At 72.7% G+C, this 111,292-nt stretch carries 104 protein-coding genes and 7 pseudogenes (1 of these 111 cut by a window edge); 44 read left to right on the top strand and 67 right to left on the bottom strand.

All coding sequences use genetic code 11. The features are described 5' to 3' along the window. Positions 1-532 precede the first annotated feature (532 nt). Positions 533-1,588, top strand: a complete 1,056-nt coding sequence (gene trpS, locus V5O46_RS11850; protein ID WP_332884509.1) for a tryptophan--tRNA ligase — start codon at positions 533-535, stop codon at positions 1,586-1,588. On the opposite strand, the gene V5O46_RS11855 is transcribed toward trpS, so the two are convergent. Then, positions 1,498-2,535, bottom strand: a complete 1,038-nt coding sequence (locus tag V5O46_RS11855) for a GlxA family transcriptional regulator (protein ID WP_332884510.1) — start codon at positions 2,533-2,535, stop codon at positions 1,498-1,500. The genes trpS and V5O46_RS11855 overlap by 91 nt on opposite strands. A 73-nt stretch (positions 2,536-2,608) precedes the next feature. Between V5O46_RS11855 and V5O46_RS11860 the strand changes: the two genes are divergently transcribed. After that, complete coding sequence (locus tag V5O46_RS11860; RefSeq protein WP_332884511.1) at positions 2,609-3,193, top strand: cysteine hydrolase family protein; 585 nt, start codon at positions 2,609-2,611, stop codon at positions 3,191-3,193. 43 nt (positions 3,194-3,236) lie between these two features. Here V5O46_RS11860 and proC read toward each other — a convergent pair whose 3' ends face one another. The 6 genes from proC to V5O46_RS11890 all read right to left on the bottom strand — a co-directional run bounded on the left by proC (position 3,237) and on the right by V5O46_RS11890 (position 8,068). Beyond that, positions 3,237-4,049, bottom strand: coding sequence for a pyrroline-5-carboxylate reductase (gene proC, locus V5O46_RS11865; protein ID WP_332884512.1), 813 nt, complete (start codon positions 4,047-4,049; stop codon positions 3,237-3,239). Between the two features lie 156 nt (positions 4,050-4,205). Continuing rightward, on the bottom strand, positions 4,206-5,006 hold the full coding sequence (locus V5O46_RS11870) for an ABC transporter permease (RefSeq protein ID WP_332884513.1): 801 nt from the start codon (positions 5,004-5,006) through the stop codon (positions 4,206-4,208). After that, positions 5,003-5,830 (bottom strand): ABC transporter ATP-binding protein, encoded by an 828-nt coding sequence (locus tag V5O46_RS11875; RefSeq protein ID WP_332884514.1) that lies wholly within the window; start codon positions 5,828-5,830, stop codon positions 5,003-5,005. Before V5O46_RS11875 ends, V5O46_RS11870 begins: the two co-directional genes overlap by 4 nt. Positions 5,831-5,863: 33 nt before the next feature. Next, a complete protein-coding gene (locus V5O46_RS11880; RefSeq protein ID WP_332884515.1) occupies positions 5,864-6,823 on the bottom strand; it encodes a class I SAM-dependent methyltransferase in 960 nt (319 codons plus the stop codon). Positions 6,824-7,200: 377 nt separating this feature from the next. After that, the gene (locus V5O46_RS11885) at positions 7,201-7,704 is read right to left on the bottom strand and encodes an EamA/RhaT family transporter (protein ID WP_332884516.1); all 504 of its coding nucleotides are present in this window, start codon (positions 7,702-7,704) and stop codon (positions 7,201-7,203) included. Between the two features lie 43 nt (positions 7,705-7,747). Then, positions 7,748-8,068 (bottom strand): SH3 domain-containing protein, encoded by a 321-nt coding sequence (locus V5O46_RS11890; protein ID WP_408648981.1) that lies wholly within the window; start codon positions 8,066-8,068, stop codon positions 7,748-7,750. Positions 8,069-8,303: 235 nt separating this feature from the next. On the opposite strand from V5O46_RS11890, the gene V5O46_RS11895 reads away from it, so the two are divergent. Together V5O46_RS11895 and V5O46_RS31880 are read left to right on the top strand one after the other, a co-directional pair. Further along, complete coding sequence (locus V5O46_RS11895; protein WP_332884517.1) at positions 8,304-10,454, top strand: outer membrane protein assembly factor BamB family protein; 2,151 nt, start codon at positions 8,304-8,306, stop codon at positions 10,452-10,454. A 175-nt stretch (positions 10,455-10,629) separates the two neighbouring features. Beyond that, entirely contained in the window at positions 10,630-11,187 is a 558-nt protein-coding gene (locus V5O46_RS31880) for a DUF4158 domain-containing protein (protein ID WP_408648982.1), read from the top strand. On the opposite strand, the gene V5O46_RS11900 is transcribed toward V5O46_RS31880, so the two are convergent. Next, positions 11,188-12,324 (bottom strand): alkene reductase, encoded by a 1,137-nt coding sequence (locus tag V5O46_RS11900; protein WP_332884518.1) that lies wholly within the window; start codon positions 12,322-12,324, stop codon positions 11,188-11,190. It lies immediately after the preceding gene. Positions 12,325-12,485: 161 nt separating this feature from the next. On the opposite strand from V5O46_RS11900, the gene V5O46_RS11905 reads away from it, so the two are divergent. From V5O46_RS11905 to V5O46_RS31885, 3 genes are all read left to right on the top strand, one after another. Beyond that, the gene (locus V5O46_RS11905) at positions 12,486-13,052 is read left to right on the top strand and encodes a TetR/AcrR family transcriptional regulator (protein ID WP_332884519.1); all 567 of its coding nucleotides are present in this window, start codon (positions 12,486-12,488) and stop codon (positions 13,050-13,052) included. 8 nt (positions 13,053-13,060) lie between these two features. Beyond that, positions 13,061-13,345: a YciI family protein gene (locus V5O46_RS11910; RefSeq protein ID WP_332884520.1), complete on the top strand. Its 285-nt coding sequence runs from the start codon at positions 13,061-13,063 to the stop codon at positions 13,343-13,345. Between the two features lie 140 nt (positions 13,346-13,485). Then, positions 13,486-13,848, top strand: coding sequence for a DNA-3-methyladenine glycosylase I (locus tag V5O46_RS31885; protein ID WP_408648970.1), 363 nt, complete (start codon positions 13,486-13,488; stop codon positions 13,846-13,848). A 98-nt stretch (positions 13,849-13,946) separates the two neighbouring features. Here V5O46_RS31885 and ilvD read toward each other — a convergent pair whose 3' ends face one another. The 4 genes from ilvD to V5O46_RS11930 all read right to left on the bottom strand — a co-directional run bounded on the left by ilvD (position 13,947) and on the right by V5O46_RS11930 (position 18,540). Then, on the bottom strand, positions 13,947-15,800 hold the full coding sequence (gene ilvD, locus V5O46_RS11915) for a dihydroxy-acid dehydratase (protein ID WP_332884521.1): 1,854 nt from the start codon (positions 15,798-15,800) through the stop codon (positions 13,947-13,949). A gap of 152 nt (positions 15,801-15,952) precedes the next feature. Further along, positions 15,953-16,648 carry a TetR/AcrR family transcriptional regulator gene (locus V5O46_RS11920; RefSeq protein WP_332884522.1) on the bottom strand — a complete coding sequence of 232 codons (696 nt, stop codon included), beginning with the start codon at positions 16,646-16,648 and terminating at the stop codon, positions 15,953-15,955. After that, the gene (locus V5O46_RS11925; protein WP_332884523.1) at positions 16,645-17,475 is read right to left on the bottom strand and encodes a sugar phosphate isomerase/epimerase family protein; all 831 of its coding nucleotides are present in this window, start codon (positions 17,473-17,475) and stop codon (positions 16,645-16,647) included. Before V5O46_RS11925 ends, V5O46_RS11920 begins: the two co-directional genes overlap by 4 nt. Positions 17,476-17,607: 132 nt before the next feature. Further along, a complete protein-coding gene (locus tag V5O46_RS11930; RefSeq protein WP_332884524.1) occupies positions 17,608-18,540 on the bottom strand; it encodes a Ppx/GppA phosphatase family protein in 933 nt (310 codons plus the stop codon). A 107-nt stretch (positions 18,541-18,647) separates the two neighbouring features. Here V5O46_RS11930 and V5O46_RS11935 point away from each other — a divergent pair, with 107 nt between their 5' ends. Beyond that, entirely contained in the window at positions 18,648-19,577 is a 930-nt protein-coding gene (locus tag V5O46_RS11935) for a hypothetical protein (protein ID WP_332884525.1), read from the top strand. A 122-nt stretch (positions 19,578-19,699) separates the two neighbouring features. Here V5O46_RS11935 and V5O46_RS11940 read toward each other — a convergent pair whose 3' ends face one another. After that, on the bottom strand, positions 19,700-21,418 hold the full coding sequence (locus V5O46_RS11940) for a hypothetical protein (RefSeq protein ID WP_332884526.1): 1,719 nt from the start codon (positions 21,416-21,418) through the stop codon (positions 19,700-19,702). Positions 21,419-21,648: 230 nt separating this feature from the next. Between V5O46_RS11940 and radA the strand changes: the two genes are divergently transcribed. The 3 genes and pseudogenes from radA to V5O46_RS31890 form a co-directional block, all read left to right on the top strand. Then, positions 21,649-23,058, top strand: coding sequence for a DNA repair protein RadA (radA, locus tag V5O46_RS11945; protein WP_332884527.1), 1,410 nt, complete (start codon positions 21,649-21,651; stop codon positions 23,056-23,058). A gap of 81 nt (positions 23,059-23,139) precedes the next feature. Continuing rightward, on the top strand, positions 23,140-24,264 hold the full coding sequence (gene disA, locus V5O46_RS11950; RefSeq protein WP_332884528.1) for a DNA integrity scanning diadenylate cyclase DisA: 1,125 nt from the start codon (positions 23,140-23,142) through the stop codon (positions 24,262-24,264). Positions 24,265-24,410: 146 nt separating this feature from the next. Next, positions 24,411-24,696, top strand: a pseudogene (locus V5O46_RS31890) (phytanoyl-CoA dioxygenase); the annotation flags it as partial. Between the two features lie 149 nt (positions 24,697-24,845). On the opposite strand, the gene V5O46_RS11955 reads toward V5O46_RS31890, so the two are convergent. Further along, positions 24,846-25,580 carry an SDR family oxidoreductase gene (locus V5O46_RS11955; RefSeq protein WP_332884529.1) on the bottom strand — a complete coding sequence of 245 codons (735 nt, stop codon included), beginning with the start codon at positions 25,578-25,580 and terminating at the stop codon, positions 24,846-24,848. A 108-nt stretch (positions 25,581-25,688) separates the two neighbouring features. On the opposite strand from V5O46_RS11955, the gene V5O46_RS11960 reads away from it, so the two are divergent. Continuing rightward, on the top strand, positions 25,689-26,186 hold the full coding sequence (locus V5O46_RS11960; protein ID WP_332884530.1) for an RrF2 family transcriptional regulator: 498 nt from the start codon (positions 25,689-25,691) through the stop codon (positions 26,184-26,186). Between the two features lie 197 nt (positions 26,187-26,383). On the opposite strand, the gene V5O46_RS11965 is transcribed toward V5O46_RS11960, so the two are convergent. After that, positions 26,384-27,193, bottom strand: a complete 810-nt coding sequence (locus V5O46_RS11965; protein ID WP_332884531.1) for a hypothetical protein — start codon at positions 27,191-27,193, stop codon at positions 26,384-26,386. Positions 27,194-27,477: 284 nt separating this feature from the next. On the opposite strand from V5O46_RS11965, the gene V5O46_RS11970 reads away from it, so the two are divergent. Further along, positions 27,478-27,768, top strand: coding sequence for a hypothetical protein (locus V5O46_RS11970; RefSeq protein WP_332884773.1), 291 nt, complete (start codon positions 27,478-27,480; stop codon positions 27,766-27,768). A gap of 17 nt (positions 27,769-27,785) precedes the next feature. Here V5O46_RS11970 and V5O46_RS31895 read toward each other — a convergent pair. After that, positions 27,786-27,997: pseudogene (locus V5O46_RS31895) on the bottom strand (DNA-binding response regulator); the annotation flags it as partial. Between the two features lie 770 nt (positions 27,998-28,767). On the opposite strand from V5O46_RS31895, the gene V5O46_RS11980 reads away from it, so the two are divergent. The 5 genes from V5O46_RS11980 to cseC all read left to right on the top strand — a co-directional run bounded on the left by V5O46_RS11980 (position 28,768) and on the right by cseC (position 33,565). Then, the gene (locus tag V5O46_RS11980) at positions 28,768-29,745 is read left to right on the top strand and encodes an HhH-GPD family protein (RefSeq protein WP_332884532.1); all 978 of its coding nucleotides are present in this window, start codon (positions 28,768-28,770) and stop codon (positions 29,743-29,745) included. A 326-nt stretch (positions 29,746-30,071) separates the two neighbouring features. Then, a complete protein-coding gene (locus V5O46_RS11985; RefSeq protein WP_332884533.1) occupies positions 30,072-30,611 on the top strand; it encodes a SigE family RNA polymerase sigma factor in 540 nt (179 codons plus the stop codon). After that, a complete protein-coding gene (locus V5O46_RS11990; protein WP_408648971.1) occupies positions 30,599-31,279 on the top strand; it encodes a hypothetical protein in 681 nt (226 codons plus the stop codon). Before V5O46_RS11985 ends, V5O46_RS11990 begins: the two co-directional genes overlap by 13 nt. A gap of 175 nt (positions 31,280-31,454) precedes the next feature. Further along, a complete protein-coding gene (cseB, locus tag V5O46_RS11995) occupies positions 31,455-32,159 on the top strand; it encodes a two-component system response regulator CseB (RefSeq protein WP_332884535.1) in 705 nt (234 codons plus the stop codon). Between the two features lie 8 nt (positions 32,160-32,167). Then, entirely contained in the window at positions 32,168-33,565 is a 1,398-nt protein-coding gene (cseC, locus tag V5O46_RS12000) for a two-component system sensor histidine kinase CseC (protein WP_332884536.1), read from the top strand. Positions 33,566-33,625: 60 nt separating this feature from the next. On the opposite strand, the pseudogene V5O46_RS12005 reads toward cseC, so the two are convergent. Together V5O46_RS12005 and V5O46_RS12010 are read right to left on the bottom strand one after the other, a co-directional pair. Further along, positions 33,626-33,913: pseudogene (locus V5O46_RS12005) on the bottom strand (VOC family protein); the annotation flags it as partial. Between the two features lie 89 nt (positions 33,914-34,002). Further along, positions 34,003-34,187: pseudogene (locus V5O46_RS12010) on the bottom strand (MFS transporter); the annotation flags it as partial. Position 34,188: 1 nt separating this feature from the next. On the opposite strand from V5O46_RS12010, the pseudogene V5O46_RS12015 reads away from it, so the two are divergent. Next, positions 34,189-34,442: pseudogene (locus tag V5O46_RS12015) on the top strand (TetR family transcriptional regulator); the annotation flags it as partial. Between the two features lie 52 nt (positions 34,443-34,494). Here V5O46_RS12015 and V5O46_RS12020 read toward each other — a convergent pair. Continuing rightward, positions 34,495-35,181 (bottom strand): M23 family metallopeptidase, encoded by a 687-nt coding sequence (locus V5O46_RS12020; RefSeq protein ID WP_332884538.1) that lies wholly within the window; start codon positions 35,179-35,181, stop codon positions 34,495-34,497. 396 nt (positions 35,182-35,577) lie between these two features. On the opposite strand from V5O46_RS12020, the gene V5O46_RS12025 reads away from it, so the two are divergent. From V5O46_RS12025 to V5O46_RS12035, 3 genes are all read left to right on the top strand, one after another. Then, positions 35,578-38,112, top strand: coding sequence for an NACHT domain-containing protein (locus V5O46_RS12025; protein WP_332884539.1), 2,535 nt, complete (start codon positions 35,578-35,580; stop codon positions 38,110-38,112). A 48-nt stretch (positions 38,113-38,160) separates the two neighbouring features. Then, positions 38,161-40,734, top strand: a complete 2,574-nt coding sequence (locus V5O46_RS12030) for an NACHT domain-containing protein (RefSeq protein ID WP_332884540.1) — start codon at positions 38,161-38,163, stop codon at positions 40,732-40,734. A gap of 141 nt (positions 40,735-40,875) precedes the next feature. Beyond that, positions 40,876-41,556 carry an HAD family acid phosphatase gene (locus tag V5O46_RS12035; RefSeq protein ID WP_332884541.1) on the top strand — a complete coding sequence of 227 codons (681 nt, stop codon included), beginning with the start codon at positions 40,876-40,878 and terminating at the stop codon, positions 41,554-41,556. Between the two features lie 74 nt (positions 41,557-41,630). On the opposite strand, the gene V5O46_RS12040 is transcribed toward V5O46_RS12035, so the two are convergent. Further along, positions 41,631-44,156, bottom strand: coding sequence for an ATP-dependent Clp protease ATP-binding subunit (locus V5O46_RS12040; RefSeq protein ID WP_332884542.1), 2,526 nt, complete (start codon positions 44,154-44,156; stop codon positions 41,631-41,633). Positions 44,157-44,597: 441 nt separating this feature from the next. Here V5O46_RS12040 and V5O46_RS12045 point away from each other — a divergent pair, with 441 nt between their 5' ends. Then, entirely contained in the window at positions 44,598-45,293 is a 696-nt protein-coding gene (locus V5O46_RS12045) for an SCO3374 family protein (RefSeq protein WP_408648972.1), read from the top strand. Position 45,294: 1 nt separating this feature from the next. Here the strand turns inward: V5O46_RS12045 and V5O46_RS12050 are convergent, their stop codons facing one another. From V5O46_RS12050 to V5O46_RS12095, 10 genes are all read right to left on the bottom strand, one after another. Then, entirely contained in the window at positions 45,295-45,630 is a 336-nt protein-coding gene (locus V5O46_RS12050) for a histone-like nucleoid-structuring protein Lsr2 (RefSeq protein ID WP_332884544.1), read from the bottom strand. A gap of 270 nt (positions 45,631-45,900) precedes the next feature. Continuing rightward, positions 45,901-46,434 carry an amino-acid N-acetyltransferase gene (locus V5O46_RS12055; RefSeq protein WP_332884545.1) on the bottom strand — a complete coding sequence of 178 codons (534 nt, stop codon included), beginning with the start codon at positions 46,432-46,434 and terminating at the stop codon, positions 45,901-45,903. A 9-nt stretch (positions 46,435-46,443) separates the two neighbouring features. Further along, the gene (locus V5O46_RS12060; RefSeq protein ID WP_332884546.1) at positions 46,444-46,947 is read right to left on the bottom strand and encodes a BlaI/MecI/CopY family transcriptional regulator; all 504 of its coding nucleotides are present in this window, start codon (positions 46,945-46,947) and stop codon (positions 46,444-46,446) included. A gap of 151 nt (positions 46,948-47,098) precedes the next feature. Then, a complete protein-coding gene (locus V5O46_RS12065) occupies positions 47,099-47,278 on the bottom strand; it encodes a hypothetical protein (RefSeq protein ID WP_332884547.1) in 180 nt (59 codons plus the stop codon). Between the two features lie 26 nt (positions 47,279-47,304). Beyond that, positions 47,305-48,024, bottom strand: a complete 720-nt coding sequence (locus tag V5O46_RS12070) for a hypothetical protein (RefSeq protein ID WP_332884548.1) — start codon at positions 48,022-48,024, stop codon at positions 47,305-47,307. 324 nt (positions 48,025-48,348) lie between these two features. Then, on the bottom strand, positions 48,349-49,146 hold the full coding sequence (locus V5O46_RS12075) for a type III pantothenate kinase (RefSeq protein WP_332884549.1): 798 nt from the start codon (positions 49,144-49,146) through the stop codon (positions 48,349-48,351). An 11-nt stretch (positions 49,147-49,157) separates the two neighbouring features. Then, positions 49,158-50,129, bottom strand: coding sequence for a carboxylating nicotinate-nucleotide diphosphorylase (gene nadC, locus V5O46_RS12080; protein WP_332884764.1), 972 nt, complete (start codon positions 50,127-50,129; stop codon positions 49,158-49,160). 5 nt (positions 50,130-50,134) lie between these two features. Continuing rightward, positions 50,135-51,859, bottom strand: a complete 1,725-nt coding sequence (locus tag V5O46_RS12085; RefSeq protein WP_332884550.1) for an L-aspartate oxidase — start codon at positions 51,857-51,859, stop codon at positions 50,135-50,137. After that, on the bottom strand, positions 51,856-52,848 hold the full coding sequence (panC, locus tag V5O46_RS12090) for a pantoate--beta-alanine ligase (protein ID WP_332884551.1): 993 nt from the start codon (positions 52,846-52,848) through the stop codon (positions 51,856-51,858). The genes V5O46_RS12085 and panC overlap by 4 nt, the downstream gene beginning before the upstream one ends. Beyond that, entirely contained in the window at positions 52,845-53,774 is a 930-nt protein-coding gene (locus V5O46_RS12095; RefSeq protein ID WP_332884552.1) for a Rossmann-like and DUF2520 domain-containing protein, read from the bottom strand. The genes panC and V5O46_RS12095 overlap by 4 nt, the downstream gene beginning before the upstream one ends. 196 nt (positions 53,775-53,970) lie before the next feature. Here V5O46_RS12095 and V5O46_RS12100 point away from each other — a divergent pair. Further along, a pseudogene (locus tag V5O46_RS12100) lies at positions 53,971-55,155 on the top strand (threonine aldolase family protein). 114 nt (positions 55,156-55,269) lie between these two features. On the opposite strand, the gene V5O46_RS12105 reads toward V5O46_RS12100, so the two are convergent. After that, positions 55,270-55,509 (bottom strand): hypothetical protein, encoded by a 240-nt coding sequence (locus tag V5O46_RS12105; protein WP_332884553.1) that lies wholly within the window; start codon positions 55,507-55,509, stop codon positions 55,270-55,272. 214 nt (positions 55,510-55,723) lie between these two features. Between V5O46_RS12105 and V5O46_RS12110 the strand changes: the two genes are divergently transcribed. Beyond that, positions 55,724-56,830: a DUF5937 family protein gene (locus V5O46_RS12110; protein WP_332884554.1), complete on the top strand. Its 1,107-nt coding sequence runs from the start codon at positions 55,724-55,726 to the stop codon at positions 56,828-56,830. Between the two features lie 103 nt (positions 56,831-56,933). Here V5O46_RS12110 and V5O46_RS12115 read toward each other — a convergent pair whose 3' ends face one another. The 3 genes from V5O46_RS12115 to V5O46_RS12125 all read right to left on the bottom strand — a co-directional run bounded on the left by V5O46_RS12115 (position 56,934) and on the right by V5O46_RS12125 (position 59,593). Continuing rightward, positions 56,934-57,566, bottom strand: coding sequence for an AAA family ATPase (locus V5O46_RS12115; RefSeq protein WP_332884555.1), 633 nt, complete (start codon positions 57,564-57,566; stop codon positions 56,934-56,936). A 54-nt stretch (positions 57,567-57,620) separates the two neighbouring features. Beyond that, on the bottom strand, positions 57,621-58,292 hold the full coding sequence (locus tag V5O46_RS12120; protein ID WP_332884556.1) for a response regulator transcription factor: 672 nt from the start codon (positions 58,290-58,292) through the stop codon (positions 57,621-57,623). Between the two features lie 98 nt (positions 58,293-58,390). Further along, positions 58,391-59,593 carry a sensor histidine kinase gene (locus V5O46_RS12125; RefSeq protein ID WP_332884557.1) on the bottom strand — a complete coding sequence of 401 codons (1,203 nt, stop codon included), beginning with the start codon at positions 59,591-59,593 and terminating at the stop codon, positions 58,391-58,393. 130 nt (positions 59,594-59,723) lie between these two features. On the opposite strand from V5O46_RS12125, the gene V5O46_RS12130 reads away from it, so the two are divergent. Then, positions 59,724-60,800 (top strand): SAM-dependent methyltransferase, encoded by a 1,077-nt coding sequence (locus V5O46_RS12130; RefSeq protein WP_332884558.1) that lies wholly within the window; start codon positions 59,724-59,726, stop codon positions 60,798-60,800. Here the strand turns inward: V5O46_RS12130 and V5O46_RS12135 are convergent. Beyond that, positions 60,765-61,916, bottom strand: a complete 1,152-nt coding sequence (locus tag V5O46_RS12135) for an NADH-quinone oxidoreductase subunit D (RefSeq protein WP_332884559.1) — start codon at positions 61,914-61,916, stop codon at positions 60,765-60,767. The genes V5O46_RS12130 and V5O46_RS12135 overlap by 36 nt on opposite strands. Positions 61,917-61,947: 31 nt before the next feature. On the opposite strand from V5O46_RS12135, the gene V5O46_RS12140 reads away from it, so the two are divergent. Together V5O46_RS12140 and V5O46_RS12145 are read left to right on the top strand one after the other, a co-directional pair. After that, positions 61,948-62,454, top strand: coding sequence for a PH domain-containing protein (locus V5O46_RS12140; protein ID WP_332884560.1), 507 nt, complete (start codon positions 61,948-61,950; stop codon positions 62,452-62,454). 128 nt (positions 62,455-62,582) lie between these two features. Further along, positions 62,583-63,947 (top strand): PH domain-containing protein, encoded by a 1,365-nt coding sequence (locus tag V5O46_RS12145; protein WP_332884561.1) that lies wholly within the window; start codon positions 62,583-62,585, stop codon positions 63,945-63,947. Between the two features lie 45 nt (positions 63,948-63,992). Here V5O46_RS12145 and V5O46_RS12150 read toward each other — a convergent pair whose 3' ends face one another. Both V5O46_RS12150 and V5O46_RS12155 read right to left on the bottom strand, forming a co-directional pair. Further along, on the bottom strand, positions 63,993-65,342 hold the full coding sequence (locus tag V5O46_RS12150) for a hypothetical protein (protein ID WP_332884562.1): 1,350 nt from the start codon (positions 65,340-65,342) through the stop codon (positions 63,993-63,995). Positions 65,343-65,476: 134 nt separating this feature from the next. Beyond that, positions 65,477-66,601 (bottom strand): alpha/beta hydrolase, encoded by a 1,125-nt coding sequence (locus V5O46_RS12155; RefSeq protein WP_332884563.1) that lies wholly within the window; start codon positions 66,599-66,601, stop codon positions 65,477-65,479. Between the two features lie 202 nt (positions 66,602-66,803). Between V5O46_RS12155 and V5O46_RS12160 the strand changes: the two genes are divergently transcribed. From V5O46_RS12160 to V5O46_RS12185, 6 genes are all read left to right on the top strand, one after another. Next, positions 66,804-68,675 carry a phosphatidylglycerol lysyltransferase domain-containing protein gene (locus V5O46_RS12160; protein WP_332884564.1) on the top strand — a complete coding sequence of 624 codons (1,872 nt, stop codon included), beginning with the start codon at positions 66,804-66,806 and terminating at the stop codon, positions 68,673-68,675. Between the two features lie 63 nt (positions 68,676-68,738). After that, positions 68,739-69,599, top strand: coding sequence for a dihydropteroate synthase (gene folP / locus V5O46_RS12165; RefSeq protein ID WP_332884565.1), 861 nt, complete (start codon positions 68,739-68,741; stop codon positions 69,597-69,599). Then, positions 69,596-70,099 carry a nuclear transport factor 2 family protein gene (locus V5O46_RS12170; RefSeq protein WP_332884566.1) on the top strand — a complete coding sequence of 168 codons (504 nt, stop codon included), beginning with the start codon at positions 69,596-69,598 and terminating at the stop codon, positions 70,097-70,099. Before folP ends, V5O46_RS12170 begins: the two co-directional genes overlap by 4 nt. 255 nt (positions 70,100-70,354) lie before the next feature. Continuing rightward, positions 70,355-70,714, top strand: coding sequence for a dihydroneopterin aldolase (gene folB, locus V5O46_RS12175; protein WP_332884567.1), 360 nt, complete (start codon positions 70,355-70,357; stop codon positions 70,712-70,714). Further along, positions 70,711-71,319: a 2-amino-4-hydroxy-6-hydroxymethyldihydropteridine diphosphokinase gene (folK, locus tag V5O46_RS12180; protein WP_332884568.1), complete on the top strand. Its 609-nt coding sequence runs from the start codon at positions 70,711-70,713 to the stop codon at positions 71,317-71,319. The genes folB and folK overlap by 4 nt, the downstream gene beginning before the upstream one ends. Positions 71,320-71,382: 63 nt before the next feature. Next, positions 71,383-71,871 (top strand): DUF3180 domain-containing protein, encoded by a 489-nt coding sequence (locus tag V5O46_RS12185; RefSeq protein WP_332884569.1) that lies wholly within the window; start codon positions 71,383-71,385, stop codon positions 71,869-71,871. A gap of 77 nt (positions 71,872-71,948) precedes the next feature. Here V5O46_RS12185 and folE read toward each other — a convergent pair whose 3' ends face one another. From folE to dacB, 7 genes and pseudogenes are all read right to left on the bottom strand, one after another. Then, a complete protein-coding gene (folE, locus tag V5O46_RS12190; protein WP_332884570.1) occupies positions 71,949-72,554 on the bottom strand; it encodes a GTP cyclohydrolase I FolE in 606 nt (201 codons plus the stop codon). 128 nt (positions 72,555-72,682) lie between these two features. Then, entirely contained in the window at positions 72,683-74,722 is a 2,040-nt protein-coding gene (ftsH, locus tag V5O46_RS12195) for an ATP-dependent zinc metalloprotease FtsH (RefSeq protein ID WP_332884571.1), read from the bottom strand. A 182-nt stretch (positions 74,723-74,904) separates the two neighbouring features. Beyond that, positions 74,905-75,465, bottom strand: coding sequence for a hypoxanthine phosphoribosyltransferase (gene hpt / locus V5O46_RS12200; protein ID WP_332884572.1), 561 nt, complete (start codon positions 75,463-75,465; stop codon positions 74,905-74,907). Between the two features lie 75 nt (positions 75,466-75,540). Then, positions 75,541-76,557: a tRNA lysidine(34) synthetase TilS gene (gene tilS, locus V5O46_RS12205; RefSeq protein ID WP_408648983.1), complete on the bottom strand. Its 1,017-nt coding sequence runs from the start codon at positions 76,555-76,557 to the stop codon at positions 75,541-75,543. Continuing rightward, positions 76,558-76,782, bottom strand: a pseudogene (locus tag V5O46_RS31900) (tRNA lysidine(34) synthetase TilS); the annotation flags it as partial. A gap of 193 nt (positions 76,783-76,975) precedes the next feature. Then, complete coding sequence (locus V5O46_RS12210; RefSeq protein ID WP_332884574.1) at positions 76,976-78,109, bottom strand: zinc-dependent metalloprotease; 1,134 nt, start codon at positions 78,107-78,109, stop codon at positions 76,976-76,978. Between the two features lie 218 nt (positions 78,110-78,327). Then, on the bottom strand, positions 78,328-79,920 hold the full coding sequence (dacB, locus tag V5O46_RS12215) for a D-alanyl-D-alanine carboxypeptidase/D-alanyl-D-alanine endopeptidase (protein ID WP_332884575.1): 1,593 nt from the start codon (positions 79,918-79,920) through the stop codon (positions 78,328-78,330). A 79-nt stretch (positions 79,921-79,999) separates the two neighbouring features. Between dacB and V5O46_RS12220 the strand changes: the two genes are divergently transcribed. Both V5O46_RS12220 and V5O46_RS12225 read left to right on the top strand, forming a co-directional pair. Continuing rightward, the gene (locus V5O46_RS12220) at positions 80,000-80,491 is read left to right on the top strand and encodes an inorganic diphosphatase (protein ID WP_029394330.1); all 492 of its coding nucleotides are present in this window, start codon (positions 80,000-80,002) and stop codon (positions 80,489-80,491) included. 224 nt (positions 80,492-80,715) lie between these two features. Next, complete coding sequence (locus tag V5O46_RS12225) at positions 80,716-82,419, top strand: threonine/serine exporter family protein (protein ID WP_332884576.1); 1,704 nt, start codon at positions 80,716-80,718, stop codon at positions 82,417-82,419. A 39-nt stretch (positions 82,420-82,458) separates the two neighbouring features. On the opposite strand, the gene V5O46_RS12230 is transcribed toward V5O46_RS12225, so the two are convergent. Then, the gene (locus V5O46_RS12230) at positions 82,459-83,475 is read right to left on the bottom strand and encodes a DedA family protein (RefSeq protein ID WP_332884577.1); all 1,017 of its coding nucleotides are present in this window, start codon (positions 83,473-83,475) and stop codon (positions 82,459-82,461) included. 133 nt (positions 83,476-83,608) lie between these two features. Between V5O46_RS12230 and V5O46_RS12235 the strand changes: the two genes are divergently transcribed. Continuing rightward, on the top strand, positions 83,609-83,974 hold the full coding sequence (locus V5O46_RS12235) for a YbjQ family protein (protein ID WP_332884578.1): 366 nt from the start codon (positions 83,609-83,611) through the stop codon (positions 83,972-83,974). A gap of 45 nt (positions 83,975-84,019) precedes the next feature. Here the strand turns inward: V5O46_RS12235 and V5O46_RS12240 are convergent, their stop codons facing one another. The 5 genes from V5O46_RS12240 to V5O46_RS12260 all read right to left on the bottom strand — a co-directional run bounded on the left by V5O46_RS12240 (position 84,020) and on the right by V5O46_RS12260 (position 87,961). Continuing rightward, a complete protein-coding gene (locus V5O46_RS12240) occupies positions 84,020-84,781 on the bottom strand; it encodes a MerR family transcriptional regulator (RefSeq protein WP_332884579.1) in 762 nt (253 codons plus the stop codon). A 97-nt stretch (positions 84,782-84,878) separates the two neighbouring features. Beyond that, positions 84,879-85,652 carry an ABC transporter permease gene (locus V5O46_RS12245; RefSeq protein ID WP_332884580.1) on the bottom strand — a complete coding sequence of 258 codons (774 nt, stop codon included), beginning with the start codon at positions 85,650-85,652 and terminating at the stop codon, positions 84,879-84,881. Continuing rightward, a complete protein-coding gene (locus V5O46_RS12250) occupies positions 85,649-86,632 on the bottom strand; it encodes an ATP-binding cassette domain-containing protein (RefSeq protein ID WP_332884581.1) in 984 nt (327 codons plus the stop codon). The genes V5O46_RS12245 and V5O46_RS12250 overlap by 4 nt, the downstream gene beginning before the upstream one ends. A 117-nt stretch (positions 86,633-86,749) precedes the next feature. Beyond that, entirely contained in the window at positions 86,750-87,391 is a 642-nt protein-coding gene (locus V5O46_RS12255; RefSeq protein WP_332884582.1) for a PadR family transcriptional regulator, read from the bottom strand. Positions 87,392-87,415: 24 nt separating this feature from the next. Beyond that, the gene (locus tag V5O46_RS12260) at positions 87,416-87,961 is read right to left on the bottom strand and encodes a DinB family protein (RefSeq protein ID WP_332884583.1); all 546 of its coding nucleotides are present in this window, start codon (positions 87,959-87,961) and stop codon (positions 87,416-87,418) included. A gap of 447 nt (positions 87,962-88,408) precedes the next feature. Between V5O46_RS12260 and V5O46_RS12265 the strand changes: the two genes are divergently transcribed. Then, complete coding sequence (locus tag V5O46_RS12265) at positions 88,409-88,705, top strand: hypothetical protein (protein ID WP_332884584.1); 297 nt, start codon at positions 88,409-88,411, stop codon at positions 88,703-88,705. Positions 88,706-88,713: 8 nt separating this feature from the next. Here V5O46_RS12265 and V5O46_RS12270 read toward each other — a convergent pair whose 3' ends face one another. Continuing rightward, on the bottom strand, positions 88,714-90,174 hold the full coding sequence (locus tag V5O46_RS12270) for an aldehyde dehydrogenase family protein (RefSeq protein WP_332884585.1): 1,461 nt from the start codon (positions 90,172-90,174) through the stop codon (positions 88,714-88,716). Between the two features lie 84 nt (positions 90,175-90,258). Further along, positions 90,259-91,083 carry a helix-turn-helix domain-containing protein gene (locus V5O46_RS12275; protein WP_332884765.1) on the bottom strand — a complete coding sequence of 275 codons (825 nt, stop codon included), beginning with the start codon at positions 91,081-91,083 and terminating at the stop codon, positions 90,259-90,261. 388 nt (positions 91,084-91,471) lie between these two features. Between V5O46_RS12275 and V5O46_RS12280 the strand changes: the two genes are divergently transcribed. Next, a complete protein-coding gene (locus V5O46_RS12280; RefSeq protein ID WP_332884586.1) occupies positions 91,472-92,008 on the top strand; it encodes an ATP-binding protein in 537 nt (178 codons plus the stop codon). Between the two features lie 194 nt (positions 92,009-92,202). Here the strand turns inward: V5O46_RS12280 and V5O46_RS12285 are convergent, their stop codons facing one another. The 5 genes from V5O46_RS12285 to rpmG form a co-directional block, all read right to left on the bottom strand. Then, positions 92,203-92,463: a DUF397 domain-containing protein gene (locus tag V5O46_RS12285; protein ID WP_332884587.1), complete on the bottom strand. Its 261-nt coding sequence runs from the start codon at positions 92,461-92,463 to the stop codon at positions 92,203-92,205. 344 nt (positions 92,464-92,807) lie between these two features. Next, complete coding sequence (gene rpsR / locus V5O46_RS12290) at positions 92,808-93,041, bottom strand: 30S ribosomal protein S18 (RefSeq protein WP_332884588.1); 234 nt, start codon at positions 93,039-93,041, stop codon at positions 92,808-92,810. 5 nt (positions 93,042-93,046) lie between these two features. Beyond that, positions 93,047-94,243, bottom strand: coding sequence for a CobW family GTP-binding protein (locus V5O46_RS12295; protein WP_332884589.1), 1,197 nt, complete (start codon positions 94,241-94,243; stop codon positions 93,047-93,049). Next, positions 94,240-94,527, bottom strand: a complete 288-nt coding sequence (locus tag V5O46_RS12300; RefSeq protein ID WP_332884590.1) for a type B 50S ribosomal protein L31 — start codon at positions 94,525-94,527, stop codon at positions 94,240-94,242. Before V5O46_RS12300 ends, V5O46_RS12295 begins: the two co-directional genes overlap by 4 nt. Positions 94,528-94,536: 9 nt before the next feature. Next, entirely contained in the window at positions 94,537-94,701 is a 165-nt protein-coding gene (rpmG, locus tag V5O46_RS12305) for a 50S ribosomal protein L33 (protein WP_044382365.1), read from the bottom strand. A 63-nt stretch (positions 94,702-94,764) separates the two neighbouring features. Here rpmG and rpmB point away from each other — a divergent pair, with 63 nt between their 5' ends. From rpmB to V5O46_RS12320, 3 genes are all read left to right on the top strand, one after another. Further along, positions 94,765-95,001, top strand: a complete 237-nt coding sequence (gene rpmB, locus V5O46_RS12310; protein WP_332884591.1) for a 50S ribosomal protein L28 — start codon at positions 94,765-94,767, stop codon at positions 94,999-95,001. Further along, a complete protein-coding gene (rpsN, locus tag V5O46_RS12315) occupies positions 95,001-95,306 on the top strand; it encodes a 30S ribosomal protein S14 (protein WP_332884592.1) in 306 nt (101 codons plus the stop codon). The genes rpmB and rpsN overlap by 1 nt, the downstream gene beginning before the upstream one ends. A 71-nt stretch (positions 95,307-95,377) precedes the next feature. Continuing rightward, on the top strand, positions 95,378-95,941 hold the full coding sequence (locus V5O46_RS12320) for a hypothetical protein (RefSeq protein WP_332884593.1): 564 nt from the start codon (positions 95,378-95,380) through the stop codon (positions 95,939-95,941). A 147-nt stretch (positions 95,942-96,088) separates the two neighbouring features. Here V5O46_RS12320 and V5O46_RS12325 read toward each other — a convergent pair whose 3' ends face one another. Further along, a complete protein-coding gene (locus V5O46_RS12325) occupies positions 96,089-97,222 on the bottom strand; it encodes a DUF2786 domain-containing protein (protein ID WP_332884594.1) in 1,134 nt (377 codons plus the stop codon). Between the two features lie 86 nt (positions 97,223-97,308). Here V5O46_RS12325 and V5O46_RS12330 point away from each other — a divergent pair, with 86 nt between their 5' ends. Both V5O46_RS12330 and V5O46_RS12335 read left to right on the top strand, forming a co-directional pair. After that, positions 97,309-98,091 carry a Clp protease N-terminal domain-containing protein gene (locus V5O46_RS12330; protein WP_332884595.1) on the top strand — a complete coding sequence of 261 codons (783 nt, stop codon included), beginning with the start codon at positions 97,309-97,311 and terminating at the stop codon, positions 98,089-98,091. A gap of 198 nt (positions 98,092-98,289) precedes the next feature. Further along, positions 98,290-100,005, top strand: a complete 1,716-nt coding sequence (locus V5O46_RS12335) for a bifunctional 3'-5' exonuclease/DNA polymerase (RefSeq protein ID WP_332884596.1) — start codon at positions 98,290-98,292, stop codon at positions 100,003-100,005. Between the two features lie 9 nt (positions 100,006-100,014). On the opposite strand, the gene V5O46_RS12340 is transcribed toward V5O46_RS12335, so the two are convergent. The 9 genes from V5O46_RS12340 to V5O46_RS12380 form a co-directional block, all read right to left on the bottom strand. After that, entirely contained in the window at positions 100,015-103,476 is a 3,462-nt protein-coding gene (locus V5O46_RS12340) for an AfsR/SARP family transcriptional regulator (RefSeq protein WP_332884597.1), read from the bottom strand. 324 nt (positions 103,477-103,800) lie between these two features. Beyond that, a complete protein-coding gene (locus tag V5O46_RS12345) occupies positions 103,801-104,547 on the bottom strand; it encodes a phosphodiesterase (RefSeq protein WP_332884598.1) in 747 nt (248 codons plus the stop codon). After that, positions 104,544-105,521 (bottom strand): EamA/RhaT family transporter, encoded by a 978-nt coding sequence (locus V5O46_RS12350; RefSeq protein ID WP_332884599.1) that lies wholly within the window; start codon positions 105,519-105,521, stop codon positions 104,544-104,546. The genes V5O46_RS12345 and V5O46_RS12350 overlap by 4 nt, the downstream gene beginning before the upstream one ends. Then, complete coding sequence (locus V5O46_RS12355) at positions 105,511-106,770, bottom strand: ATP-grasp domain-containing protein (protein WP_332884600.1); 1,260 nt, start codon at positions 106,768-106,770, stop codon at positions 105,511-105,513. Before V5O46_RS12355 ends, V5O46_RS12350 begins: the two co-directional genes overlap by 11 nt. Before the next feature lie 13 nt (positions 106,771-106,783). Then, positions 106,784-108,502, bottom strand: a complete 1,719-nt coding sequence (locus V5O46_RS12360; protein ID WP_332884601.1) for a CTP synthase — start codon at positions 108,500-108,502, stop codon at positions 106,784-106,786. Positions 108,503-108,573: 71 nt separating this feature from the next. After that, positions 108,574-109,920 carry a cation:proton antiporter gene (locus tag V5O46_RS12365; RefSeq protein WP_332884602.1) on the bottom strand — a complete coding sequence of 449 codons (1,347 nt, stop codon included), beginning with the start codon at positions 109,918-109,920 and terminating at the stop codon, positions 108,574-108,576. After that, positions 109,907-110,434 (bottom strand): dCTP deaminase, encoded by a 528-nt coding sequence (locus tag V5O46_RS12370; protein ID WP_332884603.1) that lies wholly within the window; start codon positions 110,432-110,434, stop codon positions 109,907-109,909. Before V5O46_RS12370 ends, V5O46_RS12365 begins: the two co-directional genes overlap by 14 nt. Continuing rightward, entirely contained in the window at positions 110,431-110,991 is a 561-nt protein-coding gene (locus V5O46_RS12375) for a hypothetical protein (protein ID WP_332884604.1), read from the bottom strand. Before V5O46_RS12375 ends, V5O46_RS12370 begins: the two co-directional genes overlap by 4 nt. Beyond that, positions 110,988-111,292: the end of a hypothetical protein gene (locus tag V5O46_RS12380; RefSeq protein ID WP_332884605.1), read on the bottom strand. Its footprint extends 769 nt past the window's final position; only the last 305 of its 1,074 coding nucleotides appear in the window; the start codon falls outside the window, past its right edge; its stop codon occupies positions 110,988-110,990. Before V5O46_RS12380 ends, V5O46_RS12375 begins: the two co-directional genes overlap by 4 nt.

The raw sequence follows: 111,292 nt of genomic DNA on the forward strand, positions 1-111,292 counted from the left end.
TGCTTTCCAGGTTCCCGCTCTCGCGTTTCCCTTTCCGGCGGTTCTGACTCTATCAGATCCTTTCGGCCCTGATTCCCTGTCAGCGGGGTTCGTCCTCGCGGCTGTTGGGCCGTTCCGACGGGGTGAGACTTTAGCGGATCCTCGGCTCTCGAGCTAATCGAGAGCAGCGTCCTTTCGAACGTGGATTCCTCATTCCGTAAATACGCATGCCACACATGTCGACTGTCGTCGAAGAGTGCTGGTACTTGCGGAATGGCTGTCCGGGGACCGACCTCGGTCGGCGCTCACGTCGGACAACTCGGAGAACACTACGGAGCGGAGCGGGACGTGTCAACTTCAGTGCGCGGGGCCCTCGGGAGGCGTACGGTGGGGGGCGTGACGACGCGTACGTGTAACCAGCAGTGGTGGGCCGCCTGACGGCGGCCGGACTCACGTATGCACACAACGGCCGCCGCCTCGGCGGCCGTTCTCGTATCTCTCTCCCGGAGGGGCGGTCGGCCGAGAGCGGCGGTCCCGACCAGGAGGTGGAGAGATGACGCGGGTCTTCAGCGGGGTCAAGCCGACCGGGCATCTGACGCTGGGGAACTATCTCGGGGCCATGCGGCAGTGGGCTGCCGTCGACCAGCACCAGGCGGACGCGCTGTTCTGCGTCGTCGATCTGCATGCGCTGACCGTGGCGCACGATCCGGCGCGGGTGCGGCGGCTCAGTCGGCAGTCGGCGTCGCTGCTGCTGGCGGCCGGGCTGGATCCCCGGCTGTGCACCGTGTTCGTGCAGAGCCATGTGGACGAGCATGCGCGGCTGTCGTACCTGCTGGAGTGCGTGGCCTCCGACGGGGAGATGCGGCGGATGATCCAGTACCGGGAGAAGTCGGCGCTGGAGCGGGGGCGGGGCGGGAGTGTGCGGCTGTCGCTGCTGACGTATCCCGTGCTGATGGCCGCGGACATCCTGGCGTACGCGACGGACGAGGTGCCGGTCGGGGACGACCAGAGCCAGCATGTGGAGCTGACCCGGGACCTGGCGGTGCGGTTCAACCAGCGGTACGGGCAGACTTTCGTGGTGCCGCGGGTCACTCATCCGAAGGTGGCCGCGCGGGTGATGAACCTGCAGGATCCGGCGTCGAAGATGGGCAAGAGCGACGATGCCGGGCCCGGGATCGTCTATCTGCTGGACGAGCCCGATGTGGTGCGGAGGAAGGTCATGCGGGCGGTGACCGACAGCGGCCGGGAGGTCGTGTACGACCGGGAGGGCCGGCCCGGGGTGGCGAATCTGCTGGAGGTGCTGGCCGCCTGCACGGGTGGGGTGCCGGAGGAGCTTGCCGCCGGGTACCGGTCGTACGGGGATCTGAAGCGGGATGTCGCGGAGGCCGTGGTGGAGGTGTTGCGGCCGGTGCAGGAGCGGCACCGGGCGTTGTGTGCCGACCCCGGCTATGTGGAGGACGTACTGCGGGACGGTGCCGAGCGGGCGCGGGGGATGGCGCGGCCGGTGGTGGATGCCGCCTACCGCGCGATCGGGCTGCTGCCGCCCGTGCCGGCGGTTCCGGCGGCGCCGGTGCCCGTGGCGGCGACGGTGGTGAACGCGGCGCGGTAGGCGCGGGGGCTGGTGGCGAGGCGCGATGCGAAGTGCTGGCGCATCGTGACCTCGCTGCCGAAGCCGGCCCGGCGGGCGATCTCGGGCATCGGCAGGTCGGTGCGTTCCAGCAGCCGCTGGGCTGCGGCGAGGCGCTGGTCGAGGAGCCAGCGGCCCGGGGTGGTGCCGGTGGCGGTGGTGAAGTGGCGGGCGAAGGACCGCGGGGACATGCCGGCGCGGGCTGCCAGGTCGGCGACGGTGAGCGGCTCGTGCAGGTGGCGCAGGGCGTGTTCGCGGACGGCGGCGAGGGCATCGGCGTCTCGATCGGTGCGCGGGGTGGGGTGCTCGATGAACTGGGCCTGGGTGCCGGTGCGGAAGGGGGCGGTGACCATCGCGCGGGCGATGGTGGCGGCGGCCTCGGCGCCGTGGGCCAGGCGGACGAGGTGGAGGCAGAGGTCGATGCCGGCCGCGGTGCCGGCCGAGGTCCAGATGTTGTCGTCCTGGAGGAAGAGGGCGTCGGGGACGACGGTGACCTGGGGGTGGTGGGTGCGCAGCAGGTCGGTGAGGTTCCAGTGGGTGATGGCGCGGCGGCCGTCGAGCAGGCCGGCCTGGGCGAGAGTGAAGGCGCCACCGCACAGGGCGGCGAGGGTGGTGCCGCGGGTGTGGGCGCGGCGGAGGGCGGCGAGGACGGGGGCGGGTGCCGGGGTGAGGTGATCGTCGAGGCCGGGGACGACGACGAGGTCCGCGCGGTCGAGCCAGGCGAGGGCGCGGTCGGGATGGAGGGCGAGGCCACCGCGCATCGGGACGGCGGTGGTGCGGTCGGCGGCGACCCGGCGCAGGTCGTAGGCGGGGGCGCCGCGGTCGGTGCGGTCGGTTCCCCAGACCTCGGTGATCACGGAGACGTCGAAGGCCCGGATGCCGGGGAAGGCGACGAGGGCGACGCGGTAGGGGGTGGCTGTCTCCGCCATGGTGGCAGTAAACCATCGAACGCCGACTTTGCGACCTCTGGGGCGGGGGGCCGGACGGCGGCACGATCGGGGCATGGACATCACGGAGAACGCGGCGCTGGTCGTCGTGGACGTGCAGCAGGGATTCGAGGAGACGGACTTCTGGGGGGTGCGGAACAACCCGGGGGCGGACGGCAACATCGCCGCTCTGATCGACGTGTGGCAGTCGACCGGGCGGCCGGTGGTCTTCGTGCGGCACGACTCGGTGACGCCGGGGTCGCCGTTGCGGACCGGGCGGGAGGGCAACGGGTTCAAGGGGTACGTGGAGCAGCGCCGGGGGAAGGGGGCGGGTGCGGAGCTGCTGGTGACGAAGTCGGTGAACTCGGCGTTTCTCGGCGCGCCGGATCTGGCGGCCTGGCTGCGGGCGGCCGGGATCGGTCAGATCGTGCTGGCGGGCATCCAGACCAACATGTGTGTGGAGACCACGGCGCGGATGGGTGGGAACCTCGGGTTCGATGTTGTGTTCGTCCATGACGCGACGTACACGTTCGGTCTGGAGGGGCCGTTCGGCTGGCGGCAGAGCGCGGACGAGCTGGCGCGGGCGACGGCGGTGTCTCTGCACGGGGGCGGTTTCGCGCGGGTGGTGACCACGGCGGAGGTGGTCGGCGCGGCGGGGTGACCGCCCCCGGCGGGCGGGTCAGCCGGTGTTGCCGGAGAGGGGGTCAGCCGGTGTCGCCGGAGGCGAGCTCCCGGCTGCGGTCCCGGGCGGCCTGGAGGGCGGCGATGAGGGCGGCCCGTACGCCGTGGTTCTCCAGTTCGCGGATGGCGTTGATGGTGGTGCCCGCGGGGGAGGTGACGTTCTCCCGGAGCCTGACGGGGTGCTCGCCGCTGTCGCGGAGCATCACCGCGGCGCCGACGGCGGCCTGGACGATCAGGTCGTGGGCCTTGTCGCGGGGCAGGCCGAGCAGGATGCCCGCGTCGGTCATGGCCTCGACCAGGTAGAAGAAGTAGGCCGGGCCGGAGCCGGAGAGGGCGGTGCAGGCGTCCTGCTGAGCCTCGGGGACGCGGAGGGTCTTGCCGACGCCGCCGAAGATCTCCTCGGTGTGGGCGAGGTGCTCGGCGGTGGCGTGGGTGCCGGCGGAGATGACGGACATGGCCTCGTCGACGAGGGCGGGTGTGTTCGTCATGACCCGGACCACCGGAGTGCCGGTGGCGAGGCGCTCCTCGAAGAACGCGGTGGGGATGCCTGCGGCGCCGCTGATGATCAGGCGGTCGGCGGGGACGTGCGGGGCGAGTTCGTCGAGGAGGGTGCCCATGTCCTGCGGCTTGACCGTGAGGATCAGGGTGTCGGCGGTCTTGGCGGCCTCGGCGTTGCTGACCGGGGTGACTCCGTAGCGGGTGCGGAGCTCTTCCGCCCGTTCCGGGCGGCGGGCGGTGACCAGGAGGTCAGCGGGGGCCCAGCCGGCGCGGATCATTCCGCTGAGCAGGGCTTCGCCGATCTTGCCGGTGCCGAGGACTGCGACTTTCTGGGTCATGGCTTTCGGTGCCCTCCGGAGGTGCGTCGTCCGTGGTCATCCTCGCATCCCGGGGGTGCGGTGGGGTGGGGTGTCCAGTGGGCGGGATGTCGGCGGGTGGCCCGGCCTCCGGCGCTGGACGGGTGGATGGGTGGATGGGTGGATGGGTGGACGGGGCTAGGCCGTCCTGCGCCGGAGGGTGGCCGCGCCCAGGGCCAGGACGAGCAGCGCGCAGCCGGCGACGATCAGGACGTCGCGTACGAAGGCTGCGGTCATGTCGGTGTGGAGCAGGACCTCGTTCATGCCGTCGACGGCGTAGGACATGGGGAGGACGTTCGAGACGGCCTCCAGGACCGGGTGCATGTTGTCGCGCGCGGTGAAGAGGCCGCAGAGGAGGAGCTGCGGGAAGATCACGGCCGGCATGAACTGCACGGCCTGGAACTCGGAGGCGGCGAAGGCGGAGACGAAGAGGCCGAGGGCGGTGCCGAGGAGGGCGTCCAGCAGGGCGACGAGCAGCAGCAGCCAGGGGCTGCCGGTGACGTCCAGGCCCAGCAGCCACAGGGCCAGGCCGGTGGCGAGGACCGACTGGACGATCGCCAGGATGCCGAAGGCCAGCGCGTATCCGGCGATGAGGTCGGCCTTGCCGAGGGGGAGGGCGAGGAGGCGCTCGAGGGTGCCGGAGGTGCGTTCGCGCAGGGTGGCGATCGAGGTGATCAGGAACATCGTGATCAGCGGGAAGATGCCGAGGAGCGATGCACCGATGTTGTCGAAGGTGCGGGGACTGCCGTCGAAGACATAGCGCAGCAGGAAGAGCATCACGCAGGGGATGAGCAGCATCAGCGCGATGGTGCGCGGGTCGTGGGCGAGCTGGCGCAGGACACGGGTCGCGGTGGCGGTCGTGCGGGAGAGGTTCAGGGCGCGGGGCGGGGCGGCCGGGGGTGAGGCGGGGCCGGGGCGCGCGGTGGGTGTAGGGGTCATGAGGTGCGCTCCTTGGTACGGGCCGCTGCCGCCTTCGCTTCGTCGACCAGGTGCAGGAAGGCCGCTTCGACGGTCTCGGCGCCGGTACGGGTGCGCAGCGCGTCCGGGGTGTCGTCGGCGAGGAGCTCGCCCTCGCGCATGAGCAGCAGGCGGTGGCAGCGCTCGGCCTCGTCCATGACGTGGGAGGAGACCAGGAGGGTGGCACCGCGCTCGGCGGCGATGGTGTGGAAGAGGTTCCACAGGTCCCGGCGCAGGACGGGGTCCAGGCCGACGGTGGGCTCGTCGAGGACGAGCAGTTCCGGGGTGCCGAGCAGGGCGACGGCCAGGGAGACCCGGCTGCGCTGGCCACCGGAGAGGGTGCCGGCCAGGGCGTCGGCATGGCCGGTGAGGTCGACGTCGGCGATGGCGCGGGTGACGTCGGTGCGGCGGCGGGCGGCGGCGGCGCGGCCCGGGGCGATGATCGCGGCGAAGTAGTCGAGGTTCTGGCGGACGGTCAGGTCGTCGTAGACGGAGGGGGCCTGGGTGACGTAGCCGATGCGGGTGCGCAGGGTGGGGTGGCCGGCGGGTCGGCCGAGGACGTCGAGGGTGCCGCCGACCCTGGCCTGGGTGCCGACGACGGCCCGCATGAGGGTGGTCTTGCCACAACCGGAAGGGCCGAGGAGTCCGGTGATCTGGCCGCGGGGGACGGTGAAGTCGAGGCCGTGCAGAACGGTGCGGGAGCCGCGGACGACGGTGAGCTGCTCGGCGTGGACGGCCTGGGGGCCGGGGGTGGGGGGTGGCTGGCGGTGGGGTGGGCCGGCCGTCCCGGGAGGATTATTCACCATGTGATGAATAATCCTCCCGAGGGGCGCCGCGCGTCAAGCAGTGTGCGGATGCGCACCCGGGTCGACGGCCGTGAGCAGGACGACCTCGTACGTCTCCTCCACGGCTCCGTCCGGGAAGCGGGCCAGGAGGCGGTCGCGCTCCTCGGCGAAGAAGGCGGTGTTGCGGGTCTCGTCGTGGATGAGGAACGCGGAGTGCGTGCCGAGGTTGGCCAGGTGGGTGTCCACGGGGACGCGGCGGCTCCAGCGGACCTGACGACGGACGAGGCCGAGCCGGCCCCCGGGGTCGGCGGAGGACGGGCCGAGGCGGCGCAGCTCTTCGGTGGCGTCCCGGCCGAAGTGGCGGCCGAGGCGCTCGGCCTGTTCCGCGATCCACGGCACGTCGAGGGCGGCGGTGTTCCACCACAGCGCCAGCGTGCCGCCCGGACGCAGCACGCGCAGCGCCTCCGGCACGGAACGGGAAGGGTCGGTCCAGTGCCAGGACTGGGCGTAGGTGAGGACGTCCACGGTGTCGTCCGCGAGGGGCAGGGCATCGCCGGTGCCGCGGACGATCGGCACGTCCGGGAGAGTGCGCCTGAACTGGGCCGCCATGCCGTCACCGGGTTCGACGGCGATCACGTCGGCACCGCGGGCGTGCAGCAGGGCGGTCGCCAGGCCCGTACCGGCGCCGATGTCGGCGACGCGGGTGCCGGCGAGCGGACGGCCGGCGAGTTCCTCCAGCGCGTCGAGGAGGGCGGGCGGATAGGAGGGGCGGTGGGCGGCGTACCGGGCAGCGGCGGCGTCGAAGGAGCGGGCCCGGGTGGAGCGGGCCGGGAGGGAGTCTGCCGGGGCGGAAGGTGGCCTGGCCGAGTGGGACAGGGCGGAGCCGGACTGTGCGGAGCCGGACTGTGCGGAGCGGGAATGCGAGGAACGGGGCAGGTCGCAAGGGGACCCGACGGGCTGGGACCCGACGGGCTGGGACGGCTCGGGAGTGGCGGTGCCGGAGGACGTCGTCATGTCCGCCATGGTGGCCGTGGTCGCTGCGGAGTGCAGGCGGTTCCCGGCAGCGGCTGTTACCGGTCGGGTCCGGGGCCAGGGCGTCAGTGGCGGCGACTGGTCCCGGCAGCCACTGGTCCCGGCAGCCGCTGGTCCCGGCAGCCGCCGAGGTCGCGAGCCTCAGCAGCAGCGGACGAACCGGATCGACACACGGCCGTGGAACCCCACCGGCGCCGGCCGATCCCGGCCACCACCGAAGCCACGCATCCCAACGACCGCGCACGGCCCGGCCCAGCACCGGACCGCGAACCCCAGCAGCGCGGGCCACCCCAGCCACCACCGGTCCGCAGGCCCTCAGCGGCAGCGGCTGGTCCCGGGCGCCGATCGGGCCGCGGGCCTCAGCGGCGGCGGCGCTTCTTCGGGTTGCCCGAGCGGCGGGAGGTGCGCTGCTCGTACTGGCGCCGGGCCGTCTCGTACTCGGTGCGGTGGAGCTTCTCGCCGGGGGCCTCGAGGAGGGTGCGGAAGAAATAGGCGGCCAGCGAGCCGATGAAACCGATGGCCAGCAGTCCGCGCAGGGAGGCCTGGCGGTCGGGGTCGGGGCGGGCGGCGAAGCCGCTCCAGGTGTGGCGGAAGGCCAGCGCGCTGCAGACGGCGAACATGACGACCATCAGGATCGTCACGAAGCTGCCGATCTCGGCGATCTGCAGCCCCTGGTAGGCGAAGCGCAGCACCAGACAGGCGGCGACGGCCGCGGCGAGTGAGCCGACGGCGACGGCGACGCGCCGGGCGGTGTAGCCGCCGTCGTGGTGCACCCAGGTCGTGCCGAAGAAGCGGATGGGCTCCGGGCGGGGGCCGGAGCCCGGGGTGCCGTCGGTGCCGGGGGTGCCGTTCTCTGCGCTCACGCGTCGATTATGGCGCCGGGGGCGGGCCGGGCCGCGGTCGGCCCTAGGAACAGCGCCGGGCCACGTAACCGTCGCTGCCCGTGTAGATGTACGCGTCCGAGACGTACTGTCCGTTGGCGATGTTGTCCCAGATGTTCGACGTGCCGTACGGGCCGCGGATCCGGGTGCCCGGGGTCTGGCAGTAGATGGCGACCTTGGAGCCCTCGGGCAGGACGCGGACGACGGAGTAGCCGGTGCCCGGGCCGCTGCGGACGTTGAGGCGGACGCCGGGTGCGACGGAGTAGTAGCGCACGGACGCCGCCGCTGCCGTGATGACGGCCTCCGGGCCCCTTCCGTCCGCGGTCTCGGTACCGGCCCCGGTCACGCTCTCGGTCGCGGCGGTGTTCTCGGTCTCGGCCGTGTTCTCGACGGATGACAAGTGGACCTCCCCCGTTGGTCCCCATGCGGGTCATGGGGACACGTTGATTCCCTCGGATCACGTGGCAAACACCTGTACGTGATGCGCTCACGGAGGCTAGCAAGCCTCCTCGGTCCCGTTATGTCCCATGGACTAGGCTCCGAGCGTCGCGCGCGCGAACGAACAGCACGGGGGTGGTTCCATGGCGCCACAGCGGAACGCCGGGGCGGGCGCGGAAGCGGAACTTCCGGAGTACGCCGGTCACTACCGGCTGGAGTCCTGTCTGGGGTCCGGTGGTATGGGCGTGGTGCACCTGGCCCGCAGCACCTCCGGGATGAAGCTGGCGGTGAAGGTGGTGCACGCCGAGTTCGCCCGGGACCCCGAGTTCCGCGGGCGGTTCCGGCAGGAGGTGGGGGCCGCTCGGAAGGTGAGCGGTGCCTTCACCGCGCCGGTCGTCGACGCCGACCCGGACGCCGGGCGGCCCTGGATGGCCACCCAGTTCATTCCCGGGCCGACCCTCGCGGAGCAGGTGAAGCGGAACGGCCCCATGGAACCCGCCCAGTTGCGCCGGCTGATGGCCGGGCTCGCGGAGGCGCTGCGGGACATCCACCGGGTCGGGGTGGTGCACCGGGATCTGAAGCCGAGCAACGTGCTGCTCGCCGAGGACGGGCCGAAGGTCATCGACTTCGGCATCTCCCGGCCGTCGGACAGCGAACTGCGCACCGAGACGGGGAAGCTGATCGGCACGCCGCCGTTCATGGCGCCCGAGCAGTTCCGGCGGCCCCGCGAGGTGGGCCCCGCGGCGGACGTCTTCGCGCTCGGGTCGGTGCTGGTGCACGCGGCGCGCGGACGGGGGCCGTTCGACTCCGACAGCCCGTATGTCGTCGCCTACCAGGTCGTGCACGACGAGCCCGATCTGACCGGTGTGCCGGAGGAGCTGGCGCCGCTGGTGCTGCGATGTCTGGCCAAGGAGCCCGAGGACCGGCCCACCCCGGACACGCTGATGCGCGAACTGCGATCGGTGGCGGCCTCGTACGACACGCAGCTCTTCCTGCCGGCACAGCGGACGCCGGTGGCGGAACCGGCCGCGGAGGCGAACCCGGGGACGGGGGCGGGCGCGGACCTCGGCTCGGAGGCGGAGGGAGCGGGCGGCGGCGCGGGGCAGGGCCGCGTGGGGCGGCGGCGCTGGGGCCGGCGGACGGCTCTCGGTGCCGGGGCGGTGGCCGTCGCCGTGGCCGTGGCCGCCGCGGTGGTCTCGGTGCGGGCGGCGGACGGGGGCGGGGATCCGCGAGGTGACGACGCCCGGCACGCCATGGCCGCCGGGGTGCGGGCCTGGGAGGCCGCGTCCACCGGCGGGCAGGGGATGCCGCAGTGCTCGTACGGCGCGGGTGCGCTGGTCTGCGGCCGGAACGGGCTCGTCTACGCACTCGACCCGGCCGACGGGCGGCTGCTGTGGCGGCACTCCGTGGCCCCCCTGCTGCGCAGCACGCCCCCGGTGGTGGCGGCCGGCCTGGTGCAGCCGGAGGTGGACCACGGCGCTGGCCTGGAGGCGCTCGACCCTGCCTCGGGGACAGCGCGCTGGCAGCGCGACGACCTCCCGCACACCGGGTCGACCACGGCAGGCAGTGTGCTGCTGCTCACCGGGGACGACGGGACGGTCACCGCGGTGGACGGCGGCTCGGGGGACGTGGTGTGGAACCGGCGGGTCCCCGGCCTGCCGGACCCGTACTTCCGGTGGTTCCCCGGGGAGCCGACGGCGTACGCCACGACGGTGACCGGTGACGGAGCACGCACCCGGGTGACCGCGGTGGACCCGGCGAGCGGTGATGTGCGGTGGGACAGGAAGCTGACCGGGAACCTGGATCTGCTCGGCGCGGCGGACGGGTCGGTCTACTTCACCGTGAGCGGCGCGGTCCTCGGGCGAACCGAGGCGCTGGTGCGGTACACGCCGGACACCGGTGAGGTGCGCCGGGTGGAGCTGCCGGTGCCGGTCGAGTCGGCCCAGGGGTCGGTGCACGGGGACGACGTGTATCTCAGCGGCCTCGGCGGTTCCCTGGTCGCCGTGGACATGGTGGCGGGCGAGCAGCGCTGGCGGCTGGAGACCGGCATGGCCAGCGGCTCGGCCCCCGTGACCGACGGCCGGCATGTCTACGTCACCGGTCCCGACGGGCGGCTCCTCGGCGTGGACGCCCGCGAGGGGCGGCTGCTCGGCCAGACGCCGCCCCGGCTCGGCGACGGCGACGGCGTCCCGGCCTCGCTTCCCGCGCCGGTGGTCGCCGACGGCCTCGTCTACGCCGGGGCGCCCGACGGGACCGTGTTCGCCGTGGACGGGCGGGATCCGGCCGGCTGGTAGAGCGGGCGGGGACGGCCGCTCGAGGCGCGGGGACGGCTGCCCGGGACGCCGACGGGGCCGGTGGTCGCAGCCGTCCGGTGGACGCCTGGCCGGTCGGCCCCTGACACCCCGCCCGGGCGGTCGGCCGCCTGAGCCAGGCAGGCAGCCTCGGCACCGCCGCCGGGACCTGATCACGCTGTGGTGCACGCCCCAGCACCGGCTCGGCTTCGCGGTGCAGATGTGCACCGCCCGGTACGTCGGCCGGTTCCTGCCGGACGACCCGTCGGACCCGCCATGGTCGGTGATCGACCGCCCGGCGTTGCGCCGTGGATCGAGGACTCCTTGGTGGTGCAGCGGTGAGGCGACCAGCCTCCGCGGACCGCGTACGACCACGCCGGGGGAGATCCCGGACGCCCTACGCCTGCGCCTACACCTGCAGCCGGTCCGAGGACCACGAGTGGAGCCGGAGTCCCGTACGTTCCGGCACGGGCGGGCCTGGGCGCACGCCGTGGGGCCGTGGCCCGGTCCGGCCAGGCGGTCGGGATGCACGCCCCGTGGCGGGCACGGCCCGGCGGGAGGACCGCGTGCTGCCCGGCGACCCGGTGGCGCTGCTCGACGTGCCGGGCCGCCACACCTTCCGCGCCCCGGGCCCGGCCGGCGGCGGGCTGCGGCCTCTGCGAGACCTGGCGGAGGCGGTGGACGAGGACGATGGGGCGGGGGCGGACCGAGTGTCAGGAACCGCCCAGGGCGCTGATCAGCTTCCGGAGCCGGCCACGTGCTGGACGTCGGCCGCGGTCGCAGGGGTGCGGTCCGGGGCTGCGCCGCCCTGGTAGAACGGATAGTCCGTGTAGCCGGCCTGTCCTCCGCCGTAGAACGTGGCCGGGTCGGCCGCGGTCAGGGGCAGGTCCTCCCGGTAGCGGCGGACCAGGTCCGGGTTGGCAAGGAACGGGGTGCCGAAGGCGATCAGGTCGGCGTGTCCGCTGTGCACCGCTGCCTGGGCGCGCTCGAGGTCGTAGCCGTTGTTGGCGATGAACGCACCGGCGAACCTCGTCCGCAGTACGCGGTAGTCGACGGATGCGGTCTTCGTCATCATGTCGCCCTCCAGGACGTGCGCGTACGCCAGGCCGCGTGCACTCAGCTGCCCCAGGAAGTACTCGAAGTGGCCGTGCGGGTCGGAGTCCGACATCGAGTTGAAGCCGTTCTCCGGCGTCAGGCGCACGCCCACCCGCTCGGCGGGCCACTCGGCGCACACGGCGTCGAGGACCTCGTTCAGCAACCGCATGCGGTTGGCCGCGCTGCCGCCGTACGCGTCGAGGCGGTGGTTGGTCCCGTCGCGCAGGAACTGGTCGATCAGGTAACCGTTGCCGGCGTGGACCTCGATGCCGTCGAAGCCCGCCTGCCCGGCCAGCTCGGCGGCGTGGCGGAACTCGGCGACGACTCCCGGAAGCTCGCCCGCTCCGAGCGCTCGGGGCGTCACGAAGTCCTGCGGGCCGGTGTAGGTGACCGCCTGGCCGACGGGTGTGAGCGCCGAGGGGGCGACGGGCGCCTGCCCGTCCAGCAGACTCGGGTGGGAGACGCGGCCGCAGTGCTGCAACTGGACGAAGATTCGGCCGCCCTCCTCGTGGACCGCGTCGGTCAGGCGCCGCCAGCTCGCCGCGTGGGCGTCGGTGTACAGCCCGGGGGTGAAGGGGTAGCCCACCGCCTGCGGCGAGACCGTGGTGGACTCCGCGACGATCAGGCCCGCGGTGGCGCGCTGCCGGTAGTGGGCGACCATCAGCGGGGAAACGCACCCGTCGGCTTCGGCACGGTTGCGGGTCATCGGCGCCATCACCATCCGGTTGGCGAGCTTGAGGCTGCCCAGGGCGAACGGCGTGAACAAGTCGAGGGGCATGCGGAGCTCCTGCGTTGTGGCGACCTCGTAGGACGACTGTCCTAGAGCGCCGCCACGCTAGGTCGCCCGCGCCGGAGATGTCAACGACTTGACGACCTAGGACGACTGACCTACGTTAGGGATCTAGGGCGACTGTCCTACGGCCTCGGAAGGGGATCACCATGCCTGCTGCGGCGACCCGCGATCAGATCGTCGCGGCGGCCGACCGGCTCTTCTACCACCACGGCTACGAGCACACCTCGTTCGCGGACATCGCCGGTGCCGTCGGCCTGTCGCGGGGCAACTTCTACTACCACTTCAAGTCCAAGGACGCGATCCTCGACGCGGTGATCGACGCCCGCCTCGCCGACACCCGGCGGGTGCTGGAGCAGTGGGAGGCCGAAGCGCCCACCCCGGCCGGCCGCATCATGCGGTACGTCGAGATCGTGCTGACCAACCGCGCCGACATCCAGGACTACGGCTGCCCCGTGGGCACCCTGACCACCGAGCTCGCCAAGCTGGAACACTCCATGCTCGGCCAGGCCGGTCGCCTGTTCGCCCTGTTCCGTGCATGGCTCCGCGAGCAGTTCGCACTGCTCGGACCGGCCGATCAGGCCGACGAGCTGGCGATGCACGTGCTCGCCTTCAGCCAGGGCGTCGCCGTCATGGCCAACGCCTTCCACGACGAGGCGTTCATCCGGCGGGAGGTCGACCGCATGCGCGACTGGCTGAGCACCTACGAGAAATGAGAGAGCGCATGTTCGTGGTTCTGCTTCGGTTCTCCGGCAACAAGGCCGCCGCCGACCGGCACCTGGCCGGTCATCAAGAGTGGATCAAGCGCGGCCTGGACGACGGGGTCTTCCTGCTGGTCGGCGGCATCCGGCCGGGCCTCGGCGGCGCAGTCCTCGCCCACGGCACCTCGCCCGAGGAACTGCAGAAGCGCGTCGCCGAGGACCCCTTCGTCGCCCAGGACGTCGTCACGGCGGAGATCCTCGAGATCGCTCCGGGGATGGCGGACGAGCGGCTGAGCTTCCTGCTGTGACGGCGCTCTTCCACGGCCCCGACGGCGCGCCGCGCTGCCCGTGGAGCGGAACAGCCCCGGAGTCCCTCGCCCACCCACGACACCGAACGGGGATTCCTCGTCGGTGACGACCGGCGCCTGCTCGAGACGCTGAGCCCGGAGTGCTCAGGTCCGGGCCGAGCCGGCGCACGATCCTGGCCGAGCGCGAGAAATTCCGCTCCGCCCTCGCGGCGTTCGAGGTCTCGGCCGTCGCCCGATCCGACCAGCGTGACGTCGGGCACCTCTTGGGCGACGTGGGTGTCGTCCGGCACCGCGGCAAGATCGAAGCGATGATCGACAACGCCCGCCGGGCCGCGGAACCGGTCGAGCGGGAGGATCGATCAACGGCCACGCCCGCGGATGCCCGATCCGGCCCGGGGCACGGCGGACCCGCGGAGAATACGACCGCACCGGACGAGCCGCCCCCGGGACCGGCCGGACCCGGAGTCCGACGGTTGCGGTCAGCCTGCCGTGCTCCCGGATGAGCTCCGCGAGCACGGCGAAGACGTGAAGGACGTGCCGGTCCGCCGGGAGCGGCTCCGGTGATTCAGGCGCTGGACCGGGCCGGGCCCGGGCGGGCCGCTCAGCCCAGCTTGGTCACGTCGCGGACCGCGCCCTTGTCGGCACTGGTCGCCATCGCCGCGTAGGCGCGCAGCGCGGCCGAGACCTTGCGGTCGCGGTTCCTCGGGACGTACCGGCCGTTCAGGGCCTGCTCGCGGCGGGCCAGCTCGGCATCGTCGACCAGGAGCTCGATGGAGCGGCTGGGGATGTCGATGCGGATCCGGTCGCCGTCCTCGACCAGCGCGATGGTGCCGCCGGAGGCCGCCTCCGGGGAGGCGTGGCCGATGGACAGGCCGGAGGTGCCGCCGGAGAAGCGGCCGTCGGTGATCAGGGCGCAGGCCTTGCCCAGGCCGCGGCTCTTCAGGTACGAGGTCGGGTAGAGCATCTCCTGCATGCCCGGGCCGCCCTTGGGGCCCTCGTAGCGGATGACGACGACGTCGCCCTCCGTGACCTGTTTGGTGAGGATCTTCTCCACGGCCTCCTCCTGCGACTCGCAGACGACCGCCGGGCCCTCGAAGGTCCAGATCGACTCGTCCACGCCCGCCGTCTTCACGACACAGCCGTCTACGGCGAGGTTGCCGCGCAGCACCGCCAGGCCGCCGTCCTTGGAGTAGGCGTGCTCGGCGGAGCGGATGCAGCCGCCCTCGGCGTCCTCGTCCAGCGACGCCCAGCGCTCGGACTGGGAGAAGGCCTCGGCGGAGCGGACGCAGCCGGGGGCCGCGTGCCACAGTTCGACGGCTTCCGGCGACGGGGAGCCGGCACGGACGTCCCAGGTCTTCAGCCAGTCGTCCAGGGAGGGGCTGTGCACGGCGTGGACGTCCTCGTTGAGCAGGCCGGCGCGGTGCAGTTCGCCGAGGAGGGCCGGGATGCCGCCGGCGCGGTGCACGTCCTCCATGTAGTACGTGCGGTCCTTGGCGACGTTGGGGGCGACCTTGGCCAGGCACGGGACGCGGCGCGAGAGGGCGTCCATCTCGGTGAGGCCGAAGGGGACGTCGGCCTCCTGGGCGGCGGCCAGCAGGTGCAGGATCGTGTTGGTCGAGCCGCCCATGGCGATGTCGAGCGCCATGGCGTTCTCGAAGGCCGCGGCGGTGGCGATGTTGCGGGGCAGGACCGAGTCGTCGTCCTGCTCGTAGTAGCGGCGGGTCAGGTCCAGCACCGTGCGGGCGGCGTTCTCGTAGAGCGCCCTGCGCGCGGTGTGGGTGGCCAGGACCGAGCCGTTGCCGGGGAGGGAGAGGCCGATGGCCTCGGTGAGGCAGTTCATCGAGTTGGCGGTGAACATGCCGGAGCAGCTGCCGCAGGTCGGGCAGGCGTTCTCCTCGATGCGCAGGACGTCGGCGTCGGAGACCTGGTCGTTGGCCGCCTCCACCATGGCGTCGACCAGGTCCAGGGTGCGGACGGTGCCGTCGACCAGGGTGGCGCGGCCGGACTCCATCGGGCCGCCGGAGACGAAGACCGTCGGGATGTTCAGCCGCAGGGCGGCGTTGAGCATGCCCGGGGTGATCTTGTCGCAGTTGGAGATGCAGATCAGGGCGTCGGCGCAGTGGGCCTCGACCATGTACTCCACGCTGTCCGCGATCAGGTCGCGGGAGGGGAGGCTGTACAGCATGCCGCCGTGGCCCATGGCGATGCCGTCGTCCACGGCGATCGTGTTGAACTCGCGCGGGATGCCGCCGGCCGCGACGACGGCCTCGCTGACGATCCTGCCGACCGGTGCGAGGTGGGTGTGGCCCGGCACGAACTCCGTGAAGCTGTTGGCGACCGCGATGATCGGCTTCCGGCCGATGTCCGCGCCCGGTACACCGGAGGCGCGCATAAGGGCGCGGGCGCCCGCCATGTTGCGGCCGTGGGTGACTGTGCGGGACCTCAGCTCGGGCATCGTCGCTCGCTCCTTCGGAGAGTTCTGCCAGGAAGCGCTGACAGTTCTGACTGACGTCGAGCGTACGCCGGTCATCCAGGGGGCGGGACGCAGTGTCCGGAATTCGGGATGCCCGTCTCCCCGGCGGAGGTGGTGAAGGGTCCCCTGGGGCGTCAGGGGCCGGTGAGGTGGCCCTGGACGACCGGTGCGAGGCGGGTGACGATCCGCTCCGGGTCCACCGAGGCCAGCGGCTCGACCTTGATCACGTAGCGCAGCATCGCTGTCCCCACCAGCTGCGCCGCCGCCAGCTCGGCGCGCAGCTCCGCCTCCCCCTCCGGCAGCTCCAGCTGGGCGGCTATGCGGTGCAGCAGCTGGGCGGCGATCAGCCGGCGGAAGACCGCGGCGGCGGTCTCGTTGTTGACGGCGGAGCGGACGATCGCCAGCAGCGGCGTACGGGTGGTGGGGTTCTCCCAGACGCCGAGGACGAAGCGGGTCAGCCGCTCCCCCACCGTGTCGAGCGGTCCCGCGGCGACCGTGTCCGAGGCCTGCAGGGCGGGGGCGAAGGCCACCTCGATGGCCGCCTCGAACACTTGCTCCTTGGTGCCGAAGTAGTGGTGCACGAGCGCCGCGTCGACGCCGGCCGCCTTGGCGATGCCGCGTACCGACGTCTTGTCGTAGCCGCGTTCGGAGAACTCCGTGCGGGCCGCGGTGAGGATGCGGGCGCGGGTGCCGGCGGACTCCGTGCGCGGCGGGCGGCCACGGCGGCGGACGGGCGGGCCTTCCGTGGTCCCGTCGGGCGTCTCACCGGGCGTCTCACCGGGCGTCTCACCGGGCGAGTCAGCGGACGGCCCGGCGGTGCGGTCGCTCATCGGCGCGGCACCTTCGCCGCGGAGGCCAGATGCAGCCGGGTGAAGGCCAGGGCCTCCGCGAGGTCGGCCTCCCGCTCGGCGCCGGACATCGCGCGCCGGGTGTTGACCTCGATGACGACATGGCCGTCGAAGCCGGTGTGCGCGAGGCGCTCCAGCACCTCGGCGCAGGGCTGGGTGCCGCGGCCGGGGACCAGGTGCTCGTCCTTCGCCGAGCCGCGGCCGTCGGCGAGATGCAGGTGGCCGAGGCGGTCGCCCATGCGGTCGACCATGGCGAGGGCGTCGGTGCGGGCGGTCGCGGTGTGGCTGAGATCGATCGTGAAGTGGCGGTAGTCGTCCTTGGTGACGTCCCAGTCCGGGGCGTAGGCGAGCATCTCGCGGTCTCGGTAGCGCCAGGGGTACATGTTCTCCACGGCGAACCGCACGTCCGTCTCGTTCGCCATCCGCCAGATCCCGGACACGAAGTCCCGGGCGTACTGCCGCTGCCAGCGGAACGGCGGGTGCACGACGACGGTGCTCGCGCCGAGCTTCTCGGCGGCGGCCCGGGCCCGCTGGAGCTTGGTCCAGGGGTCGGTGGACCACACCCGCTGGGTGATCAGCAGGCAGGGGGCGTGGACGGCCAGGACCGGCACCTGGTGGTAGTCGCTGAGCCGGCGCAGCGCCTCGATGTCCTGGCTGACCGGATCGGTCCACACCATCACCTCGACGCCGTCGTAGCCGAGGCGTGCGGCGATCTCGAAGGCCGTCGCCGTCGACTCCGGGTAGACGGAGGCCGTCGACAGGGCGACCTTCGCATCCGGAATGCGGACAACGTCCCTCGGTTCTGCCACGAGGGACAGGTTACGGGGTGGGGGCGGGTCGGGGCCGGGCGGCCGTTCGCCGTTGTGGCGTTTGCCATAGGCGGGTGCCGCACGGGGCGGGTGGTGGCCGGCGGCTCCGGCGGCCGGTGCCGGAGCCCGGGGTCACGCCGAGTCCATGTGGTCCAGCCGACGCAGGATCACGCCCTCCCGCAGGGCCCACGGGCAGATCTCCAGCGTCTCGACGTCGAACAGGTCCATCGCGGCCTCGGCGACCAGCGCGCCGGCCAGCAACTGTCCGGACCTGCCCTCGGAGACCCCCGGCAGTTCGGCGCGCTGTTCCGCCGTCATGCCGGCCAGCCGCGGCACCCACGTCTCCAGCGAGGTCCGCTTCAGCTCCCGCTGGACATAGAGGCCCTCGCCGGAGCGGGCGGCGCCGGCGATGCGGGCCAGCTGCTTGAACGTCTTGGAGGTGGCGACCACGTGGTCGGGGGAGCCGAGACGGCTGAACTCGCCGACCGTACGGGCGATCTCCGCGCGAACATGGCGGCGCAGGGCGCGGACGTCCTCCGGCCGGGGCGGGTCGTCGGGCAGCCGCTGGGCGGTCAGGCGCCCGGCGCCGAGCGGGAGGGAGACGGCGGTGTCGGGCTCCTCGTCTATGCCGTACGCGATCTCCAGGGAGCCGCCGCCGATGTCCAGGACCAGCAGCCGGCCCGCGGACCAGCCGAACCAGCGGCGGGCGGCGAGGAAGGTGAGCCGGGCCTCCTCCTCGCCGGTGAGGACGGCGAGCTCGACGCCGGTCTCGGAGCGCACCCGCGCGAGGACGTCGTCCGCGTTGTACGCCTCCCGGACCGCGGAGGTGGCGAACGGCAGCAGATCCTCGACGCCCTTGTCCTCGGCCGCCTGCAGGGCGTCGTGGACGACCGCGATCAGCTGGTCGACCCCGTCGGGGCCGATGGCGCCGCCCTCGTCGAGCAGCTGGGCGAGGCGGAGATCCGCCTTGTGCGAGTGCGCGGGCAGCGGGCGCGCGCCGGGGTGCGCATCCACCACCAGCAGGTGCACCGTGTTCGAACCCACGTCGAGGACACCGAGTCTCATATACGGAACGCTACTGCTAGCCGGGCGGCTGGATTCCCCCGGTGCGGGTGCCGGATGCCGGACGGGGATGGTGTATGGACCGGGTCCGGGCGACTTACCCTGGACGGGTGCCAAAGACGAAAAAGGCGAAAGGCGACGAGTCCGCCAAGTCGCCCAAGCAGGGTAAGCGGGACAAGAAGGGGAAGGTTCGGGGTTCTTCTTCGATGCGAGACGAGACGCCGGAGACGGCGGAGACGGCGGAGACGCCTGGGGCGGTACGGCGGCCCGAGCCGGCCGGGACGCCGGACGAGAAAGATCTCGACTTCGCGCGCGCATGGGTGGAGTTTCCGGACCCGGCCGACGGCGAGCAGGTCTTCCGCTGCGATCTGACATGGCTGACCTCCCGTTGGAGCTGCATCTTCGGCAGCGGCTGCCAGGGCATCCAGGCAGGCCGCGCGGACGACGGGTGCTGCACGCTGGGCGCCCACTTCTCCGACGAGGAGGACGAGCAGCGGGTGGCGGGGCATGTGGCCCGGCTCACGCCCGACATCTGGCAGAACCACGCCGAGGGCACCCGCGCCGGCTGGGTCTCCGAGGACGAGGACGGCTCCCGGCAGACCCGCCCGTACCAGGGCTCGTGCATCTTCCAGAACCGGCCCGGCTTCGCCGGCGGCGCGGGCTGCTCGCTGCACATCCTGGCCCTGAAGGAGGGCCGCGAGCCGCTGGAGACCAAGCCGGACGTGTGCTGGCAGCTGCCGATCCGGCGGACCTACGAATGGATCGACCGGCCGGACGACACGCGGGTGCTGCAGGTGTCCATCGGTGAGTACGACCGGCGCGGCTGGGGGCCGGGCGGCCACGATCTGCACTGGTGGTGCACGTCGGCGACGTCGGCGCACGGTGCGGGCGAGCCGGTGTACGTGTCCTACCGGGCGGAGCTGACCGAGCTGATGGGCAAGGCCGGCTACGACCGGCTGGCCGAGCTGTGCGAGGAGCGGCTGGCCTCGCGGCTGCCGCTGCTGGCGCCGCATCCCGCGGATCCGGTGGACCGGGGCTGACACCCGGCCGGGGGCGGCGTGCCGGCGCGGTTGGACCGGCGCTGCGTCCGCTGCCGACTCTGCGGCAGCTACCGGTTCCACGACTGCTTCCGGCTCCGCGGCGGCTACCCGCTCCGCGGGGGCTATGGCGCCGACGGGCTCGGGTCGCCGCCGTCGCCGGGCGCCGGGCTCGGACCGTCCGTGGCGGTCGGCGACGGATCGGTGGGTGTGGGGTCCGCCGTGGGCGGCGGCGAGGACGGGGGACGGCTGGGCGTCGGGTCGGGGGGCGCCGGGGTGGTCTGGGCCGGGTCCGGGTCGGAAGGGCGCGAGGTGCCGCCGGGGCTGCTGGGCCGGGGGTCCGGGCGGGAGGGGCTGGGGGCGGTGCCGTAGCCCTCGATGGTGACGACGGCGCCGGCGGGCGAGACGGCGACCCTCGCGGTCCAGTGGCCGGACGGCTCGCGCAGCTGGTCCACGTAGACCCTGACCGTCAGTGTCTCCCCGGGGCCGAGCGTTCCCGAGGACTCGCTGAAGTAGAGCCAGGGGGCGTCGGTGGAGGCGGACCACCGTACCGGGGACCGGCCGGCCACGGTCAGGGTGATGAGCGTGGTGTCGCCGCTGTGACCGGCGCTCACCTCCAGGTGCCCCGCGCTGTTCCGGTCCGCGCCGGAGACGCTGACGACCTCGACCGAGACATCGGCCTTGCCGTCCTGGCCGAAACCGGTCTCCGGGGTGGTGCCGGCGTTGCCGGTGTTCTCGTAGCCGCCGGCGCTCCCGCCGTCCGCGCCGTCGGGGCCGTGCGCCTCGCTGGCGCTGGCCGGGCTGCCCGCCTGGCTCTCGCCCACGGGGGTGCCCCGGTAGGCGGCCCACAGGGCGAGCACGGGGGCGGCGACGACGGTGGCGACGACCGTAGTGGTGACGGCACGCGCGCGGATGCGGTCGCGCCGGGCCGCGCGGTCCCTGGGGTCCATCGGGAAGCCGCGCCGGTCGAAGCGGGGCGCGGCGGCCCGCGCGCGCGGGAGATGCGCCTGGATCATGTGCAGCGCCGCGCGGGGGGCGGGCAGGACCGGCAGCTCGGCGGGGGTGACGCTGGTGCCGGGCCAGCGGCCGGGAATGGCGCGCTCGGCGGTGCGGCGGCAGCGCGGGCAGTCGTCGACGTGCCGGACCAGCTCGCGGCGCAGGGCCGAGCTGAGCACCAACTGGTCGTTGCCGGTGAAGCGGGCCACTCCCGGGCAGGTGCCGGTCTCCACGACGGCGAGGGCGGCGCGGGTGCGCTCGACCTCGCAGGCGGCGGAGGCCAGCAGCTCGCGGGCGGCGGCGGGGTCCATGGCGAGGACGGCGGCGACCTCGTGGGCGGCCAGGTGGTGGCGCACCGCGAGCTCCAGGGCCTCGCGCTGCTCCGGGCTGGTGCCGGCCGCCTCCGGCCAGGCCAGCAGGGCCAGCTCCCGGCGGCGCTGCGCCCGGACCTCCGCGGAGCCGTCCGGTGCGGTGGCCGGCGGCGGGTCCCGGCGGGCGGCGGTACGGCCCGCCGCATGGCTGCCCGGACGTTTCTGCTTGGCCTCGGCCAGCTTGCGCAGGCAGGCCCAGCGGGCCAGGGCGTAGAGCCACGCGCGGCGGTCCGCCGGGGCCTGCGGGCGGCGGTTGCCGCGGCGGTCGGCGAGCGCGAGGGCGTCGCCCAGGGCGGCGGTCGCGGCGTCGTGGTCGCACAGCACGGAGAGGCAGTAGGTGAACAGGCCGTCCAGATACGGCTCGTGGCGCGCCGGAGGCCGCTGCGCCACCGCGCGCGCCGCGGCGCGGTCACGCGCTTCCCGGTGCGCCCGGTGTGCGCCGGTCGTGCGGGTCGTGGTCTGCGGACTGCTGCTCATCACTCGGCGACCGTAGGGGGCTATGGGTGGCGCGAACTGGCGCGTTGGCCACTTTTAATCCGTACGGGTGAAACGATCCCTCAATAGGGGACAGGAGGCCTTTGTTCCGCCCTCGCACAGAGGAGGCGGATGGCCGATTCCGGACGGCGGATGGCCGATACGGGGTGCAGGGGCTCGTGGAGCGGTGCGGGGTGGGTGGGGTGTCAGTGGGGGCGGCTACCGTTTCGGACATGGCTGCCCGTGCGAAGACCACCAAGGACCGGCCGTCCTACCGCTGCACCGAGTGCGGCTGGCAGACGGCCAAATGGCTCGGCCGCTGCCCCGAATGCCAGGCCTGGGGCACGGTCGAGGAGTACGGCACGCCCGCGGTCCGCACGACGGCGCCGGGCCGCGTCACCAGCTCCGCCCTGCCGATCGGCCAGGTCGACGGCCGCCGGGCCACCGCCCGCTCCACCGGCGTCCCCGAGCTGGACCGGGTGCTCGGCGGCGGCCTGGTGCCCGGGGCGGTGGTGCTGCTCGCGGGCGAGCCCGGCGTCGGCAAGTCCACGCTGCTGCTCGACGTCGCGGCCAGGGCGGCGAGCGACGAGCACCGGACGCTGTACGTCACGGGCGAGGAGTCGGCGAGCCAGGTGCGGCTGCGCGCCGACCGGATCGGCGCCCTCGACGACCATCTGTACCTGGCCGCCGAGACCGACCTCGCTGCGGTGCTCGGCCACTTGGACGCGGTGAAGCCGTCCCTGCTGATCCTGGACTCGGTGCAGACCGTGGCCTCCCCGGAGATCGACGGCGCGCCGGGGGGCATGGCGCAGGTGCGGGAGGTGGCGGGGGCCCTGATCCGCGCCTCCAAGGATCGCGGCATGTCGACCCTGCTGGTGGGCCATGTCACCAAGGACGGCGCCATCGCCGGCCCCCGCCTCCTCGAGCACCTCGTGGACGTCGTCCTGCACTTCGAGGGCGACCGCCACGCCCGGCTGCGGCTGGTCCGGGGCGTCAAGAACCGCTACGGCGCCACCGACGAGGTCGGCTGCTTCGAGCTGCACGACGAGGGCATCACGGGCCTCGCCGACCCGAGCGGACTCTTCCTGACCAGGCGGGACGAACCGGTCCCCGGCACCTGTCTGACCGTCACCCTGGAGGGGCGCCGCCCGCTGGTGGCCGAGGTGCAGGCGCTGACCGTTGACTCCCAGATCCCCTCGCCCCGGCGCACCACCTCCGGTCTCGAGACCTCACGGGTGTCGATGATGCTGGCCGTCCTGGAACAGCGGGGCCGCATCAGCGCCCTGGGCAAGCGGGACATCTACTCCGCCACGGTCGGCGGGGTGAAGCTCTCCGAGCCCGCCGCCGATCTGGCCGTCGCCCTGGCTCTGGCGAGCGCTGCCTCCGACACCCCGCTGCCGAAGAACCTCGTCGCGATCGGCGAGGTCGGACTCGCCGGGGAGGTGAGACGGGTCACGGGCGTGCAGCGCCGGCTCACCGAGGCGCACCGCCTGGGATTCACACATGCCCTGGTTCCGGGCGATCCCGGCCGGATTCCGCCGGGTATGAAGGTCCTGGAGGTGGCGGACATGGGGGACGCCCTGCGCGTCCTTCCGCGCTCGCGTCGCCGAGAGGCCCCACGGGAGACGGAGGACCGCCGGTAGACTTTGCCCTGGTCTCGCCCGTCCGTACGAACCGAGTGTGCGACACGGGAGCGCCCCAGAACCTGCGACCGGAGGAGTGCAGTGGCAGCCAACGACCGGGCAGCAGCTCCCGGAAAGTCCGGTGGGAGTGCCGGTTCCGATGGCCTGATGCGCGCCTCGCTGAGCGCCGTGGCACCCGGCACGGCCCTGCGTGACGGACTGGAGCGCGTGCTCCGCGGCAACACCGGCGGGCTGATCCTGCTGGGCTCCGACAGAACCGTCGAGGCGATGTGCACGGGCGGCTTCGTGCTGGACGTCGAGTTCACCGCGACCCGGCTGCGCGAGCTGTGCAAGCTCGACGGCGGCATCGTGCTCTCCTCGGACCTGTCGAAGATCCTGCGGGCCGGCGTCCAGCTGGTCCCGGACCCCACGATCCCCACGGAGGAGACGGGCACCCGGCACCGCACCGCGGACCGGGTCAGCAAGCAGGTCGGCTTCCCGGTCGTCTCCGTCTCCCAGTCCATGCGGCTTATCGCGCTCTACGTCGACGGCCAGCGCCGCGTGCTGGAGGACTCGGCGGCGATCCTCTCCCGTGCCAACCAGGCGCTGGCCACCCTGGAGCGGTACAAGCTCCGGCTCGACGAGGTCGCGGGGACGCTGTCCGCGCTGGAGATCGAGGACCTGGTCACCGTCCGGGACGTCTCCGCGGTCGCCCAGCGTCTGGAGATGGTGCGCAGGATCGCCACCGAGATCGCCGAGTACGTGGTGGAGCTGGGCACCGACGGGCGGCTGCTCGCACTGCAGCTGGACGAGCTGATCGCCGGCGTGGAGCCCGAGCGCGAGCTGGTCGTGCGGGACTACGTGCCCGAGCCGACCGCCAAGCGCTCCCGCACGGTCGAGGAGGCGCTGGCCGAGCTGGACAAGCTGTCCCACGCCGAGCTGCTGGAACTGTCGACGGTGGCCCGTGCGTTGGGGTACTCCGGCTCGCCCGAGACGCTGGACTCGGCGGTCTCGCCGCGCGGCTTCCGGCTGCTGGCCAAGGTGCCGCGGCTGCCGGGGGCGATCATCGACCGGCTGGTCGAGCACTTCGGGGGTCTGCAGAAGCTGCTGGCCGCGAGCGTCGACGATCTGCAGACCGTGGACGGGGTCGGCGAGGCGCGGGCCCGCAGCGTCCGGGAGGGGCTGTCGCGGCTGGCGGAGTCCTCCATCCTGGAGCGTTACGTGTAGCGTCCGGCGGTTCCGCGCCCGGCGCCCGTCCAGCAGTCGTGGGGCGGGCGCACGCAGCGGGAGCGGCCTGGTCCGGGCGGTGACCCGACGGAAGCTGTGCGGGGAATGTCGGGTGACCGGCACCGGTGCCGCGGCAGGGTGGGCGCATGGATGACACGACCCCGGTATCCCGCTTCCTCCGCGACGGCTTCGTGAAGCTGGAGGGCGCCGTCGCACCGCGCGTGGCCGCGGACTGCACGCGGCTGCTGTGGAGGGAGACGGGCTGCGCCCCGGACGATCCGGCGACCTGGACGCAGCCCGTGCACCGGCCGGCCGGCATGGCGCAGGGGCCGTTCGCCGCAGCGCCCAACTCCCCCCTCCCTGCACCGCACGTACGACCCGCTCGTCGGCGCGGGACACTGGGAGCCGCGCTACTCGCTGGGCACGTTCCCGCACCATGGGGTGCGGCCACGCTTCATGGCCGGCCGCGCCGTACGAACTGGAGCGGGGAGCGGGCCGACGGCACGTACCCACCCGTGGAGATCGCGATCCGTCGGGGCCTGGGACAGGACACCCCGGCGACCGGCCTTCGCTGAACAGTGTCAGTTGCCGGTGAGCCAGTCCCGGTAGCGGGTGGGGGCCAGGCGGGCGCCGGGGCCCGGGGTGAGCGCGTCGCCCTCGACGGCGGCGAACAGTCCGGCCTGGTCGTCCACGACGACGGGTCGCTCGTCGCGGCGGGCTGCCAGGGTGATGCGTCCGATCTCGTCCAGGGTGAACGTGTCCGGTCCGGCAACCTCGGTGACGGCGTTGAGCGGTGACCCGGTGGCCACGTCCGCGAGGGCGTCGACCACATCCGCGCTGGCGACGGGCCGCAGCGGAGTCGCGGGCAGGCGTACGGCGGTCTCGTCCGACGTCCAGGACATGGTGGGCTCCATGAACTCGAAGAACTGCGTGGCGCGCACGATCGAGTACGGCGTCGGGCCACCGCGGAGGAGTTCTTCCTGGAGCAGCTTGGCGCGGTAGTAGTCCAACTGCGGCACCTCGTCCACGCCGACGATGGAGAGCACGACCTGGTGGCGCACGCCGGCGCGCTCGCCCGCGGCGAGCAGGTTGCCCACGGTGGTGCGGAAGAACTCGATCGACTGCTCGTCGAAAGTGGGGGAGTTGGTCACGTTGACGACCGTGTGGGCGCCGGCGACGGCTTCGTCGAGGCCGGCACCCGTGAGCAGGTCGACGCCGGACGACAGCGACGCCGTCGTGACGTCGTGGCCCTGGGCGGTGAGCTGGGCGGCGAGCTGGGAGCCGATGAGGCCCGTGCCGATGACGGTGATCTTCATGGTGTGCCCTTCCTCCTGTGAGCCGAGCGCCCCCCTCACGCTAACTCGGATATCTCGTATCCGAGAATATACTCGGACATGCCACATCCGAGTCAAAGGGGAGACGGCATGAAACTGTCCGGTGGCGTGGAGTGGGCGCTGCACTGTTGCGTGGTGCTGACCGCGGCGAGCGCGCCGGTGCCGGCGGCCCGGCTGGCCGCGCTGCACGACGTGTCGCCGAGCTACCTGGCCAAGCAGATGCAGGCGCTGTCGCGTGCGGGCCTCGTGCATTCGCTCCAGGGCAAGACCGGTGGCTACGTCCTCAGCAAGAAGCCCGCGGACATACCCCTGCTGGACGTGGTGCAGGCCGTCGACGGGGCGAGCCCGGCCTTCGTCTGCACGGAGATCCGCCGGCGCGGGCCGCTGGCCACACCACCGGAGCAGTGCGTGAAGCAGTGCCCGATCGCCCGGGCGATGGGAGCCGCGGACGCGGCGTGGCGGGCCTCGCTGGCCGCTGTCACGATCGCCGATCTCGCCGCGTCGGTGGAGGGGGACAGCGGGCCCGAGGCGCTGCCGAGGGTCGGCGCCTGGCTGGACGAGGCGACAGGCGCTCGTCGCTCCGACTGAGCGCTCGCGCGTCCCGTGGCCCGGCCGGCCGCCCGCCGGGCCCGCCAGGCCCGCCAGGCCCGCCGCGGACGACGCGGACGACGCGGACGAGCGGGCAAGGCGTAGTCCTCCCGCGAGAACCGTGCCTATCTGCGGCGACGCCGCATCTGCGGTTTCAACCCGGCGAAGAACGACCGGGCCGGCACCGTACGAAGGCCCTAGTCGGCTTCCAGGACGAAGGACGTCTGTACCTTCGTGAAGCCCGCGGGCTCTGCTTCGACCAGGTAGGTGCCCGGGGCGGCCGAGCCCGGCGGTGGGGTTCCGCACCCGGGGGCGCTCGGCTTGCGGTCCCATCGCACGGTGTAGGTGACGGCGCTGCCCGCGGGCACCCGGTACTGGAGGCTGCCGGCGCCCTTCGGGCAGTCCTCGGAGGACCAGTAGGCGTCCTCGGCACCGGCCCGGGTGATCGTCACCACGGCCCGCTTCGGGCCGAGATCGACCTTGCAGTCGCCGCCGGAGGTGTTGCGCGCGGTCAGTTCGAAGGCGGGTGTCCGGCCGGGCTCGTAGGCGTTGCGGACACTGCGGAGGCTCAACCTGACCGCGTCCGCGGTGCAGTCGGGCAGTCCGGACCCGGCCGGAAGGGCGTCGCCCGCGCCGACCCCCGTGCCCGTACCGCCGCCCGCGCTGCCCCCGGCACCACCGGACCCGGAGCCCGCCCCGTCATCGGAGCCGTCCCCGCCCGAGGACCCCGAGCCGGAGCCGCCGGTCTCCTCGTCGCCGGACTCGTCCCGCCCGCCCGGCGCCTCGCTGATCGCCGGGCCGGAGCCGGACGGCCCCGGAGTGATCGAGGGCGCGGGATTCTTGCCGTCGGCACCGGTGCCGCGCCCGCTGTCGCCGCCCCCGCCGCCCGCGGTCACGATCCAGGTGACCAGCAGCGCCAACACGGCGATCACAGACAGAAGTACGGCCCTCCGTCGCCAGTAGATGGTGGAGGGAAGCGGCCCGACCGGATTGCGCAGAGATCCCACGGCGCAAACTGTACGAGAGATCGGCGCCTTCCCTTGCCCCACCCGCCGTTGAAGGCCGCAACTTTTGCGGATCATCATCTCGCAACCGGCCCCCGCACCCCTGCCGTTCGTCGGGTGGTGCAGCTGACGATCGCAGGGTGTGACCGTTCCGCGGCGCCGCCTACCGTCCGTGACCATGGACTGCGACGACACCGAGCTGTACCACGACATCACCCGCTTCGCCCACGACTCCCCCGAACGGGTCCGGCACACGGCGGAGTTCGGGACGGAGGCCGGACTCCTGCGTGTTCGCCGGGCGGTCCCTGGCCGGCTGGTGGCGGGCGCGCCGGGACATCTCGCACGCGTTCGCGATCGCGGTCCTTGCACCCCTGGCCACGGCTGTGGCGTATGTGTGCAGCGAGCTGCTCAAGTCCGGCTTCGCACAGGAGCGTCCGTGCCGGGCGGTCACCGACGCCGCCGCCTCCCTCGCGGCCTGCCCGCCGCACGGCGACTGGTCCTTCCCAGCAACCACGCCACGATCCCGGGCGCTTCGGCCGTCACACTGGTGCTGGCCCGGCGTGCGGTGGTCCTGGTGACCGCGCCGCTGGCGCTGCTGCGCGCGGGCCCGCTCCTCGCGGGCGAACCGGCCGCCGCCCGCGCCTCGGCCGAGACCCTCGACGACATGGCGGGCCACCGCCCGTGCCCCCGCGATCAGTTCGTACGGGTCACCGGACTTCAGCAGGAACCGGTGGCACCGCCGGACAGCGCACGGGACACATACGCATGTTCGGAGAAGGTGGTCGGCATCGCCACCGCCGTGCCTGGGCGGTGCGGCCCATCGCCTCGTCGTCGGCCGGCAGTACTCGGATCATGGTGAGGGGTCCTTCGGTCCTTCTGCGGTGGCCGTGGTGGCCGTGGCCGTGGTGCGCATGGTGTCCACGGTGCGCGTGGTGCCCGTGGCTTCCGCGTGCGGGATCACGTCCTTCGCGGTCAGTCGCCCTGAGCCGGGTTCGAAGCGGAGGCGGAGGTGATCGACGGAGACGAGGAGTTCGCTGCTCGCTCGGCTGTAACGGCAGTCCGTTGCCCGGGGGCCGCGCCGGGGGGGCGGTCCACCGGCGGGTCGCGGAACCCGGTCCGGCAGCACCCTGGCGATCTCGGCGGCCGACGTGCCGGGGCGCAGTTTCGCGTGGGCCCCGGCGCTGGGCACGGAGTGCGTCTGCGTGTACGCGTACCAGGCGAAGCCCCGCCGACCAGGACCGCACCCGCCCCGGCGACGGCCCGGAGGCCGAGGGCGACCCGGCGGCGGGTGCGGGTGAAGGGGGGCGGCGGGAGGGTCGCGGGGCGGTCCGGCGGTCTGCCGGGCCGGACCGGGCGAGTGGGCTGGTTCGGACGGCTCGGACGGCTCGACGGCGCAATCGGCTCGACCGGCGCGAACGGAGCGTACGGCGCGAACGGCTCGGTCCGGGGTGGTTCATGCGCTCGACGCCACAAGCGGCGGGCAGGCGGCACCGCTGCCGATCGTCAGGGGTCCGGTCCGCCTCGGGGGTGGCGGTGCGCCCGTACGGGCCTCCTCCCGTGGCAGGATCGGAAACGTCATGACTGTGCCCATGAAGCCTTCACGCACCGGTTCCGCCCACCCCTCGCCCGCCACGACCACCGCCGCCCCCGTCGCTCCCCCCGTCGTTCCCGGGGAGCCCTCGGCACCCGCGCTGCACTCCCCCGTCATCGGCTGGTTCGACGAGCACGCCCGCGACCTGCCCTGGCGGCGCCGGGAGGCCGGGGCCTGGGGCGTGATGGTCAGCGAGTTCATGCTCCAGCAGACCCCGGTGAACCGCGTCCTGCCCGTGTACGAGCAGTGGATGGCCCGCTGGCCGCGCCCCGCGGACCTGGCCCTGGAGGCCCCGGGCGAGGCCGTCCGCGCCTGGGGCCGGCTCGGCTACCCGCGCCGCGCGCTGCGGCTGCACGGCGCCGCAGCCGCCATAGCGGAACGGCACGGCGGTGACGTACCCGCCGACCACGCCCAGCTCCTCGCGCTGCCCGGCATCGGCGAGTACACGGCCGCCGCCGTGGCCTCCTTCGCCTACGGCCAGCGGCACCCCGTGCTGGACACCAACGTGCGGCGGGTCCTGGCGCGGGCGGTGACCGGAGTGCAGTACCCGCCGAACGCCACCACCGCCGCCGAGCGCCGGCTCGCCCGGGAGCTGCTGCCGGAGGACGAGCCGACCGCCGCGCGCTGGGCCGCCGCCTCCATGGAACTGGGCGCCCTGGTGTGCACGGCCCGCAACGAGTCGTGCCACCGCTGCCCGATCGCCGCACTGTGCGCCTGGCAGCTGGCGGGCAAGCCGGAGCACGACGGTCCGCCGCGCCGGGGCCAGACGTACGCCGGCACCGACCGGCAGGTGCGCGGCCGGCTGCTCGCCGTGCTGCGCGAGGCCCACGGCCCGGTGCCGCAGTCGGCACTGGACCGCGTCTGGCACGAGCCGGTCCAGCGGGCCCGTGCTCTGGACGGCCTGGTCTCCGACGGCCTGGTCGAGCCGCTCGCGGACGGTCGCTACCGGCTGCCGCTGACCTGATCCGGCCCGACGTGACCGGGGTGCCGCGGGCCGGGCCGGCCCCGCGGCCACCGGCCGGTTCACGGAGGGCGGGATTCCGCCACACCCGTCCGACGCCTCACGACGCCGCACGACGCGTCCCCGCCCGGCAAATCGCCGTAAAGGGACACCAATACCCGCTGCCTCTTAGCCCGCACCTACATCTGTTACACAACCGACGGACAGCCGAGTGTTAGCCGCAGGCTGCTTCGCACAGTGCCGTGACAACGCTTCCCTACCTTCGTTTCATGCCCGGCGGAAGGCGCCAGGGCGCAGAAACTACGGGAGAAATCGGGAGGCGGTTCACCATGGCGCAGGGCGAGGTGCTCGAGTTCGAGGAGTACGTCCGCACCCGGCAGGACGCGCTGCTGCGCAGTGCCCGCCGCCTGGTCCCCGACCCGGTCGACGCGCAGGACCTGCTGCAGACCGCGCTGGCACGGACGTACGGCCGCTGGGAGACCATCGAGGACAAGCGGCTCGCCGACGCCTATCTGCGCCGGGTGATGATCAACACCCGTACGGAGTGGTGGCGGGCGCGCAAGCTGGAGGAGGTGCCGACCGAGCAGCTCCCGGACGCCTGCGTGGACGACTCCACCGAGCAGCACGCGGACCGCGCTCTGCTGATGGACGCCATGAAGGTGCTCGCCCCGAAGCAGCGCAGCGTCGTGGTGCTGCGACACTGGGAGCAGATGTCCACGGAGGAGACGGCCGCCGCCCTCGGCATGTCGGCCGGAACGGTCAAGAGCACGCTGCACCGGGCGCTCGCCCGGCTCCGCGAGGAGCTGGTCGCCCGCGATCTGGACGCACGCGGGCCGAAGCGTGAGGAGCAGGAGCGTTGCGCGGCCTGACGGGCGGCTGGGGCCCGGGCCCAGCCCGGGAGAACCGGGGAAGCCGGGGCAGGGGTGGTGTGCAGGCGGTGAGCACGGCGGGGGCCGGGTTCGCCGCCCTCACCCTTGTGCTGGCCGGGTGCGGTGCGGGGGGCACCGGGGCCCGCGACGAGGGCCCCGCCCGTGCGGAGGCGGTGACCGGCGGTGCCGCCACCCAGGCGGCCTCTCCGTCGCCGGTCCCCGAGCGGGTGGACGCGGTGCAGCTGGTCAAGAGCGATCCGCGGGTCTCGGCGGAGGTCAAGCGCGAGCTGCAGCCGTGCGTCGCCGACGAGTACCCGGTCGACGTCAGTTACGGCGAGCTGACCGGAGGTCCGGCCGAGGACGTCGTCGTCAACGTACTGACCTGCGGTGACGCGGTCGGGGTGGGCAGCTATGTGTACCGCGAGGAGGACGGCCGCTACCAGAACGTGTTCAAGGCCGAGGAGCCTCCGGTCTACGCGGAGATCGACCGCGGCGACCTGGTGGTGACCAAGCAGGTGTACGACAGGGGCGACGCGGTCTCCAGCCCGTCCGGCGAGAGTGTGATCACGTACCGCTGGTCGGGGGAGCTGTTCGCCGAGGAGTACCGCACCCACAACGACTACAGCAACGCCGCGGGCAACGCGCAGACGGCCGCCCCCGAGAACTGAGCGGGTCGCGGTGCACCCGAGGGACGCGCTGAGCCCGGCGGCCGGACGGCCGGGTGAACCGATCGGACCGTCCGGACCGATCAGTCACCGGATCCGGCGGACGTCGCCGGACGCGACACGCGGATGCGGCAGGCGGACGCGACCACACACGAGGCACGAGGACTGAGAGCACCGGATGGCAGACCAGACCCACGTCCTGTTCGTCGAGGACGACGACGTCATCCGCGAGGCCACCCAGCTCGCCCTGGAGCGGGACGGCTTCGTGGTCACCGCCATGCCCGACGGGCTGGCCGGCCTGGAGGCGTTCCGGGCGCGGCGGCCGGACATCGCGCTGCTGGACGTCATGGTGCCCGGTCTGGACGGCGTCAGCCTGTGCCGGCGGATCCGGGACGAGTCGACCGTACCGGTGATCATGCTGTCGGCGCGTGCGGACTCCATCGATGTGGTGCTGGGCCTGGAGGCGGGTGCCGACGACTATGTGACCAAGCCGTTCGACGGGGCGGTGCTGGTCGCCCGGATCCGCGCGGTGCTGCGCCGCTTCGGGCACGCGAGCGGCGGCGACCGCCAGGACCCGGGGACCGGTGCGGACGACGACGGGGTGCTCACCTTCGGTGAGCTGGAGGTCGACACCGAGGGCATGGAGGTGCGCCGGGCCGGGCGGCCGGTGGCGCTGACGCCGACCGAGATGCGGCTGCTGCTGGAGTTCTCCACCGCGCCGGGGACCGTGCTCTCCCGGGACCGGCTGCTGGAGCGGGTCTGGGAGTACGGCTGGGGCGGGGACACCCGGGTCGTGGACGTCCATGTGCAGCGGCTGCGTACGAAGATCGGCCAGGACCGGATCGAGACGGTCCGCGGCTTCGGCTACAAGCTGAAGGCCTGAGTGCGGGTATGCAGGGTGTGCGGGGGTTCCTCCAGCGGCTGGTCGCCTCGTCCGTGCGGCGCGCGGGCATCCGTACCGGCCTCAGATGGAAGCTCAGCGCGGCCATCGCGCTGGTCGGTGCGCTGGTCGCGATCGCGCTCAGCCTGGTCGTGCACAACGCGGCCCGGGTGTCGATGCTGGACAGCGCGCGCGACCTCGCCGACGAGCGCATCCTGGTCGCCCAGCGCAACTACGAGCTGTCCGGGCGGCTGAACTTCCCCAACGCACAGATCGACGACCCGGCGCTGCCGCCCGAGCTGCGCAAGCGGGTCGAGGACGGGCGGCGCGCGACCTTCGTCACCGAGCGGCCCGACGGCGTGACCGACATATGGGCGGCCGTGCCGCTCAAGGACGGGCATGTGATGTCGTTGCACAACCCGTTCACCGACCGCAGCGCCGACATCCTCGACGACCTGGACCAGGCGCTGGTGATCGGCTCCATCGCGGTGGTCCTCGGCGGCAGCGCGCTCGGTGTGCTCATCGGCGGGCAGCTGTCGCGGCGGCTGCGCAAGGCGGCCGCCGCCGCGAACCAGGTCGCCAAGGGCGAGGGCGAGGTGCGGGTGCGGGACGCCATCGGCGGGGTGGTCCGGGACGAGACCGACGATCTGGCCCGTGCGGTGGACGCGATGGCGGACGCCCTGCAGCAGCGGCTGGACGCCGAGCGCCGGGTCACCGCCGACATCGCGCACGAGCTGCGGACGCCGGTGACCGGGCTGCTGACCGCCGCCGAGCTGCTGCCGCCGGGGCGGCCGACGGAGCTGGTGCTGGACCGGGCCAAGGCGATGCGCACCCTCGTCGAGGACGTGCTGGAGGTGGCCCGGCTGGACAGTGCCTCGGAGCGGGCGGAGCTCCAGGACATCATGCTGGGCGAGTTCGTCACCCGTCGGGTGGCGGCCAAGGACCCGGAGGTCGAGGTGCGGGTGGTGCACGAGTCGGAGGTCACCACCGACCCGCGGCGGCTGGAGCGGGTGCTGTTCAACCTGCTCGCCAACGCCGCCAGGCACGGCAGACCGCCCATCGAGGTGACCGTGGAGGGCCGGGTCATCCGGGTCCGCGACCATGGTCCGGGCTTCCCCGAGGCACTGCTCGCCGAGGGCCCGAGCCGCTTCCGCACCGGCAGCGCGGACCGGGCCGGACGCGGGCACGGGCTCGGGCTGACCATCGCGGCCGGGCAGGCCCGGGTGCTGGGCGCCCGGCTGACCTTCCGCAACGTACGGCCCGGCGGGGCGGACGGACAGGTGCCGTGCGAGGGGGCGGTCGCGGTGCTGTGGCTGCCGGAGCACGCGCCGACGAACACCGGCAGCTATCCGATGCTGCCGCTGTCGGGCGGTGACACCCGGCCGCCGGCGGCACCCGGCGGTCGGTGACACGCAGGACTGCAGCGAGGACACGGAGGACTGCAGCGAGCGGTCAGCGGCAGCGGGCCGTCAGCAGGCCCAGTCCCGGTCCATGTCCAGGCCGCCCTCACGGGGCTGGGTGAACGAGAACCAGTTGCCGGAGTCGTCCCGGAACAGCGCCTCGGTGCCGTAGGGCCGCTCCTGGGGCTCCTGGGGCTCCTGGAGCTCCTGGAGGAACTCCACGCCCCGGTCCTTGAGCTTCTCGTAGTCGGCGTGGATGTCGTCGGTGGTCAGCACGCCCGCGCCGAGGACGCCCTTGGCCACCAGCTTCCTGACCATCTCGGCGGACTCCGGGTCCATCGCGCCGCCGCCCGGCAGCACCGGCGGGTCGGTCGGACCGCCTCGCCCACCGGGGCCCTCCCCGGGACCCGCCCGGCGCCGGGGCCGGCACCGGGACCGTCGTCGGAGCGGTCGCCGGAGCCGACGCCGTCCGCCTGCTCCGGTCCCGCCCCCTTCAGCGCACCTCCGTCACGAACACCGCCGCCGCCAGCGCGAGCACCGCCACCGCGGAGCCCAGCAGGAAGGCGCCGTGGGTGCCGGACGCGACCGCGTGCTGGTACGCCTCCCGGGCCGACGCCGGCAGCTGGGCGATGATGCACGAGAACCAGGCGACGGTGCGGGAGTTGCGCACCGGCGAGATGTTCAGGACCCGGATGCGGGGACCGCGGGACATCCTCGTCGACCCGGAGGCGGACCTGGCCGACCAGGTCCGCTGCGCGAGTGCGCTGTTCACGCCGCATGCGGGGATGTTCCTGCTGAACGACCTGCAGGCGACCCCGAGAACAAGCGCGAGGCCGTTCTCGAGGTCGCCACCGGTCAGGTCGCCCAGGCGCACCGGGCGGGGGCCGAGGGCCCGGAGGGCCGGTCGGCCCTCACGGTCCTTGAGGCTCTTGCGGTCCTTAGAGCGTCACGCCCTTGGAGCGCAGGAAGGAGACCGGGTCCACGGCCGAGCCGTAGTTCGGAGTGGTGCGGATCTCGAAGTGCAGGTGCGGACCGCTGGAGTTGCCGGTGTTGCCGGACTTGGCGATCTGCTGACCGGTCTTGACGACCTGGCCGGCCTTCACCTGGACCGTCGACAGGTGGGCGTACTGGGAGTAGGTGCCGTTGCCGTGCTTGATGACGACGGCGTTGCCGTAGGCGGGGCCGTCACCGGCGCCGTTGCCGCCGGCCTTGACGACGGTGCCGCCGTGGACGGCGTGGACGCTGGTGCCGACCGGCACGGCGAAGTCCTGGCCGCTGTGGGTGGACTGCCACATGCCGCCGTTCTGGGCGAAGCTCGCGGTCAGCGTGTACTTGTTGACCGGGTCGACCCAGGAAGCGGCCGTCTTCTTGGCGGCGGTCTTCTTCGCGGCGGCGGCCTTCTCGGCCTGCGCGGCCTTCGCAGCCTTGGCCTGGGAGGCGGCCTGCGCCTCGACGGCGTGCGCGACGGTGGTCGTGCTGGTGGCGCTGGAGGCCGCCGTGGTGTCGACGGCGACCGCGACCCCGGCCCCCAGTGCGACCGAAGCGCCGAGGCCGGCGGCCAGTACGGCCGCACGGGAGCGGAGGGTGGTCGGACGGGGGATGCGGGACGTGATACGCGGGGACATGCAGGACCTCATGGGGACGGGAGCAAAGGAACGCCCATCCCGGGACACACAGGCGGTCGCCGGGCGGGCCACACCTTGGTAACCCGACCGGCCGTAACCGCACAAAGGTGTGACCTACGACCAGATCTAGTACTTCATCCCCAAAGCTCACGTAGATCAACAGAGCGGTCATTTCAGACTAACCAGCTCAGGGCGCCGGATTCGACTCCACCATCTGTGGCGGTTTGTCCGATTTTGCAACTAGCCCCTTTCCTACTATTCCATGTAGTACGTGACCCACGTCGCGTGCGGTACGTCACCGGCGGACCCCCGGAAGAGGCCCCCGAATGTGACCCGGGCTACTCCGGGATCACGCAACCCGCCCCTCCCGCAGGGCGGTTCACCTAGGCTCGGACTATGGTCGACGCCACATCGTTAGGGGTCCGCGTCGCGTCCGGCGCTGTCGCACCACTGGTCCGCAGGCTCTTCGTCCAGGACGGGCCGGGAGCCGGGCTCGTGGACCGGCCGGTGCGGCTGTCGGCGCTGGTGTCCTTCCGCCGCGAGAAGCGCAGCGTCACGCCCGAGGACGTGGAGAAAGTGGCCGCGGAGCTGGTGCGCAGGGCGGTGAAGGCGGCCGGTCCCACCGAGCCGCCGGTCGACACCGCGGAGGCGATGGCGGTCAAGGAGGCCCTGGCGCACACCCTCGCCGGGCTCGGCGAGATCACCATCGAGGACTACGAGGCCGTCGGGCTCGGCCCCGAGCGGTTCGCCCGGGAGCTGCGCGGCAGGGTGGTGCTGTCGGCGTACGGGCTCGGCGAGCCGGGCGAGCTGCTGTACGAGCGGCTGCTGCACACCGCCGCCCTGCACATCCTCACCTTCCTCACCCAGCGCTCCACCTACGTGGCCCGGCAGCTGACCGTGCAGACCCGGCAGCTGTCCCGGCTGGTGGAGGCCGTGGACGTGCTGCTGGAGCGGATGCCGCCGCAGTCCGCCGAGGACGCCGGGTTCGAGGAGCGTTACGCCGACCACATCGCGGCCCGGCACGGCACCCTCACCATCTACGGGCTGGACGCCGGGACCCGGGAGTGGCCGCTGGACACGGCCTATCTGAGCCTGGAGGCCACCCGGCCCCGGGGAGGGGAGCGCCTGCACCTGCCCGCGGAGCAGGTGCTCGCCGGGCACGGCCAGGTGTTCCTGCGCGGTGTCGCCGGGTCCGGCAAGACGACCCTGGTGCAGTGGCTGGCGGTGACCACGGCGAGCCGGGCCTACGAGCACGGGCTGAACCACCTGATCGGACGGGTGCCGTTCGTGCTGCCGATGCGGCGGATCGTCCGGCCCGGGGCCGAGCTGCCGACGCCCGGCGACTTCCTGCGGGCGGTCGGCTGCCCGGTCGCCGGGGAGCAGCCGCCGGGCTGGGTGGAGCGGGTGCTGCGGGCCCGGCGCGGGGTGCTGCTGGTCGACGGCATCGACGAGATCGCCGGCGACCGCCGGGACGCCGCCCGGCGGTGGCTGCGCGAGCTGGTCCGGGCCTTCCCCGGCAACCTCTGGCTGGTCACCTCGCGCCCGTCGGCCGTACCGGAGGACTGGCTGACCGCCGAGGGTTTCCATGAGCTCGCCCTCGCCCAGATGACCCGCGACGACGTCGCCACCTTCGTGCGGCGCTGGCACCGTGCGGCCGGGGCCGGCGAGTCGGTCGGCGAGTCGCTGCTCGCCTCCGTGCGGACCACCTCCGAGCTGAACCGGCTGGCCGCCAACCCGCTGATGTGCGGCATGCTGTGCGCCCTGCACCGGGACCGGCGCGGCTTCCTCCCGCAGGACCGCAGGTCCCTGTACGAGGCCGCCCTGACGATGCTGCTGGAGCGCCGGGACCGGGAGCGGGAGCTGCACGGCCCCGACGGGCCACGGCTGCCGTACGCCGTGCAGGTGCAGCTGCTGCAGAAGCTGGCCTGGTGGCTGATCCGCAACAGCCGGCTGGAGCTGGACCGGGAGGACGCCTTGCGCATCGTCGGCCGGGCACTGCCCGCGCTGGACCTGGCCGACACCGGCGAGGAGGAGGTCCACCGCTCGCTGCTGCTGCGCTCCGGGCTGCTGCGTGAGCCCGCCGAGGGCCGGGTGGACTTCCTGCACCGCACCTTCCAGGACTATCTGGGCGCCCGGCTGGCCGTGCAGGAGATGGACTTCGACCTGCTGGTCAACCACGCGGGCGAGGACGGCTGGGAGGACGTGATCCTGCTGGCCCTCGCCCACGCCCGGCCCCGGGAGGCGGAGCAGATGCTGCGCGGACTGCTGGCCGGGGGGACGCCGCGGCACACCCTGCTGGCGGCGGCCGGGCTGCGGTACGCGGCGGAGGTGGCGCCGGGGGTGCGCAAGCAGGTGGAGGAGCAGCTGGCGGGGCTGGTGCCGCCGGCCACCTTCGAGCTGGGCGCGGAACTGGCCCGGCAGGGCGGCGACCTGGTGCTGCAGCTGCTGCCGGGTCCCGGGGAGATCGACGACCTCACCTCCGCCATGGTGGTCGCCACCGCAGTCGACGTGGGCAGTGAGGCGGCGCTGCAGTTCCTGACCCGGTACCGCTCCCATCCGGGGCGGGACGTCCAGGTGCTCCTGGCCGACGCGTGGCACCGCTTCGACCGGGAGGAGTACGCCCGCGAGATCCTCGCCCACCTGCCCGAGCAGTGGCCGGTCCAGGTGGCCACGCCCGACGACCTCCGGACACTCCGCTCCCTGGGCGGCTGGAAACAGATCGTCGTCTGCGGCGCCTACCGGATCGAGGACCTGACGGCACTGATCGTGCCGGAGCGCCTCACGTATCTGGCTCTGGATGCTCCGCATCCGGTCGAGGGCCTGGCCTGGCTGTCGGCGTTCCCCGCCCTGGAGACCGTCAACGTGGCCGCGGACCTGGACCCGGTCGTGGCGCGGGAACAGGTGCCGTCCCGCACAGAGATCACCTGGTAGTCCACCCAGCGGCCGTCCCGCACCCATCACCGGGGGAGACCCACATCCATGGATCCCGTCGTCCGCACCCCCTCCGACCTGGCCGGCCCGCTGGTCCGCCGGCTCCTGCGCTCCCCGTCCCGGCCGCCCGTCGGCCCCGAAGCGCTCGCCGGGCTGGTCAGCTGGCTCGGACCGGCGCCGTCGGCCACCGCGGACGACGTGCACCGCACCGCCGCCGACCTGGTGCACCTCGCCGCCGAACGACACGCCGCCCCGACCGCCGAACTGGCCCCGGTCGTCGACGTCCTGGCCCGCACCCTGCTGGCGGTCGCCGAGGTGGACGTCACCGACGCGGACGCGGTGCGGATGGGCCCGCAGGACTATGCGCGGCGGCTGCGCGGCGCGGTGCAGGGCGCGGACCGGGCACTGTCGCCGGACGCCGCCTGGTTCCACGACGCGCTGCTGGTCTCCGTCTGTCTGCACCTGGTCCACCATCTGGTGCGGCGCTCCCCCTATCTGCAGCGCCAACTGCCCCAGCAGGCGGGCCGGATCGCCCGGCTGGTCGACCTGAACGACGCCGAGGCCGCCACCCGGCAGTCCGAACGCCTCCCCGAGGACGTGGAGTTCGAGGAGGAGTACGCCCGGTGGGTGGCCCGGCGGCACGGCTGGCTGACCATCGTCGGCGTCGACTTTCCCAACGCACCGGACCGCTGGCCGCTGGAGGAGACCTACCTCAGCCTGGAGGCGGAGGAGCGCAGCGGCGGCGTGGACGGCGACCCCGACGAGCAGCGCACCGTGCTGCTCGCGGACCGCGCGCTGGAGGACCACGAGCGGGTCCTGCTGCGCGGGGTCGCCGGATCGGGGAAGACGACCCTGGTCCAGTGGCTGGCCGTGGCCGCCGCCCGGGAGGGCTCCCGGGTCCCCTTCGTGCTGCCGGTACGGCGCTTCGCCCGCGAGGGCTTCCCGGCACCGGACGACTTCCTGCACGCGATGCGGCACCCGCTCGCCGACCGGGCTCCGGAGGGCTGGGTGGTGCGCACCCTGCTCGCCGGGCGCGCCCTGCTGCTGGTGGACGGCATCGACGAAGCGCCGGAGAAGACCCGCGGTGAGCTGCGCGACCGGCTGCGCCGGCTGCTGCGCATCTTCTCCGGCAACGGCTGCCTGGTCACCTCCCGCCCGTCCGCCGTGGAGGACGGCTGGCTCGCGGCGGACGGGCTGGCCGAGGAGGGCTTCGTGGAGCTGTCGCTCGCGCCGATGTCACGGGACCGGGTGACCCGGTTCATCCGCGACTGGCACTCCGCGGCCCGGCTGGACGAGCAGAGCCGCAGACCGGGGCCGCGCGACCGGGGCACCCTGGACGAGTACGAGCAGCGGCTGCTGCACTCCGTTCGGATCTACCGCGAGCTGCGCCAGCTCGCCACCAACCCGCTGATGTGCGGGCTGATCTGTGCCCTGAACCGGGACCGGTCCGGCTCCCTGCCCAGCGGGCGCAAGGAGCTCTACGACGCCGCCCTGGAGATGCTGCTGCAGCGCCGCGACCCCGAGCGGGACGTGCTCTACGCCGACGATGTGCAGCTGCAGCAGAGCACCCGGGAGCGGCTGCTGCAGAAGCTCGCCCACGCCATGCTGGAGGAGGGCGTCTCGGAGCTGTCGCGGGAGCGGGCGGTCGGCATCCTCGACGCCGCGCTGCCCGCCATGCCGGCCGCCCGTGCGCAGGGCGACGGCGAGGAGATCTTCCGGCATCTGCTGCACCGCACCGGACTGCTGCGGGAACGCTCCGGCGACTCGGTGGACTTCGTGCACCGCACCTTCCAGGACTATCTCGCCGCAAAGGAGATCGTGGCCCGCGGTGCGTTCCCGATGCTGGTCGACCACGCCCACCGGGCCGAGTGGGAGGAGGTCATCCGGATGGCCGCCGCGCACGCCCGCCCCGAGGAGTGCGCGCGGTTCCTGGAGCGGCTGCTGGCGGCGGCGCCGGGACTGCCCAGGCCGCAGGTCAACCACCGGCGGCTGATGGCCGCGGCCTGTCTGGAGCACGTCACCGAACTGGACCCGGTGACGCAGCAGCTGGTCCACGAGCGGACCAAGAACCTGGTCCGCCCCACCACCGAGCTGGCCGCCCGCGGCCTGGGCTGGGTGGGCCCGATCGTGCTGGAGCTGCTGCCCGATCCGGGCCAGGTCGCCGACGACCGGCAGGCGCTGCTGCTCGCCATCACCGCCACCCGCGTCAAGGACGACGCCGCCATCGACTACCTGGCCCGGCTGCGCACCCGGGCCGCCCTGCCGGTGCGAGCCGAACTCGCCCGGGGCTGGCGGCACTTCGACACCGAGCGGTACGCCCGCGAGATCATCGCCCAGCTGGACCCGGGCGGGCTGTACTTCCCGGTGTCCGACTCCGCCGAGCTGGCCGCGCTGCGCGAGCTCGGCGGGCGGCCACGGGTCCAGGTGGCCGGGGTGATGCGGGCCGAGGAGCTGCTGGCGGGGCTGATACCGGAGCAGTTGACCCATCTGTGGCTCGCCGCGGAGCTCACCGACACCGACGTCTCCTGGTTGTCCCGGTTCCCCCGGCTGCGGGTGCTGCGCGTCAATCCGCGGCTGCCCCGGGTGCGGAACGTGCCGAGCGGGGTCGAGATCACGGCGTAGTGCGTCCCGTGATCGCTCGCCGAACGACTACCGGTCAGTAACCAGATCGATGCCGTCCGGCCACTTGTCCGAGTCACCATGCACGCGACAAATTGACTGCCGTCAGGCATCCGTTGCAGGCATGAGAGGACCCCACCCCCCATGACCGGACCGACCAGACAGACCGGGCACGCCTGGAAGCGCGCCCTCGGCACCGCCGCCGTCACCGGGGCCGTGCTCGCCGTCACGATCACGCCCGCGGGCGCCGCCGCCTCGGCGCCGGCTCAGGTCCCGGCGGTGGTCCCGGCCGCCACCACGGCCGCCACCACGGCCGCCGCCACCGCGGCCGACGTCGACTACGACACCTGGCAGCGGGACTGCCGGGCGGTGATGAACCGGGCCCTGCCGTACCTGGAGCAGCGGATCGCGGACGCCGAGCCGGGCGAGAAGCAGGCGATCGTCCTGGACATCGACAACACCTCGCTGGAGACCGACTTCGGCTTCAGCTACCCGCAGCCCGCCAACGCTCCGGTCCTGGAGGCGGCCCGGTACGCCCAGGAGCGCGGGGTCGCCCTGTTCTTCGTCACCGCCCGCCCGGGGATCATCTACTGGCCCACCGAGTGGAACCTCGACCACGCCGGCTACGAGTCCTCCGGCCTGTATGTCCGCGGCTTCTTCGATCTGTTCAAGAACGTCGCCGACTACAAGACCGCGCAGCGCCGCGACATCGAGTCGAAGGGCTACACGATCATCGCGAACATCGGCAACAGCCCCACCGACCTGTCGGGCGGCCACGCCGAGAAGACGTTCAAGCTGCCGGACTACGACGGACAGCTGTCGTAACCGGGGCCGGGCAGACGGAAGGGGCCGGTGCTGGACGGCACCGGCCCCTTCCGGGTACGCGCGACGTACGAGGCTTACGCCTCCTTGCTCAGGTTCGGCCCGGCGCCGCCGGCCGCCTGCTCGATCGGCGGGACGTCGGGCAGCGCCGCCTTCTCCTCACCGCGGAAGGTGAAGGTCTGGGACTCGCCCTCGCCCTCGGTGTCCACGACCACGATGTGACCGGGGCGCAGCTCGCCGAAGAGGATCTTCTCCGAGAGGCTGTCCTCGATCTCGCGCTGGATGGTCCGGCGCAGCGGCCGGGCGCCCAGCACCGGGTCGTAGCCCTTCTTGGACAGCAGCTCCTTGGCGGTCTGGGAGAGCTCGATGCCCATGTCCCGGTCCTTCAGGCGCTCGTCCACCTTGCTGATCATCAGGTCGACGATCTTGAGGATGTCACCCTGGCTGAGCTGCGGGAAGACGACCACGTCGTCGACGCGGTTGAGGAACTCGGGCCGGAAGTGCTGCTTGAGCTCGTCCGAGACCTTGTTCTTCATGCGCTCGTAGTTCGACTTCGTGTCGCCCGCGGCGGCGAAGCCGAGGTTGAAGCCCTTGGAGATGTCCCGGGTGCCGAGGTTGGTGGTCATGATGATGACCGTGTTCTTGAAGTCCACGACCCGGCCCTGGGAGTCGGTCAGCCGGCCGTCCTCCAGGATCTGCAGCAGCGAGTTGAAGATGTCCGGGTGGGCCTTCTCGACCTCGTCGAAGAGCACGACGGAGAACGGCTTGCGGCGCACCTTCTCGGTGAGCTGACCGCCCTCCTCGTAGCCCACGTAGCCGGGGGGCGAACCGAAGAGCCGCGAGACCGTGTGCTTCTCGCTGAACTCCGACATGTCGAGGGAGATCAGCGCCTCCTCGTCACCGAAGAGGAACTCGGCCAGCGCCTTGGACAGCTCGGTCTTACCGACGCCGGACGGACCGGCGAAGATGAACGAACCACCCGGACGCTTCGGGTCCTTCAGACCGGCACGCGTACGCCGGATCGCCTTGGACAGCGCCTTGACGGCGTCGTTCTGGCCGATGACCCGCTTGTGCAGCTCGTCCTCCATGCGGAGCAGACGGCTGGACTCCTCCTCGGTCAGCTTGAAGACCGGGATGCCGGTGGCCGTGGCGAGGACCTCGGCGATCAGCTCGCCGTCGACCTCGGCGACGACGTCCATGTCGCCGGCCTTCCACTCCTTCTCCCGCTTGGCCTTGGCGGCCAGGAGCTGCTTCTCCTTGTCACGCAGGGAGGCGGCCTTCTCGAAGTCCTGCGAGTCGATCGCGGACTCCTTGTCCCGGCGGACGCCGGCGATCTTCTCGTCGAACTCGCGCAGGTCCGGCGGCGCGGTCATCCGGCGGATCCGCATCCGGGAGCCGGCCTCGTCGATCAGGTCGATCGCCTTGTCCGGCAGGAAGCGGTCCGAGATGTAGCGGTCGGCCAGGGTGGCGGCCTGGACCAGCGCCTCGTCGGTGATGGAGACGCGGTGGTGCGCCTCGTACCGGTCCCGCAGGCCCTTGAGGATCTCGATGGTGTGCGGCAGGGACGGCTCGGCGACCTGGATCGGCTGGAAGCGGCGCTCCAGGGCCGCGTCCTTCTCCAGGTGCTTGCGGTACTCGTCCAGCGTGGTGGCGCCGATGGTCTGCAGCTCACCGCGGGCCAGCATCGGCTTGAGGATGCTCGCCGCGTCGATGGCGCCCTCGGCGGCGCCCGCACCGACCAGCGTGTGCAGCTCGTCGATGAACAGGATGATGTCGCCGCGGGTGCGGATCTCCTTGAGCACCTTCTTCAGGCGCTCCTCGAAGTCACCGCGGTAGCGGGAGCCGGCGACCAGGGCGCCGAGGTCCAGGGTGTAGAGGTGCTTGTCCTTGAGGGTCTCGGGCACCTCGCCCTTGACGATGGCCTGGGCGAGGCCCTCGACGACGGCGGTCTTGCCGACGCCGGGCTCACCGATCAGGACCGGGTTGTTCTTGGTGCGGCGGGACAGCACCTGCATGACCCGCTCGATCTCCTTCTCGCGCCCGATCACCGGGTCGAGCTTGGACTCGCGAGCGGCCTGGGTGAGGTTCCGGCCGAACTGGTCGAGGACCAGGGACGTGGAGGGCGTGCCCTCGGCAGGACCGCCGGCGGTGGCGGTCTCCTTGCCCTGGTAACCGGAGAGCAGCTGGATCACCTGCTGCCGCACGCGGTTCAGATCAGCGCCCAGCTTGACCAGGACCTGGGCGGCGACACCCTCGCCCTCGCGGATCAGGCCGAGCAGGATGTGCTCCGTGCCGATGTAGTTGTGGCCCAGCTGAAGGGCCTCGCGGAGCGACAGCTCCAGGACCTTCTTGGCACGGGGGGTGAAGGGGATGTGACCCGACGGGGCCTGCTGGCCCTGGCCGATGATCTCCTCCACCTGCTGGCGGACCGCCTCGAGCGAAATCCCGAGGCTCTCAAGGGCCTTGGCGGCGACACCCTCACCCTCGTGGATCAAGCCCAGGAGGATGTGCTCGGTGCCGATGTAGTTGTGGTTGAGCATCCGGGCCTCTTCCTGAGCCAGGACGACAACCCGCCGCGCGCGGTCGGTGAACCTCTCGAACATCGTTAATCGCTCCTCAGAGCGGTCAGGCAGTGGGGGGAACTTCCCCTCCCTGTCCTTCCGCAGCTTAGTCCCGCAAGCGGGGACCGCTCATTCCAACTGCCGACACCGGACCGAGAACCAACACTGCCTCCTGACCCCGAACGCCGACATCTGCTCCAACCCGATGGTGCGAGACGATGTTCCCGCAGGCCAGGCAGTTACCCCTCTCGTCAGTACGCCGATGGCGAACGTGAGACGGCCTGCCCTGCGTGTCGCCCCCTCCCACTAGGGATGTCTTACCCGCCGACACTGACAGTCCATGCGGCGCGCGCCCGCTCCCTCCGCTACGGGCGAACAACCTCGCGCCTGCCTGCACCCCCTGCGCGCCCCCTCTTCGGCACTCAGCGCATTCGCGACAGCACCCAGCGTAACCCGGACGGTCTTTCGACGGTTTCACTTGGCATGTCCGGCACCTCCGTCCCCGAACCTCGCCGGCCCCTCGGGCCGGGCGGGTCCGGCCGCTCGGCCGGGACGGCCGGGCCGACCTGGACGGCCGGAGTGCCCGTGGGTGAGGCGCGGGTCGGCGAGCGGGTGCGGTGGTGGTACGAGAGCGTGCTCGGCTGGGAGACGGCACCGGGGGTTCCGGTACGGCTCCGGGTCGGGGTCCGCTTCGACGTACTGGACGTCCCCGCACGGGCCGGACACGCGGCGCTGCGGCGACTCGGGCCGCACACTCCGGTCGCCGTCCAGGGCGACCGCGTACTGCTGCTGGTCGCCGCGGGCAGCGCGGAGGAGCTGCCGGGGCTGCTGGACTGGCTGGAGTGGGGCTCGCTGCCGCTCGGCCTGACGGCCGTCGGCGAGGGCGGACTCATGGCGGCACCGGCGCCCGGAAGCGGCGTCATGGCGATGCCGGCGCCCGGAAGAGGTGCGCTGCCGGCCCCCGTGTCCGGCGAGCGCGGCTCGTGCGCACAGGGGGCCGCCGAGTGGCTGCGGCCCCCCGAGCCGGGGCGCGAGGTCGAGGCCTCGCTGCCGACACTGTCGGCTTCGGGGTGCGACGAGGGCACCCCCGATCTCGTACGGCTGGTCGACACGGTGGCAGCGGAGTGCCACCGCGTCCGGCTGCGCCGCGTGTGCGCACGACCGCCGGCCGCAGGCTGAATCAGCCGTTCGCCTTCTCGTAGGCCTCGCGGATGCTCGCGGGGACCCGGCCGCGGTCGTTGACCTCGAAACCGTTCTCCTTGGCCCAGGCGCGGATCGCCGCGGTGTCCTGGCTGCCGCTGCTGGAGGCGGAGCGGCCCTTGCCGCGTCCCGAAGAGCGTCCTCCGGTACGACGACCGCCCTTGAGATAGGGCTCGAGAAGGCCGCGCAGCTTGTCCGCGTTGGCGGTGGTGAGATCGATCTCGTACTGCTTGCCGTCCAGCGCGAACGTCACGGTCTCGTCCGCCTCGCCGCCGTCGAGGTCGTCGACAAGAAGGACCTGAACCTTCTGTGCCACCGGATTTCCTTTCATCGATAACTGAGGACCGGGGGTGTGCGGCGTCCCGCCGTATCGCCGCCCCCTGATATATGCAGTACTGCACTACGCCGGAAAGCAAACCGCTTTTGCCGGAAAAACACAAACCCTCGGTCGAGACCGGCAGCCCCGGCCCGGACCGGAAAGATGCGCGTTTCGGACATAGGGCACTGGTGCGCGGCGGTGCCGCGCGGAATAAACCTGTCGGCGCCTGCGGGATGCGCGGCAGATCGGGCCCGGCAGCCTTGTCGATCACAGATGCAGAAGCATCCGGCTGTTGCCCAGGGTGTTCGGTTTCACTCGTTCGAGACCGAGGAACTCGGCGACGCCCTCGTCATAGGAACGAAGCAGCTCCGCGTAGACATCGGTGTCGACCGGCGTCTCTCCGATCTCGGTGAAGCCGTGCTTGCCGAAGAAGTCCGCTTCGAAGGTCAGACAGAAAACCCGGCGAACGCCCAGCCAGCGCGCCGTGTCCAGCAACTTCTCCAGCAGGCGGTGACCGACGCCGGCGCCCTTCAGGCCCGGCTTCACCGCGAGAGTCCGCACTTCCGCGAGGTCCTCCCACATCACGTGCAGGGCGCCGCAGCCGACCACCTCGGCGTTGTCGTCGCGTTCCGCGACCCAGAACTCCTGGATGTCCTCGTAAAGGGTCACCGTGGCTTTGTCGAGCAGGATGCCGTCGCGGACGTAGGCGTCGAGGAGCCGGCGCACGGCAGGGACATCGCTGGTGCGGGCTCGTCGGACCGTGAGGGCTTTTGCGGTGACATCGGGGCGCACTGCTGACATGAGCGGACGCTATCGCCCGTCGTCGCCCCGGGCCGAGTCGGGGTTGGGGGCGGGAGCCGGGTCGGGAGTGGCGTCGGAAGTGGACGCGGGAGTGGCGTCGGAAGCCGGCGCTGGAGTGGGGTTCGCGGCGGGGCCCGGAGAGGACGTCCGCGCGGGCGCCGGGGGCGTATCGGGGATCTCCGGGGTTTCCGGGCCCTGGACGATGCGGATGGCGTCGCGGAGTGCCTGGCGTTGTTCGTCGCTCATCATGCCGAAGAAGGCGACGAGGGCGGCGGCGGGGTTGTCGCTCTGCGACCACGCGTCGTTCATGAGGGCGGCGGCGTAGGCGGCGCGGGTGGAGACGGCCTCATATCGATAGGCCCGGCCTTCCGCCTCACGGCGCACCCAGCCCTTCTGATGGAGATTGTCCAGAACGGTCATCACCGTGGTGTACGCGATGGACCGTTCCTGTTGGAGATCCTCCAGGACTTCCCGAACGGTGACGGGGCGGTTCCACTTCCACACCCGCGTCATGACCGCGTCTTCGAGTTCTCCCAATGGGCGAGGCACAACTCAGCACGATAGTGGGAGTTTGCCGATAATGACGGTACGAACGTGCGTTTTGGGTGACAAACGGGTTCGTGGGGGGACAAATGGGGTGGATGGGGCGCAGAGAGGTGGGCCGTCAGGCCTCTGCGCGCGGGGAGCTCTGCTCCGCGCTCTCCGCGCGCGCGAGGGCGGCGTCCACGGCCGCGTCCTCCTTGGCCTTGTTGGCGCCGCCCTGGGACTTGATGATCACCCTGATCACAGCGATGAAGAGGACGGCCATGACGGCAGGGGGCAGGAGCGCGGAGACGTAGTCCATGGCTCCAGAGTAGCCAGCCGTGGCGGTCAGCCCGCGGCGAGGTGCGGACGGGCGCCGTGGGTGCCCGAGGCGGGCGGGGAGGGCTTGCGGCGGGGGAAGACCTCGCCGGGGGTGGGGATGGGGCGCTTCGGGGTGGCGGGGGCCGGGGTCGCGGGCTGGGGTGCCGGCTTGCGGGCCGGCTTCGGGGCGGGCCTCCGGGCCGGTTCCTTCTCGGGCTTCTCGGCGGGGTCCTGGTCTGCTGCGGTGGGGGTGGCGGGGGTGGCGGTGAGGCCGCCGGGGAGGGCGAGGAGGCGGGTGCGGCCGGGGGTGCGGGCCGGGGGGACGGTGGGGGTGGTGGCGCGGGGCTGGGTCTGGGGCTGGGACCGGGGCCCGGGGTCGGTGAGGGTTCGGCAGCGTGCGAGGAGGGTGGCGGCTGCGGGGTTGCCGCGCAGGGCGCCGAGTGCGGCCAGGTCGTCCCGGCCGGGGTGGTGGCCGGCGCCCAGGGCCTCGTCCAGGAGGGCGAGGTAGCCGGCGGCGGTCCCGGGGAGGGCGGCGCGGTACCGGGCCAGGTCGGCTACCAGGAAGGCGCGCAGCCGGGCGCTCTCCCGCGTCGCCTCGTCGAGCGACTCTGCGAGGCGGAGGCAGTCGTGGGCGTCCTCGGCCGAGACGGGGCTGGGGTTGAGGGCGTGGGCGAGGGCGCGGCGGAGCACACGCAGCTCCTCCACACCGAACGCCATGCCGCCGCGGGATCCGTATGGCGTGGGCATGCGCCGACGATACGCGCTAATCAGACAAACTCGACATAGCGTGCGGGTGTGGCGCGGGGGTGCCACCCGGGTGGGGGCCGGGGTGCCTCCGGCGGTTCGGTGGCGGTGCGGCGTGCGAGGGCGGTGCCTGCGGCGGCCTGCGCGGGTTCGGTGGGGGCTGGACCGCAAGCGGCGCTGCACCGACCCACCCACGCGGGCGGCAGGCCCACGCCACCGCGGGCAGTCGTGCCTCCCCCTGTGCCTGAAGGGGCTGGGGGGCACCCCCAAGGCGGCATACCGGTGGCGTCGGGCCGGGCGACCCGCCACCGGCGTGCCGCCGCGGGACTACAGGCGGGACACGTTGCGTTCGTAGACCAGTCGGAGCCCGATCAGCGTGAGCCACGGCTCGTGCTCGTCGATGACCGAGGACTCGCCGAGCACCATCGGCGCCAGCCCACCCGTGGCGATCACGGTCACGTCCTCGGGGTCGTCCGCCAGCTCGCGGGCCATGCGGCTGACGACGCCGTCGACCTGTCCGGCGAAGCCGTAGACGATGCCCGCCTGCATCGCCTCGACCGTGTTCTTGCCGATGACGCTCCGCGGTCGCGCCACCTCGATCTTGCGGAGCTGCGCGCCCTTGACGCCGAGCGCGTCGACGGAGATCTCGATGCCGGGGGCGATGACCCCGCCGACGTACTCCCCGCGCCCGCTGACCGCGTCGAACGTCGTCGCCGTGCCGAAGTCGACGACGATCGCCGGACCGCCGTAGAGGTCGACCGCCGCGACCGCGTTGATGATGCGGTCGGCACCCACCTCCTTGGGGTTGTCCGTGAGGATCGGCACCCCCGTCTTGACGCCCGGTTCGACCAGGACCGCGGGCACGTCGCCGTAGTAGCGGCGGGTCACCTCGCGGAGTTCGTGCAGGACCGAGGGGACGGTCGCGCAGATGGCGATGCCGTCGATGCCGTCGCCCAGTTCGTCGCCGAGGAGCGGGTGCATACCCATCAGGCCCTGCAGCAGCACCGCGAGCTCGTCGGCCGTGCGGCGCGCGTCCGTGGAGATGCGCCAGTGCTCGACGATGTCGTCGCCGTCGAAGAGGCCGAGGACGGTCTGGGTGTTGCCTACGTCGATCGTCAGCAGCATGGGTCGCTCTCCTACTCCGCCGCGCGCAGGTCGAGTCCGATGTCCAGGATCGGAGAGCTGTGGGTGAGGGCCCCTACGGCCAGGTAGTCGACGCCCGTCGTGGCGTAGGCCTTGGCGTTGGACAGGGTGAGGCGGCCGGAGGCCTCCAGGGCGGCCCGGCCGTCGACCAGGGCCACCGCCTCCTCGCACTCGCCGGGCGTGAAGTTGTCCAGCAGGATCAGGTCGGCGCCCGCGTCCAGGACCTCGCGGAGCTGGTGCAGGGTGTCGACCTCGACCTCGATGGGGACGTCGGGGAAACGGTCGCGGACCGCCTGGAACGCCTGGGCGACGCCGCCCGCGGCCACCACGTGGTTGTCCTTGACCAGGGCCGCGTCCGAGAGGGACATGCGGTGGTTGACGCCGCCGCCGCAGCGCACCGCGTACTTCTCCAGGCTGCGCAGGCCCGGGGTGGTCTTGCGGGTGTCGCGGACACGTGCCCCGGTGCCGTCCAGAGCGTCCGCCCACGCGCGCGTGGCGGTCGCGATGCCCGACAGGCGGCACAGGAGGTTCAGTGCGCTGCGCTCGGCGGTGAGGAGGTCGCGGGTGCGGGTGGTCACCGACAGCAGTTTCCGGCCCGGTGCCACGCGGTCGCCGTCCTCGGCATGGCGTTCCACCTCCAGTTCGTCCGTGCAGACCACGGAGAGGATCGCCTCGGCGACCCGCAGGCCCGCGACGACGCCGGCCTCACGGGCGGTGAAGTCGGCGGTGGCCACCGCGTCCTCGGGGATCGTGGCGACCGTCGTCACGTCCACGCCGCCCGCCAGGTCCTCCTCGACCGCGAGGTGGGCGATGTCCTCGACCTCCACGGGGTCGAGGCCGGCGTCGGCCAGGAGCTGGGCGAGCGCGGGGTCGAGGCCGCACTCCAGGTACTCCTCGTCGGCTCCGCAGGCGCAGCCGTCGCCGCAGCCTCCGTCGGAGACGAGGGGAAGGTCGGGGGAGGTCACGTCGGTCACTGCTCCTGGGGGCTCTGCGTGGGCTGTCCGGTCGGGGGGAAGTCGGTGGTCTGCGTGGTGTGCACGGCGAGGCTGCGGTCCGGGTTCAGGCGTACGACGACGTGGCGGCGCCAGGCGGTGTCGTCGCGGTCCGGGTGGTCCTCGCGCCAGTGGCAGCCGCGGGTCTCGTCACGCAGCGCCGCCGCCGCGACCAGGACCCGGGCGACGCACAGGAGGTTGGTGGCCTCCCACGTGTCGACACCCGGCTCGGAGGTCTTGCCGTGCTCGTGCAGGGCGTCGCGCGCCTGGGTGTGGAGGTGCTGGAGCCGGTCGGCGGCGAGGGCGAGGGAGTCCGCGGAGCGCAGGACGCCCGCGCCGTCGGTCATGATCCGCTGGATGGTGAAGCGGGCCTCCGGGGGCAGGAGGGGGTGCTCGGGGACCTCCGGGTACGGCGTGATGTGCGGCACGCGCGCGCGGAGGCTGCCGTCCGCCTTGTCCGCCGCGATGTCCACCGCGATGCGTTCGGCGTAGACCAGGCCTTCGAGGAGGGAGTTGGAGGCCAGCCGGTTGGCGCCGTGCACGCCGGTGCAGGCGACCTCCCCGCACGCGTACAGGCCGGGCACCGTGGTGCGGCCCTGCGCGTCGGTGCGGACGCCACCGGAGGCGTAGTGGGCGGCCGGGGCGATCGGGATGGGCTCGGTGACCGGGTCGATGCCGTTGGCGCGGCAGGCGGCGAGGATGGTCGGGAAGCGGTGCTGCCACATGTCGGCGCCGAAGTGCCGGGCGTCGAGGTACATGTGCTCGGCGTCCCGCTCCTGCATGCGCCGCATGATGCCCTTGGCGACGATGTCCCGGGGAGCGAGTTCCGCCAGTTCGTGCTGCCCCTGCATGAAGCGCACGCCGTCGGCGTCGACCAGGTGGGCGCCCTCGCCGCGTACCGCCTCCGAGACCAGGGGCTGCTGGCCCTCGGCGTCCGTGCCCAGGAAGAGGACGGTGGGGTGGAACTGGACGAACTCGAGGTCGCTCACCTCGGCGCCCGCGCGCAGGGCGAGGGCCACGCCGTCGCCGGTGGAGACCGAGGGGTTGGTGGTGGCCGAGAAGACCTGGCCCATGCCTCCGGTCGCCAGGACCACGGCGGGGGCGTGGACGGCTCCCACGCCGTCGTGCTGGCCTTCCCCCATGACGTGCAGCGTGACGCCCGCGGTGCGTCCTTCGGTGTCCGTGAGGAGGTCGAGGACCAGCGCGTTCTCGACGGTGCGGATCCCGCACGCGCGTACCGCCTCGACCAGGGCGCGGGAGATCTCCGCGCCGGTCGCGTCGCCGCCGGCGTGTGCGATGCGGCGGCGGTGGTGGCCGCCCTCGCGGGTCAGTTCCAGGCCGCCCTCGGTGGACTCGTCGAACTGCGCGCCGGTGGCGATCAGCCGGCGTACGGCGTCGGGTCCCTCGGTGACGAGGATGCGGACCGCCTCCTCGTCGCACAGGCCGGCGCCCGCCACCAGGGTGTCGTCCAGGTGCTGTTCGGGGGTGTCGCCCTCGCCGAGGGCCGCGGCGATACCACCCTGCGCCCAGCGGGTGGAGCCGTCGTCGAGGCGGGCCTTGGTGACGACGACGGTGTGCAGACCGGCCGCCTCGCAGCGCAGGGCGGCGGTGAGACCGGCGACGCCGGAGCCCACGACGACCACTTCCGCTTCGACGGCCCAGCCCGGCGCGGGCGCGTGCAGTCCTATGCCTGTGCTGGTCACGAGGCGGCTCCGAAGGTGAGGGGGAGGTTGTCGATCAGCCGGGTCGAGCCGACCCGGGCGGCCACGGCGAGGACGGCCTGGCCGGTGAAGTCGTCCCCGATCTCGGTGAAGTCCGACGGGTCCACCAGGGCCAGGTAGTCCAGCTCCAGCGGCGGGGTGAACCGGGCCGCGTCGTCCAGGACCAGGCGGGCGGCGGCGCGGACGGCTGCGGCGGCGGCCGGCACGGCCTTGGACACGGCGTGCGCGTCGGCCGCCGCGCGGGACTCGCCCAGGGCACTGAGCGCCTCGGCACGCGCGCGCGTGGCGGGCACCTCGCGGGCCCGCGCGCGCAGCGCCTCCTGCGCGGCATGCCGGTCTCCGCCCGCGAACAGCGCCTGGGACAGGGCCAGTGCGGTACGCCGCTCCTCGGGCGAGAGGTAACGGTTGCGGCTGGAGAGGGCCAGACCGTCCTCCTCGCGGACGGTGGGGACGCCGACGATCTCCACGCCGAAGTCCAGGTCGCGCACCATGCGGCGGATCAGGGCCAGCTGCTGGGCGTCCTTCTGGCCGTACAGCGCCAGGTCGGGCCGGGTGAGGTGGAGCAGCTTGGCGACGACGGTGAGCATGCCGTCGAAGTGGCCGGGGCGGGAGGCGCCCTCCAGGCGTTCGCCCATGGGGCCCGCGCTGATGCGGACCTGCGGCTCGCCGCCGGGGTAGACCTCGTCGGCGGACGGGGCGAAGACGGCGTCCGCCCCCGACTCGGCGGCGATCTTGACGTCGGCTTCCAGGGTGCGCGGGTAGCGGTCCAGGTCCTCGCCCGCGCCGAACTGCAGCGGGTTGACGAACACGGTGACCACGACCTCGCCGTCCGGGCCTGCGATCGCGCGGGCCGTGCGGATCAGCGTGGCGTGGCCCTCGTGCAGGGCGCCCATGGTCATCACGACGGCCCGGCGGCCGCTGCGCACGCGCGCGTGCAGCTCGTCGGCGGTGCGCAGCAGGGCGGTGGTCATCGGGCCTCTCCCTCGGTGCCGTGCGTCCCGTCGGCGAGTACCCCGAGCAGGTCCTCCGCCAGCTCCGGCTTGAGCAGTCCGTGCGCGAGCGCCCGGTCGGCGGTCGCACGGGCCATCGCCAGATAGCCGGCGACTGCCTGCGGGGCGTGCGCCCGCAGCTCCTCGATGTGCGCGGCGACCGTACCGGCGTCGCCGCGCGCGACGGGGCCGGTCAGGGCCGCGTCACCGGAGCGCAGGGCGTTGTCCAGGGCGGCGCCCAGCAGCGGGCCGAGCATCCGGTCGGGGGCCTCGACGCCGGCCGTCCGCAGCAGCTCCATGGCCTGGGCGACCAGGGTGACCAGGTGGTTGGCACCGAGCGCGAGCGCCGCGTGGTAGAGCGGGCGCCGGTCCTCGGCGATCCACTCCGGCTCGCCGCCCATCTCGATGACCAGGGCCTCGGCGGCCAGCCGCAGCTCCTCTGGCGCTGTGACGCCGAAGGAACAGCCGGCCAGCCGCTGCACGTCCACGGGGGTGCCGGTGAAGGTCATCGCGGGGTGCAGGGCGAGCGGCAGGGCGCCGGCGCGCAGGGCGGGGTCGAGGACCTTCGCGCCGTACCGCCCCGAGGTGTGCACCAGGAGCTGGCCGGGCCGCACCGCGCCGGTTTCGGCGAGGCCGGTCACCAGGCCGGGCAGAGCGTCGTCGGGCACGGTCAGCAGCACCAGCTCGGCGCGCTGCAGGACCTCGGCGGGCGGCACCAGAGGCACGTCGGGGAGCAGCTCGGCGGCACGCCGCCGGGAGGCGTCGGAGACGCCGGATGCGGCCACCGGGCGGTGCCCGGCGAGCTGGAGCGACGCGGCGAGCGCGGGACCCACGCGGCCTGCGCCGACGACGCCGACGGTGAGCCGCGCCGGACGGTCCTGGGGATCTGGCTGTGGGGTTGTGTTCACGCGAGGGTGGCCTTCCCGTTCCAGTCCGCTCGGGGTACCGGACGATTTCTCGTCATGTTAACGCGATCGGTTCGAGGGGTGTTCGGTCGTCCACAGGCTGTGGGAAAGGGCACGCCGCAACGGCACACCACCGGGGGCGGAGCGGGGAGCGGGAAAGCGGGTGACCCCGGACTGCGCCGCCCGGCATGATCTTCTTATGACTGACACGGCGGAGCAGGGCCGCGCACCGGACGGGCGGGAATCGCAGGCGGAACGGTACGCGCGGCTGCGGAGGCGGCGGGTCGCCGCCCACCGCACGGCAAGACTTGCCCTCGCCCGCCCGAGCCACGCGGCGACGCTGCGCGACCGCCTCGCGGTGCTGGACGCCGCGGCGGGCCGGTACGACCTGGACGAGCCGGTGGACCTGTACGGCAACGGCGTCGTCGAGGCCCTGGAGGAGAAGGTCGCCGTGCTGCTGGGCACGGAGGCCGCCGCGTTCTTCCCGACCGGCACGATGGCCCAGCAGGTGGCGCTGCGCTGCTGGGCGGCCCGTACCGGCAACCCGGCCGTGGCCCTGCATGCGCTCAGCCATCCCGAAGTCCATGAACGCAATGCGTTCAGCCAGGTCAGCGGGTTGCGACCGGTGCGGGTGACCAGCGCGCCCCGGCTGCCGACGGCCGACGAGGTGCGTGACTTCGAGGAGCCCTTCGGTGCGCTGATGCTGGAGCTGCCGCTGCGGGACGCGGGCTTTGTGCTGCCGTCCTGGGAGGAGCTCAGCGGTGTCGTGGAGGCCGCGCGGGAGCGCGACGCTGTGGTGCACTTCGACGGGGCCCGGCTGTGGGAGTCCACCGTGCACTTCGGCCGGCCGCTGGAGGAGATCGCGGGCCTGGCCGACACCGTCTACGTGTCGTTCTACAAGTCCCTCGGTGGCTTCGGCGGCGCTGCGCTCGCCGGGCCGCAGAGCCTGGTCGAGGAGGCGCGGACCTAGCGGCACCGCTACGGCGGCGCGCTGTTCCAGCAGTTCCCCACGGCCCTGTCGGCGCTGGCGGGACTGGAGCGGGAGCTGCCCCGGCTGCCGGAGTACGTCGCCCACGCGCGCGTGGTGGCCGCCGCGCTGCAGGAGGGCTTCGCCTCGGCCGGGGTGCCGTGGGCGGGGTTGCGGCCCGAGGTGCCGCACACGCACGAGTTCCAGATCTGGCTGCCGTACGCCGAGGACGCCCTGACCGAGGCTGCGCTCGCCCAGGCGGAGGAGACGGGCGTCCTGCTCTTCGGCAGCCCGTGGGACGCCCTCGGGCCCGATCTGGCGGTCACCGAGGTGACGGTGGGCACCGCGGGCCTGGAGTGGAACGCCGAGGACGTGACGGCCGCGGTCGCCGACTTCGTCTCCCGGCTGTCCGCCTGAGGCAGCCTCAGGGCGGCACCGAGAGCAGGCCGGCCGCTGGATCAGGTCAGCAGGTGGATCAGTTCAGCAGGTGGATCAGTTCAGCAGGTGGATCAGTTCAGCAGGTGGATCAGTTCAGCAGGTGGAGCGCGGTCGTACGGGCAGCGCGCGGGTTCCGGTGCGCCGCAGCCGGCGGGCGAGTGCCCGGCGCAGCCGCCCGCGGGCCGGACGGCCGGCGAGGGCCGCACGGAACCGCCGCCGTTCCCGCCACGCTTCCACGACCTGCCGCTCGTGGACGCCGGGCGCCGGCGGGGCGTACTCGCCGCGCTGCCGGGCGCGGTGGACGGCGAGGATGTGTTCCTGCGTGATGCTCATGGCTGATCGCCCTCTCGGGTCGTAGGAGGATCCCGGGAGACGGCCGGGGACGGGAAGGGTGGAGTGATCGGGCTCCGCGGCCGCCCCGCCGGCTCCGGTGGTCCGGTGGTCCGGTGGCTCCACTCTGCGCCGCCCACGCCGGTCGCGTCGTGCGGATTGACGACCGCCGTCAATCCGCGGCGGCGTTGTCAGTGGTGGGGTGCACCATGAGGGCATGAGCGTGAGTATCGACATCGCGGGGCTGCGGCCGGAGAGGATCGCCGTCGTGCCCTCGCCCCTCGCCGAGCTCGGCATGGCGCTGCACGCGCTGTCCGAGCCGGCGCACCATCCCGGCCTGCAGGGATGGGTGACGGGCGTGACGGCCCGGCTCGACCCGCATCTGGCCGACCGGATGTGCGAGGCAGACTTCCTGTGGCGGACGACGTTCTCGGACCTGTTCATGCCGTTCGCCGGCGCCCCCGGCGGCGGCACGCTGCCGGGCGCGACCCTGGCCGAGGACCTGGACCTGCTGGACAAGCTCTCCGACGAGCAGTTCGCGGACGCCGCACTGGAGTTCACCTGCGCCCTGCCGTACAGCACCGGCGGGGCCTCGGTCCTCGCGGACGCGGAGATGCGCCGGCGGGCGCTGGACCTGGCCGCGGCGCGCGGGCCGCAACAGCTGCGGTTCAGTGAGCGGCTGCTGGCCGACCCGCCGCGGATCCGGGCGTGGCTGCGGCAGTTCGCCCAGGACTGCGACGAGGCGTTCTTCGCGGAGGCCTGGTCCCGGCTGCGCCACCAGCTCGCGGCGGACGCCCGGCACAAGACGGAGCTGCTGCGCCGCAGAGGCCTGGGGGAGGCACTGGCCGCGGTGTCCGCGGCGGTGTCGCTGGACGAGGCCACCGGGCGGATCACCGTGGACAAGCTCGGCGACGGCCGGACGGCCACGGGCGACGGCGGCCTGCTGCTGCTCCCCACCAGTCTGGGCCGGCCCCACCTGATGGTGCTGCACCGCCACGGCTGGCAGCCGGTGCTGCACTACCCGGTGGGCTCCCCGGAGCTCTCCCCGCCCGCCTCCGTCGAGCTGCTCACCCTGCGGATGACCGCGCTGGCCCACCCGATGCGGATGCGGCTCTGCCGCCATCTGGCGCGCAGCGCGTACACCACGGGCGAGCTGGCGCAGACGCACGGCGTGACGGCCCCGGAGATATCCCGGCACCTGGGGGTGCTGAAGAAAGCGGGCCTGATCACCACGCGCCGCCGCGGGCGGTATGTGCTGTACCAGCTGGACGTGGCCGTGGTGGCGCGGCTCGGCAGCGAGTTCCTGGAGGGCATCCTGCGCTGACGCCGGTGCGCTGCAGCCGGCCGGGCGCCGGGCGGCGGGCCCCGCCGGCGGGCAGACCCCGTCGGACAGCCGGCCCCGTACATCGGCCGAGCCCGCCCGTGCGTCAGTCGATGCGGATATGCCGAATGCCCACCCGTGCCTGGCGGAGCCGGGTCCGCAGCGGGCCCTCGGTGTTGGGCCGCAGAGTGAGCCCGGCCAGGACGGCGATGCGGTCCGCGGTCTTCGGCACGGTGAAGTCGTCCGTCCACAGATGCTCGGCGAACTCCGGTTCGCGCAACCGCTCCAGGCAGTGGTCGAGCTGCCGGACGGCCCAGCCGTCCCGGCGCGGGCCGGTGTTCCTCCCGGTGGCGTACCGGAGCACGTGCCCCAGGCCCCGCTCGCGCAGCCGCCGCAGTACGGTCTCCCTCCGCGCGAGCAGGGTGAAGTGCCGGACGTCGTGCCCGAGTTCGCGCAGCCGGCCCACGGTCTCGGCGAAGTACCGGGAGTCGGTGACCGTCATCGGCGCGATCACCGGGCCGTCGTGCTCGGCCAGGGTGAGGTCCAGTACCTCGACCACACCCTGCCGCCAGGCGGCCAGGTCCTGGAAGTCGTGGCGCAGTCCGGGCGGCAGCATGCGGCGCAGGCCGAAGCCGGCGTGTTCGGGGTCGCAGATGACGCTGCCGGGCAGCCGGCGCCGTATCTCGTGTGCGGTCTGTGTCTTGCCGCCCCCGAAGGGGCCGTTGATCCACAGGAGCATGCGCAGACCCTACCGACGCCGCGCCGCCCGCGGGGGCGGGTCGCGGACGCCGGTTCAGCCGTGTCCGCCGGCCCGCACCAGACCCGTCTCGTAGGCCAGGACCACCACCTGCACCCGGTCCCGGAGGCCAAGCTTGGTCAGGATGCGGCCCACGTGCGTCTTCACGGTCGCCTCCGACAGCACCAGCCGGGCCGCGATCTCGCCGTTGGACAGGCCCTGCGCGACCAGCACCATCACCTCGCGCTCGCGCTCGGTGAGTCGCTGCAGCTCCTGGTGCTGGGGCTCCTTCCCGCCGCCCGGCAGCATCGGCGCGAAGCGGTCCAGCAGCCGCCGGGTGGTGGAGGGGGCGACCACCGCGTCACCGCTGTGCACGGAGCGGATCGCGGCGAGCAGTTCGCCGGGCGGGACGTCCTTGAGCATGAAGCCGGAGGCCCCGGCCTTCAGCGCGGAGAACGCGTACTCGTCGAGGTCGAAGGTGGTCAGGATCAGCACCTTCGGCGCCTCGGGGTCGGTGCAGATCCGGCGGGTGGCCTCCACGCCGTCCAGCTTCGGCATGCGCACATCCATCAGGACGACGTCCACGCCGGTGGAGCGGAGCACCTCCAGGGCCTCGACGCCGTCGCCCGCCTCCGCGACGACCTCCATGTCCGGCTGTGCGGCGAGCACCATCCGGAACCCGGTGCGCAGCAGCACCTGGTCGTCGACGAGCATCACGCGGATCGTCATCGGGCCTCTTCCATTTCCGTGTGTCGTACCGAGGGGGCGTACTCGGGTGGTCCCGGAGCTTGCCGGGAGGACCGGGAGCGCGGGGTCCGGTGGGCGCTTCAGGTCGCGGGTTTGAGCGGGAGCAGTGCACTGATGCGGAATCCTCCGCCGGGGCGCGGACCCGCGTCCAGTGTGCCGCCGACCATGCCGACCCGCTCCCGCATGCCGATCAGGCCGTGGCCCCGGCCGTCGAAGCCGCCCTCCTCGTACAGCTCGTGGGGGGCGCCCTTGCCGTCGTCCTCGACGAGCAGCCCGAGGCCGTCGTCGAAGTAGACCAGGCGCACACTGGCGCCCGCGTTCGGGCCGGCGTGCTTGCGGGTGTTGGTGAGCGCCTCCTGCACGATGCGGTACGCGGTCAGCTCCACACCGCTGGGCAGTGCACGGGGCGTGCCCTCGATCTTGAAGTCCACCGGCAGGCCGGAGCTGCGGCACTGCTCGACCAGGTCCTCGATCTGCCGGACGTCGGGCTGCGGGACGTACTCCCCGGCCTCCTGGTGCTCCCCGGTGCGCAGCACACCGAGCAGGCGGCGCATCTCGGCGAGGGCCTGGCGGCCGGTGGAGGAGATGGTCTCCAGGGCCTTCTTCGCCTGGTCGGGCGCGGTGTCCAGGACGAACGCGGCGCCGTCGGCCTGCACCACCATGACCGAGACGTTGTGGGCGACGACGTCGTGCAGTTCGCGGGCGATCCGGGCGCGCTCGGCGGCGACCGCGACCTTGGACTGCGCCTCGCGCTCCTTCTCCAGCCGGGCGGCGCGCTCCTCCAGCTGTGCGAAGTAGGCGCGCCGGGTGCGGATGGAGTCGCCGAGCACCCAGGCCAGCGCGAACGGCACCGTCTGGAATACCGTGATCAGGACGTTGCCGGCCACGCCGGTCTGCTCCGTGGGCCAGCGCAGCTGGGCCAGCGGTGCCGCGCACAGGCCCATGGCCAGGGCGGTCCGGGACGCCCAGCGGGCGCCCGTCGCCGCCACGGTGTAGACGATCACCAGCAGCGCGAAGTCGGCCGGCATCACGCCGACGTCCAGCACCAGCTGGCCCAGGCCGAGGACGACGGCCAGCAGCAGCATCCTCTCCGGCATCCGCCGGCGCAGCGCGATCACCAGGCAGAGCAGGACCACGAACGGAACGATCACCGCCGGGGCGTCCGTCCCGGCCTCCTCCTGGACCGTGCCCACGGACACCACGGAGATTCCGAGAAGGAAGACGGCCCAGAAGCTGTCGACCCCGGTCGGGTGTCTGCGGAGGAAGTCGTAGAGGCGCTGCACGTAACCCAGCGTAGGGAAGCGGGATAGGTGCAGGGGTCAACCGGAGGACCGATCCCGACCGGCCGCGCATACTCCGCAAGGTGGAGGTTCCGTTCTCCTGTGCGGCTGTCGCCTGTCCTAATCTGGGCCGGTGAACGCGGGAACAGCGGGTGAATGGCGGAGCTGGCGGGCAGCGGCGCAGGAGGCGCTGTACGGACCGGAGGGCTTCTACCGCGGGCCCGGCGGCCGGCCGGCCGCGCACTTCCGTACGTCCGTGCACGCGTCGTCGCTGTTCGCGCGCGCGGTGGCGCGGCTGCTGTGCCGGGTCGACGCGGTGCTGGGCCGGCCCGCGACACTGGACTTCGTGGACATGGCGGCCGGACGCGGCGAGCTGGTCTCCGGCGTCCTCGGCGCGCTGCCCGCCGAGGTGGCCGCCCGCGCGCGCGGGTACGCCGTGGAGGTCGCCGCTCGCCCCGAGGGCCTGGACGACCGGATCGAGTGGCTCACCGAGCCGCCCCGAGGGGTGACGGGGCTGCTGTTCGCCAACGAATGGCTGGACAACGTACCCGTGGAGATCGCCGAGGTGGACCCCGCGGGAGTGGCCCGGCGGGTGCTCGTCCGGGACGACGGGACGGAGCGGCTCGGGGAACCGGTCGGCGGGGCGGAGGCCGAGTGGCTGGCGCGCTGGTGGCCGCTGCCGGCCGAGCCCGGGCTGCGGGCGGAGATCGGGCTCCCCCGGGACGCCGCCTGGGCCGCCGCCGTGGCCACGCTGGACCGGGGTCTCGCCGTCGCCGTGGACTACGCCCACACCCGTGACGCCCGCCCGCCGTTCGGCACCCTGACCGCCTACCGCGGCGGCCGGGAGACGTCCGCGGTCCCGGACGGCTCGTGCGACCTCACCGCCCACGTCGCCCTGGACGCGTGCGCGCGGGCGGGCGCGGCGGCCGGCGGGGGCCCGGCGGGCGCTCCGGCGCGGATGCTCCCCGGTGCCCGGCTGCTGCCCCAGCGCGACGCCCTGCGCGCGCTGGGGGTCTCGGGTGCGCGCCCCCCGCTCGCGCTGGCCTCCGCCCGCCCCGCGGAGTACGTACGCGCTCTCGCGAGCGCCGGGGAGGCCGCCGAGCTGACCGCGCCGGGCGGGCTCGGGGACTTCACCTGGCTGCTCCAGCCGGTGGGCCCGCGGGACGTGGCCGGGCTACTTGTCGATGTCGCCGACCACGAAGAACATTGACCCCAGGATCGCGACCATGTCCGAGACCAGCGTCCCGGGCAGCAGCTCGGTCAGCACCTGGATGTTGTTGTACGACGCCGAGCGCAGCTTCAGCCGGTACGGCGTCTTCTCGCCCTTGCTGACCAGGTAGTAGCCGTTGATACCGAGCGGGTTCTCGGTCCAGGCGTAGGTGTGCCCCTCCGGCGCCTTCAGCACCTTCGGCAGCCGCTGGTTGACCGGGCCGGGCGGCAGCTCGGCGAGCCGGTCCAGACAGGCGTCGGCGAGCTCGAGGGCGTTGTGCGTCTGGTGCAGCAGGCACTCGAAGCGGGCGAGGCAGTCGCCCTCCTCGCGGGTGACCACCTTCAGCGTGTCCCGCAGCTCCCCGTACGCCAGGTACGGCTCGTCGCGGCGCAGATCGAAGTCGACGCCCGAGGCCCGCCCGATCGGCCCGCTCACCCCGTAGGCGTGCACGGCCGCCGCGGGCAGCACCCCCACACCGCGGGTCCGCCCGCGGAAGATCTCGTTGCCGAGGACCAGGTCGTCGAAGACGTCCATCCGCGAGCGCACCGCCGTGACGGCCTCACGCGCGCGTGCCGTCCAGCCGGCCGGCAGGTCCTCCTTGAGGCCGCCGACGCGGTTGAACATGTAGTGCATCCGCCCGCCGGAGACCTCCTCCATCACGTTCTGCAGCACCTCGCGCTCCCGGAACGCGTAGAAGACCGGGGTGATGCCGCCCAGCTCCAGCGGATAGGAGCCCAGGAACATCAGGTGGTTGAGCACCCGGTTCAGCTCCGCCAGCAGAGTGCGCAGCCACACCGCGCGCGTGGGCACCTCCATACCGAGCATCCGCTCCACCGCGAGCACCACACCCAGCTCGTTGGAGAACGCCGACAGCCAGTCGTGCCGGTTGGCGAGCACGATGATCTGGCGGTAGTCGCGGGCCTCGAACAGCTTCTCCGCGCCCCGGTGCATATAGCCGATCACGGGCTCCGCGCGTGTGATGCGCTCCCCGTCCAGGAGCAGCTTCAGCCGCAGCACGCCGTGGGTCGACGGGTGCTGCGGCCCGATGTTGAGCACCATGTCGGTGCTCTCCGCGGCGCCGCCGATACCGACCATGGTCTCCGTACTGGGAGTCATGGACCCAGTCTCCCCTACGTACGCTGGCCTCATGGAGACGGGGAGCCCGGATCGGCCGGGAACTGCGACGGAAGACGAGCCGGTGTGGACCGCGCTGCCACCGGGGCTGCTGCGCATGCGGCGGCTGCTGCTGGTGGTGTGGCTGGGGCTGCTGACGCTGGCCGCCGGGCTGCTGCCCGGCCTGCTGGCCGGTCCCGCCTGGGCGGCGTTCGCGCTGCTGCCGCTGGCGCTGACGGTCTGGGGCTGGTCCCTGGTGGAGCGCAACTGGCGCTCCTGGCGGTACGCCGAGCGCGCCGACGACCTGCTGATCAACCGCGGTGTGCTGTGGCAGCAGCAGACGATCGTGCCGTACGGCCGGATGCAGCTGGTCGAGGTGACCTCCGGGCCGGTCGAGCGGCACTTCGGGCTGGCCAGCGTGCAGCTGCACACGGCCGCCGCCGCGACCGACGCGACCATCCCGGGCCTCGATCCGGCCGAGGCGGAGCGGCTCCGCGACCGGCTCTCCGAGCTGGGCGAGGCCCGATCGGCGGGGCTGTGACCGTGCCCGAGGCCAGCGAGCCCGAGACCAGAACTCCGGACACCAGAGCCCCCGAGACCGGACAGGCCGGGACCGCAGGGGCCAAGAGCACACGCGCCGAGAACCCAGGGGCCGAGAGCGGAGAGGCCATGACCGCAACGGCCGGGGCCGGAGGGGCCGAGGGTGGGACGAACGAGGCCCCGGGAGCCGGCGATCACGGGGTGGCCGAGCAGCGGCTGCACCCGATCACTCCGCTGCGGCGGGCCTGGGCGCCGGTCGCCGTGCTGATCGGCTGGGCCGTGCACGACCCCGACCAGGCGCACCGCCAGCTCACCAACCTGACCACCACCACACTGCTGATCGCCCTCGCCGTGATCCTGCCGACCGCAGCCCTCTACGGCTTCCTGACCTGGTGGTTCACTCACTTCGCGGTGACCGGGTCCGAGTTGCGCATCCGTACCGGCCTGGTCTTCAGGCGCACCGCGCACATCCGGCTGGAACGTATCCAGGCCATCGACGTCACCCAGCCGCTGCTCGCCCGGGTCACGGGCGTCGCCAAACTCCGGCTCGACGTCATAGGCACCGACAAGAAGGACGAACTGGCCTTCCTCGGCGCCGACGAGGCACGCGTGCTGCGGGCCGAACTGCTCGCGCGCGCGGCAGGATTCGCGCCCGAGACCGCCCACGAGGTCGGCGAGGCACCCGCCACCCGGCTGCTGCGGGTGCCGCCCGGCGTCCTCGCCGTCTCCCTGCTGCTGACCGGCGGCACCTGGGGCATGCTGGCCGGCGCAGTCGCCGTACCCACCGTGCTGTGGCTGGTCACCCACAACCTGTGGACGGTCGTCGCCACCGCGGTACCGCTGGCGGGCGCCGCCGGCGCGAACAGCGTCGGGCGGTTCGTCGGCGAGTACGACTGGACCGTGGCCCAGTCCCCGGACGGGCTGCGCGTCGACCACGGGCTGCTGGACCGGGCCCACGAGACGGTGCCGCCGGGGCGGGTGCAGACCGTGCGGATCGTGGAGCCGCTGCTGTGGCGCCGGCTGGGCTGGGTGCGGGTGGATCTGGACGTGGCCGGGTCGTCGAACTCACTGCTGCTCCCCGTCGCCCCGCGCGAGATCGCCGAGTCCGTCGTCGCGCGCGTGCTGCCCGGGGTGACCGTGCCGCCGCGGTCCGCGCTGTCCCTCCCGCCGCGCCGCGCCGCCCGCTGCACGCCGCTGTGGTGGCGCGGCTACGGGTTCACCGTCACCGACTCGGTGTTCGCCGCGGGATCCGGGCTGCTGAAGCGGACGCTGGCCCTGGTGCCGCACGCCAAGGTGCAGAGCGTCCGGCTGGAGCACGGGCCGTGGCAGCGGGCGATGCGGGTCGCCGACGTGCATGTGGACACCGGGGCGAACAAGACCGTGACGGCACGGCAGCGCGACCTCGGCGAGGCGGCCGAGTTGCTCCGCGATCAGGCGGAGCGGTCCCGGACGGGACGCCGCGACGCACGACCGGACCGGTGGATGACCTCCTGAGCCGGGCAGCGGGGGTGACGCCGGAGGAGGTGGCAGCGGCGGTGGTCAGGACACCGCGCTGCGCAGCCCCTCGACGTCGATCTGCTCGGTCTCGTCGTGCGCCGTCAGGTCGATCACCTGGCCGGCCGCCCGGGATTCCTCGTCGGCCGGCTTGAACCCGGCCTCGGCCTCCGCCTTGTGCAGGGCGAGGGCCTCCTGGCCGACGACGTCGGCGAGGTCCTCGTTCTGGACGGCCTCCAGGGCGCTGCCGGACGCCTCTTCACGCGGCCCGGCCGCCTGGCCGTCCTCGGCGCCGGAGTCCGGCGCCTTGGTGCCGAAGAAGTCGAACCCGCCCTCGGTCACCGGCCGGGACGGCGCCGCGGCCGGTACGACGGCCACCGCGGTCGGCACGGTGAAGTGCCCGGTCGCCCGCCGCGTCGGCTGGGCGGGCAGCGGGGCGGGAGTCGCGGCGGGGTGCACGGGCGCGTCGGCGGCCTCGGGCGCCCCCTGGGGCTCGTCCTCCCGCACGGGCGCGGCCGGCGCGTCGGCGGCATCGGCGTCGGCATCGGCATCGCGGCGCCCGCCGCCACCGCCGTCGTCACCGCCGTGCCCGTCGTCGCCAGCGGTGCCGTCGGAGCCGTCGGGACCGGCGGGACCGGCGGAAGCGTCGGCCCCGTCTGCACCGGCTGCGCTGCCGGCATCGTCAGACCCGTCGGCACCGCCGTCACCGGCGTTCCCGTCGCCAGCGGCGTCCTCGGGCGCCGCGTCCGCCTCCCCGCCCCGGTCGAGGCGCGCCAGCGCCGTGCCCGCCCGCAGGAACAGCCGGGAGCCCTCCGGGGAGAACACCGCGGGCGGCTCCGGCCGCTCCTGCGCGTCCTCGGTATCCGTCTCCTGCACGCCCTCCGCCGCCGTCTCCACCGCCGGCGCCGACCGGCCCGCCGGGAGAGCCGGGGCAGGCGCCGTGCCTTCTATCTCCAGTCGGCGGCGGCCCTCCAGGGCGCTGGCCCGCTCCGTCTCCGCCGTGGCGTACCGCCGCAGCAGGGAGGCGTGCTCGTTGCGCAGCCCGGCCAGTTCCGCGCGCTTGGAGCGCAGCCGCTGCTCCAGCCGCTTGCGCAGCTCGCGCGACTCCTCCAGGTCGGACTCCAGTTCGGCGACCCGCTCCTCGTACCGCCACTCGTCGCTCGCACGCGCGCGCGTGAGGTCGGCGACGCGCTTGCCTGCCTGGGTGTCCCAGCGGCGCATGACGACCGCACCGGCGACCGCGGTCGCCGCCGCCGCGGCGGCCAGCGCGCGCAGCACCACGGTCTCGCTGAACACCCAGGGGCCGAGGGCGCAGACGGCGGACACGCCTGCGATCGCCGACGGAGGAAGCAGCCGGTGCAGGGGCGGGGAATGGCGATGACGTCCACGTGGCATGGCCAGAAACTTACCGCGCGTAGGCGTTTCTTGGCTCCCCCGCCCCCGTAAAAAGACTGCGATACCGGAAGGGTTCACCGGCGGTCGGAGAACACCGGGTGAATAGACCCGAGATCGCTCTCGGGGCGCGCACCCTAGGCGCTCAACCGGCCGCTGATCCACCGCAGCGTCGGGGGAATCTCGCGCCGCCAGGTATTGAAGTTGTGGCCGCCGCTTTCCAGGATGATCGAGGAGATCCGGGTACGGCCGGTGGCCTTCACCCGCTCGATGAACTCCCGTGTGTCCCGGTAGTTGGACTCTCCGGACCTGCTGCTGGTGACCAGCAGTGAAGTGTCCGGCGCCGGCCGGTGCCGGAGGGTCCACCACAGATCGGCGCGACGGCGCAGCTCCACGTCGCCGTGGAAGAGGTCACCGGTGGTCGCGTCGGTCGGCGCGTCGTAGTAGGCGGACAGCCCGGCCCCGGCTGCATAGACCTCCGGATGGTGCATGGCGAGCTTGAGCGCGCAGTAACCGCCCGTCGAATTGCCGATGATGCCCCAGCTGCCCCGCTGCTTGCCCGTCCGGTAGTGGGCACCCACGGCCTCGGGCAGATCCCGGGCGAAGAACGACTCCGTCTTCGGGCCGCCGTCCGGGACGTCCACGCACTCCGTGTCGCGCGGCGGCGCCACCGTCGGCCGCAGCATCACCAGGATCATCGGCTGCATCCGGCCGTCCCTGGCCAGCTCCAGGGCCGTACGCGGATAGCGCAGCTTGTCCACCAGCGCCTCGGCCGTGCCCGGATAGCCGGTGAGGACGACGGCCGCCGGGAACCTCCGGGTGCGGTGGCGGTCCTGGAAGTACTCCGGCGGCAGGTACACGTAGGCGGGCGTCGCGATCCGCGTCGTACGTCCGACGATCTCGATCTTCTGGATCTGCCCGCCGGACTCGGGCCGGGTCCCGCCCGCCGTCTGCACCCGGCGGGTCTCGACCACCCGCAACGGCCCGCCCGCGGCACCGCCCGCATGGTCGACGACCACGCCCTGGCCGGTCTCCCTGCCGAACAGGTCCGCCCAGCTCGCGTAGAACCCGAACGACTGGTTGGCGACCAGCCCGACCGCGGCGAACAGCGCCGTCTGCGTGGCGAACAGCAGCCCGACCCGCCCGCAGACGGTCCGCCAGGACCGCCGCGCGAGCCGTGGCCACAGCCACACCGTGCCGACGAACAGCAGCACCGCGGACAGCACCGCCAGCGCCAGCATCTTGTTGCTCGTGAGACCCATGTCCGCCTACCTGCCCGCGCTTTCCGTCGCCTCGTACGCCTGCCGTACACCTGTCGAACGGCCGCTGTACTCCTGGGTGTGACGTCGCAGTGCCGGGCGGGAGTGAACCTCTGCCGCCGAGACGCCGTCCTAGAGGGCGCAATGTCGCCGGATGCCCGAATCGGCACCGGATCCAACGTCTCTCGCAGAACTACGGGATGCGATGTCTGTCAGGACAGATGAGGAAATGTCGGGTGCGGTTCCGAGGCCCAAGAGCCCGGGCGGACCGGGCGGACCGCGTCACCTGGTCCGCGCCGTCCGCCGGGTTCGGCGCGGCCCGCGCCCGGAGGCCGTCCCCGTCCTCGTCGCCAGAGCCTGCGCCCTGGTCGGCCTGCTGGACATCGCCGCCGGGGTCTTCCCGCGGTTCCGGCACAGCCGGATGCACGCCCTCGCAGAGGTGCTGCCCGGCGCGCTGGGCCCCTTCGCCGCCGCCCTCTCGCTCAGCGCCGGCGTCCTGCTGCTCCTGCTCGCCCACGGCCTCAAACGCGGCAAGCGGCGCGCCTGGCGGGCCGGTGTGGCCCTGCTGCCGATCGGCGCCGTCGCCCAGTTCGGCTACCGGCACTCCGTCGTCGGCGTGGTGATCTCCCTGGCGCTGCTGTGGGCCCTGCTGCGCCATCGCGACCAGTTCGCCGCGCTGCCCGACCCGCGCAGCCGCTGGCGGGCACTGGCCAACTTCGTCCTCATGGGCGCCGGTTCCGTCCTCCTCGGCCTGCTCGTCGTCAGCGCCCACCCGCACCGCATGGTGGGCGACCCCAGCCTCGCCGACCGCCTCACCCACGTGTTCTACGGCCTGTTCGGCGTCGAGGGCCCGGTCGGCTACCAGGGCTCCACCTCCTGGACCGTCGCCTTCTCCCTCGGCGCCCTCGGCATGCTCACCGCCGTCACCACCATCTACCTGGCCTTCCGCCCCGAGCACCCGGCCGCCCGGCTCACCGAGGAGGACGAGGCCCGGCTGCGCGCCCTGCTCGCCAAGCACGGCGCACGCGACTCCCTCGGCCACTTCGCCCTCCGCCGCGACAAGGCCGTCGTCTTCTCCCCCAGCGGCAAGGCCGCCGTCACCTACCGCGTCGTCTCCGGCGTGATGCTCGCCAGCGGCGACCCCATCGGCGACGTCGAGGCCTGGCCCGGCGCCATCGAACGCTTCATGGACGAGGCCCGCGCCCACTCCTGGACCCCCGCCGTCATGGGCTGCTCCGAGACCGGCGGCGAGGTCTGGACCCGCGAGACCGGCCTCGACGCCCTCGAACTCGGCGACGAGGCGGTGGTGGACGTCGCGGATTTCTCCCTCGCCGGCCGCGCGATGCGCAACGTGCGCCAGATGGTCAAGCGCATCGAGCGCGCCGGTTACGAGACCCGGGTACGGCGCGTGGCTGACCTCGGGGAGAACGAACTCGACCGCATCCGCCGCGCCGCCGACGACTGGCGCGGCACCGACACCGAACGCGGTTTCTCCATGGCCCTGGGCCGCATCGGCGACCCGGCCGACGGCGACTGCCTGGTGGCCACCGCCCACCGGCCCGACGCCGAGCCCGGCGAGTACGGCGATCTGAAGGCCGTCCTGCACTTCGTGCCCTGGGGCCCCGACGGCGTCTCCCTGGACCTGATGCGCCGCGACCGGTCCGCCGACCCCGGCATGAACGAACTGCTGATCGTCGCCGCTCTCCGGGCCGCCCCGAAACTCGGCATCGCACGGGTCTCGCTGAACTTCGCGATGTTCCGCGCGGCACTGGCCCGCGGCGAGAAGATCGGCGCGGGACCGGTGCTGCGGGCCTGGCGCGGACTGCTGGTGTTCCTCTCCCGCTGGTTCCAGATCGAGTCCCTGTACAAGTTCAATGCCAAGTTCCGGCCCCGCTGGGAACCCCGCTTCGTCGTCTACCGCACCTCGGCCGACCTGCCGCGCATCGGCTTCGCCGCCATGCAGGCCGAGGGCTTCGTCAGTCTCGCCCCGCCCCTGCCGCGCTTCCTGCGCCGCCGCTCCGCCGGCCCGCGGCCGTGCGCCCACCGGCTGCCGGAGGGCGACGTCCGGGCGGCGTGATACCGCTGCCGCGGATCGGACGCCAGCACGAGGGCGGCCGGGTGCTGGCCCTAGGCTGAACACATGAGCAAGCAGACCGGCCGCCGCCCCGTGGCGGGACTCACCGTATGGGACCGCTGCGCGGTCATGGGGGTCGTCAACGTCACCCCCGACTCCTTCTCCGACGGCGGTCGCTGGTTCGACACGACGGCGGCCGTCAAGCACGGCCTGGACCTCGTCGCCGAGGGCGCCGACCTGGTCGACGTCGGCGGCGAGTCCACCCGCCCCGGCGCCACCCGCGTCGACGAGGCCGAGGAGCTGCGACGGGTCGTCCCCGTGGTGCGCGGACTGGCCTCCGAGGGCGTCACGGTCTCCGTCGACACGATGCGCGCCGAGGTCGCCCGGCAGGCTCTCGCGGCGGGCGCCGTCCTGGTCAACGACGTCAGCGGCGGCCTCGCCGACCCCCGCATGATCCCGGTCGTCGCCGACACGGACGCGCCCTTCGTCGTCATGCACTGGCGCGGCCTGCTGGAGGGCGGCAACGTCCACGGTGTGTACGAGGACGTCGTCACCGAGGTCGCCGACGAGCTGCACGCGCGCGTGGAGGCCGTGCTGGCCGGCGGCATCGCCTCCGAGCGGATCGTCGTCGACCCCGGCCTCGGCTTCTCCAAGGACGCGCAGCACGACCTGACCCTCCTGGCCCACCTCGACCGGCTGCTGGCCCTCGGCCACCCCCTGCTCGTCGCCGCCTCCCGCAAGCGCTTCCTGGGCCGGGTCCTCGCCGGGCCGGAGGGCGCCCCGCCGCCCGCCCGGGAGCGCGACGCGGCCACCGCCGCCGTCTCGGCGCTCGCCGCACGGGCCGGCGCCTGGGCGGTGCGCGTGCACGAGGTGCGCGCCACGGCAGACGCGGTACGGGTCGCGCGCGCCGTCGAGGGAGCCCGGTGAGCGCCCCCCACACCGACGTCGAAGAGGTCGAGGCCGCCAACACCGCCTTCTACCAGGCCGTGGAGGAGGGCGATTTCGAAGCCGTCTCCGGGCTCTGGCTGACCCCCGCCGACCTGGGCGTCGACGAGACGTACCACGACCCGGCCGACGCGGGCGTGATCTCCTGCGTGCACCCCGGCTGGCCGGTGCTCACCGGCCGCGGCGAGGTCCTCAGGTCCTACGCCCTGATCATGGCGAACACCGACTACATCCAGTTCTTCCTCACCGACGTGCATGTCTCCGTCACCGGCGACACCGCCCTGGTCACCTGCACCGAGAACATCCTCAGCGGCGGCCCCGCCCCCACCGGCGGGGACGAGCTGGGACCGCTCGTCGGACAGCTCGTGGTCGCCACCAACGTGTTCCGGCGCACGCCCTCCGGCTGGAAACTCTGGTCGCACCACGGCTCGCCCGTCCTGGCCGGAGAAGACGAGCAGGACGGCGAGGAACCACCCTCCTGACGGGGTAGGCGGGCCACAGGCCCCTCGCGGGACCAAGAAGTGGTTGGAATCACGGACCGGCGGGTAGGGGCGGCTACCAGCCCGTGAGTCACCGCCTTCGCCTGGGGAAACCCGGGGTGAGACCTCCCGGCCCGCGCCCCGTCCCCCGCCCCCGCGGCCCGGCGCTGTCGGTGCCCGCGGGTAGATTCGACTGCAGGCCGGCGTCGCGCCCGCACGCGCTGCACGGCCGAACCGACGACTGCAGGAGTGATTCGCGTGGATCGTGTCGCGCTGCGCGGCCTGAAGGCCCGCGGGCACCACGGTGTGTTCCCCGAGGAACGCGAGGCGGGCCAGACCTTCCTCGTCGACGTCGTCCTCGGCCTGGACACCCGGCCGGCCGCCGCCGACGACGACCTGGCGAAGACCGTGCACTACGGCATCGTGGCCGAGGAGGTCGTGGCCGTCGTCCAGGGCGAGCCCGTCGATCTCGTCGAGACCCTCGCCGAGCGCATCGCCCAGGTCTGTCTGCAGCACGAAGGGGTCCGCGAGGTCGAGGTGTGCGTCCACAAGCCGGACGCCCCGATCACCGTCCCCTTCGACGACGTGACCGTCACCATCACCCGGAGCCGAGTATGACTGCCTTCACCAAGGGTCCCAGCGACCCGACCGTACAGCCGGTACCCGCCTCCGTCACCGAGAAGGTCGACGCCGCCGACACCACCCTGTCCAACCCCAAACGCGCCGTGATCTCCCTCGGCTCCAACCTCGGCAACCGCCTGGAGACCCTCCAGGGCGCCGTCGACGCCCTGGAGGACACCCCTGGCCTGCGCATCAAGGCGGTCTCCCCGGTCTACGAGACGGAGCCCTGGGGCGTCGAGCCCGGCAGCCAGCCGTCATACTTCAACGCCGTCGTGATCCTCAAGACCACCCTCCCCCCGTCCTCCCTGCTGGAGCGGGCGCAGGCGGTCGAGGAGGCCTTCCACCGGGTCCGCGACGAGCGCTGGGGCGCCCGCACCCTCGACGTCGACATCGTCTCCTACGCCGACGTCGTCTCCGACGACCCGCAGCTCACCCTCCCCCACCCGCGCGCGCACGAGCGCGCCTTCGTCCTCGTCCCCTGGCACGATCTGGACCCCGAGGCCAGGCTGCCCGGCCGCGGCCCGGTCGCCGACCTGCTGGACACCGTCACCCGTGAGGGCGTCGAGGCCCGCGCCGACCTGGAACTCCGGCTGCCCGAGTAGTCGTTAAGGTCGACGAGCGACCACGCGCCGGGACGGCTGCGTGCGGGGATGCGAAGGGACACCGTGAAAGAGCTGCGCATCAGGGTGCTGGCCGGCGTGTTCGTCGTGGCCGGAGTCCTGTCCTGGGCGGGCGCCCGCCTGTGGAACGCGATCGGGACCCTGCCGAGCGTCCCCCTGGCGTCTCCCATCGTGCTCGCCGTGATCGCCGTCGTGCTGCTGGCCACGGCGCTCTCCCTGCGCGCCCGCCTCAAGGCCCAGCGGGAGCGCCGCCCCGAGGCCAAGGGCGTCGACCCGCTGATGGCCGCCCGCGCGGTCGTCTTCGGGCACGCCAGCGCCCTGGTCGCCGCCCTCGTCGCCGGGATGTACGGCGGCACGGGCGTCTTCCTCCTGGAGTCCCTGGAGGTCCCGGCCCGCCGGGACCAGGCCATCTACGCCGGGTTCTCGGTCCTGGCGGGCATCGGCGTCATAGCGGCCGCCATCTTTCTGGAGCGCGTCTGCAGACTCCCGGAGGACGAGGACGACGACCACCCGGGCGCAGCCTCTCCGGCGTGAGCGCCGACGGCGTCAGCGGGCCGTGCCCCTGAGCGGGCCATGACCTCAGCGAGCCATGACCTCAGCGGGCCACGACCTCAGTGGGCCATGATCAGGCTCATCGCCTCGTTGCGCGTCGCCGCGTCCCGCAGCTGGCCGCGCACCGCCGAGGTGATGGTCATGGCACCGGGCTTGCGGATGCCCCGCATCGACATGCACATGTGCTCGCACTCCACGACCACGATCACGCCCCGCGGCTCCAGTATCTCCATCAGCGAGTCCGCGATCTGTGTGGTGAGTCGTTCCTGCACCTGTGGCCGGCGGGCATAGACATCCACCAGCCGGGCCAGCTTCGACAGGCCGGTGATCTTTCCGGTGGTGGAGGGGATGTACCCGACGTGAGCAACGCCCCGGAACGGGACCAGGTGATGCTCACATGTCGAATACACCTCGATGTCCTTCACGAGCACCATCTCGTCGTGACCGAGGTCGAACGTGGTCGTCAGCACGTCCTCGGGCTGCTGCCACAGACCCGCGAATATCTCCTTGTACGCCCGTGCCACCCGCGCCGGTGTCTCGCGCAGGCCCTCGCGGTCCGGGTCCTCGCCGACCGCGATCAGCAGTTCGCGTACGGCGTTCTCGGCCCGCTTCTCGTCGAACTCGCCGATCGGGCCCTCGCCGTCCAGCGTCACGGGGTCGGTCATGTGGTGCCTCGTTCCTGTCACTGTCGTGCCTGCGCACACGGCACGACGAAAACTGCCGTGCCCCCCAGGCTAGAACCAAGGGGGGCACGGCATACATTCCGGGCCTGGTGGGGCGGCCGGGAGAGCGGTCAGCTCTCCGGGCGCTCCTCCGGGGCCCGCTCCGGTGCCGGGGCGGGCTCCGCCGTGGTGCTCTTGACGGTGCTGATGGCCGGTGTCGCGCCGTTGGCCCCGTTCGTCAGTGCGAGCTCCTTCGGGGAGAGCACCGGCGGGCGAGTGGACGGCGTGCGCCGCGAGGAGCCGGTCCAGGCGGGCCGGGGCGGGCGCTTGACGATGGGGGCGAAGATCTCGGCGATCTCCTCCTTGCCCAGGGTCTCCTTCTCCAGGAGGGCCAGGACCAGGTTGTCGAGGACGTCGCGGTTCTCGACGAGGATCTCCCACGCTTCGTTGTGCGCGGTCTCGATGAGCTTCTTGACCTCTTCGTCGACCAGCGCGGCGACCTCTTCCGAGTAGTCGCGCTGGTGAGCCATCTCACGGCCGAGGAACGGCTCGCTGTTGTCGCCGCCGAACTTGATCGCACCGAGGCGCTCGGTCATGCCGTACTGCGTGACCATCGCGCGGGCCAGACCGGTGGCCTTCTCGATGTCGTTCGCGGCGCCGGTGGTCGGGTCGTGGAAGACGAGCTCCTCGGCCGCCCGGCCGCCCAGCATGTAGGCGAGCTGGTCCAGCATCTCGTTGCGCGTGGTGGAGTACTTGTCCTCGTCCGGGAGCACCATCGTGTAGCCGAGGGCCCGGCCTCTGGACAGGATGGTGATCTTGTGGACCGGGTCGGAGTTCGGTGAGGCCGCCGCGACCAGGGCGTGTCCGCCCTCGTGGTACGCGGTGATCTTCTTCTCCTTGTCCGACATGATCCGGGTCCGCTTCTGCGGGCCGGCCACCACGCGGTCGATCGCCTCGTCCAGCATGTGGTTGTCGATCAGCTTCTGGTCGCTGCGGGCCGTCAGCAGGGCGGCCTCGTTCAGCACGTTGGCCAGATCGGCGCCGGTCATGCCGGGCGTGCGGCGGGCGACGGCCGACAGGTCCACGTTGGGAGCGACCGGCTTGCCCTTCTGGTGGACCTTGAGGATCTCCAGACGGCCCTGCATGTCCGGGCGGTCGACGGCGATCTGCCGGTCGAAGCGGCCGGGGCGCAGCAGCGCCGGGTCGAGGATGTCGGGCCGGTTGGTCGCGGCGATGAGGATCACGCCGCCCTTGACGTCGAATCCGTCCATCTCGACGAGCAGCTGGTTCAGGGTCTGCTCGCGCTCGTCGTGACCGCCGCCGAGGCCGGCGCCGCGGTGGCGGCCGACCGCGTCGATCTCGTCGACGAAGACGATCGCGGGGGCGTTGGCCTTGGCCTGCTCGAACAGGTCACGGACCCGGGAGGCGCCGACACCGACGAACATCTCGACGAAGTCGGAACCGGAGATCGAGTAGAACGGGACGCCCGCCTCGCCCGCCACGGCGCGCGCGAGCAGGGTCTTGCCGGTGCCGGGGGGCCCGTAGAGCAGCACGCCCTTGGGGATCTTGGCGCCGACCGCCTGGAACTTCGCCGGTTCCTGGAGGAACTCCTTGATCTCGTGGAGTTCCTCGACCGCCTCTTCCGACCCGGCGACGTCGGTGAACGTCGTCTTGGGGGTGTCCTTGGTGATGAGCTTGGCCTTGGACTTGCCGAAGTTCATCACGCGGCTGCCGCCGCCCTGCATCTGGTTCATCAGGAACAGGAAGACGACCACGATCAGGACGAAGGGCAGCAGGGAGAGCAGGATCCCGACGAACGGGTTCTGCTTGGACGGCGAGACCGTGTAGCCGTCCGGGATCTGTTCCTGCTGGTACTTGTTCTGCAGCGTGTCGGCCAGGTCCTTGCCCTGGTCACCGATGTAGCTCGCCTGGATCTTCGAGCTGCCCTCGACCTTTACGCCGTCCTTGAGCTGAACCTGGATGCTCTGCTCGTCACCGGTGGTCAGCTTGGCCGACTCGACCTGGTTCTGGTTGATCGCCTGGACGACCTGGCCCGTGTCCACCGTCTTGTAGCCGCCGGACGAACCGACGACCTGCATCAACACGACCACGGCAAGGACGGCCAGCACGATCCACATGACCGGCCCACGGAAGTATCGCTTCACGTCCATCCACACGGAGCGGTGCCGCCCCGTCCCTCCTGCCATAGTGAGTTTGATAAGACAGTTCTTCCGACGGTACCCCAGCCGGGCCGCGCGTAGCCGCACGGGACGCCTGGCAATCCCGTCTGCATGCTCCAACGGCGCGAGGCCCTCCAGGGTTCCCGGCGCCGTGGGAACCGTCCCGGAGGCGGTCAGCCGCCGTAGACGTGAGGCGCGAGCGTACCGACGAACGGGAGGTTGCGGTACTTCTCGGCGTAGTCCAGGCCGTAGCCGACGACGAATTCGTTGGGGATGTCGAAGCCGACCCACTCCACGTCGATGGCGACCTTGGCGGCGTCGGGCTTGCGCAGCAGCGTGCACACCTTCAGGGAGGCGGGCTCGCGCGAGCCGAGGTTGGACAGCAGCCAGGACAGGGTCAGGCCGGAGTCGATGATGTCCTCGACGATCAGGACGTGCTTGCCCTTGATGTCGGTGTCCAGGTCCTTGAGGATCCGCACGACGCCGGAGGACTGGGTGCCCGCGCCGTAGGAGGACACGGCCATCCAGTCCATGGTGACCGGGGTGGACAGCGCCCGGGCCAGGTCGGCCATGACCATCACGGCGCCCTTGAGGACGCCGACGATGAGCAGGTCCTTGCCCGCGTACTCCGCGTCGATCTTCGCGGCCAGCTCGGCCAGCTTCGCGTCGATCTCTTCCTTGGTGATGAGTACCTGCTGGAGGTCGGCACCCATGTCTTTCGCGTCCACCCGCATCACTTTCGGTCGTGCCCCGGCGTGCTTGCACGGCTTGCGCGGCTCCGCGTGCGCAGCGCCTGCCGGGGTCCGGATTCAGCCTTGCCGAATCACCAGTCTGCCACCCTGCCGCTGGGCGACGACCCGGCCGGGGAGGTTGATGGCCTTCTGGCCGCGCCAGCCGGTGATCAGCCGGTCGACTTCCTCGATGTGGCGGGCGAAGAGCGAGCCGGCCGGGGCACCGGCCTCGATGGCGGCGCGGCGCAGGATCCGGCGGCGCACGGCCGGGGGCAGCGCGTGCAGCTTGCTGCACTCCAGGCGGCCCGCGGCGTCGCGGACGCCGGGCTCTGCCTGGCGGGCCCAGGTGTCGAGGGCGTCGGCGTCGTCGCGGGAGAGCTGGGCCGTCCGGGCGAGGGCCTCGACGACACCCTTGCCGAGCGCCTTCTCCAGGGCGGGCAGGCCTTCGTGGCGGAGCCGGGAGCGGGTGTAGGCGGGGTCGGCGTTGTGCGGGTCGTCCCAGACCGGCAGGGACTGGACCATGCAGGCCTTGCGGGCGGTCTGCCGGTCGAGCTGGAGGAACGGGCGCCGGTAGCGGCCGCCGGCCCCCGAGACCGCGGCCATGCCCGACAGGGAGCGGATGCCGGAGCCGCGGGCGAGGCCCAGCAGGACCGTCTCGGCCTGGTCGTCGCGGGTGTGGCCGAGCAGGACGGCGGCGGCGCCGTGGCGTTCGACGGCGGCATCGAGGGCGGTGTAGCGGGCCTCGCGGGCGGCGGCCTCGGGGCCGGCACCGCGGCCGACGGACACGGCGGTGGACTCGACGGGGTCCAGGCCGAGCTCGCGCAGCCGCTGGGCGACCTCCGCTGCGCGCAGGTCGGAGCCGGGCTGCAGGCCGTGGTCGACGGTGACGCCGCCGGCCCGGACACCGAGCCGGGGGGCCTCGAAGGCGAGGGCGGAGGCGAGCGCCATGGAGTCGGCGCCGCCGGAGCAGGCCACGAGGACGAGCGGCGGCGGGGACGGGTCGCGGGACTGGTGCGGGGCCTGCGGCTCGAGCTCGAGCGGAGCCTGCGGCTCGGGCACGGCGTACGGATCACGCCCGGCGTACGGCTCGGGCACGGCGTGCTCCTGCGCCGGCCGGCGTGCGGGCGCGCGCGTCGCCGCGGTCGGCGCGTACGAGGCCGCGGGCGCGCGCGAGGCGGCGGCGTGCGAGACCGCGCAGGCCGAGGCGCGCGGCAGTTCGGCGGCACCGCCGGGGTGCTCGCCGTGGTGTTCGATGAGGATGTCGTGGAGGACGCGGCGGACCGCCAGGCGTATCGCCGCGACCGCAGGATGGGGACCCATGTCCGGTGCCCTTCATGAAGTTTTCGGGGGGTGTACCCGCGTTCTGTCACGCAGAGTGTGTAGATGGTGACAGAAACGGGGCGTTCCCCGAGCATTGCACGCCTGCCGGGGGCTCACGGTCCCTCGGACGGGTGATTGAAGGGGCGTTCGCCTGCCGTCGGCCGAATTCCGTTCGCGCCCTCTGCGCATCGGTTCACCCCTCGGGCCTGCGATGCACCCGCGCGATCCAGTCCGCCGGTTTGGCGATCTCCGCCTTGGTCGGGAGGGTGTTCGGGGAGGTCCACACCCGGTTGAAGCCGTCCATGCCGACCTGGTCGACGACGGACCGGACGAACCGCTCGCCGTCCCGGTACTGCCGGAGTTTGGCGTCCAGGCCCAGCAGTTTGCGCAGCGCCAGGTCGAGCCGGGAGGCGCCCTTGGCGCGGCGCTGCTGGAACTTCTCGCGGATCTCGCCCACGCTCGGTACGACCGCGGGACCGACGCCGTCCATGACGAAGTCGGCGTGCCCCTCCAGCAGGGACATCACGGCGGTCAGCCGACCGAGGATCTCCCGCTGGGCGGGGCTCTGCACCAGCTCCACCAGGGACCGGCCGCCGTCGTCCTGCTCGCCCTCGGGCCGGCCGCCGGCCAGCGCCTGGGCTGCCTCGCGGACCCGTTCGAGCACGGTCATCGGGTCGACGTCGGTCTCCGCGAGGAAAGACTGGATTTCGCCCTCGAGGTGGTCGCGCAGCCAGGGCACGGCCGTGAACTGGGTGCGGTGGGTCTCCTCGTGCAGGCACACCCACAGCCGGAAGTCGTGCGGCTCGACGTCGAGTTCGCGCTCGACGTGGACGATGTTCGGGGCGACGAGGAGCAGCCGGCCGCCGCCGTTCTCACCGGCGGGGAGCTCTCGGGTGGCCGGGGCGAAGGTCTCGTACTGGCCGAGGACGCGGGAGGACAGGAACGACAGGAGCATGCCCAGCTCGACGCCGGTGACCTTGCCTCCGACGGCGCCGAGGACCGCGCCGCCGGCGGTGCTGCCGCGACGTTCCTGCATCTTGTCGAGCAGGGGTTTGAGCAGTTCGCGGAAGCCGGCGACGTTGGCCCGGACCCAGCCCGGGCGGTCGACGACGAGGACGGGGGTGTCGTCGATCTCGTCGGAGGCCATACGAGTGAAGCCCCGGACGTGTTCCTCCGAGGCCTTGGCATGCCGCCGTAGTTCCGCGACGACGGCACGGGCCTCGTCACGGGTGACCTCGGGGCCTGGTCGGACCAGTCGGGTCGCGGTCGCCACCGCGAGGTTCCAGTCGACCATCCCGGAAGATGCAGCACCACCGATGCTCGTCATGTGTCAACCGTACGTGAGCGCTGCCGCCGGGGGCAGGCTGTGCGGAGCGGGGCCCCCGGGGGGTGCCCGCGTCGGCAAGGGGCGCGCGTGCGTCGAGCCGTGGCCCCGCGTCGTCGGCCCGAGCCCGCCCTCCCCCGCCGCCGGAACCCGTCGGGGCACCCTGCGGACCGGAACCCGTCGGGGCACCCCGCGGACCGGGGAGCGGGGGGCACCGTCCGCTATGTGCAGCCGCAGTCGGCCAGCGTGGTGGCCAGGTCGTCGAGGGTCGAGCGGGCGGCGGGGACGCTCGCCGTGCCGTTGCTGAGGAAGGCGAAGGCCAGAGCGCGCCCGTCGCGGGTGACCACCGTGCCGGCGAGGGTGTTGACGCCGGTCAGGGTGCCGGTCTTGGCGCGGACGACGCCGGCCGCGCCGTCGTCGTAGCGGTCCGAGAGCGTGCCGGTGAAGCCGGCGACGGGGAGGCCGGTGAGGACCGGGCGGAGTTCGGGGTGGGCCGGGTCGGCGGCCTTGACGAGCAGGCTGGTGAGGACGTCCGCGGTGAGCCGGGCGGTGCGGTCCAGGCCGCTGCCGTCGCGCACCTCGACTCCCGTGAGCGGGATGCCGAGCTGCTCGAGCCGGGCCTCGACGGCGGCGGCGGCACCGGCGAAGTCGGCGCGTTTGCCGGTCGCCAGCGCCGTGTGCCGGGCCAGCGCTTCGGCGAGGTCGTTGTCGCTGTTCGTCAGCATCCGCTCGACCAGGGCGGACAGCGGCGGCGAGGAGACCGTGGCGAGGGTCTCGGCGCGGTTGGTCGCCTTGGAGGGGCCGGGGGGCGTCGTCCCGATGCCGTGCTCGGCCAGCAGGCCGGCGAAGGTGCGGGCCGCGGCGTCGGCCGGGTCGGGGGCTCGCTCGACCTGGCCGCGGGTGGAGTCGTCGGGGCGGGCCTCGTCCACCATCAGGGCGGTGACGGGGGCGAGGTTGGGGTTGACCCCGATCGGGTGCTTTGCGTCACCGGCGTAGAGCGTCGTGTCGTACGACAGCGTGACCTGGTGCAGGTCGCGCTGCTTCAGGGCGGCGGCGGTGCGGTCGGCGAGGGTGCGCAGGTCGGCGAGGCCCCGTGCGTCGGCGCGGGCGGTGAGGAGGGGGTCGCCGCCGCCGACCAGGACCAGTTCGCCGGTGTCGGGTGCGAGGGCGGTGCGGGTGGTGAGGCGGTGGTCGGGGCCGAGGGCGGTGAGGGCGGCGACCGCGGTGGCGATCTTGGTCGTGGAGGCCGGGGTCAGGGGGGCGCCGACGGCGGTGCCGTAGAGGCGCTTGCCGGTGGCGAGGTCGACCACCGAGGCCGCGTGCCGGGAACCGAGGGCCGGGTCCGTCATCAGGGGTTCCAGGGCCTCGGCGAGGGCGGGCCCGTGGGGTGCCGGCCCGACGCCGCCCGTGCCGCCGAGGCCGGCCAGGACGGCGGCGGCGCTGGGGGCCGGGCGGGGCGCTCCCGGCGTCGTACCGGAGCCGGTGGATCCGGAGCCGTGATCTGTGCCACCCGCGCCGCCCAGGGCGACGGCCCGGTCCCGCTCGGCCGTACGCTGACCCGTGGAGTCCCAGGGGCCTGCGGCGGTCACCACTCCGGCGGCCAGTGCCAGCCCGGCGGTGGCGGCGCCCGCGGTGTACTGCCAGGTCTTCGGCCCGGTGATCCGGGTGAGCCGCGGAGTCGTGGCCCGTGCGAACCACGCGACCCGTGGTCTGGCGGCCCGCGCGACCCGGACGAGACGCGGTCGGACGGCGCCCGCGGCCCGCGCCACATGCGGTCTCGCCGCCCGCCAAGGCCTCAGCTCCGGCACGACCACCAGCCCCTTTCGCGATCACACACCTGCGTGAGGGACACTTAACCACCAGAACTATGTGCTGATCATGGAGGAGCGTCCGGTGGAGTTCGACGTCACGATCGAGATCCCGAAGGGTTCGCGGAACAAGTACGAGGTGGACCACGAGACGGGTCGGATCCGCCTGGACCGTCGGCTCTTCACCTCGACCGCCTACCCGACCGACTACGGCTTCGTCGAGAACACCCTCGGCGAGGACGGCGACCCGCTGGACGCGCTGGTCATCCTGGACGAGCCGACGTTCCCGGGCTGTCTGATCCGCTGCCGTGCGATCGGCATGTTCCGGATGACGGACGAGGCGGGCGGCGACGACAAGCTGCTGTGCGTCCCGTCGACGGACCCCCGGGTGGAGCACCTGCGTGACATCCACCACGTCTCGGAGTTCGACCGCCTGGAGATCCAGCACTTCTTCGAGGTCTACAAGGACCTGGAGCCCGGCAAGTCGGTCGAGGGCGCCAACTGGGTGGGCCGCACGGACGCCGAGGCCGAGATCGAGCGTTCCTACAAGCGCTTCAAGGAGCAGGGCGGGCACTGAGCCGCCCGGCTGCCACCGGGCAGCCGTCCGGCAGTCGTCGCTTCGATCGCTCCCCTCCGGAGCGATGGACGGGCCGCACGCGAACGCGTGCGGCCCGTCCGCGTTTGGGTGCGCATACTGAGGGCTACAGGAGGGTGTGTTCGCAGCCGGTCCAGCCGGTACAGCCGGGCAGCCGGAGCAGTCAGGGCAGTCAGGGCAGTCAGGGAGCAGGGAGCGCTACGCAGGTGACGGACGCGGAGGACCGCAAGCCGCAGTCGGACGAGGCGAGGAGTGCCTTCCGGTTTCCGGTCGGGGCCACCCCGGTGGACGGTGAGTCGTCGACGACGTCGGAGTTCGCCGTTCCCCACGGGCTGGACGTCCGTACCGACGCCGAGCCCGAGATCACGTCGGAGTTCGCCGTCCCGGACGGGCTGGACGTGCCGCACGTTCCGCACCCCGAGCCCGAGGGGTCGGCGTTCAGCCCGCCGAAGACCTACAGCGCCCGCACCGCGCCGCCGGCGTTCACCCCGCCGGGCGGCATCCCGGCGGTGCGGCCGGCCACGGACGCGCCCTGGCAGGACCGGATGCGGGCGATGCTGCGGATGCCGGTGGCCGAGCGTCCCGCGCCGGAGAAGGAGCAGCGGCACGAGGACGAGACCGGCCCGGCGGTGCCGCGCGTGCTCGACCTGACACTGCGTATCGGGGAGCTGCTCCTGGCGGGCGGCGAGGGCGCCGAGGACGTGGAGGCGGCGATGTTCGCCGTCTGCCGCTCCTACGGTCTGGACCGCTGCGAGCCGAACGTCACCTTCACGCTGCTGTCGATCTCGCATCAGCCGTCGCTGGTGGACGACCCGGTGACGGCGTCGCGGACGGTGCGCCGCCGGGGCACCGACTACACCCGCCTGGCGGCCGTGTACCGGCTGGTGGACGACCTCAGCCACCCGGAGAACCACATCTCCCTGGAGGAGGCCTACCGGCGGCTGGCGGAGATCCGCCGTAACCGGCATCCGTACCCGACCTGGGTGCTGACCGCGGCGACCGGGCTGCTGGCGGGCTCGGCTTCGGTGCTGGTCGGCGGTGGTCCGACGGTGTTCTTCGCGGCGATGCTCGGGGCGATGCTCGGCGACCGGCTGGCGTGGCTGTGCTCGGGGCGCGGGCTGCCGGAGTTCTACCAGTTCGCGGTGGCCGCGATGCCGCCGGCCGCGGTCGGGGTGGCGCTGACGGTGACGCACGTCGACGTGAAGGCGTCGGCGGTCATCACCGGTGGACTGTTCGCGCTGCTGCCGGGGCGGGCGCTGGTGGCCGGCGTGCAGGACGGTCTGACCGGCTTCTACATCACCGCGTCCGCGCGGCTGCTGGAGGTCATGTACTTCTTCGTCAGCATCGTGGCCGGGGTGCTGACGGTGCTGTACTTCGGTGTCCAGCTGGGCGCCGAGCTCAGTCCGGACGCCGCCCTGGGCAGGGGTGACGACCCGGAGGTGCAGATCTTCGCGGCGATGCTGCTCTCGCTGGCCTTCGCGGTGCTGCTGCAGCAGGAACGATCGACCGTGCTGGCGGTGACCCTGAACGGGGGCGTGGCATGGAGCGTGTTCGGCGCGATGCACTACGTCGGCAACATCTCGCCGGTGGCGTCGACGGCCGCCGCGGCCGGTCTGGTGGGGCTGTTCGGGCAGCTGATGTCCCGGTACCGGTTCGCGTCGGCGCTGCCGTACACCACGGCGGCCATCGGGCCGCTGCTGCCCGGTTCGGCGACGTACTTCGGTCTGCTGGGGTTCGCGCAGGAAGAGGTCAACGACGGGCTGACCTCGCTGTCGAAGGCGGTCGCGCTGGCGATGGCCATCGCGATCGGGGTGAACCTCGGGTCGGAGATCTCGCGGCTGTTCCTGAGGCTGCCCGGAGTGGCGAGTGCGGAGGGGCGGCGCGCGGCCAAGCGGACGCGTGGATTCTGACGCTGCCGGAGCCTGCGGGCCGCGCCCCCGCGGGGCGCTTCAGTAGCCCCGGTCGTACGGGTACTGGTCGGCGCCCTGCTGTCCGCCGTACTGCTGGTGGCCGCCGTACTGCTGCTGCCCGTCGTACTGCTGTTGTCCGCCGTACTGTTGCTGCCCGTCGTACTGCTGCTGCCCGCCGTACTGCTGCCGGCCGTAGCCCTGCGGGTGCTGGGGGGCGTACTGCTGCTGGTGGCCGCCCTGGTCGCCGTGGCCCTGCTGGTACTGCTGGGCGTACGGCTGCGGCTGCGGCTGCCGGCCCTGGCTTCCGTAGCCCTCCTGACCGTACTGCTGCTGGGGCGGGTCGATGCGGCGGAGCTGGGTGGTCGCGTCGTCCGTCGCCGGGTACGGGTGCTGGGGCTGCTGGGTCGCCGCGGACTGCGGGGCCGCCGCGGCGGCGCGCTTCTTCTTGCCGCGCTCCCGGAGGTACTCGACGATGATCGGCACCACGGAGAGGAAGACGATCAGGACGAGGATCGCCTCGACGTTGGTCCGGATGATCTCGATCTGGCCGAGGAAGTAACCCGCGAGGGTGACGCCGCTGCCCCAGGCGATACCACCGATGACGTTGTACGTGAGGAAGGTGCGGTACTTCATCCGGCCGGCGCCCGCCGTGATCGGGGCGAAGGTGCGCACGATGGGGACGAAGCGGGCCAGGACGATGGCCTTGGGGCCGTACTTATCCATGAACTCGTGGGCCTTCTCCAGGTTCTCCTGCTTGAAGAGCCGGGAGTTGGGGCGGTTGAAGATCTTCGGCCCGAAGACCTTGCCGATCGTGTAGCCCACCTGGTCGCCGAGGACGGCGGCCAGCACGATCAGCAGGCAGACCAGCCACAGCGGCTGGCTGATGTACTCGCCCTGGGCGACGAACAGGCCCGCGGTGAACAGCAGCGAGTCACCGGGCAGGAACGCGAAGAACCCGGACTCGGCGAAGACGATCAGCAGGATGCCGGGCAGGCTGAAGGTCGAGATCAGGTAGTCCGGGCTGAGCCACTCGGGGCCGAGCGCAAGCGTGGTCACGGGAATGTGGCTCCTGCTGCTGGGAGACGGGCGGGGACTGGCTGCCCAAACGTATCAACGCAGCCGTGGTGCTCCGGGTTCCATGGGTGTCTCCAGGATGCGCCGTGATGACGCCGGGGGAAATCTGGGAACCATGGGGATCGAAGAATACGGCGGCGGGCAGGGCCCCGAGCCCGATGTGCTGGTCGTGACCACCGACGGCGTACCCGGCCACCGGGTGCAGGACGTGCTCGGCGAGGTCTTCGGCCTGACCGTGCGCTCCCGGCACCTGGGGAGCCAGATCGGCGCCGGGCTGAAGTCGATGATCGGCGGGGAGCTGCGCGGGCTCACCAAGACGCTGGTGGAGACCCGCAACCAGGCGATGGAGCGCCTCGTCGACCAGGCACGCGCGCGTGGCGCCAATGCGGTGCTGGCGTTCCGGTTCGACGTGACGGAGGCCGCGGACGTGGGCACGGAGGTGTGCGCGTACGGCACGGCGGTGGTCGTGACCCGGGAGTGAGCCGGGCCGCGGCCACCGCCGCCGTCCGTGGTCCGCTGCCGTGCGTCAGGACGAGTGCCGGGCGGCGTTGGCGACGATCGCGTCGCGCAGGTAGACCGCCAGGCCGGGACGGATCCTGTCGTACGTCGCGGTGAAACGCGGGTCGGCGACGTACATCTCGCCCAGGCAGGTGTGCATCTCGTGCCCGCAGCTGTAGTAGGCGCCGTCCATGAACCGGCGGTGCTCCTCCGCGGTGTCCATGGCCGCCTCGGAGTCGGCCGGGGTGCCGGACGCCATCAGGTCGGCCATGCGCCGGTGGATGGCGTCGAAGCCCTCGGTGAGGCGCTTCCAGTCCTCCTTGGTGTAGGAGGCGGTGCGCTCCTGCGACTGCCGGTAGGCGTCCGTGTGCCCCCAGCGCTGCCGTGCCTCCTCCGCGTGGTCGTCCGGGTCGAAGTCCCCGAACACCTCGAACTTCTCCTCGGGTGAGAGGTTGATGCCCATGTTGCGTGCCTCCATGGCGTGCTCCACTGCCGCCGCCATCCTCTGCAGCTTCTCGATCCGGGCGGTCAGCAGGTCGTGCTGGCGGCGCAGGTGCGCGCGCGGGTCCGCGTCCGGGTCGTCGAGCAGGGCGGCGACCTCGTCGAGCGGGAAGCCGAGCTCCCGGTAGAACAGGATCTGCTGCAGCCGGTCGAGGTCGGCGTCGCTGTAGCGCCGGTGGCCCGCGTGGCTGCGCTCGCTCGGTACGAGCAGGCCGATCTCGTCGTAGTGGTGCAGCGTGCGCACCGTGACGCCGGCGAATCCGGCCGCCTGTCCCACGGAGTAGCTCACTTTCCGCTCCTTTCTCTGCCGCCCACCACGCTGCCGCCTCACGCGACGTGAGGTGCAAGCCCGGCGGTGGAGCCGGGGAGAACGGTAGCGCCGGGGGCTACCGGCTCAGGCGGGCGAACCTGCGGACCGCCAGGGGGAAGAACACCGCGAGCAGGGCCAGCGACCACAGGACGGCCGGCCAGAGGTGGCCGGGCTCGGCTCCGGCGCTTCCGAACAGGTCGCGTACCGCCGTCGCCGTGTGGGACATCGGGTTCCACTGGACCACTGTGCCCAGCCAGCCCGGCATGGACTCGGGGGTGGCGAAGGCGTTGGAGAGGAAGCCGACCGGCCAGACCAGGATCTGTACCGCCTGCACCAGCTCCGGCTTCCCGGCCACCAGGGCGAGATGGATGCCGATCCACAGCATGGCGAACCGGAAGAGGAGCAGCAGGCCGACGGCTCCGAGGAAGGCGCCGGGACCGCCGTGGACGCGCCAGCCGAGCGCGTGGCCGGTGCCGATCAGCACCGCCAGGGCGAGCGCCGACTGGAGCATGTCGGCGGCCGAGCGGCCCACCAGCACCGCCCCGCCGGCCATCGGCATCGCCCGGAACCGGTCGACGACGCCCTTGTTGAGGTCCTGGGTGACGGCGATCATCGTGCCCTCCAGGCCGAAGGCCATGGTGAGGGCGAGCATCCCGGGGACGAGGTAGTCGACGTAGTCGCCGGAGACCCCCCGGCCGCCGCCGATGAGATAGCCGAACATCAGCAGCAGCATCACCGGGAAGACCAGGTTGACGGCGACGGTGACGGGCTGCCGCGCCCAGCGGGCCAGTTCGCGCCGGGTCATCGTCCAGGAGTCGGTCAGGGCGTGGGCGTAGGCGGGTGTGCTCATACGGAGGCCTCCTCCTCGTTGCGGTGGGCGGCGCGCTCGCCGGTGCGGCCGTCGCCGCGGTCGGTGAGGTGCAGGAAGGCCTCGTCCAGCGTCGGGCGGCGCAGAGCGACGTCCTCCGCCTCGATGCCGGACTCCTCCAGGGCCCGTACGACGCCGGCCAGGGACGCCATCCGGTCGGTGACCGGGGCGCTGAGCAGCCGGCGGTCGGGGTCGACGCGGACGCCGGTGAGCGGCAGCAGGGCGACGGCGGCGCCGAGCTGTCCGGCGTCGCGCAGGACGACGTCGATGCGGTCGCCGCCGGTGGCCGTCTTCAGCTCGTCGGCCGTGCCGTCGGCGACCACCCGGCCGGTGTCGACGACCGAGACGCGGTCGGCGAGCTGGTCGGCCTCCTCCAGGTACTGGGTGGTGAGCAGGACGGTCGTCCCGCCGCCGACCAGGGAGCGGACCGCCGACCACACCTCGGTGCGGCCCCGCGGGTCGAGTCCGGTCGTGGGCTCGTCCAGGAAGAGCACCTCCGGTTCGGTGATGAGGGACGCGGCCAGGTCCAGGCGGCGGCGCATGCCGCCGCTGTAGGCGCTGACGGGTTTGCGTCCGGTGTCGGTGAGATCGAAGCGGGCCAGGAGTTCGTCGGCACGCGCGCGTGCCCGGCGGGCGCCCAGGTGGTGCAGTCGGCCGAACATCTCCAGGTTCTGCCGGCCGCCCAGTTCCTCGTCGAGGGCGGCGTGCTGGCCGAGCAGCCCGATCCGCAGGCGCACCTCGTACGCCTGCCGGACCACGTCGCGCCCGGCCACCTCCACCCGTCCGGCGTCCGGCCGCAGCAGCGTGGACAGGATCCGGACCAGGGTCGTCTTGCCCGCGCCGTTGGGGCCCAGCACCCCGTGGACGGTGCCCCGTGCGACCGTCAGATCGAGCCCGTCGAGCGCCTGCCTGCTGCCGTACCGCTTGCGCGCCCCTTGGACGGTGATCGCTGCGTCGGCCACAGCATCCCCCTTATTAATCAAGTTTGACTACTGGCTCGAAGGTAACCCGGACGGATCGATTGGTCAAACTTGATTAATGCCGTCCCGGCCGCGTCCCGTGGTCCCGGCGGCTGCCGCTCAGCGGTCGTCCTCCGGGTGCCGCTCCCCCGTCGCGTACGGATTCTCCTCGCCCTCGCCCAGGACGCCGACGAACGGCTCCCCCTCACCCGCGAAGGTGTACGCCCCGCCGCGGATCCGCTCGATCAGACCGCGGGTCCACTCCTCGCCGGTGTCGGCGGAGTGGACCCACAGATTCATGATCTCGCCGATGTGGCCCAGCTGCCCCGGGCCCTCCTCGGGCGTGTAGTACTCGGTCACGCCCCTGCGCCACTTCCGGATCGCCCGGACCCGCTCCTCCAGCAGCGCGAGCACCTCGTCGCGCCCGAGGTCGACCATGAAGCCGAGCCCCGCGGAGAGGACGTCCGGCTTCTGGTCGAAGGCGGTGAGGGACTCCCGCAGCAGCGTGAAGTACTCCTCCGTCCCCTTGCCGGTGATCTCGTACTCGGTACGCGGCGGACCGCCCACGGTGGACGGGGCGGTCTCGTGGGCCCGCAGCAGCCCCTGCTTCGCCATCTGCTTCAGCGCGTGGTAGATCGAGCCGGGCTTGGCGTTGGACCACTCGTGCGCGCCCCAGTACTCCAGGTCGTTGCGGACCTGGTAGCCATGGGCCCGCCCGTGCTGACGGACCGCGCCGAGCACGAGGAGACGGATCACTGACATGCGTTCAGGGTAGGCCGCGGGCCGTCACTCCCAGGTGCCGCCCTGCTCCTTGGCGATCAGCTCGAAGGCGGTCTCGCCGTCCAGGGACTCGCGGATGACGTCCGCGTGACCGGCGTGCCTGGCGGTCTCGCGGATCAGGTGCAGGCACAGCCAGCGCATCGAGACATCCTCCTCCGGGAACCACGGATCGTTCGGGAGGGGGAAGGTGTCGTCGAGGCTCGGCACGGAGCGGACGAACGCCTCCGTCTCCTCGGCGACCTTCTCCCAGTACGCCAGCTGCCCGGCGACCGTCTCGTCGCCGACCAGCCGGAAGGTCTCGTCCCAGTTGGACTCGTCCCGGTGCACGGCCGGCGGCTCCTGCTTGGCCCGGGCCACCCAGCCCTGCTCGACCTCTGCGACGTGCTTGATCAGCCCGGCCAGGGAGAGGTCGCTGGCGCTGGGACGGGAGGACGCCTGCCCGTCCGTCAGGCCCAGCACCGAACGCCGGATGGCGCCGCGCTGCTCGGCCAGGAAGGAAAGGAGCGCTCCCCGCTCGTCCCCGGGTGCTTCGGCTCCGACGTGCATGACCATGGCGGGCCCTCTTTCGTCTGGTGTACGGCTGCTGCCTGACACCTACGAAGCTACGGGGCCAGTAGGTCAGATCCGGTCCGACATGGCGCCCGACCTCAACGCCGTGATGAACGACGACCAGCCCCGCGCGGCGAAGACAGCGAAGCCCCCGCGACCGTCGCACCGGTCCGGGGGTGTGGTCATCGACAGTCACTCAGGATCCGACGACATGCGTCACCCGTACCGCCCATCTCCTCGCCCCGCTGCGGACTTTGCTGCTCCGGTCCCTGCGTGGCGCACCCGCACCCGCGGCCCGGCCGACCGTCCATCGCACGGGCGTCCTCGCGCCGCCCTCTCCCCCGGCGCCGCCGGCCGCCGTCCCGGGTATCGGTCTCGGCTCGCCGGGCATGCCCTGCTGGGACGCGCAGGTGACGCGGTGAAGGGAACCGGAACGGCACATCACGCGGCATGGCACCCGCACGCCTGCTGCCCCGGGGCGGCCCTGAGGGCAAGCCCTGCCATCTCCTCACCGACGGCTCCGGACGCCTCTCCCGGCTGGCCGGCATCGTCGAGGACGTGCAGCTCGGCATGGCGGAGGATCTCCTCGACCACGCGGCGGACCTGCTCGCCGACCGCCGGCCGACGCCGGACCAGCTGCGTTTCCTGCCGGCCCGGATGAGCGAGGCGCTGGCCGACGTGCACCGGATCGCGGAGAGCCGGGGCGCCCGCCTGTCAGCGGCGGGCGCGTACGTACCCGGGAGCTGAGCCGGGGCTCAGAACGGGAAGCCGCTGCGGCCGTGCTGGACCGAGATCCACTTCTGGGTGGTGAACGCGTCCAGCATGGTCTCGCCGTTGAGGCGGCCGAGGCCGGAGTGCTTCTCGCCGCCGAAGGGGACGATGGGCTCGTCGTGGACGGTGCCGTCGTTCACATGGAACATGCCGGTGTCGATGCGCTTGGCGAAGCCGACGCCGCGCTCGACGTCGGCGGTGTGGACGGCGCCGCTCAGGCCGTACGGGGAGTCGTTGACCAGGCGGACGGCCTCCTCCTCGCCGTCGAAGGGGACGAGGAAGGCGACGGGTCCGAAGACCTCCTGCCGCAGCAGGGCGGAGTCGGCGGGGAGGCCCGTCAGGACGGACGGCTCGACCAGGTTGTCCGTGACCGTGCCGCGCACCAGGGCGGTGGCGCCCTCGGCGACGGCCTGGTCGACGACGGCGGTGACGGCGTCCGCCTGCGAGGAGTTGATCACCGGGCCGATGATCGTCTCCGGGGCGCTCGGGTCGCCGGCCTTCAGCCCGCGCACCTTGGCGACGAACTTCTCGGTGAACTCCTCCGCGACCGACCGGTCGACCAGCACGCGGTTGGCGGCCATGCAGACCTGGCCCTGGTGGACGTACCGGCTGAAGACGGCGGCGTCGACCGCGTAGTCGACGTCGGCGTCGTCGAGGACCACCAGAGCGCTGTTGCCGCCCAGTTCGAGCACCGAGCGCTTGAAGTTGGCGGCGCAGACGGTGGCCACATGGCGGCCGACCTTGTCGGAGCCGGTGAAGGAGATGACCTTGGGGACCGGGTGTTCGATGAAGGCGTCGCCGATCTCGGCGATGTCGGTGATGACGACGTTCAGCAGGCCGCCGGGGAGCCCCGCGTCCTCGAAGAGCTTGGCGACCAGGGTGCCGCCGACGATCGGGGTGTTCTGGTGGGGCTTGAGGACCACGCCGTTGCCGAGGGCGAGCGCCGGGGCGACCGACTTCAGGGACAGCAGGAAGGGGAAGTTGAAGGGGCTGATGACGCCCACGACGCCGACCGGGACGCGGTAGACGCGGTTCTCCTTGCCGTCCACCGGGGAGGGGATGATGCGGCCCTCGGGGCGCAGCGCCAGGTGCACCGCCTCGCGCAGGAACTCCTTGGCGAGGTGGAGCTCGAAGGCGGCCTTCAGGCGGGTGCCGCCCAGCTCGGCGATGATCGCCTCGGTGATCTCCGGCTCGCGCTCCTCGATCAGCCGCAGCGCCTTCTCGAACACCGCGCGCCGGGCGTAGGGGTTGGTCTCGGCCCATGCCTTCTGCGCCCGCTCGGCCGCCCGGTACGCGGCGTCGACCTCGTCGGCAGTGGCTATGGTCACCGAGGCCAGCTTCTCGCTGTCGTACGGGTTGAAGTCGATGATGTCCCAGGAGCCGGTGCCCTGGCGCCACTCACCGTCGATGTACTGCAGAGCCAGGTGGGTGAAGTACGACGACAATGTGATCCCTCAATCCCTTGCTGCCGATGCGACCCGGTCGCCGCCCTGCATGATGATCTGATCACATGTCATCGTACTTGCGTTTCAGGAGAGTTGAAGGAGTCCCCGCAGAAGGTCCCGGCTCTCGTCCGGTCCCGGGCTGTCCTGCTGGAGCTCCTTGAGCGCCTTCTCGTACTGGGCCACGTCCTCGCGCTTGTCCAGATACAGGGCGCTGGTGAGCTGCTCCAGGTACACGACGTCCGAGAGGTCGGACTCCGGGAAGCTGAGGATCGTGAACGCGCCACTCTCGCCGGAGTGCCCGCCGAAGCCGAACGGCATGACCTGCAGCCGGACGTTGGGGCGATCGGACATCTCGATCAGGTGCTGCAGCTGCCCGCGCATCACGGCGCGGTCGCCGTACGGCCGGCGCAGCGCGGCCTCGTCCAGCACGATGTGGAACTCCGGGGCGCTCTCGGAGACGAGGTACTTCTGCCGCTCCAGGCGCAGCGCCACCCGCCGTTCGACGTCGGCGTCGCTCGCGCCCTTCATGCCGCGCCGGACGACCGCGCGGGCGTAGTCCGGGGTCTGCAGCAGCCCGTGCACGAACTGCACCTCGTACACCCGGATCAGCGAGGCCGCGCCCTCCAGGCCCACATAGGTCGGGAACCAGCTGGGCAGCACGTCGGAGTAACTGTGCCACCACCCCGCCACGTTGGCCTCCTTGGCCAGCGACAGCAGGGAGGCGCGCTCCTGCTCGTCCGCGATGCCGTACAGGGTGAGCAGGTCCTCGACGTCCCTCGTCTTGAAGCTCACCCGGCCCAGCTCCATCCGGCTGATCTTCGACTCGGAGGCGCGGATGGAGTACCCCGCCGCCTCGCGCGTGATCCCCCGCGCCTCACGCAGTCGCCTGAGTTGTGATCCGAGCAGCATGCGCCGCACCACCGATCCGGGCTCTCCCGCGCTCACGTTCGCCAGCCTCCCCAACCGTCTTCAGGGCCCGCAGTCTGCCACTAAAACACTCCGAGCAGTACTCGAACGGTTACGGAAACGGAATCGGGCCAAAGAATCCGCGCAGGTTCCGGCACGCAGTGGCCACGGAGAGCGAGTGGCGCCGGTGTGGGGCGGGAGGGAGGGGGCATGAAGATGACGGAAAATTTGGCCAACAAGCGGTACGGGCATGCCCATTTCGGTCACGTGCACGTGCATCTGCCCTTGCATCTGCGGTACGCATCCGAAACCATGGTCCCGCACCACCGCGCCGCCTCGCTACGACCGCGAATTCCCGGGAGTGCCTCGCATGGGGACGAATGGATCGACCATGCTCGAGCCGTTACGGCAGGGCCTTCCGCCACTGGACCCCGCGGCCGTGTCGAACGCCGCCTCCTGCGCTCTGCCCGCCCGCTACGAAGCGGTGCGCGAGGCGAGACGGTTCACCCGGCGGACCCTGGACGGCTGGGACACGGGCGACCGCTTCGACGACGCCTGTCTGGTCGTCTCCGAGCTGGTCACCAACGCCCTGCGGCACGCGCTCCCGGCCGGCGCCGGCGCCGGTGCCGGTGCCGTACAGCAGCTCGACGGTCAGCTCGACGGTGCGGTGGCCGGAGCCGAGCAGAGTCCGCCCGTGCGGCTGCACCTGCTGCGCTGGACGGAGCGGCTGGTGTGCGCGGTGCGCGACCCGAGCCAGGACAGCCCGGTGGCCCGGGAGGCGGACGACTTCTCCGCCGAGTCGGGCCGGGGCCTGTTCCTCGTGGACTCCTTCAGCGACAGCTGGGGCTGGCACCCGATGGCCGGCGGCCTGGGCGGCAAGGTGGTCTGGGCGCTGTTCCGGCTGCCACTGCCCGCCCCCTCGGACTGAACGGCGGCCCCGCGTCGCGCCCTGTGGCGTTTCTACGCGCGTCACCCCTGGTGACCGGTCGGTCACCGGTGGCTGCGGTCCGGCGGATGCGGCGGCGCGGGCCGGGGACGGTCGGCCGGCGGCGGTCAGCAGACGCCGCCGCCCGTCGGCCGAGACGCCGGGCGACGGGCGACGGGCCGGGCGACGGGCGACGGTCAGCCGACGATCAGATGGTCGAACTCGCCGTCCTTGATGCCCAGCAGCATCGCCTCGATCTCGGCGCGGGTGTAGACCAGTGCGGGGCCGTCGGGGAAACGGGAGTTGCGCACGGCCACGTCCCCGCCGGGCAGCCGCGCGAACTCCACGCAGGACCCCTGCGAGTTGCTGTGCCGGCTCTTCTGCCAGGCCACTCCGTGGAGCTTCGTGGCCGCGATGCCGTTGTGCACGTCGGACACGTCGTACACGTCGTGGTTCACAGGTCGCTCCCCGGTGCCGGTGTGCACTGGCTGGTGTGCACTGACTGATGTGCACTGGCTGGTGGTGCCATTGATGCAGTGGTCAACTGAACCGGATCATAACTCCGTTCACGTGCGGATGCATGGGCAGATGCACGTGCACGAGGGGTGTTTCCTCGATTACAGCTTTGGCTCCGCCTTGGCATGCGCTTTGGCCACCGCTTACCGAAGGCCCCGCCTTCATTGACGCTCGTGTCAATGAAGACGTTCCAGCCGTCTGCCCAGCGAACCGGTGACCATGCAACACCAGCAGGGGCCCGCCGGTGAACGGCGGGCCCCTGCTGGGGGGGACGGCGGACGGGCCGTCAGCGGGTGGCGTAGGGCAGCAGCGCCATCTCGCGGGCGTTCTTGATCGCCCGCGCCAACTGGCGTTGCTGCTGGGACGAGACGCGGGTGACGCGGCGGCTGCGGATCTTGCCGCGGTCGGAGATGAACCTCCGCAGCAGCTCGGTGTCCTTGTAGTCGATGTACGTCACCCCGGCCTGGTCCAGCGGGTTGGGCCGGGACTTGGCGGGCTTGCGGTCACTCTTGCGGGGCACGGGGCTCAGACCTCCAGGAGGGTGTCGAAGGCGGACGGCAGGTGCAGCCAGGCGTCGCGTCCGGCGGCGTACTCGGCGTCGGTCAGCAGGCAGGACTCCAGGAGCCGTTCGAGTCCGTCGCGGTCGAGGCCGGGGGAGGTGAAGACCAGGTGCTGGCAGCGGTCGCCGTGCTCGGGATGCCACTCCAGCGCGGCGGCGGCGCGGCGCACCGGCGGGACCATCTCCCAGGCGGCGTCGGGCAGCGCGGCCAGCCAGGGCCCGGCGCCCTCGACACACAGCGCACCCCCCGCGGCGTCCCAGTGCAGCAGCGTGTCCGGCTTGTCGGCGAGCCAGAACCGCCCCCGGCTGCGGGCGGCGGCGCAGGTCAGGTCCTCCAGCGCCGCGTAGAGCCGCTCCGGGTGGAAGGGGCGGCGCCGGCGCCAGACCAGGGTCGCGACGCCGTGCGCGTCGGCGTCCGCGGGCAGCAGGGCGCAGGCCGGGTGCTGGGCCGCGCCCGCAGCCTCCGCGTCGAAGCCCGCGCGCGCGGCCCGGGCGAGGAGGGAGGCCTGCGGGGGTGCGGACGGGGAGGCGGGCTGGGAGGCAGGCGAACCTGACGGCCAGGTCCCGATCGGGACCTGGCGGGCCGTCGGGTGGAGCTGGGCCAGCAGCTCCCGGTCCTCGTCGTCGGCCTCCGGGGAGTCGGCGACGGCGAGGACGGGGGCGTACTCCAGCTGCCGCGCGAAGGTGTCGGCGACGGTGCGCTGGTCGGTGGCCGCGGCGGCGAGGCCGCCCTCCGCGAGGTCGTCGCCGTTGCCGAGGTACGGCAGCACCAGCGCCGGGTCGACGGCGGTGATCACACCGGTGACCGTGAGGCCGCCGGCCGTGACCACCTCGGCCATCGCCTTGGGCTCGACGGAGTCCCACAGCTCGACGATCGCGAGCGGGGCGGTCCCGGCGTCGGCGAGCCGTTCCAGCTCGGGCACCAGGTCCTCGCGCAGGGCGCAGCAGGCGCAGTCGTTCACGAGGGGCGCCTCGCCGGTGGAGAGGGTGCCGGAGGCGTCCCGGACGGTGCGGACGACGGTGCCCGCGGTGGCCGTAGCCAGGTCGTGGTGGAGCACGACACTGCCGGGCACGTCGGCCAGCAGCCGGGCCACGGCGTCCCGGCGGGCGTCGGCGTGCAGTCCGCCGACGATCACCACCGGCAGCGCCGGCGACGGGCTCACGCTCCGCCCCGCTTCCCGCCCGGCGCGCCGCCCGGCTTTCCGTAGCGGCGCTCGAAGCGTTCGACGCGTCCGGCGGTGTCCAGGACGCGGGCGGTGCCGGTGTAGAAGGGGTGGCTGACGTTCGAGATCTCGACGTCGACGACCGGGTAGGTCTGCCCGTCCTCCCACTCGATCGTCTTGCCGGTGGGCACGGCGGACAGCGTCGACCGGGTGAGGAAGGTGTGGTTCGCGGCCCGGTCGCGGAAGACGACGGGGCCGTACTCCGGGTGGATTCCCTTGCGCATGGCGGTGGCTCAGCGCTCCTCTCGGAAGTCGACGTGGCGGCCGGCGACCGGGTCGTACTTGCGCAGGGTCAGCCGGTCCGGGTCGTTGCGGCGGTTCTTGCGGGTCACGTAGGTGAAGCCGGTCCCGGCGGTGGACCGGAGCTTGATGACCGGTCGGAGTTCGTTGCGTGCCATAGCTGGTACCTTACTGAAAATGAATTCCATTAACGACTGCACTCGAGGAGAGGTACGTCACCCATGTCCGCCCACTGCATGCTGACCGGCACCCGGCCCGGCTTCGGCAACCGCATCTCCCACTCCCACCGGCGCACCTCCCGCCGGTTCGACCCGAACATCCAGAGCAAGCGCTACTGGCTGCCGAGCGAGAGCCGGCACGTCCGGCTGCGGCTGAGCGCCAGGGCGATCAGGACCGTCGACGCGATCGGCATCGAGGCCGCAGTGGCCCGGATCCGGGCCCGGGGGGTGAAGGTCTGATGGCGAAGAAGAGCAAGATCGCGAAGAACGAGCAGCGGCGCGAGACCGTCGCCCGGTACGCGGCCCGCCGGGCCGAGCTGAAGGAGGTCATCCGCAGGCCGTCCAGCACCGACGCCGAACGGCTCGCCGCCCAGCGGGAGCTGCGCCGGCAGCCCAGGGACGCCAGCCCCACGCGCGTGCGCAACCGCGACCAGACGGACGGGCGACCGCGCGGCTACCTCCGCTCCTTCGGGCTCTCCCGGGTGAGCCTGCGCGAACAGGCACATGCCGGGCACCTTCCGGGGGTCCGGAAGGCCTCCTGGTAGCTTGCCGCTGTTGCGGGGCGGCCCGTCCGGCCGCCCCGGTCCGTCCGTACGGCAACAGCTTGGAGCTTCCGGTGACGCTGGGGACTGTGGAAGGCACGGCGCGTACGAGGACCGGCACCCGGCGGCGGCGCGTACGGGGTGCGGCCGTCGCGGCGGGGGTGGCGTGCGCTCTCGCGCTCACCGCGTGCAGCGACGGCGGGGATCCGGACTCCGGCGACGGCTCCGACGACAGGGCCGCGCCCAGCGCCACCGCGAGCGCGGACACCGGCGGAGGCGGCGGAGGCACGGGCGGGGACACCGGCGGCTCGGCGTCCGGTGCGGCCGGTGAGCTGGCGGGCAGCTGGCTCGCCACCAGTGACGGCAAGGCGGTGGCCCTGGTGGTCACCGGCAGCCAGGCCGGTCTCTTCGCCACCGGCGGCACCGTGTGCAGCGGCACTGCGGGCGAGGCCGACGGCACCCGCACGATCCGTCTCACCTGTACCGACGGCAGCGAGGACCGGGCCCGCGGGACCGTCGAGTCGGTCGACGGGACGACGCTGAAGATCGACTGGGAGGGCGGCCTCGGCACGGAGACGTACACCAAGGCCGAGGGCGGCTCGCTGCCGCCGGGACTGCCCACGGAGGGGCTCGGCTGAGCACCGGGGCATGTCCCCTGGCGGCGGCCGGCCCGGGCGCCCTCGGACTGACGACCGCCGCCCCAGGACGCCCCGCACTGACAGCAACCGGCCCCAGGGATCCCCTCCCCCCGAACTGACGACGGGCGCGCCCTGGAGTGCCGCGGGCTATGACAGCGGGCGGCGGGAACGGACTCGGGCGCGGTCGGCCGCGTCGGTGCCCGCCGTCCAGCCCGCGGCGTCGGTGACGCCGCGCATCCGGGTGGTGGTCGTCTCCGGGAACATCCGCTCCACACGGCCGACGACCGCGACCTCGCGGGTGGCGAGCACGGGCAGCAGGTCCTCGCTCACCGGTGCCGCCGCCGCGGCGTGCAGCCGGGTGCCGACGCGGTGGGCGTACGCCGCCAGGAAGGACTGCCGGAAGGTCTTGGTCCGCTTCCGGCCGCCCGCCCTCTGCGCCGCCTCCGCCTTCGTCATCGCCGCCTCGGCCTGCACCAGCAGCGAGGTGTACAGCAGCTCGACCGCCTCCAGGTCGGCCTCGAAGCCGACGACGGTGGAGAATCCGAACGCCTCGTTCCACACCGCCCGGCAGTGGTTGGCGTCCGCGACCGCGTCCAGCAGTACCGCCTTGGCCTGCTCGTAGGGCGGCTCGACGCCGATCCGGCAGGCAGCGGGGGTGTCGGGCGCGGGGGCGTGGGCCGACAGCAGGGCCTCGTCGATGCTGTGCCGGGCCATCAGCTCCTGCGCCTTGGCGCTGAGCGCCTCCGCCTCCTCCGGATAGCCGGTGGCCTCCGCCTTGGCGAGCAGCGCGCGGATGCGGGCGAGGGTGCGGTGACCGGCCCGGGGTTCGCTCCGGGAACCGGCCCGGGGCTCGCTCCGGTGCTCGTCCAGGGACTCCAGCGCGGGCAGGCGCAGCAGCAGGCGGTAGAGCTCCAGCACGGCAGTGGCGTGCGAGAACCGGTCGGTGCGCGGGGCCGGGTGCGCGCCCCGGTCGGGCAGGTCGTCGAGCTGTGCCGCCCAGCGCGGGCCCCGCGGGCGGTCGTCCCGCGCCTGCGCCCGGACCAGCTCCGCCACCAGGTGCAGGTGTACGTCGTCCAGTTCGCGCCGTACGAGGCGTACGACGTCGGCGGGCTGCCAGCCGCGCGCCCATGCCGCGGCCACGAACCCCACGCCGCGCCCGGTCAGTTCGGCGTCCGCCCCGGGGTCGGCCGCGAGCAGTGAGGCGGCCGTGTCGAGGCTCGCGTCGGCGGTGTCGTACAGGGCGGCCCTCAGGGCGCGGTCGACGGTGCTGGGCGTACTCACCCCGTGATGGTGCCACGCCCGCCGGGACTCACCAGGACTGTCAACTCTTGGTTGACACTCCAGAGGGTGCAACCTACGGTTGACGCATGACGACGAACCCCAGCACCCCGTCATCCCCCGTCACGTCATCCCCCGTCACGTCATCCGTGCGCCTCGACGACCTGATCGAGGCCATCAAGAAGGCACACGCCGAGCCGCTGGAACAGCTCCAGGACGCGGTGATCGCCGGGGAGCACCTCGGTGAGGTCGCCGACCATCTCATCGGTCATTTCGTGGACCAGGCCCGGCGTTCGGGCGCGTCCTGGACGGACATCGGCCGCAGGATGGGCGTCACGCGGCAGGCGGCGCAGAAGCGCTTCGTGCCGAAGGAGTCCGGTGACATCGGCCCCGGCGAGGGCTTCAGCCGGTACACGCCCCGCGCGCGCAACGTGGTGATGGCCGCCCACAACGAGGCCAGGGCCGCGGGGACCGCGGAGGGGCTGCCCGCGCACCTCGTCCTCGGTCTGCTGCACGAGCCGGACGGCCTGGCCGTCAAGGCCGTCGCCGCGCAGGGCGTCTCCCCCGACGCGGTGCGCGGGGCGGCGCTCGGCGCGCTGCCGCCGGCCGCCGAGGAGGTCCCGGAGCTGGTGCCCTACGGGCAGGCGGCCAAGAAGGTCCTGGAGCTCACCTTCCGCGAGGCCCTGCGCCTCGGCCACAACTACATCGGCACCGAGCACATCCTCCTCGCCCTGCTGGAGCACGAGAACGGCGAGGGCACGCTGAGCGGCCTCGGCCTCGGCAAGGACCAGATCGAGCGCTACGTCACCGCGGTGCTCGCGGAGTTCCTCAAGGAGCCCGAGGCCCCCGGAGCAGCGCCCGAAAACCCGTGAGCAGCGCCCGAAGATCCGGGAGCAGCGCCCGAGAACCCCAGGGCCGCGCCGAACCCCGAAGCGGCGCCCCAGCGCGGCGCCCCAGCACCGCGGGGCCGCGCCGAACCCCGAAGCGCCGTGCGGAGACCGCGGAGCGTCCGGCCGGCAGCGGCAGGCGGGCCCCGGGCCGTTGTCAGTCCCTCCTGCGACACTCGCAGCATGGCCGACCGGTGGGCGCTCGCCGAGGCCGAGGACGGTGGCGTGGAGGTCGAGGTCGCCCCCCTCGGCCCCGACGGGCTGCCCGCCGGACCGGTGCGGCGGGAGGCCGGCCTCGCCGAGGCGGTGCGGAGCCGTCCGGAGGTCGCCCGGTGGGTGTGGCGGTCCACCGCCGAGGTCTATCCGCGCCTGCTCGCCGCGGGGGTGCGAGTGGAGCGGTGCTACGACATCGAGGACGCCGAGATCCTCCTCCTCGGCCACGAGGGGCGGTACGGCGAGCCGCGGTCGGCCGCCGCCGCGCTGGCCCGGCTGCGCGGCGGCCCGGTCCCGCCCGACCCGCCGCAGCGGCCGGCCGAACCGGGTGCGCAGTCACCGCTGTTCGAGCCCCAGGGCGTCCACCTGCCCCTGACGGACCTGCTCGCCGTCTACGCCGAGCAGCAGCGACGGCACGAGCGGGCGGCGCACCCCGACCGGATGCGGCTGCTGACGGCGGCCGAGTCGGCGGGGATGCTGGTGGCCGCCGAGCTGAACCGCGCGGGTCTGCCCTGGCGGGCGGACGTGCACCGCGGGGTTCTCCACGACCTGCTCGGCGAGCGGTACGCGGGCGGCGGTGAGCCGCGCCGCCTGGCGGAGCTGGCGGAGGAGGTGTCCGCGGCCTTCGGGCGGCGGGTGCGCCCCGACCTTCCGGCCGATGTGATCAGGGCGTTCGCCCAGGCCGGGATCAGGGTCCGGTCCACGCGCCGCTGGGAGATCGAGTCGGTCGACCACCCGGCCGTGAAACCGCTCGTCGAGTACAAGAAGCTGTACCGGATCTGGGTCGCCCACGGCTGGTCCTGGCTGCAGGACTGGGTGCGGGACGGCAGGTTCCGCCCCGAGTTCCTCGCCGGCGGCACGGTCACCGGGCGGTGGGTGACCAACGGCGGGGGCGGGCTGCAGATCCCCAAGGTGATCCGGCGGGCCGTCGTCGCCGACCCGGGCTGGCGCCTCGTCGTCGCCGACGCCGACCAGATGGAGCCGCGCGTCCTGGCGGCGATCTCCCGAGACCCCGGACTGATGGAGGTGGCCGGGCGGGAGACCGACCTCTACCAGTCCGTCTCCGACCGGGCCTTCTCCGGCGACCGCGACCAGGCCAAGCTCGCCGTGCTCGGCGCGGTCTACGGCCAGACCTCCGGCGACGGGCTGAGGAACCTCGCCCTGCTCAGACGCCGCTTCCCCCGCGCCGTGGGCTACGTCGACGAGGCGGCCCGCGCGGGAGAGGAGGGCCGGCTGGTCCGCACCTGGCTGGGGCGCACCTGTCCGCCCGCGGTGGGGGCGGGGGTGGGCGAGGGGACGGCGGAGGAGGCCGGCATCCCCGGCCTGGAAGACGACTCCGGCTCCGGGGACCGGCAGGACGAGCGGCAGTGGGTGCCCGGGTACGCCTCCACCGACGCCCGCGCCCGCGGCCGGTTCGCGCGCAACTTCGTCGTGCAGGGCAGCGCGGCGGACTGGGCCCTGCTGCTGCTCGCGGCACTCCGGCGGACGTGTGCGGACATGGCGGCGGAGCTGGTCTTCTTCCAGCACGACGAGGTGATCGTGCACTGTCCCGCCGAGGAGGCCGACGCGGTCGTCGCGGCCATCCGGGAGGCAGCGGACCTGGCGGGCCGGCTGACGTTCGGCGAGACGCCGGTGCGGTTTCCGTTCACGACGGCGGTGGTCGAGTGCTATGCGGACGCCAAGTGAACGGCGGGGTCACTGCCGGTCGGCGGCTGTGAGCTCGCCGCCGCGCGGATCCGTCACCGCGGGCCCGCGGTCCCCGTCGGCCAGCAGCTCCCGCAGTTCGGCCACCGCCGTTGCGGCGTCCGTGCCGTCCAGCGCGGCGAGGGCCGAGCGCCACTGCTCGTACGCCTCCGTCCCGCGCCCGTGCTCCCGCAGCAGCAGTCCCTGCTGGTGGCGGGCGAGCCCGCCGGTGTACCGGTCCGCGCGGGCGTCGGCGCGGCTCAGCAGCTCCGTGCACTCGTGCAGGGCCCGCTCGGTGCGGCCGAGCAGCCGCAGGGCGCGGACCAGACCGAGCCTCGTCTGCGACTCCCCGTGCCAGTTGCCGTGGCCGCCGAGAATACGCAGGCTCTCCTCGAAGTGGCCCGCGGCGGCATCCGGTTCGCCGAGGGTGAGATGGGCGTAGCCGATGTTGCAGTGCGCGGTGTGCTGCACGATGACGTTGCCGATCTCGTCGCCGATGGCGAGGGAGCGCCGGTGCTCCTCGATGGCGGCGCGGGCGTCGGTGTGCTCGTAGAGGTTGCCGAGATGGCTGCGGGTGATCGCCTCGCCGTACGGGTCGTGCAGCTGCCGTGAGTACGCCAGGCTCTGGTGCAGCGCCTCGCCCGACTCGGCGTGCCGGCCGAGCCCTTCGAGCAGCAGCCCGCGGTTGTTGAGACAGCGGCGGATCCGGGAGACGCTGCCGAGCCGCCGCCACAGGTCCAGCGAACGGTCGTTGAGGGCGAGGGCGTCGTTGTGCCGACCGGTCAGGAACTGCACATTGGCCAGGTCACCGAGCGCGTGCGCCTCGGCGGCCCCGTCGTCGAGCCGGCGCGCGAGGCCGAGCCCGGCCCGGGCGAGCACCTCCATCTCGGCGACCCGGCCGCTGCGTTGGGCGTACGGGAAGAAGAGCCGGACGAGCGCGGAGAGATGACCGAGACGGACACGGGCGGCCGGGTCGGGGGCGGGGGCGGTGCCTGTGCGGGTGGCGGGGCCGGCGTAGGTGTCGGCGCTGGTGGCTGCGTCGGCGTCGGTGTCGGTGTCGGTGTCGGATATGCCGTGGACTGTGTACCGCTCGACGAGTGCGACGATGTTCGCCAGCTCCAGGTCGCCCCAGGCGAAGGCGTCCTCCGGAGCGGCGAAGGGCGGGACCGAGTCCACGTACCGCGCATGCTCCGGCGGCTGGGCGGCGGTGGGGCGACGGCGGTCGTCCTGGTCGGGGCCCGGTTCGACGATCGCGGTGAGGACGCGTTCGGCGACGGCGGCGTACCAGCGCAGGGCGGTCTCGACGGCATCCGCTCCGCCGGCCGAACCGGCGCCACCCGCATCGTCCGCCAGGGCGGACTCCCCGCTTCCCGTCTCCTCCCCGGCGGCCTCCTCTCGGGCGAACTCGCGCACCAGGTCGTGCGGGGCGTAGCGGCCGTAGGCTGCCTCCTCGAGGAGGGCGACGTCCACGAGCCGGTCGAGGGCGGCCTCGGCGCGTCGCTCGTCCGTGCCGGTGAGCCGGGCCAGCAGAGGCGCCCCGTAGGAGGGCAGGTCGAGCGCGCCGATCCGGCGCAGGGCGAGGGCCGCGTCCCGGTCGGCCCGGCGGTCGGAGGCGGCGAGCGCGCCGTGCGCATGGGCCAGCGAGCGGCGCACGCTCAGGTCGTCGTACTCCAGATGGTGCAGCCGTCCCCCGGCGGCCGCCAGCTGCCCGGCGAGCACGTCCGGGGTGAGGGCGCGGCGGGCGGCGAGTCGGGCGGCGACGACGCGCAGCGCGAGCGGGAGGCGGCCGGTGAGTTCGACGAGCGGATGATCGGCCCGGAGCCCGTCGGGACTCTCGCGCCCGTCCCGGCCGTCGCGTCCGGAGACGGCGCGCAGCAGGGCCGCGCTCTCCTCGCCGGAGAGCGGGGTGAGCGGGAAGCGCCGGACACCGTCGAGAGCGGTGAGCGGTGAGCGGCTGGTGACCAGCACGGCGCAGCCCGGACCGCCCGGCAGCAGCGGCCGTACCTGCGCGGCGTGCGCGGCGTCGTCCAGGACCAGAAGGGTGCGGGTGGGCGCGAGCAGGGAACGGAGCAGGGCTGCCGCGGCGTCGGAGTGCTCGGGGATGCTCCCGGGATCGGCACCGAGGTCCCGCAGCAGCGCGGCGAGCGCCTGGCAGGAGGTGAGCGGGGTCATGCCCGGGGTGGCGCCGTGCAGGTTGATGTACAACTGGCCGTCCGGGAAACGCTCCTTCAGGGTGTGGGCGACATGCAGGGCGAGGGCGCTCTTGCCGACGCCGGCCATACCGCTGATCACGGTGACGCCGGGCCGCGGCCCGACGGCGAGGGTCCGCCGCAGCTCGTCGCACACGGCCACGCGTCCAGTGAAGTGGCCGGGAGGCGGAGGCAGTTGCGCCGGCCTCGGCTGGGACGAGGCCGAGTCCCCGGACGCAGACATGGAGCCGGAGGCGGAAGCGGAGGTTTCGCCGGCGGTGGAGGAGGTGGGGGTGGAGACGGGGCCGGCGGCGGAGACGGGGCCGGCGGCGGAGTGAACGGCCGTGGAGTCGTGATCTGCGGTGGGCTCGGAGCCGGCAGCCGAATCGGACGCCGAGGAGAGCCCGTACCCCCCGGAACCGGTGCTGCGCAGCACCTCCACATGCGCTGCCGCGACCGCCGGTCCCGGCTCGACGCCGAGTTCCTCGACCAGACGGGCGCGCAGATCGCGGTGGACGGCGAGCGCCTCGGCCTGCCGGCCGCTGCGGTGCAGGGCCAGCATCAGCTGGCGGTGGTACGCCTCCCGGAGCGGGTACTCGGCGACGAGCGCGGCCAGCTCCGGTACCAGTCCGGCGGGTCGTGTGCCGCCGAGGGCCAGTTCGGCGTCGGAACGCCACTCGAGGAGCAGCAGGCGCGCCTCCCGGAGCCGCTGCGCGAGGGCGTAGCCGCCCAGTTCGGCCGGGAGGCCGGCGAGGGGCGCACCACGCCAGAGCGCGAGCGCGGCGGTGGCAGCGCGTACGACTCGTGCCCACTCCGCGCCGGCGTGCGCGGCGCGCGCCTCGGTGGTGAGGGAGTCGAAGACATGGACGTCGAGTTCCCCCTGCTCGACCCGCAGCAGATAGCCGGTGGGCACGGTCCGCAGCCGTTCGGGCTCGTCGAGCAGCCGCCGCAGCCGGGTGACGTGATTGTGCAGGGAGGCATGGGCGGACGGTGGCCGGGCACCGCCCCACAGCGCGTCCTTGAGGGAGTCGACGGAGACGGCCCGTCCCGCGTCGAGCAGCAGCGCGGCCAGCAGGGCCCGCGACTTGGGCCCGGAGACGGTCCGCACCACGGCGACCTCGGGGCGGCCACCCGCGCCGCCCCCGCCGATGCGATCACCACCGGACCCATCGTCCCCGGAGCCATCACCACCGGGGCGATCACCACCGGGGCGATCACCGCCGGAGCCGGCGCCGTAGAGAACCGGCGGCCCCAGCAGCCCGAACCGCAGCCCGTACCGCTTCACGCCGTCCCACAGCCTTCCTCACGGCGGTGTTCCGCCACTCTCGCCGCGCCTGGCGGCCATCGTCTCCCGTCCCGCCGTCCGTAGCGGAGAACCATTGGCCATATGTTAGCGATCCGTTGGCCGACTCTGATGTGATCACATCATCGGAGCCGGCCCCGGGGGTGCGCGTACAACGCGTTGCTCGGGGGAGTGTCGCCGCCGTGGCCGGCTTCCGTGGACGCATGAGGGCCCGGGTCGGCAGAGGTGACCGACCCGGGACCCTCGTCCTCGGCGGAGGACCGGTGCACATGACCGGGGCCCGCAGCCGGGCACCGCAAGCCGGTCTCACACCGCGCGGACGTGGCTCGTGAGCCGGCCCTCCTCGTAGCGGTGGAACATGAGTGCGGGTGGGGCGCTGTGGGTCTGCCAGGAAGCGTCGTGGTCCTGTTCCCAAGGCATCAGGGCCGTCGAGACGATGCCGGGGGCGCACAGCAGCGGGCGGCCGGCGAAGGATGTCGCGGCCGCCGTGTGTGCGTGGCCACAGAGCACGGCGACCACCTGCACGTGGTGTTCGAGAATTTTCGCCAGGGCGTCCGGTTCGCGCAGTCCGATGCGGTCGGTGTACGGAAGGCCGAGCGTCACGGGCGGGTGGTGGAAGGCGACGAAACTCGGCCGGTCGGGTGCGGCGGCAAGGGCGTCGTCCAGCCAGCTCAGCGTCTCCGGCTCCAGCAGGCCCTCGGACCGGCCGGGTATCGACGAGTCGCACGTCAGCACCCTGACGTCGGCGACGTCCCGGACCTCGTTGACCGGCGCCGTCCCGCAGTCGCCGAGCAGCACCTCCCGGTACTCCGGCCGGGAATCGTGGTTCCCCGGGCACAGAAGCACCTGATACCGCTCATAGAGCGGGGCGAGGGCCTCGCGGGCCTGGTGGTACTCCGCCAAGGTGCCCCGGTCGGCGACGTCCCCGGTGATCAGCACGGCGTCCACCGTGCCCGGCAGGCCGGTCAGATGGTTCACGGCCCGGCGCGTGCGCTCGGGACTCTCCGGGGTGCCGTCCAGGTGCAGGTCGCTGAGGTGGGCGAGTACGGTCACGCTTTGACCTCCGTCTCCTCCGTCCGGCCCTGCTCGGGCTCACCGGCGTCCCGCTTGCCCGCCCGCCAGCGGGCCCATGTGCCCAGGCACATGGCCAGGGAGATCGCGAGGACGCCGTAGAAGGTGTCCTGCGACTGATGCAGCCGCGGGTCCACGAACTGGACCACGTAGGTGATCACCAAGTTGGTCCCGAAGAGCATCGAGACCGTGATGGGCTCGGTCCGCACGATGCCCTGCTGGAGCAGGTACAGCGAGATGATCACGCCGACGAGGCTGATCGCGAGGACCGCTCCGACATTGACCGGGGAGTACGGACCGAAGCTGTCGCGCACCACGAGGAGGACGAGGGTCGCGGCGATCAGCGCAACGAACCGGGATGCCATCATCTGCCGCACGGACATCCCCGCGTCGCCGAGCCGCTTCGTGTAGTACGTCACCCCTGACAGCGAGATGGTGGTCAGCACGCACATCACCACCCCGAAGACCAGTTTCCCGGTCGGCACGTCCCCGATGGCCGACTCCCCGCTGGAGGCCGTGACCAGCAAATACACCATGGCGACGAGCATCGCCCCGGCCGCGGCGAACTCCAGCGGGAGCGCCTTCGTGCCGGGCCGGAGCTTGAATCCGAGCACGATGGTGACGATCGGTCCCAGGCCGATGATCACCGAGTTGGCCATGGCCGGTTCGAGGACGGTGAACGCGTACAGCACCGCGATCCAGCAGACCGCGGTGGAGATGTTGAGCATCACCACGTCCGGCAGACAACGCCTGACCACGGCCTTCAGCTCCCGCTTGTCGCGCAGGGTGAGGAAGTAGAAGGCCTGGGCCACGACGAAGGAGTTGAAGGCGATGAACTCCGGTGAGAGATCCTGGACCAAAGCGCCCTCGAACACCGACTTGGTCGAGTTGATGACGCAGTAGCCCAGCACCAGCAGGGGCCCCGCGGCCAGGGCGAGACGGCGGCTAGACGACATCGTAGAAGCCCTCGCCGTCCAGGTGACGGGCCGTCATGTAGTCGTGCGTCACCACGCCCTCGACCTCGTGCAGGAGGTGCACGAGCATCGGGTACGTAAGGTCGTTGACCGTCCGCGCGATCGCGTCGCCGGGCTCCACCTTCAGCAGGGCGTCGTGGAAGCTCTCCAGCCCGCGCAGAGCGGCCATCTTCGGGTAGTCGACGAGCTTGCCCGCCTCGGGCGCGACCATGTTGACGCAGACCGCGTGCCGGGCAACCTCGTAGTCCGTGTGCCGACGGGCCTCGAAGGCCTCCGGGTCCGTGTACGCGAGCACCGTCCACTCCAGTTGGCTCTCGCCGATCGCCGCCCGGGTCAACAGGGGGAGCATGGCGCCGCACACCCGGGCGCCCGTCTCGATCAGCCGGGGGCCTCGCGGAGTCAGCTTGAGCTCGGTGTGGGCCGGGCCGTTGCGGACGCCGAGCGCGTCCAGCACGCGGAACGCGTACTCGGTCAGCAGGTCCTGTTCCGGACCCCGGCGGACCAGCAGCGCCGACCCGCCGAGCAGGTCACGCACGCCGTTGACCCCGAGGTGCTGGGTCTTCCACAGATCGCACACGTAGTGCTTGCCGTCCAGGCTCACCGTGTTGACGTAGTACTCGGCCCCCACGAGGTACTCCTGGGCGACCACCGCGTCGTTGCGCAGCCCGACTGCGCTGTCGGCACCGACGAGCGACTCGAAGGCGACCCGCACCTCATCAGCCGTGTCGCAGAAGGACACTCCGTCGTTCAGCGCGCTGCGGACCGGCTTGAGGACCACGGTCCGGTCGGTGTCGCCGTACCAGCCCAGCAGCGTGTCCAGGTTCGTGGCCAGGATCTGGTCGGCTGCCGGCACCCCGGCGGCCTTGACCGTCTCCACCATGCGGAACTTGTCCCGCCGGGCGCTGCTGAGCGCCGTGCCGTTGGTCCGCAGCCCCAGTGCCTCACTGAGTACGTCGGCCAGCTCGACGCCGATCTCCGCACCGGCCAGCAGCGCGACCGGGGCGTACGGGGCGATGGCGGCCAGTGTCTCGGCCGTGTCGCCGCGGTGGACCACGGTGGCGAGGAAGTCACCGGGACGGAAGGACGCGCCGAAGGCGGCGGGCGGCTGCTCCAGGCTCTGCACGTGCAGGCAGTCGTAGCCCCGTGCGTGGAAAAGCGGTGCGAGGTGGGCGGCGGTGGAGAAGGCGTCGACTATCGCGACGACCGGGCGGTGGCCCTGAGGGGTACTCATACGAGGGGCTCCTCTACTGGTGTGCGGGGGTGACCGCGGAAGGACGTGCGGAGGTGACCGCGGCAGAACCTGCGGGGGTGACCGCGGAAGGGGCGGCGGTGATGCGGTCGACGGCGGCCCTGACCAGGCCGGAGAAGAGGGGATGGGGGCGGGTGGGGCGGGAGCGGAGCTCCGGGTGGGCCTGGGTGGCGACCAGGAAGGGGTGGACCTCGCGCGGGTACTCGACGTACTCGACGAGCCGGTTGTCGGGCGAGGTGCCCGAGAAGACCAGGCCGGCCTTCTTCTCCAGCCCTGCGCGGTAGGCGTTGTTCACCTCGTACCGGTGCCGGTGCCGCTCCTCGACGTACTCCTCGCCGTCGTACGCCTCACGTACGATCGAGCCCGCGGCCAGCTTCGCCGGGTACATGCCCAGGCGCATCGTTCCGCCCATGTCCCCCTCTCCACCGACGACGTCCAACTGCTCGGCCATGGTGGAGATGACCGGGTGGGCGGTGGCCGCGTCGAACTCGGTGGAGTCGGCGTCCGGGATACCCGCCAGGTTGCGCGCCGCCTCGATCACGACGCACTGCAGTCCCAGGCAGATCCCGAGCAACGGGATCCTGTTCTCCCGGGCGTACCGTATCGCGCCGATCTTGCCGGCGACCCCGCGGTCGCCGAAGCCACCCGGGACGCAGATGCCGTCCACGTCGGCCAGTTGCTTGGCCGCGTCGGCCGGGGTCTCACACGCGTCCGAGGCGACCCACTTCACCGTCACCCGGGTCCTGTTGGCGAAGCCACCGGCACGCAGCGCCTCGGTGATCGACAGGTAGGCGTCGGGCAGGCCGACGTACTTGCCGACCAGGGCGAGGGTGATCTCGTGGTCGGGGTTGTGGACGCGGTCGAGCAGGTCGTCCCAGGTCGCCCAGTCCACGTCACGGAACGGCAGGTCCAGCTTGCGGACGACGTAGGCGTCCAGGCCCTCGGCGTGCAGCACCTTCGGGATGTCGTAGATCGACTTGGCGTCGATCGCGGCGACCACGGCGGCCTCGTCGACGTCGCACATCAGCGAGACCTTCCGCTTGATCGCGGTCGGCACCTCACGGTCGCAGCGCAGCACGATGGCGTCCGGCTGAATGCCGATGTTCCGCAGCGCGGCGACGCTGTGCTGGGTCGGCTTCGTCTTCAGCTCTCCCGAGGGGCCGATGTACGGCAGGAGCGAGATGTGCACCACGAAGACGTTGTCGCGGCCGACCTCGTGCCGCACCTGGCGGACGGTCTCCAGGAACGGCAGCGACTCGATGTCGCCGACGGTACCGCCGACCTCGGTGATCACCACGTCCACCTCGTCCGTCGCCATCCGGCGGATGCGGTGCTTGAGCTCGTCGGTGATGTGCGGGATGACCTGCACGGTGTCGCCCAGATACGCGCCGCGCCGCTCCTTCGCGATGACCTGCGAGTAGACCTGCCCGGTCGTCACGTTGGCGGAGGCGTCCAGATCGACGTCGAGGAACCGCTCGTAGTGTCCGACGTCCAGGTCGGTCTCGGCGCCGTCGTCGGTGACGAACACCTCGCCGTGCTGGAAGGGGTTCATCGTGCCGGGGTCGACGTTCAGGTACGGGTCCAGCTTCTGCATCGTGACCCGCAGGCCCCGTGCCTTCAGGAGCGCACCCAGGCTGGAGGCGGTCAGGCCCTTGCCGAGCGAGGAGGCGACACCCCCTGTGACGAAGAGGTGCTTGGTCGTCGTGGAGGGCAAGGATCGAGTCTGCGTGTCCAAGAGGAGACTCCCGTGAGTCGCTGAGGTGGAAGAGGAAGGGGGCGGGCGGGTCAGCCCGCCTTGGCCTCCACAGGCGCCTTGCCGCTCGGATCCTGCGGCGGCGGTGCAAGGGCACGGTCCGCGGCGAACGCCCCTCGGGACACGGCCCGCTCGAGCCACCAGCCGGCGATCTGCGACGTGACGATGGCGGTGAGCACCAGGGTCGTGAACAGCGAGGCGTTGACGATCCCGGCCTCGAACGAGACCGTGGCCAGCACGATGCCCGGGCCACCTCGTGCGTTCAGCGCGACGGCGAGGTCGAGGGACTCGGCCTTCGACCGGTTCGACAGCCGGGCCCCGACGTACGCGCTGGCCGCCTTCGCCAGACAGGCCACCAGGATGAAGCCCACGGTGAACCACAGGTCGAAGGAATGGACCAGGTCGAGCTTCAGGCCGACCATCGCGAAGTAGACGGGGATGAAGAACCCGGCGGCAAAACCCCTCAGCTGGCCCAGCGGTTCGCTCTGCGAACCTCGCCCGGCCAGGCCCGACATCAGCCCCACGACGAACGCACCGAACATGGGTGCGACTCCGAGGAACACACAGCTCGCGGCCACCGCCAGGAGCACGGCCATGCGCACGGCCACCGTGCCCAGCGGGTGGTCCGCGGCACCGGCCGTGCCACCCGGTCGCCGCCGCAGCACCACTGCCAGCAGGGTCATCAATCCGAAGAAGGCCACCGAGGCCACCGAGTGGTAGGCCGCGGAGGCGTTGGCCGACGTGATTCCCACGGTATGGGCAAGGCCGAAGCCGCCCTCCCCGCCGCCCGCGACCATGCCCAGCGCCACGGAGAGGATCACGTTCAGGACGACGTCCTCGACCACCGCGACGGACAGGACGACCCTGGCGAACCTGGTCCGGATAATGCCCAGATCGAGCATGATCCGGGAGATCACCGGGATGCTGGTCACGGCGATCGCGCAGGCCAGGACCATCGTCAGCGCGGACACGTTGTCGGCCGGCCCGAGGAGGTCCTCGGTGTCGATGACACTGACGGCCAGCAGCCCGAGCCCGAAGGGCACGACCATACCGGCCAGGGCGATCACCGCCACCGACCGGCCGTCCCGCCGGGAGAAGACCGTCCGCATCTCCACTCCCGCCGTGAACATCAGCAGGAGCATCCCGAGTTGGTAGACCAGTGCGGGCCCGGAGGCCACCGGCCCCTCCGCGGGGAACAGCCAGTTCTCGGCCCGGGGCAGCAGCTGCCCCAGTACGGTCGGCCCCAGCAGCAGCCCGCCGAGGATCTCCCCGATCACGGGTGGCTGCCGGAACCGGGCGAAGATCCTCCCCATGCCGTGCGCGGCAGCCAGCAGCAGGGCGAGCGCCGCCAGGACCCGGAAGAGGTCAATCTGAGACACGGGCGTCCAGACTGAAGCGGGACGCCACGGCGGACGTGGAGCCCGTGTACTTGCCGTCGTAACCGACCGACTCGCCCTGCATCGACCAGAAGGCCAGCTTCCCGATCATCATCCCGGGATAGACCCGCACCGGGTGCGCGACCTTCATCTCCAGCGTCCACGGAAAGACCGCTCCGCTGTGCCCGAGCGGGGCGGAGAACTGGATCCAGATACCGAGGGTCGAGGCGGACCGGCAGGCGTAGAGGGTGGCCGCGTAGTGCGGGCTGCCCATCGCCTCCATGGTGCCGCCGAGGTAGAAGCGGCCCGGTTCGAGCACCATGCCCTCGGGGCCCATCTTCACGTGCTCGGCCTTCGGCGGCTCGAAGCAGTCGATCACGTCCTGCTCGTACCAGAGGATGTCGTCGGCCAGACGGAAGCCGTAGCTGTTCGGCTCCAGGCGCTCCGGGTCGAAGTCGTCGATGTGGATCCGTCCGGCGCGTACCTCGGACAGGATCTCCGGTCCGCTCAGGATCACAGCCAGCTCCCCAGCAACTCGTGGACTGCGGACCGGTATTCGTCCAGGCCCGCCGCGTTGTCGATCACGGCGTCCGGGGTGATCAGGTCGATCTCCCGGGTCGAGCGGTCGGCGCGGGACGGATCCCCCCGGCCGGCCAGCCGCTGCCGGCGCAACTCCTCGTCGCAGGTGATGCGCAGGACGCGGAAGCCGTGGCCGCGCAGTGCCGGGGCGTCCACGTGCGGGTCACGCAGATCGTCGTTGACGACGAGGTCGGCGTCGGTGTCCGCGAGGCGCGCGGTGAAGTCCGCGACAAGCGAGTCGGGGCGGATGCGCCGCATCGCGTCGGCGAGCGCCTCCATCAGGATCTGGTCCTGCGCACCGTCGTGGAGCGAGCCGCCGGCCGTGCGGTACACCTGCTCCTGGAGGTCGTACAGCGGCTTGGCGAGCTTGATCCGGGCGTGGGTCAGTCCCTTGTCCCCGGCGAACTCCTCGATGAGCGAGGCGCAGGTGGACTTGCCCGCACCGGCCAGGCCCACCACGGATATCCGCAGGCTGCGGCCAGTCTCGACCTTCATCGTGCGTTCTCCTTCTCGGTGGTCCGGGTCAGGACGGCGTCCGGATCGACGTCGAGGGTGCCGCGCAGCCGCACCATGTCCACGGATCCGAGCACCGTGCGCAGTTCGGCCAGGCCCCGGTAGAACGCCGTGTAGTCGGGGACCAGGTAGGTCTGCCAGGTGAAGAAGGTGGTGTCGACCTGACGGTCCACGATCTTGTTCAGGTACGCCCAGCGCTCGTTGCCGTCCGTCAGGTGCCGTACGGTCAGCGGCTCCCCGGGTCTGACCTCGGGCAGCAGCAGCGCGGCCAGCCGCTTGGGAT

The organism is Streptomyces poriticola (assembly GCF_036689765.1).
Classification (GTDB): Bacteria; Actinomycetota; Actinomycetes; order Streptomycetales; family Streptomycetaceae; genus Streptomyces; species Streptomyces poriticola.

Bases quoted from the DNA above. Each gene is read 5' to 3' on its own strand.
- V5O46_RS12235 (WP_332884578.1), top strand. From the start codon at position 83,609: ATGGGGATCGAAGAATACGGCGGCGGGCAGGGCCCCGAGCCCGATGTG.
- V5O46_RS12335 (WP_332884596.1), top strand. From the start codon at position 98,290: ATGGCCGACCGGTGGGCGCTCGCCGAGGCCGAGGACGGTGGCGTGGAG.
- V5O46_RS12245 (WP_332884580.1), bottom strand. From the start codon at position 85,652: ATGAGCACACCCGCCTACGCCCACGCCCTGACCGACTCCTGGACGATG.
- V5O46_RS12210 (WP_332884574.1), bottom strand. From the start codon at position 78,109: ATGACGAGCATCGGTGGTGCTGCATCTTCCGGGATGGTCGACTGGAAC.
- V5O46_RS11875 (WP_332884514.1), bottom strand. From the start codon at position 5,830: ATGGTGAATAATCCTCCCGGGACGGCCGGCCCACCCCACCGCCAGCCA.
- folK (WP_332884568.1), top strand. From the start codon at position 70,711: ATGACTGCCTTCACCAAGGGTCCCAGCGACCCGACCGTACAGCCGGTA.
- folE (WP_332884570.1), bottom strand. From the start codon at position 72,554: ATGACCGACCCCGTGACGCTGGACGGCGAGGGCCCGATCGGCGAGTTC.
- V5O46_RS12300 (WP_332884590.1), bottom strand. From the start codon at position 94,527: ATGCGCAAGGGAATCCACCCGGAGTACGGCCCCGTCGTCTTCCGCGAC.
- V5O46_RS12155 (WP_332884563.1), bottom strand. From the start codon at position 66,601: ATGGGTCTCACGAGCAACAAGATGCTGGCGCTGGCGGTGCTGTCCGCG.
- V5O46_RS12135 (WP_332884559.1), bottom strand. From the start codon at position 61,916: ATGACTCCCAGTACGGAGACCATGGTCGGTATCGGCGGCGCCGCGGAG.
- rpmG (WP_044382365.1), bottom strand. From the start codon at position 94,701: ATGGCACGCAACGAACTCCGACCGGTCATCAAGCTCCGGTCCACCGCC.
- V5O46_RS12350 (WP_332884599.1), bottom strand. From the start codon at position 105,521: ATGTCGTCTAGCCGCCGTCTCGCCCTGGCCGCGGGGCCCCTGCTGGTG.
- V5O46_RS12040 (WP_332884542.1), bottom strand. From the start codon at position 44,156: ATGTTCGAGAGGTTCACCGACCGCGCGCGGCGGGTTGTCGTCCTGGCT.
- V5O46_RS11855 (WP_332884510.1), bottom strand. From the start codon at position 2,535: ATGGCGGAGACAGCCACCCCCTACCGCGTCGCCCTCGTCGCCTTCCCC.
- V5O46_RS11910 (WP_332884520.1), top strand. From the start codon at position 13,061: ATGTTCGTGGTTCTGCTTCGGTTCTCCGGCAACAAGGCCGCCGCCGAC.
- ilvD (WP_332884521.1), bottom strand. From the start codon at position 15,800: ATGCCCGAGCTGAGGTCCCGCACAGTCACCCACGGCCGCAACATGGCG.
- V5O46_RS11960 (WP_332884530.1), top strand. From the start codon at position 25,689: ATGAAACTGTCCGGTGGCGTGGAGTGGGCGCTGCACTGTTGCGTGGTG.
- V5O46_RS12105 (WP_332884553.1), bottom strand. From the start codon at position 55,509: ATGAGCATCACGCAGGAACACATCCTCGCCGTCCACCGCGCCCGGCAG.
- V5O46_RS12145 (WP_332884561.1), top strand. From the start codon at position 62,583: ATGACCGCAACGGCCGGGGCCGGAGGGGCCGAGGGTGGGACGAACGAG.
- panC (WP_332884551.1), bottom strand. From the start codon at position 52,848: ATGACCACCGCCCTGCTGCGCACCGCCGACGAGCTGCACGCGCGCGTG.
- V5O46_RS12060 (WP_332884546.1), bottom strand. From the start codon at position 46,947: ATGACGCGGGTGTGGAAGTGGAACCGCCCCGTCACCGTTCGGGAAGTC.
- V5O46_RS12055 (WP_332884545.1), bottom strand. From the start codon at position 46,434: ATGTCAGCAGTGCGCCCCGATGTCACCGCAAAAGCCCTCACGGTCCGA.
- V5O46_RS11955 (WP_332884529.1), bottom strand. From the start codon at position 25,580: ATGAAGATCACCGTCATCGGCACGGGCCTCATCGGCTCCCAGCTCGCC.
- rpmB (WP_332884591.1), top strand. From the start codon at position 94,765: ATGTCCGCCCACTGCATGCTGACCGGCACCCGGCCCGGCTTCGGCAAC.
- rpsN (WP_332884592.1), top strand. From the start codon at position 95,001: ATGGCGAAGAAGAGCAAGATCGCGAAGAACGAGCAGCGGCGCGAGACC.
- V5O46_RS11860 (WP_332884511.1), top strand. From the start codon at position 2,609: ATGGACATCACGGAGAACGCGGCGCTGGTCGTCGTGGACGTGCAGCAG.
- V5O46_RS12160 (WP_332884564.1), top strand. From the start codon at position 66,804: ATGTCTGTCAGGACAGATGAGGAAATGTCGGGTGCGGTTCCGAGGCCC.
- V5O46_RS12255 (WP_332884582.1), bottom strand. From the start codon at position 87,391: ATGTCAGTGATCCGTCTCCTCGTGCTCGGCGCGGTCCGTCAGCACGGG.
- V5O46_RS12375 (WP_332884604.1), bottom strand. From the start codon at position 110,991: ATGAAGGTCGAGACTGGCCGCAGCCTGCGGATATCCGTGGTGGGCCTG.
- V5O46_RS12280 (WP_332884586.1), top strand. From the start codon at position 91,472: ATGCTCGAGCCGTTACGGCAGGGCCTTCCGCCACTGGACCCCGCGGCC.
- V5O46_RS12020 (WP_332884538.1), bottom strand. From the start codon at position 35,181: ATGTCCCCGCGTATCACGTCCCGCATCCCCCGTCCGACCACCCTCCGC.
- V5O46_RS11980 (WP_332884532.1), top strand. From the start codon at position 28,768: ATGACTGTGCCCATGAAGCCTTCACGCACCGGTTCCGCCCACCCCTCG.
- V5O46_RS12045 (WP_408648972.1), top strand. From the start codon at position 44,598: ATGTCCGGCACCTCCGTCCCCGAACCTCGCCGGCCCCTCGGGCCGGGC.
- V5O46_RS11920 (WP_332884522.1), bottom strand. From the start codon at position 16,648: ATGAGCGACCGCACCGCCGGGCCGTCCGCTGACTCGCCCGGTGAGACG.
- V5O46_RS11905 (WP_332884519.1), top strand. From the start codon at position 12,486: ATGCCTGCTGCGGCGACCCGCGATCAGATCGTCGCGGCGGCCGACCGG.
- proC (WP_332884512.1), bottom strand. From the start codon at position 4,049: ATGACCCAGAAAGTCGCAGTCCTCGGCACCGGCAAGATCGGCGAAGCC.
- V5O46_RS11985 (WP_332884533.1), top strand. From the start codon at position 30,072: ATGGCGCAGGGCGAGGTGCTCGAGTTCGAGGAGTACGTCCGCACCCGG.
- V5O46_RS11870 (WP_332884513.1), bottom strand. From the start codon at position 5,006: ATGACCCCTACACCCACCGCGCGCCCCGGCCCCGCCTCACCCCCGGCC.
- V5O46_RS11940 (WP_332884526.1), bottom strand. From the start codon at position 21,418: ATGAGCAGCAGTCCGCAGACCACGACCCGCACGACCGGCGCACACCGG.
- hpt (WP_332884572.1), bottom strand. From the start codon at position 75,465: ATGCGGGTGGACGCGAAAGACATGGGTGCCGACCTCCAGCAGGTACTC.
- V5O46_RS12075 (WP_332884549.1), bottom strand. From the start codon at position 49,146: ATGCTGCTGACGATCGACGTAGGCAACACCCAGACCGTCCTCGGCCTC.
- radA (WP_332884527.1), top strand. From the start codon at position 21,649: ATGGCTGCCCGTGCGAAGACCACCAAGGACCGGCCGTCCTACCGCTGC.
- V5O46_RS12355 (WP_332884600.1), bottom strand. From the start codon at position 106,770: ATGAGTACCCCTCAGGGCCACCGCCCGGTCGTCGCGATAGTCGACGCC.
- V5O46_RS11895 (WP_332884517.1), top strand. From the start codon at position 8,304: ATGGCGCCACAGCGGAACGCCGGGGCGGGCGCGGAAGCGGAACTTCCG.
- V5O46_RS12110 (WP_332884554.1), top strand. From the start codon at position 55,724: ATGAGCGTGAGTATCGACATCGCGGGGCTGCGGCCGGAGAGGATCGCC.
- V5O46_RS12035 (WP_332884541.1), top strand. From the start codon at position 40,876: ATGACCGGACCGACCAGACAGACCGGGCACGCCTGGAAGCGCGCCCTC.
- V5O46_RS12260 (WP_332884583.1), bottom strand. From the start codon at position 87,961: ATGGTCATGCACGTCGGAGCCGAAGCACCCGGGGACGAGCGGGGAGCG.
- V5O46_RS11930 (WP_332884524.1), bottom strand. From the start codon at position 18,540: ATGAGACTCGGTGTCCTCGACGTGGGTTCGAACACGGTGCACCTGCTG.
- V5O46_RS12120 (WP_332884556.1), bottom strand. From the start codon at position 58,292: ATGACGATCCGCGTGATGCTCGTCGACGACCAGGTGCTGCTGCGCACC.
- V5O46_RS11880 (WP_332884515.1), bottom strand. From the start codon at position 6,823: ATGACGACGTCCTCCGGCACCGCCACTCCCGAGCCGTCCCAGCCCGTC.
- cseB (WP_332884535.1), top strand. From the start codon at position 31,455: ATGGCAGACCAGACCCACGTCCTGTTCGTCGAGGACGACGACGTCATC.
- V5O46_RS12025 (WP_332884539.1), top strand. From the start codon at position 35,578: ATGGTCGACGCCACATCGTTAGGGGTCCGCGTCGCGTCCGGCGCTGTC.
- V5O46_RS12065 (WP_332884547.1), bottom strand. From the start codon at position 47,278: ATGGACTACGTCTCCGCGCTCCTGCCCCCTGCCGTCATGGCCGTCCTC.
- V5O46_RS12030 (WP_332884540.1), top strand. From the start codon at position 38,161: ATGGATCCCGTCGTCCGCACCCCCTCCGACCTGGCCGGCCCGCTGGTC.
- trpS (WP_332884509.1), top strand. From the start codon at position 533: ATGACGCGGGTCTTCAGCGGGGTCAAGCCGACCGGGCATCTGACGCTG.
- V5O46_RS12265 (WP_332884584.1), top strand. From the start codon at position 88,409: ATGGCACCCGCACGCCTGCTGCCCCGGGGCGGCCCTGAGGGCAAGCCC.
- V5O46_RS12150 (WP_332884562.1), bottom strand. From the start codon at position 65,342: ATGCCACGTGGACGTCATCGCCATTCCCCGCCCCTGCACCGGCTGCTT.
- V5O46_RS12140 (WP_332884560.1), top strand. From the start codon at position 61,948: ATGGAGACGGGGAGCCCGGATCGGCCGGGAACTGCGACGGAAGACGAG.
- folP (WP_332884565.1), top strand. From the start codon at position 68,739: ATGAGCAAGCAGACCGGCCGCCGCCCCGTGGCGGGACTCACCGTATGG.
- V5O46_RS12330 (WP_332884595.1), top strand. From the start codon at position 97,309: ATGACGACGAACCCCAGCACCCCGTCATCCCCCGTCACGTCATCCCCC.
- V5O46_RS12115 (WP_332884555.1), bottom strand. From the start codon at position 57,566: ATGCTCCTGTGGATCAACGGCCCCTTCGGGGGCGGCAAGACACAGACC.
- V5O46_RS12070 (WP_332884548.1), bottom strand. From the start codon at position 48,024: ATGCCCACGCCATACGGATCCCGCGGCGGCATGGCGTTCGGTGTGGAG.
- V5O46_RS12275 (WP_332884765.1), bottom strand. From the start codon at position 91,083: ATGCTGCTCGGATCACAACTCAGGCGACTGCGTGAGGCGCGGGGGATC.
- cseC (WP_332884536.1), top strand. From the start codon at position 32,168: ATGCAGGGTGTGCGGGGGTTCCTCCAGCGGCTGGTCGCCTCGTCCGTG.
- ftsH (WP_332884571.1), bottom strand. From the start codon at position 74,722: ATGGACGTGAAGCGATACTTCCGTGGGCCGGTCATGTGGATCGTGCTG.
- V5O46_RS11900 (WP_332884518.1), bottom strand. From the start codon at position 12,324: ATGCCCCTCGACTTGTTCACGCCGTTCGCCCTGGGCAGCCTCAAGCTC.